Source organism: Paenibacillus sp. cl6col (assembly GCF_900102125.1).
GTDB classification, from domain to species: domain Bacteria; phylum Bacillota; class Bacilli; order Paenibacillales; family Paenibacillaceae; genus Paenibacillus_B; species Paenibacillus_B suaedae.
Window position 1 is genome coordinate 461,371 of sequence record NZ_FNAZ01000001.1, and the last position, 115,343, is coordinate 576,713.

Below are 115,343 nucleotides of genomic sequence, written 5' to 3' on the forward strand. Positions count from 1 at the left end.
TGGCGTTGCATCTCTTAGCTTAGTCTTATCTAGAATGGTAAGAAGTCCGTTCATAATACGCGCCTTTCCTTCTCCTTCCGCATATATGAAGCGCCAAGGCTCACGCAGTCCGTGGTTCGGTGCCCATACTGCGTCATTCAACAGCTGCAGCACCAAGCTGCGATCAACTGGCTTATCGTTGAATTCATGTATACTTCTACGTTCCCGAATAATTGAAGCAATTGACATCCTGAAGTTCCTCCTCAATAGGTTGCATTGTAACCGTCTTTGTTACTTCACATCATACCATCTATGATAACGATTATCAATATCAAATCTGTTTTGTATTCTCTTGCAAATCGTATACAATAGAACTATATGCACCAACAGCTTCTACATGAAGGAGACGGACGAGCTATGAAGTTTATTGATAATCAAGGCATAACAGACCCGCGGATCAATCTTGCAATCGAGGAATTCGTATTGAAGCATTTGCCGCTTGAGGAAGACAGCTATCTTCTATTCTATATCAACGAGCCATCGATCATTATAGGCAGAAATCAGAATACAATCGAAGAAATCAATGCCGAGTACGTGAAGGACAACAACATTCATGTTGTACGTCGCCTCTCTGGCGGTGGAGCTGTATATCATGATATAGGCAACCTGAACTTCAGCTTCATTACTAAGGATGACGGTGAGTCCTTCCATAACTTCCGCAAATTCACCCAGCCTGTTATCGACACCTTGCACGCTCTCGGTGTGAATGCCGATCTGACTGGACGCAATGATATCCAAGTTGGAGAGCGCAAAATTTCAGGAAACGCCCAATTCGCTACCCGTGGCCGCATGTTCAGCCATGGAACGCTGCTGTTCAATTCGGAAATGGAACATGTCGCATCTGCACTGAAGGTGCGCCAAATCAAAATCGAATCCAAGGGCACGAAATCTGTGCGCTCCCGTGTTGCCAATATAGCGGAATACTTGAAGGAGCCAATGACTATTGAAGAATTCAAGGCTTCGATTCTGCACCACATCTTCGGTATCGAAGCGGATCAAGTTCCGCAGTATGTGTTGACTGAGCAGGATTGGGAGGTTATTCATCGCATCTCCGAGGAACGCTACCAGAACTGGGATTGGAACTATGGTCACTCTCCGAAGTTCAATGTGGAGCATACGAAGAAATTCCCTGCCGGCATCGTCGATGTTCGATTGGATGTAGCGGACGGAGTGATTCAATCGATGAAAATATACGGAGACTTCTTCGGTATCGGCGAAGTAAGCGATATTGAGGAACGGCTCCAAGGTGTTCGCTATGAGGAACAAGCCATCTTCGAAGCCATTGGAGATATGGACATTAAGCACTACCTCGGCAACATTAGTAAGGATGACTTTGTCGGACTACTTATGCTGCAGGAATAGACCGTGAAGCAGATAGAGGCGTTCTCTCTTTGGAGAGAACGCCTCTTCTTTATGTAAAGCGAAATATACCGGGCGTCGCCTGATCCCATTCAGACTACTGGTATGTCATATCATAGTCATAAAGCACTGAAGCTCATAAGCTTAGTATAGCTTGTCCAATACGGACTTGGCCGTTTGTTGAATTGCCTTGTATGCCTTCTCCTTATCTTGTAAGGCAACAGCCGTCGACAGAATATCGAGGACATGGATTTGTGCAATTTTCGATGAAAAGGCCCCACCCTCAAGAGGTGTCTCCTTGGATTTGATCAGCAGAATGGAGTCTGCATATTTTGTAATAGGGGACTTCGCATGACTCGTCAAGCAAATGAAAAATACGCCATTCTCCTTCGCCAATCGAATCGTGTCCACCAAATCCTTCGTACTGCCTGATGTTGATATGCCGAATACGACATCTTGTTCGGTCATAAGTACCGCATTCATCGCCATCACGTGTGGATCTGTTATCGCTTCCCCAGTGTAGCCAAGCCGCATAAAGCGATACTGTGCATCCATCGCTGTCATAGCAGACGAGCCTACCCCCATGAAGAATAGGCGCTTCGCATTCACGATGGCTTCGACAGCCTTATTCAGTTCCTCCATATTCAGCAAGGACAGCGTATGCTCAAGCGACGCGACATTCTCCATTGTCATTTTCTTCGCCACAACAGCCAGGTCATCACTCTCATCAATCTCACTATCTTCATGTTTCAGTGGTGATACCAGATCTTTAGCCAAGGATAGCTTGAAATCTTGGTAGCTCTTAAAGCCCAGATTACGACAAAAACGCAGAACAGAAGTCTCGCCCGCACTTGCTCGCTCCGCTAAATCCGTAACTGTCGCATATAGCACCGATTCGGCATTTTTCAATACATAGTCTGCTATTTTTTTCTCCGTCTTCGTCAGTGACGGATAGAGACTTCTAATCAGCAGCAGTGTATTGGTATGTTCACCTGCGACCATCTCATGATTCCCCCTAACTTCTTTATGTATTTCAATCCGTATGATGCGGCACTCTATAGCGTATCTTGTGCCGGATTTGTTTATTTCCATGCCAGCTCACAACTACTGACACAATCCTAGTGTTCGGACTTCCCTCACTCATAGTTCATCGGTTTAATCGATGTATTGATCGTACTAGGCAAGATTCAACATGCCTCATTCACCATCCGATTAACAGCCATCCACGACGTCAGTGGTCGGTGCTTACACCAAAGTCATCATGCACAACCCATTCACAAGGAAATTCGAACTAGCCTTATCATCTAATGGAACGATTAAAAAATCAACATGTTGATAACAAAATAATGAAAGCGCTCTTACTTAGAGATAGCTCAAACAGCGGCACTATACCATACAGTCCTCGACGTGAACTGCTTCGATTCATCGAAAAGAACACGATAAAAAAGCGGCAAACAGACAGTTCACGTCCTGCTATTGCCGCTTATTACGATCGATTTATTATGCAAATTATAAGTAGACTAGATTACAGATAAATGGTCGGAAGGTTGGGTCGAATGAAGCTCCGTCCAAATACAGTTGGCAGCTCCGACTACCCCAGCATGCTCACCCATTTCAGCAGCATGGAGTTCCACACCATCTCCCCAATATGCAGGCATGCACATCTTGCGCATCTCTTCCTTAATTGCCTCAAGCAGCCATGCCCCTTGTCCGATAACAGCTCCACCTAATACAAATCGACGACTATTGAGCACATGCTGCAGCGTCACAAGCCCAACTGCGATGTTTCGAATATATTGGGTAATGACCTCATTTGCTGCCAGATTGCCACTACGTGCCGCTGCGAACCAAGCCTCTGGCTTCTCCTCACATTGAGGCAATATTGATGCCGCAGAAGAACTGCCTTCAAGAGAAGTAATCTTCTCTCTCATCATCCGCTTCAAGGCATTTACAGAAGCATACTGCTCCCAACAACCGATCAATCCACAAGTACAAGGCTCGCCATCCATCTGCACGATGAAGTGCCCGAATCCACCCGCATGGCCATCAGCCCCGCCATAGAGTGCACCCTCTTCAATAATCGCACCTCCAATTCCTGTACCGAGCGCGACGCAGACGAATTGATCCATGCCTCTGCCTGCGCCCTTCCAGCTCTCCCCGAGGGCGATTGCATGCACATCGTTAATGACGCGAACCGGCACACCCGTCGCTTCATGAAGCAATTCTTGAACAGGAGTCCCGCTCCAACCCGGCAAATTATCCGTCGCATAAGCCACATGCCCATCGCGATGAATATAGCCTGCGGAACCTATACCAATGCCTTCTACTGCCCACTGGTTCTGTGCCGCCTCACTCCGATAATAATGAATAAGCTGCTTCAGCTTGTTCAGCAGTTCGTCTCGTCCAAGCATAGCCTCTGTAGGAATGGTACGGGAATGAAGTACATTTCCCTGTTTATCTACAATGCCGCTCTTTATATTCGTTCCACCAATATCAATAGCGATAACGACAGATTCATGACTGTTCACTGCGTCTGTCATGATAACGCCTCTCCCATGCTGGCAGGTTCATTCCCATCCTGGTTCTGAGCAATCACAGGAATGACCGAGCCCGACATCGCCGCTTGGACGGGGACTTGCCCCCCTTTTATCTTGGAAACAAATGAACTGGTAAGCGTATGCGGACGTGTAATGGCCGTGCCCACTACAACGGAGAATGCGCCATTTCTCAAGGCTTCCTCCGCCTGCTCCGGTGTATGGATGCGTCCTTCCGCGATGATCGGCGTTGACACTGCTGCGGCCAGCCGCTTGATCAGCTCCATATCCGGCTCCTTCTGCTGCACGCTATAGGGCGTATAACCTGATAATGTCGTAGAAATAAAATCAAAACCCAACTCCGCCGCGCGAATCCCTTCCTCATAAGTTGAAATATCCGCCATCAAGGGGATGTCATATTTTGTTTTGATAACGTTTACAATGTATTCAAGCATTTCACCCGATGGACGCGGCTGCATCGTGGCATCAAGCGCGACCATGTCAGCGCCGGCAGCAATCATCACTTCAACATCCGCAAGAGTCGGAGTTATATATACGTTAGAACCCGGATATTCCTTCTTCCATATTCCGATAACCGGAATGCGAATCGCTTCCTTAATCGCTGCAACATCTTGCGGCGAATTGCTGCGAATTCCGGCAGCACCGCCATTCACGGCTGCTAAGGCCATGCGCACCATCATATCGCTTCCATACAACGCTTCCCCTGGATACGCCTGACACGATACAATCAAATTTCCTTGTAGTTGTTCAGCAAGCTTCTCTGCTCTTTTGTTCGTTTCCTCTACCTTCATCGTTTCCAACTCCCATAGGTTAGAAATAATCATCCAATATTTCGACCACATTTCGGATTCTTACTCCAATTTAGCATGGAAAATGAAGGATGTAAAGGATAGATCATCGAAAACTGTGCTTTACAGCATGCGCTCTTTCTTACATGATAAGAGTAAAATATTTGAAAGTGGGAAGGGAGTCTATTTTACTCATCATGAAACGCACATGGTTGGCCGATGTATGTCTCTTGCTCGTTGCATTGATTTGGGGCAGTACGTTTCTTGTTGTTCAGCATGCTGTCCATACTTTGCCCCCTCTTGCCTTTAATGCAATTCGCTTTGCATGCGCTGGACTGCTGTTTTCAGTCGTTCTACTTCTTACAAGACGAACCTTGACTATCTTCCTGAACAAGCGACTGCTTCTTCACGGCGGGATACTTGGCTTATGGTTATTTTCCGCATATGCGTTTCAGACCATTGGACTGTTATACACAACGACAACCAACACCGGATTTCTAACGGGTCTATCGGTTGTGCTGGTTCCTTTCATTACCTTATGGCTGTCGAAGCAGCGGCTGACGATCCCAACTTGGATCTCCGCACTGCTTGCTCTTTGCGGGCTGTATTTGCTCGCCTTCAACGGTGGAACGGCTGAGTGGAATAAGGGAGACGGACTCGTGCTGCTCTGCGCTGTCGGCTTCGCCATGCATATCGCCCTGACAGGCCGTTTCGCATCGCAGCACGATACACTGCCGCTTGTTACCGTACAGCTTATGACTGTCGGCATTCTATCTGGTATTAGTTCGGCCATCTTCGAACCGCAGCTAACAATGAGATTGCTCGGGCAAGCCTTATCGGAACCGAAGGTGCTGTTCGCACTTGCTATATCCATTGGGCTCTCGACCGCGTTTGCCTTCTGGGCGCAGACTTGGTGTCAGAAATATACCTCCGCGACACGCGTTGCGATTTTATTTGCGATGGAACCGGTATTTGCCGCCATTACGGGCGTAACCTTTGCCGGAGAAGCGCTGGGAGGATGGGCGCTAGCGGGATGTGGGCTTATTTTTATTGGAATGATCGTTGCTGAATTGAAATGGAGCGGACATGCTGTACAATAGAAGTAGAGAGAAATACGGGTGTTCGTGGATAAAAATGTGACGAGCCCCTATTACCAGTACATGAATATGTGCTGCATAGATAGGAGAGAAACTCATAACCCATGTATAAACTTATCGCAATTGATGTAGACGACACGTTGATTAATGATGACAAGCAGGTAACTGTCGGCACGAAGCGTGCATTGGAGCTCGCCGTTCAACAAGGCGTTACCGTTACACTTGCAACAGGACGCATGTATGCTTCTGCTCATAACATTGCCTTGCAGACAGGTCTAAATGTGCCTCTCATTACGTATCAAGGCTCTCTGGTGAAGAACGTAATGGACGGTGAAGTACTCTACGAGCGTGCAGTGCCGCGCGATGCTGCGCTTAAGCTGCTTCGCTACTGTGACGAGCACAATATCCATCTGCAGTTGTACATTGATGACAAGCTGTACGCTCGCGAAGAAAATCAAAAGCTGATTGACTACGCGAACTTGAGCCGCATTCCTTATTTCATAGAACCTGACTTTGATCGTCTGCTCGCTTCCCCTTCCACGAAGATGCTCATGATCGACGAACCGGATCGACTGGATCGTGTCGCAGAAGAACTGAAGGAATTGCTGGGATCAGAGGTTCATATTACAAAGTCGAAGCCTCATTTCTTAGAGGTTACTCATTATGAGGGCACGAAGGGAAGCGCATTGCGCCATTTGGCGGAACACTTCGGCTGCAGCTTGGAAGAGACGATCGGTATCGGAGATTCATGGAATGACCATGATCTGATCGAGACGGCTGGGCTCGGTGTTGCGATGGGCAATGCCGTTGATTCACTTAAGACGATTGCCGATTATGTAACAGAGAGCAACAATGATGAAGGAGTACGTCATGTCATAGAGAAGTTCATCCTGAATCGTGACAGCGCGAACTAATCACACTTAAACGAAGCACCGCTTTCGACCAGACAAAACCGTCTGGGAAAGCGGTGCTTTTTTAATCAACCGCACAGTATTACTCCACTGGGTTCTCCTCTAGTCGTTTATAGTGCTCAATTGTGGATTCAATCTTCAGTAGATGCTCATGCAACTCCTTAACTTGTGCCATAACCTGCTCTTGATGTTCCTCCAATAACGCACGTCGTGAACGTATCGTGGAATCCCCTCTGCTTCGCAAATGAGAAAACTGCTGCATCTCCCTGATTGGCATGCCTGTCGCACGCAATCGGAGCAGGAAATGAATCCACGCCATGTCCGCTTCCGTATACTGCCGGTAGCCATTTGCATCGCGCTGCACTTCTGTCAGCAACTCAATCTTTTCGTAGTAGCGCAACGTATGTACGGACAGTCCTATCTTATCCGCAATTTGATGGATCGTAAAATAGGTTTTCATAATGGAACATGATATCACGCCACCCAACACCGAAAAAAAGGCTTGCTATAGAGTGCACTCTACTGTATAGCATGTCATTCATGCAGTGCATTCCAATCCGATTGGATTATCTATCTTAAAGGAGGACTTCCCGATGCGAGCCGCAGTTACGTGTCCATATTCGAGCAGCACTTCATGTCGGTCTAACCCCTAACGAAATCATTGAAGCGATGATTCATTGTGCTCCATATACCGGATTCCCCCGCGTCCTCAATGCCACATTTACAGCCAAGCGGATATTTGAAGATCAGCAGATGAGCGTCGGACCTCTCTAGCACAAAAGGGTAACCTCGGTTACCCTTCCACTCGCATTCCTGTCCGAGCCAACGCCACATTCGCAGGCAGCTCATAGCTTGTACGGAAATCAATGTCGTGGGACATATGCGTAAATATGGTCCGCTTCGGGCAGATATCCTGAAGCAATTCCACAGCCTCGACCATGTCGTATACAGAACGGGTCTCATAGGCTGCCTGTTCGTGATAAAAATTCGTTCCCAATATAAGAAGATCGAGATCGCGGAAAAATTGACGTTCCTGAGCGCCTAGCCCAATTGCATCCGAAGCATATAACCAACTATTCAACGCAGCTGATTCCGCATTCGCGGAGTCTTCATTCCCTTCTAATTCCTGCCTCCTCGCTTCCGAATACGGTTCCTCCGTTCCCGAGACGGCTTGAAGCCGATCAAATCGATACGCGTAGGAATAGCCATTCTTGCCATGATTGACCCGGATCGGTTGAATGGACCAGTCCCGCCACTGCCATGTCTGCTCGATATCTTCGAATTGGATGAACCGCTCAAGCCATGGATACATCGTTCGAATCAATTGATTCACCTCTGCGGGAGCAATGACATGCCCTTGTCGATCCAGCCAGCGGCATGCATCCGCATATGCGGGGAGCCCTGCGATATGATCCTGATGCGCATGGGTGATGAGGATATCATCTATCCAGAACAAGCCTGCACGTTCCATCTGGCCTGTCCAATCCGGCCCGCAGTCGATGAGAAGCCGTTCGTCAGCTCGTTCAATCACAACAGAGGAACGATAACGGCGGTTCTGTCCTTCCTCACGCGCCTCTCTGCACACCTCACAGTCGCAATATACTCGTGGAACCCCCATGGAGTCTCCTGTCCCCCAAAAAGAAATTGACCAACTCTTTTCCTCACAATTCATGTCCATTTTTCTCCTTCAGCTGCGTATATATTTACAAGAACAACACGTAACCGTTATAAAATCTCCATTGTTCTTCCATCATGTATCAAGTATAATCGGAGTCAATTCCGCATGCACACATACTTACATACGGATCCTATGATACATGATAACGCAGTTATCATCACATTCGCTATCATGTTCGCTATAATGAGGAGGATTATCATGAGTTCCAACGCACTGTTCAATGATGTTGAAATTGTCGCTCACCGTGGCTATGCAGCGGTACATCCCGAGAATACGATGGTGGCATTCCGCCGTTCCATTCAAATGGGCGCCGATACGTTAGAAATCGATGTACATCATTCGAAAGACGGCATTCCCGTCGTTATCCACGACGATTCGCTGGATCGAACAACAACGGGCACAGGACGTATCCGGGAGAAGACGGTTGCTGAGCTTCAGCAGGTGGATGCAGGCAAGAAGTTCAGCCCAGAGTTCGCTGGATGCGGTGTTCCACTGCTGGAAGAAGTGCTTGAATTATGCGGGGGTAAAGTTGGACTTCAGCTGGAGTTGAAAGAACATAATACGGAAGAGGAACTTCGCGCCATCCTTCATCTGTTGAATCAATATGATATGACAGAACGCACGATGTTTATCTCTTTTTACCCAGACAATCTGCGTATATTACGCAGCCTTAACAACGATATTGAGCTCGCGCTCCTGTCAAGCGAGCTTGTCGATTTGAAGGCAGTAGCCGAGCTTGGCAACGCCACACTTCTTATTCAGCTGTCGACAGTCCTGGAGCATCCGCAACTCGTCGCCGAGACGCAAGCAGCCGGTGTAGGCCTTGGTGTCTGGACCGTTCGCAGCCTAGAAGATGCGTATAAGCTCGTTGAGATTGGTGTTCGCAGACTGACAACGGACATTCCATTGTATCGCGAAGCTTAGTTACACTTGATCTAAGTTACACTTGCTCTGCAAGAAACCATATGACTCTTACTTACTACGAAACCATACATAAGCGCAGACATCTCGAATAATCGGGCAGTCTGCGCTTCATTTATTATTTCATTCTATTCCTGCTAACACCTGATACCAAACTCCCCGATTGCTGTACAATTTCTCCCTAACCTCATCCCATCCGCCCATATCATCGATATGAAACAAGCCATCTGGGACGGGATAGGCCTTGATGGTCTCTTTAGCAACCTGCTCATTCACAGGACGGAAGCCTGCTTCCGCGAACATTCGCTGCGCCTTCGGCTCACGCAAATAAGCGACGAGCGCTTCTGCAGCTTCCTCAACTTGGTGTTTCCTCGCATATTTCCTCACAACAACAACTGGATTCTCGATTAGAATCGTATGCTTAGGAAGAACCATCTCATAAGGTACGCCTTCACGTTTGCGGGACAGGATCTCATTTTCGTAGGTCACGATTGCATCCCCAACACCATACTCAAATGCAGCCATCGACGCTCTGCCGCTCTTATCCATGGACAGCACATTATGATGGACGCGCATCAGCAGCTGCTTGGCAAAAGGTGGCCCATCCTTCCCTTGCTCAGCTGCCATCTTCAACCCTGCTCCGTATATGGCATTAATATCCCACTGTGCTCCACCTGATGTCTTCGGGTTCGGGTATAAGACATTAACCCCTTCACGGGTCAAATCCGTCCAATCCCGAATGCCGAGAGGATTGCCTTTCCGTGTACCTATGACAGCAACAGAACGAGTAACCATTCCCTGATAAGCATCCTGTTGCTTCCAATCTGAGTTAATCAGCTTCGCACGTTCGAGCTTATCTACATCCCCTTCCATGGCGAGAAGGGCTACATCCGCTTCCATCCCGCCGGCTATCGCTCTGGCCTGAGTACCGGAGGCTTCATAAGACTCCTGAAAGACAACCTTCTTGCCCGTCTTCGCCTCCCAATCGGCAGCGAATTGTGGGAGTATGCGCCCTAGCGCGTCCTTCACAACTGAGTAGGCACCGATTACGATGGTCACGGTATCCTTGTTAGAGGCAGAGATCTGCTTCATTGCTATGGCTCTCTCTGTCCCATTTCCGTCTTGATCGGCTGACTTACTGCTACAGCCCGGCAGTACCACAAGGAGTGAGAGTATGATCACCGCCATCATTGCTGTAAGCCTATCTCTGGTCTTAATTCGGCTCAAGGGCGTCCTAACCCCTCGACCACGATCCGTGTTCAAATATGAACCGGCATCGGGTCTTCTTTTAACGCATTTTCCACTACCCAACTCCGACCCCCCTCGAACACATAGATGCGATGAACAAGCACCTGCACCCAATCCCCCGCCTGCAGCATTGGCTTCTCCAATGAACGATATGTTTTCAATATCATGTCGCCAACTTCAATCGCCACCATCCATTCACTCCCACGAAATTGGAGCGACCTCACGGTGCCGTGTATGCAGGCAGATGCCATTTTCAATTCACCAGGCAAGCCCACCTCAATATATTCAGGGCGAATCAATGCCTTGAATGCATCTCCGAGTTCCTGAAGCGTCTCCCGAACAGCCTGCGTCTCTAGTACAGCTTCTACAGGATCAACTGAATAAGGAATAGCCGTCTGAAGTGACGACGAGAGAGTCTCGAATCCCCGCAGGGAGTCCAGATCCGAAATAATCGTCGATTCTCCAATAAATTCAGCCACGAATGGAGTGTTCGGTGATTGGTAAATATCCCATGGTGTCCCTTTTTGCTCCATACTTCCCTGATTAATAATCATGATCTCGTCTGCAACTTCAATCGCTTCATCCTGATCATGGGTAACAAAGATGGAGGTAATGCCAACCCGTTCAATCAGTTCCCTCAGCCAGCTTCGCAGCTCCTTGCGAATCTTGGCATCAATTGCAGCGAATGGCTCATCCAACAGCAGCAGCTGTGGCTCAGGGGCCAATGCACGCGCGAAAGCTACACGCTGGCGCTGGCCTCCGGACAGCTGGTGCGGATATCTTCGCTCTATCCCAGACAACCCAGTTAGCTCGAGCAGCTCTGTAACTCGCTCACGGATGCGATCCTTGGGCCATTTCTGAATTGTCAGCCCAAAGGCAATGTTGTCATAGACGGTCATATGCTTGAACAACGCATATTGCTGGAATACGAAGCCGATGCCGCGCTGCTGGGGCGGGATTTCATTGACCCGATTCCCTTGGAATCGAATTTCACCGCTGTCTGGCTGCTCTAGGCCAGCTAGCATGCGCAGTACAGAAGTCTTCCCGCCACCGCTCGGTCCGAGCAAGCCGATAAGCTGACCTGCTTCAATGGAGAAGCTGACGTCGCGCACTGCATGATAGGAACCGAACCATTTGTTGAGCTGATTTACCTCAATATGCATCGTCAATGCACTCCTTTGCGTCCTGCGTGACGCTTCGCCCATTCCATGACGAGCAGCAGGATGATCGAACTGAATACAAGTACTAGGGCCAAGCTGCTGGCCGCCGTAATGTTGAAGTTCTCCACGTCTTGGTATACAAGTGTCGTTGCGGTCTGCGTCTTGTTCATAATATTGCCGGATACGACAAGAATGGCGCCAAATTCACCAAGGGAACGAGCTATGGTTAGAACGATTCCATAGAGCACTCCCCATCGTATGGATGGCCATGTTACCTTCCAGAAGGTAGTCCAATCATAAGCGCCAAGCATCGACGCAGCTTCTTCCTGCTGTGTCCCAATTTCCTGCAGGACGGGCACGACTTCTCGGATAAGCAGCGGGAATGTCACAAATAAGGTGGCAAGCACCATACCCGGGAACGCATATACGATTTGGACGCCCATGTTCGCAAATAACGTCCCCATAATCGTCTGCGGCCCTAACAAGAGTACAATCATAAATCCGCCTATAATCGGGGATACCGCAAAAGGGAGATCGATAATCGCATTGAGTAATCGTCGAACAAAACCATTTAACCAGCCCCCTCTTACAAGGACGATCGATAACCATACACCAAACACAACATTAAGCAGCGTCACAACGCCTACAACAGCTGCTGTAACTCCAAGTGCATGAAGCGACTCAGGCCGAAGCAGGGAGGCGAGGGCTGAACCCCAACCACCTTGGAAAGCTCCCAACAGCATTTGCAGTAATGGAGCAATAAGTAATGTAATAAATACAGCGTAAGTCAGAATGATAAGCAGCAACTGCAGCTTAGAGCGTGAGTGTGGGTGTGGATCATGTACAGCTGCTGAGGATTGCGAGGCAGTTAGCACTTGATGCGGTTCTTCTGAAGAATTGGGCTGATGATAAGGAGTATGCTTCATGACGATTTCCTCCGGTTCTGTATCCAATGAATCGCCCATAAGACTATGAATGATAAGGTCAACAATAAGACAGAAACGACTGCTGCCGATTGAGGGTGGTCACTTTCAATTTCACCGAAAATGTATACAGATGCAACGAGCGTCTTCCCCGGTATGTTCCCAGCGACGAGCACTACTGCTCCGAATTCAGCCATTGCCCGGGAGAAGGCAAGCATTGCACCACTCACAATGCCTGGCCTCATACGCGGCAGCGTAACACGAGTGAACGTGTACATACGGGACGCGCCAAGCGTATAAGAGGCTTCTTCTTCAGACAAGTCGGCCTCTTCCAAGAGCGGCTGAACTGCCCGAATGACGAAGGGAAAAGTGACGAAGACCATAGCAGCTACAATAGCGGGCTCTGCAAAAACGATTCTCCACCCCATAGATTCTGCCAATCTCCCAACGAAGCTTCCTGGCCCGAGCAGCAGCAGGATCATCAACCCGCCTACCGCGGTGGGCAGAGCGAATGGCAAGTCTACCAAGCTATTCAGCCAAGTTCGCCCGACGAAACGATAGCGGTGGAGCACCCAAGCCGACAATGTTCCGATGACAACGTTGATCGCCGTTGCAATGATCGCCAGACGGAACGTCAGCGCCACTGATTGCCATGCAAGAGGTTCCATGAGACTGTCTACAAATGTGCTCCAACCGCCATAGAACGATTGAGCATATATGCCGCCAAGTGGTACCACAACCAGCAAAAATACGTATAGAAGCAGTGTGGTTCGAAACCCCCACAACGCTCCACGATAGCGCAGTACTGCGTTCACCTTCGTCCCTCCATCTACGTAAACTCAACTCTTTATATCCATTATTCCAACTTCTTTACTTGGTAATGGTTTTCACCACTTTACCAAAAAATAGATGACACCGTCAATACAAAGATTGATTTATAACGCCCAATCTGTAAGTGAACCTTATGCAACTTATTCGAAACCCTTATGATAGGTGATAACCCAATTTCATGTGATATGGACGATGAAGCCGCCGTTTCGATTCGCCAGATGGAAGCACAAAAAAATCCGCCGATTGCATTTCCTGCATCAGACGGACTTTTCTTACATGTATTTCCACTTTTTGAATAAGGTGACTTTCTGTTGTTCGACATGCATCTGAATCCAATACCGCATCCCGCTATCTGAATCTTGAAATAGAAAGACTCCACGATCCTGGCCCTTCTCCGAAAGGATTCGAAGTGTTCGTTCATTCGCTTGCAATCGGTCTACAATAAAAGCTCGCGCCTTCACCTGAAGCTCTCCTGTACCGTCACCCCGTACATTCCCTTCTGCAGACGGCCTCAGAATGCCGAGCTTGTATAGCTCCCCCGTCTTCAGGTTCACTTCCCCATAGAAACCGCTTATGCCGCCCCGCCGCTGCTCCATTCCATTGATCGTACCAATAAAGGCAACATGTCCTTCATCCGACTTGGTATCCTCTTGGTTCGGAAAATATTTTGAAAACCCACATATCAGGTTCCATTCCTGATCATTGATCTGAACATCATACAGCTTGTACAGTCCTTCTTTCACAATAAGAAGAACCTTCTCTTTATTAATCGATTTCTCTTTGCCATAATCGGTTACGACTTGATTCACCTTGTCGTATGTATGCTGAACGGCTTGTCCGCATCCTGCCAACAGCCAGCTGATCGCCACGACCGCCAGCAGCAGTGCTGCCTTCTTCATCCTTCATCTACCCCGCTTCATCCCATCGGTATGGTTGGATTCTGCCTCTCTATTCCCCATACCTACTACTTTACATGAAGTTTGTAGAATGAGCATCTGAATCTGGTCACAATTCAGCTTACAATATTGTCATCTTCACCGTCTATTTGAAAGAGGAGGGGCGCCCAGGACATTGGACACCCTGTCATCGAGCAGGCCATTCAACTGTTCGTCACTTCTCTGCCTTGCAATTGCGCGACTTCCCGCTGAAGGCGGCGAACTTGTTGTTCAAGAATCGCAACACGCTGTTCCAAATTGATCCCTCCTGGAAAAGGAGGAAAAGGTTGCGTTGGCGGGAGAGGCGGTGGCGGCGGAAATGGAAATGTCCCCCCTCCACCCACAGGGAATCGAAGCACTTGCCCCACATATACAACATCCATATTCGTTAATTGATTCGCTTGAATGAGGGAAGACACCGGAACCCCATTCCGATTTGCAATCGTGAACAAGGAATCTCCAGGCTGTACTATATACTCAATCATGAAGACACACTCCTATCGAAGTATTGGCATGAGTGTACACCATAAGATGGAGATGTTTTATCCTAATGACCTGTGCATGTAAGTACAAGTCACTGTATTGCTTTAACATAAAAAAGCCCCCTTACGTCTAATCGCCTTTCACACACATGCCGATAACCCGAAGCTGGGCTATCGTCACTATATGTGCAGGAGAACAGAAACGTGAGAAGAGCTTTTTTATATCGATTTATCATTGAAATAAGAATGCAAGTGACTATGCCGTCTGTGCTGACTCCAGCGTTCTGCGGCATAAGAAGCGAACGTGAGCTAGCGCCGCCGGCTTCACCTCATCAAAGGTGACTTGATCTTGAATGTAAAAGGAGATGAATCCATGCATGGCAAGAAAAATGCTTCGTGGGATATTATGTCGTTCCTGCTCGGTATGAATGCTGCTCACGAGCGTCTGTCTCACAATCGTCGAGAACAATTCCAAGCAACGACCTTGTTCTGAGCGGGCATACGCGAGCAATTCTTCATCCCGCGTCATAAACATAATTTCATAGTGGTGCGGCTGCTCGAGACCGAAGCGGATGAATTCTAGCATCACCTGCTCCATCTTGGACAACCCATCGGAAGGAGCCTGAACCATAACACGTTCGAACAGCCGTCCCAAACGCTTGAAATCTTCCTGTACGAGCGCGTAGAACAGTTCCGCTTTGTCTTTGAAATGATAATAAAGCGATCCGTGGCTATACCCTAATTGTTGGCCGATACTTCGCATGGAGATAGCGCGGTATCCTTTCGTGACAAACAAGTGGCGCGCCACTTCCAAGATTCGCTCTCGCGATAGCTCTTGATCCACTGCTTTTCTTGGCATAGAGGTTGTTCTCCTTATTCCCCTTCGATATAGTAAATAGAATCTCCCTTCCGAATAACGGCTTGACCTTGCGTCAAATCCGTAATCCACGCCATAAACCGCTCTGTTTCCGACACAACAGGCAAACACGTCAATGTCACTTTGTCGGTAAATTGCGTTTCTCCCATCCTCGTCTCTCTATTTCGCAATTCATTCTCAAGCTTGCCAAGCCAAGTATAATCGATTTCTACAAAAACCTCTTGATGCAGCACCTTCACAATCGCATCTGCCGCTTCAATCGCTGCAACAGCTCCATCTGTATAGGCCCGAATCAAGCCACCTGCCCCAAGCAGAATACCCCCGAAATAGCGTGTAACGACAATGGCGGTATTTTTCAGCCCTTGATTCTTCATCACTTCCAGAATGGGTTTGCCTGCCGTGCCGCTTGGCTCTCCGTCGTCAGATGCCTTCTGAATCTCATCCCGCTCGCCAATGACGTAGGCGGAACAATTGTGTGTAGCGTTCCAGTGCTGTTTCTTGATTTCTTCTATAAAAGCAATCGCTTCTTCCTCGTTGGCAACTGGCTTGCCATAACCGATAAAGCGCGACTTCTTGATGACGATCTCCTTGCTGCCAAATTGGCGCAACGTCTTATATTGTTCTAGCATGAAGATTCACCTTCCGAGATTGCCAAGAAAGCAGCCCCCCATGTTGGAGAACTGCTTTCACGGCTTGTTGCCTATCTAAGCTGTTAACTCTTGCCGCCCGCTTATTCGGACAATCTTGCTTCCAATTCCGCTTTTTGGACTTCGAATCCTGGTTTGCCGAGCAAGGCGAACATATTTTTCTTGTATGCTTCCACACCAGGCTGATCGAACGGATTCACTCCGAGCAGATAGCCGCTGATGCCGCATGCTTTTTCAAAGAAGTATACCAAATATCCGAACGAATATGGCGTCATGTCTGGAATCGTCACGACCAAGTTCGGTACATTACCGTCTGTATGTGCCAGCAAAGTGCCTTGGAATGCCTTCTTATTCACGAAGTCGACTGTCTTGCCTGCGAGGAAATTCAAGCCGTCCAAATCATCAGCATCTTCTTCAATCGTGATGTGATGCTTCACTTCTTCTACTTGAATAACCGTCTCGAACAGGTTGCGAGTTCCTTCTTGAATGAACTGCCCCATCGAGTGAAGGTCAGTCGAGAAGTCAACGGAGGATGGATAGATCCCTTTGTTGTCTTTCCCTTCGCTCTCGCCGAACAACTGCTTCCACCATTCCGACACATAGTGAAGGGATGGCTCGTAGTTCACGAGAATTTCTGTTGTCTTGCCCTTACGATACAGCGCATTGCGTGCTGCTGCGTATTGATAGCTGAGGTTCTCTTCGACGTTCGGATTGCTGAACTCTTCCGAAGCATCTCGAGCACCTTGCATCATCTCGTCAATATCAATGCCAGCGACTGCGATTGGCAATAGACCAACCGGCGTCAATACGGAGTAGCGGCCGCCTACATCATCTGGAATGATGAATGTCTCGTAGCCTTCTGCCGTTGCCAGCGTCTTCAGTGCGCCCTTCTCACGATCCGTAGTAGCAAAGATACGATTCTTCGCTTCTTCCTTGCCATATTTCTTCTCGAGCAGGTCTTTGAAGATACGGAATGCGATTGCTGGCTCCGTTGTTGTACCCGACTTGGAGATAACATTGATTGAGAAGTCCTTGCCTTCAATCAATTGCATCAGATGCGTCATATAAGTCGAGCTGATGTTGTTGCCTGCGAAGTAAATCTCAGGCGTGTTGCGCTTGTCCTTCGGAAGCATGTTGTAGAAGGAATGGCTCAACATTTCAATCGCTGCACGAGCGCCCAAATAGGAGCCGCCAATCCCGATAACAATAAGCACTTCAGAATTCGATTGAATGCGCTTAGCTGCTGCTTGAATGCGCGCAAATTCTTCTTTATCGTAAGCGGAAGGTAGATCAATCCAGCCTAGGTAATCGGAACCTGCTCCTGACTTATTATGTAATTGCTCATGCGCTAAGCGAATGGGCTCTTTAAAATAATCAATTTCATGCTGACTTACGAACGTCAACGCCTTGCTGTAATCAAAGTGCACTTTTTTTGCCATCGTACACCCTCCTCGAGTATTGGTTGACTTTGCCACTTTAACCCACGAAAATCAATATAGTCATAGGATACTGGATTTTGGACGGAAACACAAGGGAACGCGTTTCATTGAACTGGATTCCACGATAAAATAAATTTATAACATTGCATAAATTTGCATATGAATACGCTATCACCATCTTTCTCTGCTGCTTTGTTTGCTTGATTGCTTGTCTCCGCCACTGACAAATATGGTACACTAACATCATCGAAATCATGCGAATCATTCACAGTGCGAGAGGATGAGAGACAATGAAGGCAGCAGTACTTGGATTAGGCACGATGGGCGCGCCAATGGCAGCCAATCTGCTTAGCAAAGGATTCGAAGTAGCCGTATACAATCGTTCCACAGATAAGACCGTTCCATTAGTTGAGCAAGGTGCGACTGCCGTACATCTACCGCGTGAGGCCGCAGCACAATCCGATGTCGTAATTACCATGGTTAGTGATGATTCCTCCATAGAAGCGATCTATTACGGAGAAGACGGGGTGCTCGCAGCCGTTCGCTCTGGTCATATCGTAATTGACTGCAGCACCATATCTCCTTCTCTGGTTCAACAGCTCGCAGCAGCCTGCGCCGAGCGGGGAGCCCAGTTCCTTGATGCTCCTGTAACGGGCAGCAAGCCTGCAGCCGTCGATGGAACACTTGTCTTTATGGTCGGCGGTGAAGAGACCGCCCTGCAACAAGCTATGCCCGTGTTGGAAGCAATGGGACGAATGATCGTTCATATGGGCCCTAATGGCAGCGGCTCCATCACGAAGCTGGCCCACAATACAATTGTCGGTATTAACAATGCCGCTCTGGCAGAAGGGTTTGCAATGGTATCCAAGGCAGGCGTAAATCCCGAGGCATTCCTTCAGGTTGTGCGCAACGGCAGTGCAGGCAGTAAGGCAGCTGAACTGAAAGGTGAGAAGATTATTGCAGGCAACTTCGACAATCAATTCTCCCTGCAGTTAATGTTGAAGGACTTGAAGCTCGCTTCCGTGCTGACTGACACGATACAGTCTCCGACACCTATGCTGGAGGTTGCCAAGAGTTTGTTCCAAATGGGCCAAACGGCAGGCTTTGGGGAAGAGGATTTATGTTCACTTGTGAAAATCTACGAGCAATGGATTGGTCACCCGATCGGACAAAGCAAGAACAACGAGTAGGATAAGCCTAATTCTAAGATGATTTATATACCAAGGGAGTGCACGGAATACACCGACACTCCCTTTCATTATTCGTTTCAATTTCAATACTCACGATAAAGCCCAATAAAATTATTCACTAATAAGCTTTTCATCTTCACTACTGCATTTTCTGTATTGTCAGACGGTCTCTTTCTACGAAACCTGCAGACCTTGTATGATAAGCTTTTTTTGTGAAAACAGAGCGTTCACTTGCATAATGAGCTTTTCTCTATGAAGCTGTATATGAGCTATCCGAAGGATTCTGAGCTTGGGAAGCTTGCTTGGACGCTTTGGCATTCCTTACGATTCGAGAGAGCGAAAATACAGCTAATGCAATCCATATCAAGGCGAATGCAAGAAACTGTGGAGCCGTAAATTCTTCCCCGAACACAAACAAGCCAAGCAGCAACATGATCGTAGGTGCAATATATTGCAGGAAGCCTACAAGGGTAAATGATATTCGCTTCGCACCTGTAGCGAATAATAGCAGCGGTATTGCCGTTACAATTCCCGCTCCCATTAGCAGCATGATTATAGACGCTTCTTTATCCCACAGCGGGATCCCATTAGGATTGAAGAAGAAAAGAAATACGAGCGCAAACGGCGTCATGATTAAAGTTTCCACCGTTAACCCTGTCCATGGGCCTACAGATACCTTCTTCTTAATGAGTCCATAACAACTGAATGTTGTCGCGAGCGTCAACGCTGCCCAAGGAAAGCTGCCGTAATATACGGTCAGGCATATAACCCCTGCTGCTGCGATGCCAACTGCTGACCACTCCGTCTTCGTCAACCGCTCCTTCAGGAAAAATGTCGCGAGAAAGACATTAAGCAAAGGGTTGATATAATATCCAAGGCTTGCTTCCACTACATGCGCACTTTCCACAGCAAAAATATAAACGAGCCAGTTGATGCTAATTACAACGGAAGCCACAATGATACTTATAGCTTGTTTCTTATGGGTGAGCAGCTGCTTGATTTCTGCCATAGTGGACTTCCACTTCCCCAGCAATGCCAACAGGACAATCATGAATACTAATGACCAAATAATCCGATGAGCCAATACCTCTGCTGCTGGCACAGAGCCGAGCAGCTTCCAATAGATCGGAAGGAAGCCCCAAATAATATAGGACAGCCCGGCGGCTGCAATACCGGTCGCATAATGATTTTGCTTCTGTTTCACTCGTTTACTCCTCGCCCTATCCTAAATGATTTAATATATAAATTTTATTATATCAGTTCAGACCCAATATTAGGATGATATTTACAGATAAAATAGATCACAACACGAACAAGGCCGCTACAACAGGGGACTTCCATCTCTGGTACCCGTTAAGCGGCCTTGTTCATTGCCGAGCCCCCTCGCCTGAATCGGCTAGAGAACGCACTTATTCTTATTTGCACCTAAATAGGAGTGAATCGAATCTTCCCCTATTCAGTGATTTGCTGCATTCGTTTCGTGTATTACAGCAATGCCTTTACACGACTCACTACGTTTTCAACGGTGAAGCCGTACTCGCTGATGACACGGTCTCCAGGAGCGGAAGCGCCAAATGTGGAGATACCAATGATGTCGCCTTGGTCTCCTACATAACGTTCCCAACCAAATGGTGAAGCCATCTCGATTGCAAGACGAGCCTTCACATCTGGAAGCAATACGGAGTCTTTATACTCCTTCGATTGCTTCTCGAACAGATCCCAGCTTGGCATGCTGACAACACGTACTTGAATGCCCTCTTCAGCCAATGCTTCTTGAGCGCGAATCGCCAATTGAACTTCAGAGCCTGTCGCAATGATTTGCGCTTGAGGCTTGCCGTCTTTCGCATCGGACACAACATAAGCTCCGCGAGCAACACCTTCGCGGGAAGCTGCTACGCCGCCTTCCAAGATAGGCAGGTTCTGACGTGTAAGCACAAGCACGACTGGGTTAGATTGGTTCTGTAATGTGTATGCCCATGCAGCGGATGTCTCATTCGCATCTGCTGGACGGATTACTGTTACGTTCGGGATGATACGTACAGACGCAAGCTGTTCGATAGGCTCATGAGTAGGGCCGTCTTCCCCAACTGCAATACTGTCATGCGTCAATACATATGTGACTGGTAATCCCATCAATGCAGACAAGCGAACAGCAGGCCGCAGGTAATCCGTAAATACGAAGAACGTACCACCGAACACCTTCACACCACTATGCAATGCCATACCGTTCATTGCCGCCGCCATTGCAAATTCACGCACACCGAAGTAAATGTTGCGGCCGTCGTATTGACCCGGACGGAACGCAGTCAGATCATTCAGGTGTGTCATTGTGGAGCTTTCCAAGTCAGCAGAACCGCCTGTCAGGTTCGGAACGTTCTTCGCAAGACCGTTCAAGGCATTTCCAGATGCGACGCGGGTGGACAATGCTTTGTCTCCTGCTGCATATGCCGGAAGATCCTTATCCCATCCCTCAGGAAGCTGTCCGCTAATTGCAGTTTCGAATTGCTTCGCAAGCTCAGGGTAAGCAGCTTGATAAGCTTGGAACATCTTATTCCACTCTTCGTTCGCCTGAATGCCCTTCTGCTTCACATTTGTATCGAAGTGGTTGTATACCTCTTCAGGTACGAAGAAGTCCTCGTGTCCCCACTTATAGAATTCCTTCGTCAGCTTCGCCTCATCAGCGCCGAGTGGAGAACCGTGTGTACCTCCATGTCCGCCCTTGCCTTGCTTGTTCGGGCTTCCGTATCCGATTACGGTCTTCACTTCGATCAATGTCGGCTTGCTGGAATCCTGCTTCGACTTCTCAACCGCTTGCGCAATTGCAGCAAGATCGTTGCCGTCTTCAACAAGCAGCGTGTTCCAGCCATAAGCCTCGTAGCGCTGACGCACGTTCTCGCTGAAGGACAGACCGGATTCGCCATCCAACGTAATATCGTTCGAATCGTATAATACGACTAATTTACCTAATTTCAAGTGACCTGCAAGCGATGCTGCTTCACTAGCAACACCTTCCATCATATCTCCATCACCACAAATAACAAACGTATGATGATCGACAACGGAATAGCCGTCACGATTATATGTTGCACCCAGTTGTGCTTCTGCCATAGCCATACCTACAGCCATTGCAATCCCTTGTCCGAGTGGACCTGTCGTTGCATCTACACCAGCTGTATGCCCGAACTCCGGATGACCTGGAGTTTTGCTTCCCCATTGGCGGAAATTCTTGATTTCTTCCATAGGAAGGTCATATCCGCTGAGGTGAAGAAGGCTGTACAGCAGCATGGAACCATGTCCAGCGGAAAGAACGAAACGGTCGCGGTTAATCCATGTTGGATTGGTCGGATTGTGCGTCATCGCCTTCGCAAACAGATGGTATCCCATTGGAGCAGCACCCATTGGCATGCCCGGGTGACCGGATTTCGCTTTTTCAATCGCATCAATGGCAAGTGTTCGAATCGCTGCCACCGATAGCGCGTCAATATTCATTTGGTTTGCAGTCATTGCTGATTTCCTCCTTGTCCCTACTCATCACAAGCTGAAAGCTATACAGAACAAATGAAATTGCGTAACTACCAAGCTTGTACGCTGTGCTCTATTTTGCATTCATTGTACCATTACTAGCCCATTCGATGCTACTTTAACGTGTGAAAAGCTATGGATATCAAGATCTAGTATAACCGAACTTCATGCTCAACTTAACAGCGGGATTATATAGTGATGTTCATTCCCTAACCAGAGCAATTAAATAAAGCTGTTCCAGCCGCAGATTCAACTGCAAGCCGGAGACAGCCAGTATACCATCATTTTAATTAAACACAACCGTTTTGTTCTGATAAACGAGGATTCGATCCTCAATATGCCAATGCACAGCACGAGCAAGGACGACACGCTCAATCGTTCTGCCGATACGCTTCAGTTCATCCACATCCGCACGATGCGTTACGCGCTGAACGTCTTGTTCGATGATCGGCCCGCCATCAAGCTCCTCCGTTACATAATGGCCTGTTGCTCCAATCAGCTTCACGCCGCGGGTGTAAGCCTGTTGATACGGCTTGCCGCCAACAAATGCCGGTAGGAACGAATGATGAATATTAATAATTCGATTCGGATATTTCTCAATAAACTTCGGCGAAATAATTTGCATATAGCGAGCTAATACGATCAGGTCAGCCTTGCCTTCAACTGCTTCAAGCTGTTGGCGTTCAGCCTCTGACTTGTTGCCTGATGTTACTGGAATATGAACATACGGAATTCCGAAGGACTCTACATATTCACGCATATCCGGGTGATTGCTCACCACCATCGCGATTTCAGCATCGAGATCGCCTGCTTGCCATTGCCAGAGCAACTCAACTAGACAATGATCCTCTTTCGAGACAAAGATTGCAATTCGTTTCTTCTTGCTTACGCAAGAAATTCTCCACTGCATCTTAAATTCCGAAGCAATAGACTCGAATTCAGCCTGCAGCTGCGGCAGCTTCTCATCAAGCTGCTCCATGTCGAATTCAATGCGCATGAAGAACATGCCGCCCTCTGGATCCATTGTATATTGATCGGACTGGACAATATTCGCTCCATGTTCATATAGAAATTTAGATACAGCAGAGACGATACCAGCTCGGTCCGGGCAAGAAATTAACATCCGTGCGCGATTGCGGGCTTGTTCCCCAGCCTGCTGAAGGGCATGAACCATCGTGTGTTGGTGCGTCATCTTTGTTTCTCCTCCATGAATTAGCGTTGCTTTCTGCAAATCTTACATAGATTCCCCATTATGATTCCAACTGTATCCCATGCTATCTTCATTCATTCCTAAATTATACGTACAACCTACTTGTATCCTTCGGATGCTTGGCTTCTGCAGCGACTTAATCTCGCGTACAAGTTAAATAGCAGCTTATTTCCAAGCAGCTTGTCCAGCCAAGCAAACAGTCAGACGCTGATTAATCTCTTCCTCATTCAATTCAGGGAACAGGTTGGCTTCAGCAACCATATCATAGAGACGTTCCATCGGCTCGCGCGGATCTGCCTTTCTTGCTTTTGCATCCTTCTTGATAACATCCCATGTCGTCAATACGTAATCACGAGGGGATACATCCTGCTCTTTGAAGAAATGCTCAAGGCGCTCCACATCAGGGATAAAGCTTGCACCGAAACGCTTGTCTACATCACCGCGTAGAAGGGCGATTTCCGCTTCATACATCGGACGCTGCTTCTTCGCGTCCTTCCCGATCCACGGTGTCTCCAGAATAAATGGACGGCCAGCAAGCCCTTCATGATGCACGAGGCGTTGAATCGCTTCAAAGCCAAGCATTCCTGCACCGATTGGTGCATGGCGGTCTTTACCGGCTCCAAGTGGATTTTTGCTATCATTAATATGAACAACGGCGATACGATTCAGTCCAACAGTACGATCGAAATGCTCTAATACACCATCAAGATCATTGATGAGATCGTAACCCGCATCATGAGTATGGCATGTGTCAAAACATACAGTTAGGCGATGATTATCCTCAACCTTCTCAATAATCGAGGCAATTTCCTCGAAGCTCCGGCCAATCTCTGTCCCTTTACCGGCCATCGTCTCCAGAGCGATATTGACGTCCGTATCTTTCGTATTGCTCAGTACCTCGTTCAAGCCCTCTGCGATCCGGTTGATGCCGAACTCAGCATCTTTGTCGGTATAAGCACCTGGGTGAAGAACGATATTTTTCACACCGATGCAGTCTGTGCGGCGAATTTCTTCCTGGAGGAAATTAACGGCCAGCTCAAACGTATCCGGCTTGTACGATCCAAGGTTAATAATATACGGCGCATGCACCACAATTTCACCGATGCCGTGCTTCTCCATCAATTCCTTGCCCTCTTCAATATATAGCGATTCAATCGGCTTACGACGCGTATTCTGCGGCGCCCCAGTATATATCATGAATGAGCTTGACCCGTAAGACAAAGCTTCCTTTGTAGCAGTCAACAGCCCTTTATCGGAAAACGAAACGTGTGATCCAATTTTCAACATGTAATTGCTCCTTTCAAAATCATTTCCCCTTATTCTACAAGGATTATCGAAATAATGCTAGGAATGGGGTATAATTCGATGTAAGCATCTTAGTAAAAAGTACCAAAACACATGAGGTGAGAAATTATGCTTAGCTCGTCCACCCTTTTCCCAATGGCTGTCGATGGCCCCGGCCGTTGGTTTATGAATTCCATCGCATTTTGGACATTCGTCCTCTTAGGCTTCATGGCGATTGGCGGCTACTTCATGTTCCGCAAGTTTATGAAAGTACTTCCGATGAATGACGGGAAATCGAAGCTCGATTGGCAAAATTACTGGGTTGAGCAAAGCCGAAGCCTATGGACTGATGACTCCAAAGCATTTCTCGAAAAGCTTGTTGAGCCAGTTCCAACCCCCTTCCGTGATATTGCACGTCATTCGATCGCAGCCAAGATCGGGCAGGTAGCCTGTGAGAGCGGTGCGGCAGAAGTAACGCAAGATCATTGCATTCAAGGCTACATCATGGCCACACCCAAGCGAGACTATCGAAGCCTCGTTAAATTTCTCGACAATAATGGAATCGATTATACGCCATATAAGCATTTGCTTAACAAATAATCCAAGCCCTTTTCCCAACAGCAGAAATGAATGCGCCTACACAAAAATCATAATCAAGTACAATCACATCTTAGTTCTATCCATTCCATTAACGTGTTAGGAGGGATAAGACGTGAAAGTGATGATTTGCGGCGGGACAGGATTAATCGGCAGAGCTCTGGTTGACTTCTGGCTTCAAGAAGGACATGAGCTCATTGTTGTTACCCGCTCTCCAGCGAAGTTACATGCCTATAAGGGACAAAGTTCCATTCAAGCTATTAGCTGGTCAGAGCTTGCCCATTGCCCTGAGCATTGCCATAACGTGGACGCCGTTGTAAATCTGGCGGGCGAGACGATTAATCAGCGATGGACGAATATCGCAAGGAATCGCATCCTCTCGTCACGGATCGTTCCTGCAAGAAGAATTGCGGTATGGGCGGGCAAGCTGTCCCGCAAGCTGCCCATCTATATTAGCGCCTCAGGCATCTCTATTTATGGGCCTTCCGAGACAGGGACATTCGATGAGATGGGCAATGCGGGTGGAGATGACTTCTTGACCGATATCATCTACCAATGGGAGGATGCTGCAGATCATGTTCCAGCCGCGCGCTGCGTCAAGTTGCGGATTGCGCCAGTGCTCGCCAATGAAGGTGGGGCATATCCAATGATGAAGCTGCCGTATTTACTGGGCATTGGAGGACGAATAGGCTCTGGGAAGCAGCCTTTATCTTGGATACATATTGCGGACATGGTTCGGCTTATTGATTTTGTCCTGCAAGACTCGATTGAGGGAGTTGTCAACGCCTCTTCCCCCGAATCCGTAACGAACGACGACTTCGGCAGAACGCTTGCGCGAGTATATCATCGTCGCCATTGGATGCCCGTTCCTGCTATAGCCTTCAAATTTCTATTCGGGGAAATGTCCTCACTATTGCTGGAAGGGCAGCGTGTCTATCCCGCTAAAGCTCTGGAGCATGGCTTCACCTTCCATTATGGAACGCTGGAGAAGGCGCTAACCGAGCTGCGTAATTCGGGGAGAAATCGCACTACATCCCGATGATCAGAAAGCATCTGATTATCATTTCGAATGGGAGTGCGACTGTACTTACATGAAACGCAATGTTGTAGATGTAAATCTTAGATTTAACTGATGTATATATTAGAATCCTTCACATGATTGACCTTAGTTACTCAGTAAGAACGGCATGACATAACAAAGAGGGTCAGACACACTATCTGACCCTTCTAACCAGCTCGGAAGATATACTGCGAACGAGCAACTGCGAGCTTATCCCCATCCTTCAACGGGTACAGCTTGTAGGGAATCAACAGTTCACCCTGCAGCTCCGTTCCATTTCTCGATCCCAAATCCCGAAGCTCTAAGTTGCCCTCTGACGTGCGAATCAATTCACAATGGTGCTTGGATACCCCCATGCTATCATTTCGATGACTCACCCCTTGCTCAGCACGCCCTATTATGAATGGAAATCCACGGAGTGGATGAGTTCCCACCACAGTTATTCCCGCTTCATCGAGCTGCTGCAGATATGGTTCCTGCTGCGAACCTTCCCCTTGCTCTTCCATTTCTCCAAGGATTACCGTTGCATCAGTGCTCGAAGGGTTTAGCATTACCGTATGTTCGGTTAAAGCAGCATAATAGCGATCAGCCTTTGACATAATCGGAGCTTGACTCGTCCCATCTACCGACCGTGATCGCAGCTTATTGTCGAAGGATTGTGGCCCCAATTGAGAAGCACTAGCCAGCATGCCAACTCTCTGTTGCTGCCCTATTCCCGCGATATCGGAACTTGAGACTGTTGCTTGAGGGGCTATTTGCCCATTCATATAACCTCCTGATGACTCCCTAGTCCATGTCGGGGAAGAGGGAACGAATTCCTTATGCTGCTGGCCCCCTTTTGCATGACTGCTGTGTGCATCCCTCGCATCTGCAGGATGAGGGAGATGTGACAACTCCATAGACAAAAAGTCGGGAAGCCTATTCGGATTATTCCACCCATGGCTGGAGCTTGGTTGGAAATCCTGTTCATCAGCACTAACTCGGCTGTCCTTCTTCCGAGAGAATCGTTTGCTCCACCACATGCTGGGAATCCCTGTTAAATACATCGCTCCCAGTGCTATGACAGCAATGTTCCAAATGACAGTGTAAGTGAATACCTCCGATGTAGGTTGAGACATATATCCGAACTTCCAGCCTAATCCGGCTGCTGCAATTACGACAACCGAGGTTACCAAGGTATACTTCTTGGGTATCGGTGTTATTGCTTCGTTAGCCGTATCTGTGCCCGAATGGGTGCTATGCTCTCGATCATATCCACCCATGGCAGGATTCGAAATTGATGCAGCAGATGTAACAGGTATTTGCTCTTGCCCATCTGCAAAAGGCTTCGCCGTCGAATTCCAACTGTTCTTCCCCTGCTCATTGTGCAAGCCAGCTTGTCCATAAGCAACCTGCTGCTTAGGTTCACGCTCATCCCTTTCACCGCTCCCCGGGAAAAACTGCCCTCGTCCAGATTGATTTCGGTTCGCAGAAGCGCCGCTTGCCGTGCCCACAATTAAGGATTGCAGCAAGCCTCGTACATCTGCCAGGGTCGTCCCTTCCTGTGACAACAACTGAACAAGACGCTGAAAGCCATCCCCATCCCAATGGCTCACATGGGAGGAGAGCAGAATGCCTAATCGCTTCAATCCCTCTAACCCCGCTTGCGGGTGCAAAGGCTCTTCTGTTGGGATGTACGCTGTATAAAGGCCGCTATTCCAGGAGTGCCCATCTACATAAATAAAACGCTCATGTAGCAGAATCTGATTCGGATGCAGCATATATGCACGGCATCCTTCCAACACATTGACCAGTTGGATCATCCATTCAAAATATTGAATTGCAGTAATCTGTAATGAACGCAGAACCTGCTCCAGCATTTTTTTACCACTAATATCGTATAAAAACGTGACCTCAAAATCGATTTCCCTAATTTCTATTGGAAGCAAATGAGGAACTTCGTTAAATCGCAGCATATTCACTTGATAGGTATCCAAGTCATTGGAATGAACCGCTGGTTCTCTCGTAAGGAGCATCCTCATCTTACCCTCGTGGATGAAATCCGACCGGTAACCATACATCGCTCCTCATCACCCCCTATATGCATATTTGAGTCCAATAAACGGTTGCCGCTGCAGGCAGTACTGCCCACATAAATGGAAAGGTCGCTTGGTTCAAGGTTAGCTGTTTCAAGGGTGTTACGGAGCGAAGCCAAAAAAATTGAATGATTGCGATCCCGATGCGCCTCCACCTTCCCCCATGCCCGAACAGCATAATCCCTGCTGCAATCAGTCCCCCATAGATAATGGCATAGATAAACGTCTCCCATGCAAAATTAGCTCCCATGCTGGCGCCAATCGCTGCAAACAACTTCACATCCCCTGCCCCGACCGCACGCAGCAAGAATAGAACAAGCATGATCCCAAACCCACAGCCCGCTCCGAATAGACTGAACAGCAATCCGTCCCATCCACTTACAGCGCAATATCCAGTTAGAGCAGCAAGTACTATTGAGACCGTTAAATAATTTGGTATTTTACGAGTACGCAAATCCGTGGTGAACGCAGCCACTAGCAATATCCCACATAGCCAACTCGACCACATCATTTGGCAGCCCCCTTCTCCCATGTGGTATGACTCCAGATCACTTTACGATAAATTGCCTTTCCGCACTTCTTCCGTCTCCCGTATTCATAACTAATCTCCACGTACCTGAGGTTGTATTGCCTGAGACATGCCATAGCCAGCTTATATTCCCATCGGCATCCGCTTCTGCCCAACCGATGTGCCTCGCTTGGCTCTTGCCGCTTTTATAGAAGATTACGAGTTCGACTTTTTCATGCGGCTTAGCCTTCGCTGTTAACTTGGCCTTGCGGCCTGGCAATAGCGGTTCCGGTTCCAAACTAACAAAAGCGGGTGGCGCACCTTTCTCTTCCGTGCCTTTATTGGCTGAGCCGGGCTGCGGACCATCCCCAATCCAAACTCTCTCAGATGCTCTTGCAGCGATCCTGATCGTCTTATATAAGAACGGCACACGCATCGGCAGATCATATTCCACTTCAATTGCGATATATGGGTCTTCCTTCTCCACAATATCCGGCAGCTTCACATGTGTGATCCGGATCCGATCTTCTCTAAGTGTCCCTTGAATCCCGTAACGGACGAACAAAGGCTTTATCAAGACTTCTCCGACTCGCGCTTGGCCCCATTCCCCCGCCGCTTCCGCTCGCTTCTCCGCCCAGTCCACCACATGTTCGGATGCCCATTGATTCAATGGAGGTGGCAAAGTATTGCTGAAGCGCTCGGCGAAATGACGTGCTGTCATTTTCAGAGCGATTGCCGGCGGCTTGCGGAGCCAAGGACTGTTGTTGTCCCCTGCTTCCGCTCCAACCTTCTTCGTCATCAGTTCGATGGGATACATATGAGCGGCAATCTGCTTCACCGTATTCGTCGCAGCAGATTGCAAGGATGTCGTAATGACAGAAGCGTAAATCATATATACAAAAAACAAAAACAAAAGCAGCACCATAGGCAGCATTAGCGCAGCTTCGACTGTGATGCTGGCTCTACCGTCCCCCATATAGCGACGGAGCCAATTGCCGCATCGTATGAACCAGCCCCTTGCCCGAGCTAGTAACTTGCCACTAGTAGGAGAACACGGATGTCTTTGTTGCATAGTATCTTCCATTCTCGACTTCACCGCCCAATATGCCGGTTTGTCCAATCCACTTCATAACCCCGGGTAGGAACCACAACGGTGTGCTTATTCGCAGCTCCGTCTCGCCATAGGTACCTCTTGTCGTGGGGTCGATACCTGTATTTTGATGAATGAGTGCGAGCATTCGCTTCAACATTCCTTCCCGACTGCCATGGACGAGCATAAATAATCGCAAGTGATCCGAGTAAGACAATGTGACGGAAGGCAAGTATTTCGAAATTGGCACTTTGTCTTGCGTAGCAAGAAGAACCAAATCCTGAACTGCCTGTTCAATCCCATAAATAATAGCTGCTACTAATATAAGCAGCGGATGTCTCAAGTTCGCACATTCGATAAAGCCCTCCATCGTACGAATGGCAAGCCGCATAGCAAAGATCTCCCCCAACGCTGCAGCCACATTGCCTGCTGGATTATGAAGACCATACAATAGGTACTCCACTTCTTGATTATGTATGGATAAGGACTTTATCAGTTCTTCCGCAGACTGCTCTGAAGTAAGTATCGATTTCAATTTCGTAGGGTCATAGGTGTTGAAATAGAGAAACGCATACTCATCACGGTATAAACGATCTCTTAACATGCTAAATCCGTTAGCAATGCTATCATAGATAGAGGTAACAGCGTCCATAGACTCCTTCCCCTCTTCTACCGCATCGTCACGTTCTTGGTCAACTGCCGACTCCTCACTGGATTCATGTTCATTAAATGCAGCAATTGCATTAGCCTTCTCTTTCACTTCTTGAAACAGCTGTTCATGCTCCTTCAATTGATCATTCAGCTTCTTCAATGAGGACAATAAGTCTGTCGCTTTCCCGAGCTTTCTATTCGCTTCCTTCTCTTTCTGCTTGCGTTCCTTCTCTGTAGATCGGCCCTGTTCAAATCGCTGTTCTCTAGCATCTATCACATTCGAGCTGCCAATATAATCTTTTGCATATTGCTCCCACTGCCTCCACAGACTGAGGATCGAAGTTTTCAAGTTATAAGCGGATATGCTTCTCCCGACGATTTGACTGACCATCGATTGAACACGGTTTGCTGCATCATTTACTTGTTCCATACCCCGATGCTGTTCTTCCATTTCCTGCTTCCATTCGGTAAGGAAGTCGTCTGGCAGCACTAGGTCATCAGCAGCTTCATTAATACGCTTAATCGAATCTGACATCTGGTCCGATTCATCCATTGTCCCTTCACTCTGCTCGCTAGATTGTCCAACTCGGTCATAACCGTTATAGTTCGAGCTTGCGCGTACCTCTTGAATGACACGCTTCATGTCCTCATTATATTGACGGGCTTTCTCTACATGCGACAAAGCTGTGTTCAATCCGATGCGATGTTGATCCAGCAAACTAGATGTTGTAGATGTCAGCCTACGCGATATATCCCATGAATCGGATTCATAGTCATCCGTTTCATTCTCATACTGCTTGTCCTCATCCTTACCGCGATTCGAATCCAGACGAATCTTATGTACATAGTCTGCATATTGAGCTCCCACATCCGCTGCACTTCCAATTGAACCAAGCGAGCTGTCGCGCATAATATCACTTTCTCCCGTTGCAATCCGACTAGAAAGATCAGAACGCGCCGCATAATTGCGAAGCGACTTCTGGAGCTTGAAGGCAGAGGCTATTTCCTTATCGCGCCTATCAACTAGCTTCTGCAGCTTGGATAACAGTTCTGTCGTCTGCGCTGCCTCCTTCATCACTTTGGACATCGGCTTCAACTTGCTGGACAAATCGAAGGCAAATTGAACAGGGGCTTTATACTTCACCTCCTCTAAGATTTGCCGCTCGAGTTCGTCATATCGACCAAGTTCCCTAGTGATCGAGGTAGTATGACTATCAAGCAGCACACGCACCCAGGGAAAGACCCCCGTCGCCTTAAGCTCAGCCTGATCCCGCATCACTTCATCCATTATGAAAGCAGGATCGCTCTTCCCATAAGCAAACAATTGATACCGCTGCTGCAGTGCCGGTTCATAGGCGGACATGACGGAGCGAATTCCAGTCTGAGCGAGTACCTCTGCCCTCCATTCAGCAGCAGCAATTCGTGCGTAGTCAATCAGTACACTTGTAAATAAAAAGATTGCAGCTACTATGAAAATGAGCAGGACGGACACGGAACCTCGAATTTCTTTCCACAAATTCCGCCGTATTCGGGCATTACTCTCGTCCCCCATCATTTCCAGCACCTCCGCATGTATGAGACATCGCTACATCATTGGCTTTGCTATTTCGCCGCACGCTTGATTGTATCTGCAGCTTGTTCATTCGATATCCCCTTCTTATTCCATTGAGCCAGCTTCGTTGACATGTACCTCGCAAATTCTACGGAACGAATAAATTCTACAGGCTCTACGACTGCAGCAGATGCTCCTCCTTCTCCAGATACACGACGTCTAGTTAAACGTTCGAATGCCGTTTGATACAATGGCCGTTCGAGTGAGACGGTCACCTTCCGCTCAATTGCAATATTGTCGAATTTCATCTCTCCATGGAATACCGGAGGCAGCAGTCTTCCTGCCCGTATCAGCTTCTTCTCCGGCAAAGACGCGGAGGCACTACTGACCGGCAGTGATACTTCGTTGGTCACACTGCCGGTAACAACACCAAGCAAACGATCCAGCATATAATCATCCAGCATCCGCCAATACAGACCATCATGTTTTCCTACAGGGTAAGATCCCCTGGTTGCATCTTTATAGCTGTTGTCCCAGAACGCCGCCCCCCGTTCCGCCGCTAACGTAGCAGCATGTGATGACATAACATGCTGGAACATCAACATGGCGAAGAAGAGCATTGCTAAGCAGCAATAGAAAACAACCGGAAAGATTATACTCGCTTCAACGGTGTAGGCCCCATCTTCGGAGGCAAGCCGTTTCCACCATTTACGTAGCTTTTTATGCAGCTTGAAACCCTCCTCTATTACCTCCAATTATTACTTACAATTACTATTTAAAAATTTCATCCGTCTGTTTATCTACTTTCGTGAACAGCCTTGTCAGAAATCCTTTGATTTGCTCCCTAAAAGCAATCGCTAATACTACAATAACTGCAATGATAATGACCAGTTCTACCATGCCAAGCCCATCTTCTTCCGTCCATAACCGTTTCCAAAGTGAATTCATATCATGATCCTCCTTCAATTGAATTACATCATAAGTGAAATTGCTTATTCCTCACCCTTGCATCATTAACAATGCAGGAGCTCCTACGACAACTAGTACAACGAGGAACATGAGCATCATCGGAAACACCAGCTTGGTAGATACCTCTTCGCCTCGCTTGCGGGCCACCGCCTTGCGCTTGTCCCATAGCTGTCGACTCAAATCCGCCATCGCGAGCACAAATGTCTCTCCTCCACGCCGCTGATTAATCAGCACCGTCGTGACGAACATCGAAACTTCCTGCATCGTGCAGCGCTTCGCCAGCAGCTCCATGGCCTGAGCAAAAGAATAACCATTCTGTACATCTAACATCATTCGGAATAGCTCGATGTATAATGGGTGCTCGTTCTCCGACTTCTTCCGCTCAATGCAAGTTGTAAGAGCCTTGGGAACTGTCTCTCCCGCTTGTACGAGCAGATTCAGCTTATTAATCAATTCGGGGAGCTCCAGCTGAATATCCTGACGTCTGCGTTCCGCCTTACCGACAACCTCCTTCCCGCGTACTAGCGACAGAACGATACCGAGCAGCATCCCTCCAGCCATGTTGGCGAAACTTCCGTCCGTCACAGCAGGGAGAATACATCCAGCTACGACGCCCGCAAATACATACAATCCCATCTCCGCCAGAAGTGCGCGATACATCGTATGGGACAGGGCTGGACCGTGCATTTGCATAAGCGACTGCCTCAACTGAACCAGTGCAGGATGCGTATCAAGTGTTGGTTGTAATCGTTCCAGCCACATCAGAGGTGCTGGAAGCCATTTCGCTGTCTTTACTTCCGACTGGATCGAGGCAAGTAATTCCGCATAGCGGGCCTTTCCTACTTGATTCATCACAGCATAAATCCCTATTACAAGCAGGCATGCCAATCCCCACATCCATGAGGGCAGCATTTACCAACCTCCTCCCTGCTATAATGCATAAACGATATTACTACACTCTAATATCCATTAATTTGCGAATTAGCAAGATCCCAATGGACAACACAATCAATGCAGCTGTTGCAATCACTCTGCCGACTCCTTCATATAACGGCGTCATAAAATCAGGCGAGGTCATATTGAGAAAAGCTAGAAACAAAAATGGAGCAGCCATCATCGCTTTCATCTCCAGCTTCTTCTGTGCGACTAATACTTCTATCTCCTGCATAATATCCATCTTCTCTCCAATAACGGAGGAAGTTCTGCGCACCACTTCAATGAAATCCCCGCCTGTCCGCTTGCAAGTAACAAATACATCTGCAAAATTCGCGATATCGTCCTGCTGGGCCCGCTCACTGAAGTCCATCATGGCTCGTTCCACTGGCTCGCCATTCTCCATTCGCAACGACAAAATACGAAGCTCCCGAATCATATCCACATCAGTTCCGGGATAGAGCAGCCTCAAATCCTGTGCAGCCTCACGGAAAGCATTCTCCATTGATCGCCCTGCACCTAGTGCAGAAGACAAAGAATACAAGGTCTGCTTGAACTGCTGAGTCAATTGTGACCGCTTTCGTTCCAGCAGTGTCCGCTGCCGAATCTGGGTAAATCGAACCCCAATGACTGACAGCAGGATCATCCCTATCCAATGCTGGTAGAATAGATATCCGATTCCTGCCATTACAGAACATCCAACAAAGATCGCCAATAGCTGCTCCTTGCGGTCCAAATGATATACATCGTAGCGAGGCAGTCCAGCATCAGTCTTGATCTTCGATCCCTTCATCGTCCGCGCCCCCTTCTGCTTGAGGCAGAGTCAGCCCCGCCATTCGCAGCTTGTCCACATGCTGCAACGTATCGCGCTTAACAAGGCCTCCTAGAATTTTGCCGCCTTCCTGCCCGTGTTCCACGAATTGATACAGGCTCGACAGCTTCACTTCACCTTCTGCAAATCCAATTACTTCTGCAATCTCCTGCACTTTACGGGATCCATCTCGCATCCTTGCCAAATGAACAATGACATCAATTGCGGAGGCAATCTGCTGTCTAACGACGACAACCGGCAGCGAAGCCCCACTCAATACCATCGTTTCCAAGCGACTCACCATATCTTTGGGCCCATTGGAATGACCCGTAGATAAAGAACCATCATGACCCGTATTCATTGCCTGAAGCATATCCAAAGCCTCAGCACCACGCACTTCTCCCACTATAATGCGGTTTGGCCGCATCCGAAGCGAAGCTCGAATAAGGTCACGCATGGCTATGGCTCCCTTTCCTTCCGAATTCGCATTGCGCGTTTCCAATGACACCAGATTCGGCACTGAATGAATTTGCAGCTCTGCTGCATCCTCAATTGTAATCACCCGTTCATCAGATGGAATGAACTGAGACAAAGCGTTCAAGAACGTCGTCTTCCCCGATCCAGTTCCACCACTGATGAACAAATTGTACTTCGCCCTTACCAGCGTCTGCAGAATTTGTGCCGCCTCTTCACTCATCGCGCCGTATCGTATGAGATCCTCCATATGAAGCGGCTTAGAAGGAAACTTCCGAATCGTTACCGTGGGTCCCTTAAGCGCAATTGGGGGCAGAACAACATGAACCCTTGATCCATCTCGCAATCTCGCATCGACGATTGGTGAAGACTCATTCACCGTACGATTTACTTGAGAGACGATCGCCTGAATAATGTCCTCCAGCTTCTCCTCGCTTTCGAAGGTATGATTTAATTTCTCCATATGTCCTTGACGTTCAACGAACAATTCCCGATGACTGTTCACCATAATCTCCGTAATTTCGGGATCATCAACGAGCGGCTGAAGCGCATCAAGACCACGGAAAGAATAAAAAACTCTTCTTACTACCATTCGAAGATCTGCCGAGGTCAATTTCATCGCCTTCGAAAACGCAAACAACGCTTGTTCGATCCTCTCTGTTAATGCTTCATCAGATAACGGTTCCCCCCATTCCATACTCTCGCGCACCTGCTGCCGAATTGTAAGATACAATTCATCAAGCGACATCAGATTAGACTCTGTCCCAGAAGGCTTCAGCTGGAACTGGTACCCCTCGTCCCCATGTACCATCGACTCACCCCTTACCGCGCTCCGCTGAATAATCCCAACTCTGAACCTGCCCATTCCTCCAAGGTTGAGCGGAATACACTCGATTGAAGCCATTGATCAAATCGATAAATTTGCTTCCAAGCCGGTATGTAAGGCAGATATCCTGAGATCGGAGCATCACGCTGCTGCCATGAATTGAGCATCGTCCCCATATAACGATTCACACCCATCCGAATAAGCTTGCTTCGATGCCGCACAACAGACTCTTCCGCAAGCGCCCACTGCTGCAGCAACAGCTTCGTCTTCTGTATATAGGCCATATCATCTAGGAGCAGCCACATTACCTGATCTGCCACATCCCATACCGCTTCGAATGGAGAGTGAAAATGCGCGCCCTCCACAATAATCAAGTCGTACTGCCCGCTGCTCCGAAGCGTATTCAACAATAATCGCAGCATACTGGCATCCATCCACTTCCATTCCTCTGCTAACTGCTTCGGATGGAGCATTCGCGCTCCTATTGCAGGAACACTCAGCATATATGGATCTAAGGACAGCAGCTCACTCCCCGGCCCTCCCTGAGCCTTCTTCAAGTAGTAAAATAATTGTGCTAAGTTGCTCTGATTTTCGTTCTGTTCGATCGCTTCTTGTAGCAGCAAACTGTATTCTTGGATCGGATCTACATTCAGAAGGAAGGGTCGAAGACCTGATTGAGCAGCCGCAGCAGATAAATGAAATGCCGTTGTTGACTTCCCTGCTCCACCTGAGGTTGAAGTAATGCCAACGATACGGCACGCTGTGTTGCTCCGCTTGTCCCCTTCGGAGGCATTTTCCGATTCACAATATTCAATGATGGATTGGAACAGTTGCGGAATGGGCTGATATGGATTCTCTATCCTACAAGGGAAGTCGGCCCCTGTCAGTTGTTCAGACTTCTCTGCGGATAATGCGATCACGATTATTCCTCTCACATCGGATGAAGAGAGTGTCCCAAGCAGCTCAGGTGCCGCGACTAGAACATGTATGCCTGGCTTCAAACGCAAATAGTGACCAAGCGTATCCGCCTGAGTAAATACACGAAGGTGAAGCTTCTCAGCATAGGTCGATTGCTTCCAATAATCCGTGTATCCGTCTAAAATGCGCTTCTGCGGATGTGCCACTACAATATCCCATCTGTTAATCCCACTCCCCCCTTTCAACTTCACGGATTAGAACGCCCCGCAATTCAATATGGACATAAAAAAACACCGCCATTAAACGGGCATCAATATTGATGCTTCGTTTCATGACGGTGCTTCCGTACATTATTGTGTGAAGTTATTTCAACAGTATCATAATACCATCCAATTTTCAACATATTTTTCCTAATTAAATCGTTACAACCAATCTCCGGTCATTGTCAAATATGTCGATACAAGTCTAGCCTCTCCATTCTAGACATAAGTCTAGGACGTGAACAGACCGAAGTCCGTTACCAAATGTTCCTTAATCAGGTAACATGAAGCATGTCTTGTTTACATAGTTCCCACTTGTAATTACACTACGATTTGAAAGGAAGACGAACAATGAGATACACCAAATTTGCATGTATTCTCTTATCCACAGCAAGTATAAGTTTGGCAGGGTGTGCTTCGGATCATGCAACCACAGGAGCATCGAATACAAGCGTCACAGAAGTATCTTCTTCAGCTATATCTGAAAAAGGTTCAACTGCATTGAGCAAAATATCAACTAGCAATCCAAAGAAAAAACAATTTGATGTTAACCAAATACATACGATCCGTATTCTAAGTACAGCTGCCCACATTACCGTTATCGGAGATCATCAATTAAGTCAAGCACAATATGAGCTAATAGATGGAACATCCAGGTCAATGGAGACAGATGTGAGCGGCACAATAAACGATAATACGCTGACGATTAAATTGCATTCTAAACAAAAAAGTTTCATAAATACAGATTCTCCGCCATCACTAATTGTCCGAGTTCCAGTCAAGGATTACGACACTTTAGAGATTAACAATGATTTTGGAAAACTCTCACTTGAATCCGAGTCTGGGCTGTATCCTAGCCATCTAGTTGTCAACGGCAGTGCGAGCGATATTTCATCCTCCAATGTAATGGGAATGGAGAGCACTAAGCTTCATACTGAGTTTGGCAAGATAACATTTGATTTGCCGGAGAAGCTGGAGTCACTGGCTGTAGAGCTGTCCACTAATATGGGAAGTATCACTAATAATGTCGAGTTGGACGGGGCAAGTACATCCAATATGATCGTATCGAAGAAAGTTAAAGGCCATATTGGGGCAGCCAATACGAAGAGCCCATCTTTATTGATTTCTACTCAGGTAGGCGAAATCGAATTAAATCGTTAAATCAGAAAATCAAGAAAAATAGCTGCTGCCATTCTACTATATAGATGGTTTAAAGTCGCCGATCATACAGGAGCCCGTATCTCTCGTTGGAGATACGGGCTTTCTCTATCGGTACTAATATTTGAATTGAGATAAGGTTTCCTTCAGATTCGAGGATACATCTTCAAGCTGCTGAGACAGCTCGACTAAGCGGTTCGATACATTCAACTGTTCCGTGCTTAACGATGCAACCTCTTCGGAAGTAGCAGATGCCTCTTCCGCAACCGCACTTACATTGCTCATCGCTTCTACCAGAATGGACTGTGCCTCATTTAGACGCCCAATGGAGCCTGTCACATTTCCAAGCTGCTGAATCATGCCATCCATCTGCTGCTGTACCGTTGAGAAGATGACATCTGTCTCCTGCACAGCTTCCGCTTGTTTCTGGAAGAGAGGGAATGCTTCTGACAACGCTGTTACGGTCTCCGTAATCTCTAGCTGAATCTTCTCAGTAATTTGCCCCACAATATCGATGGACTGTCTTGATTGATCAGCAAGGTTCCGAATTTCATCTGCAACGACCATGAAGCCCTTGCCTGCAGTTCCTGCACGCGCAGCCTCAATGGTTGCATTGAGGGACAGAATATTCGTTTGCTTCGTCATGTTATGAAGGACATCCAAAATTTTGCGAATCGATTGTGTACTGTCACTCAGTGTATTGACCTTCGTCGCAAGCGAGCGCATCATATCACCGGTGGAAGTCGTGCGACTCATTAAGGAAGTCATGTTCGATGCACCAAGTGTGCTCGATTCGGCAACCGCCTGAACCGAATGATCCATTTGTCCGTTGGCATCTATGACCTTCGACATTTGCGAAGCCATGCTGTGCGTGAGATCGTGACCTCGCTCAGCCTCTACCGCCAGGGAAGTGGCTCCCTTCGCAATTTCCTCTGTGGCAATCGCAATTTCCTTCGCAGAAATTGCAGTACTGCGTGAAGCTTCAGACAAGTAAGAAGCTGTATCTAAGACGGCACGAGCGCTTGCATCTGTGCTCTTCACAAGATTCGTAATCTGTTCCATCATCGTATTGAATCCATTCGCAAGCTGGCCAATCTCATCCTTAGACTTAGGAACTGCACGTACTGCCAGATTGCCCTGTGCACCCTCATTCATGAGATTCCGCAGCTTCACGAGTGGAGTCGCTACCCATTGAATCACCAACCAGCCGATTACGACTGCGATGACAGCAGCAGCCAGCATAGAGATGAATGTAAGTGTCAAGATGGACTTGGCTTCCTTCACCAGTTCAGCTACAGGAACTGCTCCAACTAGCAGCCATCGGCTCGATGGCATCTGATCATAGACCAGGAGCATCTCGCCATCGGAATCAGAGCTTATCTTCCCGCTTCCGCTAATCGCACTAGTATTGCCCTCCTCAACTTCCGGCAGAAGCCACTTCGGAGCTTCTTTGGTCAACTTCCCATCTTCCTCGGTATAAATAAAATGACCCGCACGATTCACCACTTGAACGGTAGATCCCTCACCTAGATTAATCCCATCGAGCGACTTCTGGAAAGTAGCCAGTCTAATTTCCATTAGAACGATGTATTCAGCCATCCCAGAATTCAAATCACGCATTGGTCTTGCAATACCGAATGTAGGCTCCGGCGCCTTATCAACACCTTTCGGCATTGTATCTACCCAAATGGATTGTCCATTGCTCTTCGTTGCTTCTTCAAACCATGGTTGCTTGCGCAAATCGTCCAGCTTACTCCGAATGCCAAGTGCAGCCATCGTATTGCGCTTGGGATCAATTGGGATCAAATAAATGTTCTCAATTAATGGATTGCCAACACTGTAGGTTTGAAGCGTTTTCGTAATCGCTTCCGTAGATTGAATCTTTTCATAAGCGCTAAGCTGATTGTCCTTCAAGGTTTTGAGCGAAGCAGTCAGGTTTGGATCGAACATAATCTGCATCGTCATATTGTTGAACTGGGTCAGCTGAAGATCAATTTTTTGCGCTGCTTGGATCATAGTCTGATAATTGGACTTGGATGCTTGATCTTCAATTGCATTCTTGGAGAATAGATACGAAATCATGCCAACACTAAAAACGAACACAATAATGCTGATTACAAATACAAGAAATAACTTCGTTCCCACGGAACGAGATGGATTCTGAAATACGGATGAAACGAGTGATTTCCAATCCACTTTCCGTGATGTCGTCCCCTGTACTCTCTTAAGCCCCTTGAACAACCGATTCATCTCCTTATCGCTATAGGTACCTGTGCTGCTATTTAGAAAGCTCGTCCCCTTACGTGCGGCATCGTACCCGCTGCATAAAACACACCTAAGGGGAGAACTTAGCATCCAAATTCACAAACGCTGCTTCCTTCTCGTCTCTACTACAGTTCTAGATCAAAGCACTTCACTACATCCAATTTCGCCACCTGTACCTCACGGAAAAACTGGAAATCTGGATGCTCTTCCATCAACTTAGCGCGTGCATCTTCCTTCAACTGTTCTTCAGTCATTGGTTCTTCTGACCCAATTACTAATTGATCGAGACGTTCTTTCTCACGGTGATCAAAATCAACTGCTTCTGTCGTTACATCCACAATATGAACATAACGGTACGGACTGTAGCCAACATGCTTAAACTCTTCATTCAATTTCTCATACTTCATCTATTTGCCTTCACCTTTCTTCTCTTAACCTCGCTGTACTTTTACGCACTACTACTAATATCGGTTAATTAGTCCTATTTCACAATAGTATTATGAAACATTTTCCTCATTTTTTTATTATTCAAACTGTATGCTCTGCAGCAAAGCCTCTAGAAAGAACAAAACGCACCCGCTCGCAAGCAGATGCGTAAATGGCGCAAAGTGTCCCGCCCTACCTGGAGTTGGGGGGCAGATGGACGGGCACATTGCATGACGTATACGCCAATGCATAGACGCCATACCTGAATCTATTGTGCAGCATTGCTCATACCAATAAAAGGAGATAGATCACATCAATCACTTCTTTTTTCGTCCCCTACGACATAACTTTTTGCTACTTATCTGCTAAAAATTTCACAACCGCCTCACAGACTTTCTTCGAATGCTCAGACAACGAAAATACATGATCAGAACCATCAATCCACGTAATGTTAGCACGCCCATCCATCGCAGCTGCCAATCGATAAGAAATATAAGGGGGAACAGCGCCGTCAGCCGTCCCATGAACGAACAACGTTGGACAGTGGATACGAGATGCAGCAGCATACATATCATGCTGTGCCGTATCATCCAGCAATCCTTGGCCTACGATGAAGCCATTCATGTCCATACGCCCTTCTTCCAACAGCTGCTTGAATCGTGAACCGGCCGCCTCTCTAGCTACAATATCAAAGATATTGGCAGCAGGGCAAAGCCCCACTAAGCGATGCACCTCTTCTCCCAGCTGTGAAGCTGCCAGAAGCGATACCGCTCCCCCCATACTGAAGCCCAGTAAGCTGACACGATTCGAATCAATGCCTTCCATACAACGCACGGCTTGAAATACAGTTAATGCATCCGCCAGCTCAGTTGACAGCGTCATTTCTTCAAACGTTCCATCACTCTCACCGCTGCCTGCGAAGTCAAAGCGAATCGCGGCGACACCAGCCTGTGCCAACTGTTCACTAAGCCGTCGAAAGAAGCCTCTGCCCTCCAGCATATGCCCTGTAAATCCATGACTCATTACAACTGCTGCTACAGGTTGTTCCGTAACAGGCAGAGTAATCAAGCCACGCAACGTCTTATCATCCCGCTTCCATTCCATCGCAATTTTGCGAATTCGGTATGTGTGCTTCTCCAATCCTAGCATACGATTCCACTTCCCCCTTGAAAGTCATTGTATCGTACTAACTCATCATGGTGTGTTCATCATGGTGCCTTCCCCTGCATGAATACATTAGTCTTTTCCTTGCCACTTATTCTCCGCAACCGTACGTTCTGTCGAGCTCACTATCGGTTGATTCTCTGTGTCTGATTGGGTGTCTACAGTTGTCTGTTCTCGATCCGCGGCACTGCCACTTGTCACCGTACATTGACTATCTTGGATCTGCTCGGTGAACAATCTTCTTATTTCATCCCTTTGATTTTTGGCAACGAGTACATAAGCCACATCTCCTGCCAATAACTGCGTGGTTCCTTTGGGCGCAATCATCTCTTCCCCACGAATTATAGCTGTAATCAAGGTGTCATCCGGCAATCTTAATTGATGCAAGTAGCTGTTCTCTATACAAGCACCAGGCTCAATCGTTTTCTTCACCAAGTCCATGTTCGTCTTCCCGACCGACACCAGCTCAAGCGCATGTACCTGCTGCCCGCCTGGTTCGCCAGCCAATCCAAGCCGCTTCGCAAGCGGAGAAATGGTAGCCCCTTGAATAAGGGCAGACGTCAGAACAATAAAGAATACAATATTGAAGAACAATTGTCCATGCTCTAAGCCTGCAATCATAGGATATGTCGCCATAACAATAGGCACCGCACCTTTTAACCCTGCCCAAGCAATAAGCGTCTTCTCCTTGCCTGTAAACTTACTATACATCAAGCTAATGAATACACCGAGCGGTCTTGCGACGAACATGAGAAGAATTGACAGCACCAGACCTTGCCATGTAATCTCTAGCAGTTGAAGCGGGAACACGAGAAGTCCAAGAAGGATGAACATCATGATCTGCATCAGCCAGGCGAAGCCCTCATTGAATCTTACAATCGTAAAACGATATTGCAAATCGGAATTGCCGATGACAAGTGCCATCACGTATACAGCTAAGAAGCCGCTGCCCTTCAGCAGACCAACACCGCTATAAGTTAGGATCGCGAATCCGATTGCAAGTATAGGGTACATGCCAGATGTATCAAGGGCAATTCGATTCAATACTTGAACGATGAACCAGCCTGCGAGCAGTCCTAAGCCAAGTCCAAGTCCCATTTGCCATACAAATGAGAACAGCATTTCCCATACGGAAAGATCCGGAATCTGAATCCATTCAATGAATGATATCGTCAAGAAGACGGCCATCGGGTCATTCGTTCCTGATTCCGCCTCTAAGGTGGAGGTCAATCGCTTCTTCACATTCTGGCTTCCGAGAACTGCGAACACGGCTGCGGCATCCGTAGAGCCGACAATCGCACCGATCAGCATGCCCTCTTTCCAATCAATTCCTAAGATAAATACCGAACACACACCAAAAACCGTAGCAGTAATCATTACACCGATGGTTGCAAGCGATACAGATCCGCCAATGACAGGCCGAATGTCACGCCAGCTTGTCTGCATTCCTCCATCGAACAATATAATGATCAGAGCCAAAATCCCGAATAGCTGCGTTAACTTCGCATTATCGTAATAAATGAGAGGATTCAATGCCATCCCTACAATAATAAACAATACAAGTGAAGGCACATTGAATCGATTCGAGAATTTGGCACTAATCACTCCCGCTAGAAGTAAAGAACCAAATAAGAAAATAATCATATCCGTCGTCCACAAATTCGCATCATCCCTTTTCATCACTATATCGCATACAGTATCGTCCAGCACAATCAAGATGGAATATGGAGGATTGCGTTTACATACTGTACCTCCATTATACTGTATACCTACCGAATAAATAAGAATAACTTATGAACAGGCTGCGAAATATACAACCGGCAACAAGAACGTGTCGCCGGTTCCTGTATATGAATCATAAGTAATCGTTATATTTAGCGGCTCTTCTTGCGATAATGAGAAGGAGGGATTCCCGTCCACCGTTTGAACATCCTTGAAAAATGCGTTAAATCGCGAAATCCGACAGCCCGACATACCTCTGCTACTGTAGTATCTCTTGTCAGCAGCATCTCGCTTGCCTGACGCATGCGGAAATCATTCAAATATTCGTTAAATGACTTGCCTGTGTAGGATTTAAACACATCACAGAAATAGGTCTTGGATAGTGATGCAAGCCGGCAAATCTGCTCCAGACGAATATCCTCATGAAAATGCTTATGCACATAATCAAGAGAGACTTGAACAGCCTCTCGGTGCTTATTTATACGATCTTCCTCCTTCTTTACCTGCACGACTGTTCTCGTGTCATTGTCTTCACTTCCCCGGCTCAACAAAACGAGAAGCTTCAGCAAATTCGCCTTTAAAACAAGCCCGTAATGAGCTGTCTTCATCCGGAACTCCCTCTGCATCTCCTCCAGAATCGTCCTCACATGTCGTTCTTCTTCACCGGAGAGAGACATTAAAGTTGGCTTCCTTCCCCCTTCACTTAGCACAGGATGCAAATACTGATAGTCCATGAAATTACTCTGGAGCTCAGGCTGGGTAAAGCGCTCATTGATATAATAAGGTAAGAACTCGCAGCCAATGACTTCCGTCTGTCGTCCCGGAATCCATTCCACACCGTGTACCGCAAACGGAGGCACGATGCATACACTTCCCGCGAGCATTTTGTGACGTCTCCCGAGATAAGAATGCATGATCCCTCCCTTCACGACATACCAAATTTGAAAATAATCATGGGTATGCTCATGCAAATTGCCGTGAGTGTGGTCGATCCGATACAATTTGCAAGGGAGAGCCTCTGGAAATTCAAACTTTGAGTGAAAAAATACGACACCCTTTGATGAGAACTCCTCAATGCTTCTGCCAATCCACATGTTTTTCATTGCGGGCTGACTACCTATTACAGACATCAATTCCCCTCCTATTCGCTAGAAATATCGAATTTGGAAAGCTCTCAATGTAAGCGTTTGCACGAACAGCGGTTTATCCCTCTTCTCAACAAGCATGTTTAACTATGTGGAAGTTTAAAGACTGTCTATGAGGGAAAATGCGACAGGAAGGCCCAGTGATCTTACCTGAAGAATCATGTAGGCTTCCTGTTGCCATGAGGATTACTCCGCAAAACATGCCTGATACAGAGCTTTGGCTAGAGCCATATGTCCAACCGCGCTCGGATGAACGCGATCCCATGCCAGTGTAGCCGGATAGAAATGCTCCAGCAGCTTATCCATGACCTGCTGTGTATCTACAAATAATGTACCATGCTCATTCGCGATCTCCTTAACAATTCGACCGTATTCATTCATCGTTCGGCGCATCGCATCTTCTTGGTTCGGTTCAATATAATAGGGTGTCATTAACGCAATCCAGCGTACATTCGGCTTGGATCGTTCAACGAGACGATTCAAGGTGTCATAATATTGATCTGAACCTACATGCTGCTCCGACACGAAGGGCATATCGTATTGACGCCAGACATCATTAATTCCAATACAAATAACAAGTCCGTCCGGCTCCAATTGTTCGACATCTGTCTCCCATCTACGCTCTAAATCAACCACTGTATTCCCACTAATGCCCATATTCACGATGCGAATTCCCATCTCAGGATGCTCCGTCTGAACTAGTGCATCGAACATGGATACGTATCCTTTGCCATTGGCTCCGAATAATCCTTCCCCATACGGTCTAGCCCGCTCACAATCCGTTATGGAATCTCCAATGATAACGATCTTATCCCCATGCTGCAGCATAATACAATGACCTCCCTACACATTATGGAAACAACATCCAAAACATAACCTCACTTAGGAGTTTTTTTCCACATACCTAATTCAATAGGGAGATCATCAATTCCTGCCCACTCGGGCAACCATTCAAATTTTTATGTTAGGATCGCAGTAGCCGAAGCCCATTCAGGATGACAAGAATCGTACTCCCCTCGTGTCCGACGACTCCAAGCGGGAGAGGAATCCCGAGTATGAAGTTAGTTGCAATTAACCCCGTAATGACCGCTACAGCGAATATGATGTTCTGCTTTACAATCGACTGTGTTCTTCTCCCCAGCACGATCGCATGCGCGATGTTGGCCAGATCATCGTTCATCAAGACAATGTCGGCGGTCTCCAAAGCTGCGTCACTGCCTGCCGCCCCCATAGCAATCCCGACAGTTGCACTGGCCAGTGCAGGCGCATCATTGACGCCATCGCCTACCATCGCCACCTGTCCATATTGCTCCTTAAGCTTCTTAATAATGTTGAGCTTATCTTCAGGCAGCAGTTCGGAGAACACCAAGTCAATTCCTGCTTGGGAAGCAATAGAACTTGCCGTCTGTCTCTGATCGCCTGTCAGCATGGCCACCTCTATGCCCTGCCGCTTCAGTTGCTTCACCATTTCAATCGCCTCTGGGCGAATGCGATCCTGGAGCGCGATCACACCGACAACACGCTCGGATCTCTCCACCACAATCACCGTCTTGCCTTTGCATTGCAAAGATTCGATCTGAGCGCGAATCATCTCATCCATCCCTTGCTCAGAGCAAATATATGACGGCTTGCCGATTCTCCATTGCTTCCCTTCCCATTCAGCTTCAATGCCCTGCCCGGCATGTGCTTGGAATTGAGTAGGGCGCAGCAAACGCTCAGTGGCTTCTGTATGCTCTTGGTTACGCTCTGCTTCAGCAACAATTGCCTTAGCGATCGGATGTGTGGACAGCTTCTCCAACGCTCCGGCAGCAGATAGAAGCTCCCGTTTATCCATTGATTCATACGGAATGACATCCGTAACCTCCAGCTTGCCGGAGGTGAGCGTTCCAGTCTTGTCAAAGGCAATTGCCTTTACGTGCGAGATAAGATCCAAATATGCGCCTCCCTTGAACAAAACGCCTTTTCGTGCGCTGTTCGAAATAGCAGACAGTGTTGCTGGCATGATAGAGGCAACCAATGCGCATGGTGAGGCCACAACGAGAAATACCATTGCCCGATAAAAGGCATCCGACCATGCTTCTTGCAGCAGCAGTGGGGGAAGAACTGCAAGCGCCAAGGTTGCAGCAATAATCACTCTTGCGTATATATGTTCGAATTTCTCAATCATCCGCTGCGACTTGGGCATCTCACTCTGAGCTTCTTGAACGAGGCGAATGATCTTCGCGAAGAGAGACGAGTCACTTGATCTCGATACAGTAACATACAAAGCCCCTTGCCCATTCACCGTTCCTGCGTATACGTCATCCCCCATGGCCTTATCTACAGGAATGCTCTCTCCTGTAATCGAGGATTGGTTGACAGAGGATTGGCCATCCTGAACCGTTCCATCTGCTGGTATACGCTCACCTGGCTTTACAAGCACAAGATCCCCTATTATCAACTGCTCTACAGGCAGTAACCATTCAATCCCATTTCGAATGACGAGCGCTTGCTCCGGCTTCAAATCCATCAGCGCAGAGATATCTCGCGAGCTGCGGTTCATCGTAAAGGTTTCAAGTGCGCCACTCAATGCAAAAATGAAAATGAGCACTGCGCCTTCAGACCAGTATCCAATCGAAGCAGCACCAAGTGCGGCAGCAATCATGAGTAGGTTAACATCCAAATCCTTGTCGCGAAGCAGCGTAACAATGCCTTCCTTCAGCTTAAGCCATCCTCCACACACGTAAGACAGTACATAGCACGCTACCGCCCATTGTTCAGCAAGCTGATTGCTGAACATGGCTAGCAGCAGAAACAGCAGGCTTCCAGCTGCTGCGCAGGATTCTTTATGTTCGCCAAGCCATTGCTTCCATGATGTTGTCATCGAAATTGTATTGTTCATTTCATTTCATCCTCTCTTCAAATGAAAATGACTATCGTTGTTAATCCCCTAAAAATGCATCATGCTGCTTCCGTGTTGGAAGCAGCATGTGTATTGAGAATGAGATTAATTTTCACTATGGTCATTTTTTTTGAATTGAGGCAACATTACTGTATTTATTATAATCAACAGTTCAAGAAATGTGAATAGAAATGTGAATATCTGCAAGCAGAAAAATAAACATTGAAATGAGGCGCACCTATATCTGTCAGGCTCTTGTCTCCCGAAGCTCGATATCGCCACTTACAGATGCAATCCGAACTACAGGTCCATCCACTCCAATACTTCCGCGGTAGTAATCCCGACGTTCCGTCTCTGTCCGTACTTGCGGAAGCTTCACGGACAAGTCTCCGTGATCTGCCATCGCCTCAATCTGAACATTCGCCGCCCACGAGGAGATTCGAACGTCGATATCCCCGGATTTACTTTCAATCACCGAAGGGCCAATATCACGACCCAATGTGCACTCCACGTCCCCGCTACTCGACTTCAACAGGAGTGCTCCGTTCAATTCGTCGATTTCAACTTCTCCAGAGTGGCTAACGATATCCATATTAGCTCGAATTCGCTCTGCTTCAATATCTCCTGAAGAAGAGGACAAGTACCAATTAAGTCCGACACCGTCGCTGAGACTAAGATCACCTGACGTGACTTCTGCACGCAGCTCTTCAGCATGAAGCTGATCAATTTCTACATCTCCGGATGATGTCCTAACTGCCATTGTATGCGTGTTAATGCGGCTGACGTCCACGTCACCTGAAGATGCCTCCATACTTATCCGTTCGGCCGAGCTATATTCCATACGGATATCTCCGGATTTGCTTATTATTCGTACATCCTGAAATGCCCCTTGCCGAATCACTCCATCTCCTGATGACAATTCCAATTGTAATTGGTCTGCACGAACATGCTGCATGTCAATATCTCCTGATTCAGACACCACTTGAATGTCTCCTTGGTAGCTGCTAGGTACACGGATATATAACTTCTGGTCGCCATACCGTAAATTGATAAAGGAGAAAAAGCGCTTCGCATTGTATCTCATTCGAGCCGATATTGTATACGTATCTCCGTCTATATAATCACGAATATCGAACTTCTCTGGCTCATCCGATTCGATGCGATAGCCGATCCGGTCTCCTTCATATGATTCAATGGCGACATCCACCTCACTAGTATGTATGCGGAGTGTGTGAATACATAAATTCGATTGACTGCGATCTTCTTGACTAAAGGAAGAAGCAGAGAATGTGTGAGACGATTCCTCAGCATGCGTTTCTTCACTTACTGAATATCCATCACTGCGTTCTCCTTCACCATTAGAGCGTGTATCCTCCTCAGTCTGTCCCTCTAGTGAAGCCTGCTGACGATGCTGTTCAAGAATTTCGTTTGCAATGGTCTGTACACTGCCCAGTGCATTTAGAATATCCTCTTCGGTCTTGCCAGTCTGCATCGCATCTTGGAAGTGAGCCTCAAAGTCCGTCATGATCTCCGCACGCTCCGCCGAAGGAATCTCCCCCAGCTCCCGTTCCAATCTTACGAGAAATTCTAACTTCTGCATGCTCATTTTGACATTACCTCCTTAATCATCTCATCTACACCTTTGGAGAATAGACTCCATTCCTTTAGCATTTCATGCATGTAGGTCTTGCCCGTATCCGTCAGCTTGTAATACTTGCGCGGAGGCCCCTCCGGAGACTCCTTCAGATAAGTTGAAAAATACCCTTCCTGTGTCAATCTGCGAAGCAGTGGATACATCGTTCCCTCTGCGACCTGGAACTTCTCTGAGATGCGATGAACAAGCTCATACCCGTATCGATCTTGTTCATAGGTAAGTACAAGTACACACAGCTCCAGAACTCCCTTTTTAAATTGAACATTCACGACATCTCCACCACCTTCCCTTGTCATTGGTAATTTCCTACATTGTATCACTCACTACTGTGTATTGCAAGATACCTTTTCATACACAATCTACTAATAATTAAAGCGATTTAGCTTTAATAGAAATTTACGAAATCATGAGTTTCTATAGTAATGATTGAAAACGCATTCACATAAGATGAGATAAGCTTTTGCCACAAGGTTCCCATAAACAAGCAATGAAATTATTTACAATTCCTTATCTTCTGCTTAACGCTATGTTTAATATTGGCATTTACAATGAGGCATGTGCACAGATTCGACGAATTTCGCTAAAGATTTGGATTGGTTAGCTAAAGCTAACAAGATGTATCACTATGGGAACCTGTTATTTTAATTCTACTAAGGAGTGTAATTATGAAAGCAAAACGCTGGTTTACCCTGCTCACTGTCATCTCTCTACTATTTATATCCGTTATTGGTTGTTCGAGCGGTTCATCTTCTGGAGAAGGCCAAAGCAGTGAATCAGGTGCAAGCGCGCCTGCTGTGAAGGAGGAAGATAAGACACCTGTTAAAATTCAATATTGGCACTCCCATGCAGAAGCTCAGACTGAGGGCTTGAACTATATGATCGGGGAGTTCCAGAAGAAATATCCTTACATTACTGTTGAGCCTGTATACCAGGGCGGATATGAAGACTTACATAAGAAGCTGCTTGCGGCTGTAGCTGCCGGCGATGTTCCAGCGGTAACGAACGTTGAAGTATCTTCCTTGCCTATCTTCTCTCGTGATGGTATTTTCGAAGATTTGACACCTTATGTAGAGCGCGACAAGGTTGATACTTCCGACTTCTCAGAAGGCATGCTTAAGGCATATGCGTATGAAGGCCGTCAATTTGGATTCCCGCTAATCGTAAGTACGAGTGTTATGGTCTACAACAAAACATTGCTTGATAAGCTCGGCGTTCAGCCTCCGCAAACTTGGGCAGAAATCGAAGACTACAATAAGAAAGTTACAGAGAAGAAAGACGGAAAAACAGTTCGCTATGCATTTTCCGTTCCAGGCTGGGATAACTGGTACTACGATCCTTGGATGATTAACGGCGGCGGTTCTGTTCTGAACGAAGACATGACAAAAGCAGCAATCGATACACCTGAAAGCCTGCGCTACATCGAGAACTTCAAGCGTTGGGTTGATGAAGGCAACATGCACATCGGTTACGGCAAAGGTGCTTCTGGCACAATGCGTCAAATGTTCCTGGAAGGTAAAATTGGTATGGTTGAGCACACTTCCGCAATGATCAAAACATACGTGGAAAATGCGAAGTTCGAAGTTGGCGTTTCCTTCTTGCCGGGTGACAAAACACGCATCTCCAATATCGGCGGCGCTGGCATCGTCATGATGAAAGGTGCTAAGGACAATCAAAAAGAAGCAGCTTGGAAGTTCATTCAATTCATGACAGGCAAAGAGAACAATTTGAAGTGGGCAGAAAAAGTAGGCTACCTCCCTACACACAAGTCGGCCATCGATACAGAAGAAGGCAAAGCGTACATGCAGCGTTGGCCACAATACAAAGCCGTGCTTGACAACTTCGACCAAGTGCAAGCGCGCATGCAGCATCCATTGTACCCTGAGTTCAGCAACCTCTACATCGAAGCAATGGGCAAGATGGTTCTTGAAAAAGGCGACCCAGTGAAATTGATGAAGGAAGCAGCTGTGGAAATTAACAAGGTACTCGAAGATAGCAACTAGATAGCAACTAACAATTGCGTGTGTACATCTGTGGTCAAGCAAGGTCGTCTCCCCTATATACCACACGGGAACAGGGCATGCGGCTTTGGCTTGACCTTTCTTTATCATTGTTCTAAAGGAGAGGGCGATTAAACAGATGAATGGTAATTCCGGAATTTCGAATGATACGCCGGCAGAAGCTGTGAAGTACAAGCGGCCTTGGTCATGGTACCGCTTCTCCGAGAAGTTGAAGGATTTCAGCTTCGCGCTGCCGGCACTGTTGTTCCTGCTTATTTTTACGTATGTTCCACTGGTATTCTCGATCTTCATTAGTACAACGAACTGGAATATGTCGCGGCCAGTGATGAAATTTATCGGGGCGGATAACTATACGAAGCTGTTATCCAGTGAAGACTTCTGGAAGGTACTTACGATTACGTTCAAATACACGATTTTCGACGTGTTCTTTACGATTGTTATTGGGCTTCTACTCGCACTTTTGTTCAACTCTAAATCCAAGTTTTATAATTTCTTGCGTTCGATCATCTTCATGCCATACTACATCTCTATGGTCGTCGCAGCCATGATTTTCTTGTGGATATTTAACGGTGAATACGGCCTTGCCAACTACCTATTGGACTTGGCAGGATTCGATAAGATCAACTGGATGACGAATCCGAACACGGCGCTCGGCGCTCTTATTACGGTATCCCTATGGAAAGGCGTCGGCTTCGCAATGCTGCTGTTCATTGCCGGCTTGCGCAGCATCCCAGTTGAATACTATGAGGCTTCTAGCATCGATGGCGCTTCTCGCTGGAACCAATTCTGCAATATTACGATCCCATTACTGTCTCCAATGACGTTGTTCCTTGTCATTACAAACTTCATCGGATCGATGCAAGTATTCCAGTCGATCAATATTATGACGAACGGCGGACCGCTGAATGCAACGAAGGCGATGGTGTTCTGGATCTATCAGATGGCCTTTTCCGAGTTCCGGACAGGCCGCGCATCTGCACTGGTCGTTATTTTCTTCATCATTATTATCGCCTTAACCGTAATCCAGCTGTGGATTTCGAAAAAAAGAGTTCATTACGAAGGGTAGGCTTAGCGGATGTCAAAATCCTTATTTTCATCCATCCGGTTGGCAGCAGCCATCCTCATTACATTAGTGATGTTCTTTCCAACCTATTGGCTCGTTGTCACTTCTTTAAAAACACCGTTCGAGCTGCGGCTCGCGATTCCATCCTTCTGGCCAGAATCGTTCCGCTTCCAGAACTATATTGATGCATTCCAGGCTTCACCGTTCGGCCGTTATTTCTTCAATACTGCCGTGCAGACGCTTGGGATTATGATTCTGCAGATTAATGTTGCCATCTGGGCTGCCTTCGCCTTCGCGAAGGGAAATTTCTGGGGACGCGATAAATGGTTCGTTCTCGTGCTTGCTGCGTTAATCGTTCCGGAACAAGTAACCTTCGTTCCTGTATATGTGATGATGTCCAAGATTGGCTGGCTCAACACTTTCTTGGCATTGATCGTTCCGCATGGTGCGTCTGCTTACGGCATCTTCCTGCTTCGTCAAGCTTTCAAGTCGCTTAACAATGATGTGCTGGAGGCTGCTCGAGTCGACGGTGCTGGCCGGTTCCATCAGCTGTATCGCATTCTCGTTCCGATGGCGATGCCGACGATTGCGACACTGATCGTGCTCACCTTTATCGGCAGCTGGAACTCGTACTTCTGGCCGCTTATTATGACGAACTCGGACAGCATGCGTGTGCTGACAGTTGCGGTTGCGATGATGCGAGATGCAGTAGCAGGCGACGAAGCACTTACCTTCCATTTGCTTAGCGCTGCAAGTGTGATGGTTATTCTGCCGATTGTCATTGTGTTTGCTTTTGCTCAGAAGCATATCGTCTCAGCACTCGCGAATTCAACATTTAAATAATAAGACAACTGCATGCAGCTTCTCTTATAATGCACCATCTCATCTATCTTAAGGAGGCTATGTAATGAATTCTCAGTCTACTTCTTCACGTTGCCGAAAAAGTGTTCAAGCACTGCTGCTCTCCTCTATTCTCTTGTCATCTGCCGTTGCCTGTGCCAATGGTGAGGAAGAGCCGGCAGGCTTGAATCAGGCTGCTGCACCAGTCACACAAGTATCCAACACAACTCCAAGTGCGGCTGCGGCAGTGGCTGCTGGCAAACTGACGCAACAAGAGGTGAATCCGAAGCTTCGCATTGACAAGAACGAGTTCAAGCCGCTGCTCAACATTGCACAGGATGGACCTATTATTCCTGGTCTGCACGAGCTTGTTATCCCGCAGGGTCTTGCCTACTCCGCAGACCAGGGGTGGCTTGTTATGTCAGGCTACCGTGACGTCGGTGTCAGCGTTATCGCGATTATGGATGCCAAAACTGGTCAGCTGCTGAAGTCCTTCGAGCTGTATGATGCTGTAGGAGATCCATATACGGGTCACGCCGGCGGTGTTGCCATCACAAATGGTTATGTGTTCGTTGCTTCCGGCAGCAAGGCCAGATATGTATCCATCGATAAGATGAAGCAGACAGAAAATGGCGGACAGCTTATTTTCGACGGACAATTCAAGGTCAATACGAACGCATCCTTCATTGCCTTCGAGAACGGAAAACTATGGGTTGGCGAATTTGCGCACGGCACAAGCTATCCAACAGATACCTCCCATCATATGACCAACCGTGATGGCGACCAATATCGCGCTTGGATTGAGGGATTCTCGGTAAATCCGAATACAGGATTGCCTATGCAACTGAAAAATTCCGGCGACAAGCTGGTACCTGAGCAGCTCCTCTCGATTCCGAATCGAATTCAGGGCGTATCGTTCTGGAATGGCCACTGGGTATTGAGTGATTCCTATGGTCGTAACAGCAATAGCACGATGCTGTTCTTCACCGATCCTCGTGGGCAAGCGCCTCACCAGAAGGTAACGATTAGCAACAAGGAAGTTCCGCTATGGTTCTTGGATAACGCTGAGCTTAAGCTGAAGCTTGACGGACCTCCAATGGCTGAAGAAATAACTGTGGCTGATGATTCCTTATATATCAATTATGAGTCTGCCTCTGAAGGGATTGCGATGACAGGAAGTTATGCAATGGATCGCATGCACATCCTGGATATGAAGCAAGTCGAGCAAATGTGGAAGAACAAATAAGCGCCATCTCGCAGAGTCGTCATGTGACGGCTCTTTCTTTTTGCCTTATAATGAGTAGATAGGAAATGTACGCTATGGAATAGGAGTCATATGATGATGAATGAACAGCAATGGCAGGATTTGCAGCATAGAGCAGCAGCACTTATTGAAGCCCATAACAAGGACTGCTCCCCTTTGATCAAAGAGATGGTTGAAGAAATTAAGGAACTTCAAGCAGAGAATGAGCGCCTGCGCAAAGCACTGAGTTCCGCAAGGAAACAAAATGGTGGTCACAGCCAGATGTCTACCAAATTAAGGGATGCGCTATACGAATAAAATCCGTGTCGTATGGATAATTTACGACCTTCCTCCGAACCCTATGTACAATACTTAATTTGATGAGCATCGGTTCAGGAGGTTCCGCCAATGATTACACGACCAATTCTGCTCGGATTATGTACCATGCTAAGCATATATGCATCGGGTTGCAGCACGACAAGCACGTCCCCTCAGTCCCCTTCCGCCCAAAAATCGCATGAAGGATATTCGATTCAACAACGGCAAGCACGTGTCGCGACGAAGGAAGCTCCTTCCTTCGTCGGCGGCAATGAGAGCGATGTACGGAGCCCTAAGCCGCTCACCTTATCTGAACTGCGCAGGAAATACCGCTCCCACTTCATCATGCAGGGCCCATCTGACGAAAAGAGGGTTGCCCTGACATTCGATGATGTTCCCGACAACCACTTTACCCCGCAGGTTCTTGATGTGTTGCGTAACTATGGGGTTAAGGCAACATTCTTCGTTGTCGGCAATCGGGCGGAGAAATATCCAGAGATCATGATGCGCATCCTAGAAGAAGGCCATATCGTCGGCAATCATTCCTATGATCATGCGAATCTGCCGAAGCTCACTAATGAGGCCTTCCATAATGAGATTCTTCGCACACAGAATATTCTGCGAGCTGCTACGGGACGTACGATCAACTTCATTCGACCGCCTTACGGCAATATAAGTGAAGAGCAAATTAAATGGCTTGCCTCACAACACATGCTGATCGTGAACTGGAATGTTGATTCCCTAGATTGGAAAGGGCTCACCGCAGAGCAAATTGAAGCCAACATTATGTCTCACCTGACTCCTGGTGCTATCGTGCTCCAGCATGCTGCCGGCGGTAAAAATCATGACTTAAACGGTACCGTCAAGGCGCTCCCTCACATCATTGAGGAGCTAAATCGACAAGGCATTGAGATGGTGACGTTAGATAAGCTGCTAGGCAAGCCGACATATCGGGAATAGCCCGTAAAGACGTCTAGCAACCGGTACAGAAATGCCTGTCGTGTAATTCGTCCTATTACGGATAAGAACAAGAATGGATTTCAGTGGTGCGAAGACTCATCACAGGAATAACGCAAAAGGAGCCGTGAGATCCTCCTCAACGGCTCTTTTCGTAGTCAGATTGCATAGCGATTACCGCTCCATTTCTAGTTGCATTTCTAGCCTAAGTGAATGATGGTTAGAGCAGCACCAGCAGCATTATTAATAAGCGTAGCTGTTCCTAGAAGTCCGAACAATTGGAGCGATATTGTCGTGTTCGCAGCCAAGGTAAGAATGACGTCATTGTTAAAGGTAGATAACGTAAGAACGGGTGTTATCGTAGAGGCTACGTTCGCAGCACCGTTGATAAGCAGTCTTGAACCCAGCAACAAGCCCGCGGTTAAGTTGAGCTGATACGAGATGTAATATCTTCCCGCCGTAGATACGGTAAAAGTATCGTTCGAGCCATTCACGCTTATTCCAGATCCAATGTTCTGGGCGCTTGGGAGTGGAACGAGCGTACCTAGCAAGACGACCGCGATCGAGGCTCCAGTAGTATTGGCAGCATACGAGGATGTCGCGGTAGTGTTCGTCCCTGTTGCTCCCGTTGCCCCGGTGGCTCCGGTAGAGCCAGTAATCCCCGTTGCACCCGTAGAACCCGCTACACCTGTCGATCCCGTTGCGCCAGTTACCCCAGTCGCACCTATTCCAGTCGATCCGGTTATACCTGTCGTTCCTGTAGCTCCCGTTACACCCGTTGCACCTGTTGAGCCTGTACTTCCCGTTAGCCCTGTGACTCCGGTAGAGCCTGTGTTCCCTGTGGCGCCGTTCTGACCAGTCGATCCGGTTGAACCAGTTGCTCCTGTAGCACCTGTTTCTCCCTTAGGCAATACAGGTACAATGATCCCGGATGCCTTTGCAAGCCATGATGAAAATGGATGAACGTTTAGAAAACGATAATGATTGTCCATAAACAAACTCCTTTTCGAACCGCCATCAGCTTATCATTTCTCAAGAGAGTTACTCTATTAGTTCGTACATATTCCATAGTATTGAAGTTTCTCTCAATATGACTTGGCTTATATCCAAAACAAATAGATTTACACTCTCATTACTTGTAGTCGTCCCTCTCCATCACTTCAGTTAACTTACTATCAACCTCGGCATTTTCAATAGTCCGATCGATCAGCGTTCACCATAACATAAATAAGAGCCGCGAGATTCTATTTTCTCAACGACTCTTATGGTAAAGAGATTTATTCGCTTATATACACATCTAGTAGTTTTAGGCATTTATCATGGCTCTCGTCCCTAAACCAAAAATAACGCATGTAATGAAACGTCAGCCGAACATGATTGAAACACTAAAAAACTCCTTGCTGCGCAAGGAGTTGTCATTAGTTAATTTGGTGCGGTAGAGAGGACTCGAACCTCCACGGGCGTACGCCCACTACCCCCTCAAGATAGCGTGTCTGCCATTCCACCACTACCGCACGTATTTTGGGAAGGATGTCTATTGACATCTCAACCGAGGAATAAAACTGGTGAGCCATGAAGGACTCGAACCTTCGACACCCTGATTAAAAGTCAGGTGCTCTACCAACTGAGCTAATGGCTCATGGTGCAAGAACATTGCTGTTCGCCATGTCACTCCAACAAGGATTGAAGTGGTGACCCGTAGGGGATTCGAACCCCTGTTACCTCCGTGAAAGGGAGGTGTCTTAACCCCTTGACCAACGGGCCATATCGTTGTCGTTTCTTACTTCTTTCTCATCACCTCTCGGCGACAATTAAGAGTATATCAAACGATACGACCGTTGACAAGCCTTTTTTTAAAAAACTTTTTTACCATATTTATGAACCGTTTTTTCCTTATCCGACAGCTATTCTCTACAACCTATTCGATACGATTTATTGCTCTTATAATATGCCCGTCTCCTCAGATTAAATACGACAAGAACAAGGTGGCTGTACCGAAATAAACCGTCAGTGAAAAGATATCATTCAATGTTGTAATGAGTGGCCCAGATGCGACTGCTGGATCCGCGTTAAGCTTATACAGCATAATAGGAATCACTGTACCCGCCATTGTACCAATGATAACCGTCAGGAATAGAGAGCAGCCCACTACCAGCCCCAGCGCTAAGCTTCCCTGCCATATCCCCGCTACAAGGGCAACCGCAGTACCGCACACCGTGCCGATGATCAGACCTACGAACAATTCTCGCCACAGGAGCCTCGTGACTGTTCCCTTGTCTAAATGCTCTGAGGCAAGTCCGCGTATTACCACAGCAAGCGACTGCGTGCCTGTGTTTCCTGTCATCCCTGCAATCATGGGCATGAAGAAGGTGAGCGCAACAACCTGCTGCAGCGTCCCCTCAAACCAACTAATAATGCTTCCCGACACAAGCCCAAGGAATAGAAGCATAATCAACCATGGCAAACGTCTGCGGGCTGCTGTGAAAGGGTTCGTTCGAAAGTCAATCGTCTTATCCGTTGCCGACAACTTATTAATGTCCTCATGAGCTTCTTCTCGCAAGACGTCAATGACATCATCAACGGTTACGATCCCAAGCAGCTTGTCATCTGGATCAACAACAGGCATGGACAAGAAATCGTATTGTTCAAATAGTCGGGCCACTTCCTCTTGATCCGTATCGACAGTAACGGAAATGACCTTCTCATTCATAAGCGATTGGATGGTATCTGTCTCCGGAGCCAGCACCAATTCACGGTAAGTCAACGTACCGACCAGCCGCTTCTGTTCATTGACTACATACAGATAGTGGACGTTCTTCGTCATCTCAGCGAACGCCTTTACCTTCTCAACCGCTTCCCGCACAGTGTAACGCTCATAGAACCAGACATAGCGGTTCGTCATCAATCCGCCCGCTGTTTCCGGTTCATAGGTCATCAGGCGGCGTACTGTGTCGCTCTCCTCCCGCTCCATGAGCGAAAGCAAGAACTCCTTCTCTTCCACGCTAACCGCTGCCATCATATCAGCCAAGTCATCATTGTCCATCCGGTTCAATACTTCTGCCGCACGATTGCGGCCAAGCATCTGGAACGACTCCAGTTGAAGATCCGGATTCAACTCACGGATCATTTCCGTTAGCTGACCTACTTCCAGCACCTCAAGCAACCGAGAGCGCTGCGACAAATTTACATGACGATATACGACCGCTAAATCATAAGGATGCCAATAGCGGAGCGCGTACTTCACTTCATCAACAGAACCCTGCAAAATGCGTTCTGCCTCATCTATGATCTCATCAGTATCGTACGATACCGTGTCCTTATCCTTGTTCGAGTCTGCTTTCGTTGTCTTTTTCTCGTTCCATGCTTGCTTCTGTTTATCACGTTTACTCCCCATTACGCTCACCCCCCACGGATAACAATCCGTATATGGTGTATTCCGCTGCTACTTCAAGCCGATTTTATGAAACCCACCATTACATTCATTAAACGCACTGAACAATTGGCGAAACAGAATGACCATCATCTGTTCACACTGAATGCCTCCATAGTGTATGAAAAAAAGCAAGGAATAACCGCGATCTCTCACAGTTACCCTTGCTTTATCCATTTCGACGATGATGCAATATGTATAGATAACAAAAAAATCCCTTGCGGGATCTTGTCTGTACCATTGTGGCGGAGAGAGAGGGATTCGAACCCTCGCGGCTGTTACACCCTAACGCTTTAGCAAAGCGCCCCCTTCGGCCTCTTGGGTACCTCTCCATGAATGGCTCCCCGAACAGGACTCGAACCTGTGACAACTCGATTAACAGTCGAGTGCTCTACCAACTGAGCTATCAGGGAATGACAAGTACTAATTTATCATGAATCCGATATAGTGTCAACACATTTCAAAAAATAAATGTAAAAATAGCAGACAAACAGCCAATCAGTTCGCTTCAAACCAGCGTGACAAGGCAACGATTAACGCCCCCATTCGCTCCTCATCTGGAACTAACATCCGCTTTATCCCTTCATCGATCGCCGCTGCAGCTGTAACTTTGCCCACCGCCGCAAGCAGTGTTCGCTCTTGGAAGATCTGGAGCAGCTTATCCGCCATTCCTCTTTCCTTCGCATAAGCAAATAGGAATCGAAGTTGTGGAGCAGCCGTTACGGCAACTGCATCTATCTGTCCCGACAACAGCTCTGAAGTGAACTGCTCCAGTACGGCCTCATCGGGCGGGGTATGCCGGTAGGGCATCAGCTCTATAGATTGCGCACCTGCATCAGCGAGAAATGCGTTCAGGGTTGGGGCTGGATCTCCATGCAATTGCAGCGCAACTAATGAGCCGCGCCATTGTTCAGCATCATAAGACGCCATAGCCCTTACCAGTCCAACCGTCGAGCCATCATCATCTCGAATATCCGGGACGATGCCAAGCCGCTTCAATGCATTAACGGTTTTGTAGCCTCGTGCTGCATGCCGTATCTGCTTCAGCTTCACTAGCAATGCCTCTTCTCTTCCCGCTTCACGCGCTGCCTCCAACAGCTTCTCAAGCCCTATTCCTGTCGTCCAGACAGCCCACTGTACAGGCTTGTCTATTACCTTGTCCACTTCGGCAGCCAGATGGTCAAAATGCTCGAACATCGTCCCTTGAGTTGGCCTTACTAGCGGCAATCCTCCCTGCTTCGCAACAAGCAATGACATCTCCTCGGCTTTGCGTGGACCTGTAATTGCAACAACCTTTCCCTCGCATTTCGGCATGACAAGACCTCCCTCAGCTATTGTTTAATTAGTTCCCTACCAGTACGATTAATGCTATATGCTGAACATCATTGCTGTACATATGGCAGAACATTATTTCTCCACCTGCTCGGTCATCAGCAGCATCTTCAATTTTCCGTGACAACGACCACATGCATACTTACGAACATCCACCTTGCGTTTGCGCATATAAGCTTGTCCGCACTGTACACATTCCAAGTGGTATCGATAAGGCATTTGACGGTTGCGGGCAACATCCGGCAGGGATTTGCAATATCTAGATCCTCCAACTGCTTGCAGCAGCTGTCTGAAATCTGTATCTCGATGCTTGTACCCTTTCCCTTCCAAGTGCAGATGGTAGTGACAGAGCTCATGCTTAATAATACGTTCAACTTCTTCCAGACCATTCTGCTCCAGCTGCTTCGGATTGATTTCTATGTCATGCGAGCGCAGCAAGTAGCGTCCTCCTGTTGACTTCAGTCGCGAATTATAACGTGCCTTATGCCGAAAAGGCTTCCCGAAATCACGGAGCGAAACCTGTTCGATCCAAGCTTGCAGCTGTTCATCTGACATCTTCATCCCCCTTTCGCCTCTTCGTCTCAGTCTGCTATTTCTAATCCTGTTCGAGATAAGTTGCTTTCGGGGTATGCCTACATTGTATCGGGAAAGGTTGTTCCCTACAACAACAAGAATGGAGCATGAATTCCTATGAGAAACTTGCAGTGATACCTGTAGAGATACTTGCAGAGACGATTGCGGACCTGCACCAAATGCGGCCAACGCCCATATGATAGCGTTACAACGACGATTCTCTCGTCCCCGCCGAAGGAGGGATACTCATGCCGCAATGGTTATGCAATCAGCTAATGCGCGCCTTCAATAAGAAGGATCGCCGTCAAATTAAGCTATTAAATGAGTGTTGGTTTTTTTACCGTTCGAAGCCGCGTGCGCATACGTAAATGGTTCCGTACGCTGCGCAACATGCACAAGCAGAAAGTCAGGCCTTAGATCATCATCGCATATAGGCAAAAACCCCCGATTGAACGAACGGCGTCTCCTAACAAGGTGTGAGACCGTCCGACTTCCTCATCGGGGGACTTTCGTCATGCTGCAATATGCTACCGTCATGTTTCATATTTTACGATTGCATGTATTACATATACGGATTTAATGCTTTCGTTCTATCGCTTTATCCCTCTTTACTTCGGAGCCTTCATTGTAAGACCGACCCGGCCCTTCTTCATATCCACTTGCAGTACCCATACCGTTACATTATCACCAACAGAGACAACATCAAGCGGATGCTTCACAAAACGGTCGCTAAGCTGAGAAATATGCACGAGGCCGTCATTCTTAATGCCGATATCAACAAATGCACCGAAGTCAATAACGTTGCGAACCGTTCCCTTCAGCTCCATACCAGGTTTCAAGTCCTCAATTTGGAGGACATCTGTACGGAAAATAGGCGGCGCCAACTCCTCGCGCGGGTCGCGACCCGGACGCAGCAAGCTGTCGATAATATCCCTCAGTGTAGGTGTACCTACCTCTAACTTCTCAGCCAGCTCATTTAGATTCGCCCCGCTCAGTGCCTGTGTTAACGCAGCTGTCCCAATATCCTCCGTACGAAGTCCCATGAGCGCGAACAGCCGATCTACAACTCCATACGACTCTGGGTGAATCGGCGTCTTATCAAGAGGAAGATCTCCATCTGGAATACGGAGAAATCCTACACATTGCTCAAATGCCTTCGGCCCCAGACGCGGCACCTTCTGCAGCTGCTTGCGAACCGTAAATTTCCCGTTCTCTTCCCTGTACTTCACGATGTTCTTAGCCAAGGTTGCATTGATGCCTGATACATAAGACAACAAGGACGGAGAAGCCGTGTTCAAATCTACACCAACATGGTTAACTGCCGATTCCACAACGGCGCCCAAGCTCTCCTCCAGCCGCTTAGGAGCCACATCATGCTGATACTGGCCAACTCCAATAGCCTTAGGTTCAATTTTAACCAACTCCGCTAATGGATCCTGCATCCGACGAGCAATCGATACTGCACTGCGCTCTGCAACATCCAGAGAAGGAAACTCCTCTTGGGCTAGCTTAGAAGCCGAATAGACACTAGCGCCAGCCTCATTGACGATTACATATTGGATGCCAGCTCCACCGCCTGGACGGGACTTCAACCAATCTGCAACAAATTGCTCGGTCTCGCGAGAAGCGGTTCCGTTGCCGATTACGACCAACTCAACCCCGTACTTGTCTGCGAGTCTGCTGAACGTCTGCTCAGCCTCTGCCACCTTATGGTGAGGGGCTGTTGGATACGTTACTGCTACTTCCAGCAGCTTGCCTGTATCATCGACCACGCACAGCTTGCAGCCTGTCCGGAAAGCGGGGTCGACACCTAATACGGTCTTCCCCTTTACTGGCGGCTGTAATAGAAGACTTCGCAAGTTCTGTGCGAACACTTGGATTGCTTGCTCCTCAGCCTTGTCAGTTAGCTCATTGCGTACATCCCGCTCAATCGACGGTGCAATTAGTCGCTTATATGCATCTTCAATCGTCGCCTTCAGTAAGGAAGTGACGACAGAGTCGCGTTGGATCACTTTCCGCTCCATATAAGCATGTACCTGTTCCACAGGCACATCTAACGCAACTTTCAGAATGTCCTCACGCTCACCGCGGTTAATCGCCAATATCCGATGAGAAGGCAGCCTGCGAACCGGTTCCGTGTACGCATAGTACATCTCATATACCGATTCCTGCTCTTTATCCTTCGCTTCGGTACGAATTATGCCCTGATCAAATGTAAACTTACGAACCCAGGCACGTATAGCAGGATCATCGCCCACCATCTCCGCTATAATATCAAGCGCACCCTGCACCGTATCCTCAGCGGTAGCAACGCCCGCTTCTTCATTCACATATGAAGCAGCTTCCGCTAGCGCGCTGCCTTGCTTCGGGAACGTCAGGATCCAGTTCGCCAGCGGCTCAAGCCCCCGCTCCTTCGCCACGCTTGCCCGCGTTTTCCTCTTCTGGCGATAGGGACGGTACAAATCCTCTACCTCTTGTAGCTTCGAAGCTCCTACAACTGCTTGCTGCAGATCCGCTGTCAGCTTGCCCTGCTCCGCAATCAGACGAAGCACCTCACGTTTGCGATCCTCCAGCCCGCGTACATAAGCAAGCCGCTCTTCGAGTGCGCGCAACTGGTTCTCATCCAGCTCTCCAGTCATTTCCTTACGATATCGCGCGATAAATGGAATCGTATTGCCCTCATCCAATAAGCTGATAGTTGCATCTACCTGCTTCGGATTCAGTGATAATTCGCTTATAAGCTGCTTGCGCAGTCGTTTTGGCTGTTCCACAGCCATCTGTTCTAGCAAGGGTTCCAATGCTGTCATATCGATAACGGATTCTTGTCCTGCCATTCGTTACATCCTCTCTGCAACCCGAACCCTCATCGTAGAATTCGAGATATTAGGTATCGCCGGCACTTGTCCGACATTTACGGTTTCTTAGATTGATGCCTGATCATTATGCTCTCTCTATTTTCGCAAAATTGAGCCTTATTTTCCAGCGCAAAGGTCACAAATCGTTATGATCCGATTCACAGAGGGATATAGCTGTATCCCTATTTCTGCTCATAGCAAAAAAGAACGAGGCAATCCCCGTTCTTCTCATTCTCAATATCGTATCTAGAAGTCGATCAAGCCCACACTAATTTGCAAGCCTTCATCAACCTTGCGCATCGTTTCCTCATCCAAGTGCGTTATCTTATCCGTCAAACGCTGCTTATCGATCGTACGAATCTGTTCCAGCAATATGACCGAATCACGATCAAAGCCGTGGGTTTCCGCATCGATTTCGACATGGGTCGGCAATTTCGCCTTCTGGATCTGGGCTGTAATCGCCGCAACGATCACCGTTGGACTGAATCGGTTGCCAATATCGTTCTGTATGACGAGGACAGGTCGAACCCCTCCCTGTTCCGAACCAACGACGGGCGATAAATCCGCAAAAAATACGTCGCCGCGCTTCACAATCAATGTTTACACCCCGCTAACCAAACGGCCGAGAGTGCCATCCGCATCTTCTTCCGCATAAAAAGCCTCCGATGCCATTGTGAGATTGATTTTCGCCATTTCCATATAGCCACGCTGCATCGATTCACGAATGTGCCGTTTCTTGCGCTCGTTCAAATATAATTTCATCGCTTGTCGGATAAATTCACTCCGATTGGATTTCTCCATAGCGACGATGCCGTCCACTTCTTGTAATAATTGGTCGGGCAAGCTGATCATGATCCGTTTGGTGTTCTGAATATTTGCCACCTGTCCTCGCACCCCCAAAACCTTTCCTGCCTAGTTACCATTATGTCGATTCCGTAGAAAATTTATACAAAAGAATATATATGCCCAATGCAGACGAAGTATGTTGCATCACCAACAAGTTCGTCTCAACAACATCCCCACTGAGCCTCTCCATTTCATTCGCCCTTGGGACACCAAAATCCTTCAAGTTCCGCAAAAAGTTTCGCGGTAAATGGTTCCATATGCCGAATCATCAGATGCGCGGCACTGCAACCTGCAGTATTTATCCCAGAAGGAGCGGATTCGACACCTTCACGACTTGCCCGTTGTCGATATATACGCGCGGTACACGATTCGCGATCATGCATGTGACCTCATAATGTATCGTGCCTAACCATTCTGCTACCTCGGCTGCCGTTATGCATTCCTCGCCTTGACGGCCAATGAGCACAACTTCCTCACCTGCTCCAATAGTGCTAGCAGCCTCGCCTAATGGCAGCAAAGACAGCATGCACTGATCCATACAAATAGTCCCTACTACCGGTACACGTTGCCCTCGAATGAGCATCGAGGCTTTACGCTGCAGCAAGCGTGAATAGCCGTCTGCGTAGCCTACCGGCATCGTAGCTATCCATTCACCATCTCCTGTATGGTAATTGACCCCATAGCTAACGCCTTCATTTGCAGGAAGCGGCTTGCTGTGGCTAACCGCACTCTTTAAGCTAAGAACTGGCTCTAGTGCAATGCTCTGCTGATTGACTTCAGCGGATGGATATAGTCCATACAGACTGATACCAACACGCACCATTTGATCGCTCCAACTCGGCATGTCGATCGTGGCCGCACTGTTGCTGGTATGGACGATCGGGATCGTAATCCCGTGTTCCTTCAGGACATCAACAACCGTTAGGAAACGATCACGCTGCACTTGCGCATACGACTTATCCGCCTCATCAGCTGTCGCGAAGTGAGTGAACAGCCCCTCTACCTCGACTCCTTGAATCGATCTTAACCGGTTAATCGTACGCACCGCATCCTCTGGACTGCGAATCCCAAGGCGTCCCATACCCGAATCAATCTTGACATGAACCTTCAATATGCGACCGGCGTGATTGGCAGACCATTGAGAAGCCTGCTGCTCTAACGCCTGCACACATTCTTCTGAAAATATATTCAATGTTATATCATATCGAAATGCCGCTTCTATTGCTTCTGGCGGCGTATATCCAAGTATCAATATTGGCGTATGGATGCCTGCCTTGCGAAGCTGGATCGCTTCCTCCAAGAACGCTACATTCAAATAATCAACACCAAATTGTTCTGCGGCGCGAGACACTTCTATCGCACCATGTCCATATGCATTCGCCTTTACACATACACTTAGCTTCGTCGAAGCTGACATTGAGCTGCGAAATGCTTGCAAGTTCCGGCGCAATGCATCTAAAGAAATCTCTGCGCGCGTCGGGCGAAAATACGTATCCAAGTCAACCACCTTCACCGTCTCCTCGTCTCTCCCGTTCAATCGTCAATATCCTATGTTACTTGCCGTCAGGAAGACTGTCAACCAACGGAGACCGTGTTTACCACCCTTTTCTAAGGAAAAAACCACATAGCTAGTCAGAATCTCCCGTTTCCTCTCTTGAGATACGCATAAACGCGGCCCGAATTTCATGTACATGAATACGGACCGCGTAAGTTAGATACGCTATCTTATTTTCCTGGCTGGTCGACTAATGATTGTGCAATCTTCACCATCTCAGCGGTCGGGAGATCTGAGCTGACGATGCGATATTTGACACCATCATACATCCAGGTGAGCGCCTTTTGCTCCTCGCCCGACAACTGTCCGATCGTAAAGCCAAGATTCAAGCCTTCCCCAATCGGCAGCCCTGTCTCCATATCCTTCGGACGGGATTCCATAAGGGTAAAGTTATACGTTCCTGTATAGCGAATCACTACAGCATGCTCCTTGCTGTCTGGAATTGCCGGCTCATCCTTCTTCGCTACCCCCTCTGGCAAGTAGGATGGCTCAATAATTCCAAATGGCCCAAGCTCAGCTTCATCATTGCTGCGATCATTTGCTCCAGCATCAGAGCCTGTTGTCTCCGAACCTGTTCCTTCTGTCGTACCCGATGATGGCTCTGTGCTGTCTGGATGCTCCGAATTGTCAACTTGAGCATTCGTTTCCTTCGTTTCGCCTGTTGGAAGCTTATTTACCTCGACAGTCGTGTTTGGAAGCGCGGCGTTCTTCATGCTCGTCATATTGCGCTGCATATCGAAGGAATCCTGCTCGAACTTCTTGCCGAAGTCGAATTGATTGAACTTCATTTCCACAATGACCTTGGAATCTGAATCACTCACTTGTACTTGCTTCGGTGCATAGCTATCCTTGTTTAACCATATTTTCTGACGAACCAAAGAGTCAGTCTGATAATTAGCCGCCACTTCAAATACATAGTCTTCACCATCTGCTGTGAACTGGCGAGCGTTGTCAGACAGGATGCTGCGTACTAACGTTTGATACAAGTACACTTGGCCTTGGTTCTCTGGCCAATCACTCTGGAAGCGGAAGATTTTATTCAAGCTTGGTGTCAGGACGAAGACGCCTTCCTTGTTGCGAAGCACAATTTGCGTAATATCCTTCTTCTCATTCTTTAGCTCAATCCGGTAGTACGACGGGTTCTGATACCATACCTCAACCCGGTATTCAAGCGGCTGTTGACCCGAGTGCAGTGTCATCGTGCCGATGCCTGCATAGCTTTCCAGTTTACTCATTACCTTGTCCAGATCTTGAACCACCGCAGTCGCATCCTTTTTGCCGCATCCAGCTACTAGGATTGCTACGCTCATCACGATGGCCAACACCCATGTGATCCGACGCATGAGATCATCCCCTCTGACATCAATATTCTTCGATTCGGTGTACTCCTCATCACTGATAACATGTCTATGTAGGAACTTGGACGATTATGCAGACTAGCATGACAAGCGTGACAAGTTATCTTTGTGAAATTTACACCCTCCGGTTCAAGGAATACACAAATTAGCGTCGAATATCATGAGAGGGAATCAAGATAAGAATATCATTGGATCGATTGCAGATTCAGGGAGTAGTGATTGACATACGATCTTGGACAAAAGTTATCCTATTTATTGTAGCTACCGCTTGCTTGACGCGGTTCATCCCGTTCTCAAGCTTCTTCCGCAATGTGGACACGTTAATTCACGAGCTGTCTCATGCCCTTATGACCCTAGTACTCTCAGGCAAAGTGATGTACATTCATTTATTCAGTAATCAGAGCGGCGTTACTTATTCTGCCTATACGTCGACGTGGAAGGCCATTCCGATCTCCCTTGCTGGATACATTGGCGCTTCATTATTTGCTGTACTGCTGTTCTATTTGCATGCTCGCAAGCAAGAAGCCGCTGGACTGATCGCTATCGCGTCCTTAGCGCTCATCAGCTTGATTCTATTTGTCCGTAATGGATACGGCATGATGTGGTGTGCTGGCTTCGTCATACTGACAGGCCTCATCTGGAAGTTCGCACCTCCGTGGCTTCGGAGCGGCTACTATTTACTAATTGCGTTCATTTGTCTTGTGGAATCGGTCATAAGTTCCACATATCTGGTCTACTTGTCAATGAAAATGCCTAATGGAGCAGGAGATGCTGCCAATCTTAGTCATGTTACCTATATACCATCCATCGTGTGGGCGCTACTGTTTACCGCCGTGTCACTATGGTGTGCAAGAATATCAATGGGCATCTTATTCCATGGCCCTCGTAGAGGGAATCGGTAAACTTCCAATAAGAAAGGAGCTGTCCAGCATGATGGGTATCATCCATGTCGGACAGCTCCTTCGTTTATGTAACCGCTGAGTTTTTTGTTCGTCTGAATGTAATATCTTTTGCACCGGGTTCTGTATTGAGCGGAGCACTTAGCAGAATTATATTCCCTTCCTCGTCGGCAGCAAATTTTATATTCGCTGTTACCCCTAATATTTCTGAATGTATCGCGAATACATGCTCCCCAGTCTGACTCATTCGAAAACAACCGACATGAAAAACAGCCTGAAGTTCATTCTCCACAACTTGAACCTTGATGGTTCCATAACCCGGATGCTCATAGTGTCCTTCATACCTCTGAAGTGTGGTTGAAGAAACCAATACGGCCTCTCCTCCTGATGTAGCGTTTTCGGCTGCCATTTGTTTTCGTTGTGCTTCCCATTTCTGAATATCCTCACGGAGTTGTTCACACCATTCAATAGGATCAAGATTCAAAAGCCTATCATAGACAGTCAATGCTAAAGATGTAGGGAGCATGGTACCTTGTCTGTTCGTCAGCAGAACAATGCCAATCCCTTCATCGGGCAGGAAGGAGATGTGTGAAGTAAATCCGTCGATGCCACCACCGTGCTGAAGCATGCGGTATCCTCGATATGATTCGAATCCCCAACCTAAACCATAACTGCTTAGTGGAAATTCTCGCCTTCCATTCATCATTGGTGGGCAAGACAATTGCGGGGAATGTAAGGTCGCAAGATTCCTCTCTGAAATAATACGCTTCCCTTTGAAAGCTCCATTTTCAAGATTAGCAATCAACCAATTACTCATGTCCATGACTGTACTATTAATAGATCCAGCAGGTCCAATCGCATCGAAATTGCGATACTCAACTTCTCGAAGCTGCCCCTCCTGTTCGATGTAGGGAACTCCCGCATTATCATGCAACTTCAACTCATTCACGGAAAAGCCGCTCTCCTTCATTTCCAGCGGTTCGAATATTCGCTCTTGAACAAGCTGTTCCCAAGTACACTCCGCTACATGCCCTGCTATATATCCAGCAGCCATATACATAATATTGTTATACTGCCAAGTTGACCTGAAATCGACATTAGGCTCGAGGTATTTGATTCGCTTGATTATCTCCTCGCGAGTCAAGAAAGAGCCGTACCACATATTATCATGCCGCGGCAAGCCGGTACGATGACACAACATGTCTCGCATCGTAATTCGCTCCGATGCCATCGAATCGTACATATCAAAGTCAGGGAGATACGTGCGCACAGGTGTATCCCATTCAAGCTTCTCATCATCTACAAGCTGAGCGGCTACCATTGCAGTAAATGCTTTCGAACAAGAGCCAATGGCAAACATCGTATTTGGTGTAACAGGTAGCTTGCGTTCCACATCCCGATAACCGAATCCTTCCGCCAAGATTATCTCTCCGTCCTTCACAATGGCGAGCGATAAACCTGGGACGTTCCACAATTCCATTTGTTTTTTGACGTAAGTATGTAAGTCTTGCAATACATACTGAGCATCCTTTGTCGTATGAACCATTGAATGGCACTCCTCTATCAAATCAATGTGGCGTCGTCTAGCATCTTGCCTCCAGACACGCTGACAAGCTTCTCTACTACCTATTGTACGATGCACCCCCACTACTCACAGCAGAATAACCCGTTGATAGTGAACGACGATTCTCTCACTACATAATCAATAGATCTTTTAAAACAACTGAATATTCAACCTTCTCTCTATAATAGAAAAATCGCGGCTGCTCGCATCTTCTCTTATTTCGTAGAAGATACGTCTTACCGCGATCTAATGTAAAGTGCTAGTGTACCTTTGCTAATAAGCTCGCCCTCCTAGGAGCAGGCTGCAAGCTTAGCTAATGCCATGATGACTGCGCCTTGCGCAGCATCTTTCTTCGGTGTAATGCAGTCCATATTGGGATAGTGTTCTTTGAGCATGGCTATGAAGGCATCCCGCACATTGCTGTTCTTCAGCAGCACGCTTCCTGCCATGGCAACTGTTCCTGACTGCAGAGACAGCTTCTCTACAACCGGGATAACAAGTTCACAGAGCGAACTTGCCGCCTTGTGAGCAATCTCTAGAGCCGCAGAATCACCGAGCTCACATGCCCGCGATAGTATCGGAGCAAGAGCTGCGATATCCTTCTTATTCGTCTGCTTATCGTATACGAATCGAATCAATTGCTGCATAGACTCAATCCCCAGCTGTTCCATAACCATATCTGTAATCGGCGATGCCGGTATGCGTCCGTCGTGTGCCCGTACAACGATGGACAACAAGTCACGCCCAATGCTATAACCACTGCCCTCATCATCGATGAGATGGCCATAGCCGCCTGCGCGATGAGACTGACCCGCTTCATTTCTCCCATAACAAATGGAGCCTGTGCCTGCAATAAGAATGATGCCATATTCACGATCATGGGCGCCGTACAAGGCTGTCTCTTGATCACCGGTAATGATTAGCCCACCTTCGTATCCGCAATCGCGAACAATGGCTTCCAGCCGTGTTACGACTGTCGGGTTGCTGACTCCGGCTGCACCAATGCACACCTGCTTACAGTTGCCCAACCCGCCGCATACTCTGGCGATCGTCTCAAATATTTCTTGCAAGCTTGCTCGCACACTCGCTTCATCCTGACCATTGATATTAATGGCACCAGATGTGAAGGTATGCACGGCTGCTCCATGTTCGTCCGCTATCGTTACTGCCGTCTTCGTACCGCCGCCGTCTAAGCCTGCTACGTATGTCAACGTAAGCTCACATCCTTCATCTTCCTTGTAAAGAAAGATTTCTATTTATACAAATGATACTGCTGCTTCATGGTTCTGAATTCTCTGCTCTCTTCACGGAATTGCTCCAGCATCGCTTCTACATCAAGAGATTCCTCACGATACAACTTGTCTCCGCAGAGCAAATCGATGAACGGTCTGGAATTCTCCTTCACTGGCGGCAAGAAGGCGAACTGCTCATAATTGCGCTTAATAGTGAACATAAGCTTAACTCCCGCTTCAAACGGCTGCACCGCGCGATTGTCGAGCACATGGATCTGCACCCCGCCGCATTGCTCTCCTTCGAACTTCGAGAAGGATGGCTTGAAGTATACTGGACGGAATATAATGCCCGGCAGCTTCTGACGATTCATCTCGTCTGCCAGCTTCTCTGCCTCAATGAACGGTGCACCGATCATTTCGAATGGTGCTGTCGTCCCTCTGCCTTCCGATATATTCGTTCCTTCGAATACACAAGTCCCCGGGTACAACAGTGCTGAATCATAACGTGGCAATCCCAGAGACGGCATAACCCAAGGACGCCCCGTATCCGTGAACTGCATCGACCGCTCCCAACCGTCACAACGAACGACATGAAGCTTGCAGTTCCAACCCATTTGTTCGTTCGCCATAAGAGCGACCTCTCCTGCGGTCAAACCATACCGTACAGCTAATGGATAGTTGCCGACGAAGGATTGATAGCCTGGCTTTAAGATATTCCCTTCAACCGTCGTGCCATCAAGTGGATTAATCCGATCCAGAACAACGAATTCCTTGCCTGCCTTCGCGCAATCTTCCATCGCGTACAGCATTGTATAAATAAACGTATAATAGCGTGCACCTACATCCTGGATGTCGTATACAACCATGTCCACTTCATCCAGCATTTCTTGACTGAGTCGCTTGGAATCCTTGCGATACAAGCTGTATACCGGAACGCCTGTAAATGGATCGGTGTAAGTCTCAACCTGTGCCCCTGCAGCTAAGTCGCCACGAACGCCATGCTCCGGCGAGAACATCGCTACAAGATTGAAGTTGTCATGCATAATTTGTATCGTCGATTCGAATTGATTGTTCAATCCAGTCGGCGATGTAATGAGACCAATTCGCTTGCCTTTGAATAGCTCCGTATATTCTCCAATGCAATCAATACCGTTGCGGATCATAGGTGCCTCCCTCTAAGTGCGCGTTCACTTGCCAATTTTACAATTCCGATTTCCGAACACACATTGTCTCTGCTGGAACCATGAACGTTTCCGCATATTGCTTCCGTGCCTCAATACCGCGGACCCGAGCCAGGTGCTTGTAGTATTCGAGATATGGGAATGACTTGCTGCCCGTTACGAACCAATGTAAGGACACTGCCTTCACCCACAGATCGTAAGCTTCTTGCGAGAAGTCCACGTACACATAAGGCTTGTAGTCGACTGCATCCTCCCAATTTTCTGCATAATAGAGTGTAGAAGCGAAGAATGCAGGGAGTTCTCGCTCGAACGATGCCAGCCCAGCGAAGAAGCGTGCATCATTGACAATGCGATGGGTCGTCATATGATCCTTGTGCATGCTGTTCTTGAAATGCGTAATAATGATGTTCGGACGCACCTGACGAATGACATTGCAAACTCTCAAGCGCATTTCTTCATTATCCTTCAGTTCCCCGTCTGGGATTTCGAATACGATCGCTTCGCCGCCGAGCATTTCCGCGAAGGCCTTCGCTTCGTTCACCTTCTGCTCGCGATATTCCGCCATATCTTGGCCGGCTGGAACCCCACGCTCTCCTGCTGTCAAAGCCAAAGTTACAATACGGTCGCCCTTAAGTGCGTGACTTGCCAATACACCGCCAGCCGTCAGCTCCATATCCCCCACATGTCCACCAATTGCTAGAATCGTTCGACGCTGCTCGCTCATACCTACAACTCCTTCCTCATGATTGAAAATGATTTGACTGTCTGGAAACCTGCCTTCTCGTAAATGCGAAGCGCAGGGTTGGTACTGCCTGTGAACAACGACATATATTCCGTTCCCATGCTGCGAAATGCTTCGCAAAGCTTGAAAAACAAAATGGTTCCAAGTCCATGTCCCTCATGTTGCGGGCTCACGCCAATGCCTGCAAAATATCCCCTACCGCTCTGCTGGCGAATGACCGGCCCTGCGAAGCCAACTGCTTCTCCTTGATAGGCTGCAATCACTACGGGAACACCGTTAGCAGCTGCTTGCTTAATCTCCCTGGTCCAAAATGGGTTGTGTAGTTCCTCTAGCATCGACTCGATCCCACGATGACGATTAAGGTCGTACAATTCAACCGCGTAGCCATCTGCTGCCGCTTTCAATTCTTTGTTCGCGATCTGCTCCGGAACTTCGAAGCTAGCCAATGGCAGATACATCGCTTGTTGAACCGCTCGCTCGAAGTAGCCATGCTGCAGCAGGTAATGATAGAGTTCACTTCCGACAGGCACCCCAGGCGCATTGTTATGCTCATGCTGCGGTGTATTCGGAATATACCAAGGAAGCATCATTGGATTGAAGAACAGGATATCTGCCTGCTTCTTCCCAAGCTCACGGAAACGCCCCTCAACTGCATCCAGCATTCGTGTATAGTACTCGTCTGTACGGTAATTCCGAGACAAGACGATGCAGGTGATATATCCAGCATCATGACCTAGCGGCAGATCATCTCCCGTACAGCCGCAAGCGAAGCCCTGCACACCGCCTTCATCATCAAGCAGAACGAATGTGTTCTCCGAATCGAAGTATGGGTTAGAACAAAATATGTCATAGAAACTCGCTGCTGTAAGCTCTTTATATCCATCGCGAACGGCCTCTTCATTCCATAATGCGATAACGTCTTCCCTATATTTGTTGTCCCATGTGATAAGCATCGCAGGACCTCCAATTAAACATTAAACCTTCATCGCAGCGATGAAGGTTCAGGATTAGATTGCAGGACTATTAGCCTTTCACCGCACCTACGGTTACCCCTTGCAAGAAGTACTTCTGCAAGCTGAAGAAGAGAATAAACATAGGCAACGCTGAGATTGTAGCCCCTGCCATCATCGGCGCAAAGTAAGTCGTGTTGGCAAATCTGAAGTTTTTGAGGCCTACCTGAATCGTCTGCATATCCATCGTATTGGTAACCAAGAATGGCCAGAAGAACGTATTCCAGCTATCCATAAACGTCAGGATCGCCATTACCGCGAGCACTGTTTTAGACAAAGGCAAAATGATTTTGAAATACACTTGGAACTGGTTGCAGCCTTCAATCTTCGCACATTCCAGTACCTCATTCGGAATACTGCTCATGAACTGCTTCGAAAGGAAGATATTATATACAGTAACGAGACCAGGCAAAATCAAAGCGCTGTACGTATTTTGAATTTGGAAAATGTTAACGATCAAAATGTACAACGGCACTTGTGTTACCTGATACGGAATCATCATCGCAACGAGAAGCAATGTAAACAATGCTGTTCTGCCTTTGAACTTAATTTTAGAGAAGGCATAGCCAGCCATACTTGCAAAGAATACGTTTGATACCGTAACAACAGCCGCCACAAATAATGAGTTCAATAACCAGCGCAGTGAGTATTCACTGTAATCAAAGAAGAACTTATACGATTCAAAAGATATTTTGGATGGGAAGAGCGAATAGCTCATCGCCCCAGCTTCGACGGGATCCCCAAAGGAAGAAATAAGCATAAAATAAATAGGGAAGATCGTTGCCAAAGCAAATAGTAAAAGTATGAATATGATGGCAGCGTTTCTCGTATGTTTAGCCGCCGGATTTCCATTATGCGGATTGTAAAGTGACATCGTTGGCTTCTCCCCTTTCCTTAGTACTCCACGTCTTTACCCATAAATTTGAACTGAGCGAACGATATAATAGCGATAATTCCAGCCAACACGAGAGATTGCGCTGCAGCTTTACCGAATTCAAAGTATTTGAATGCGTTGTCAAAGATGAGCAATCCGACCATTGTTGTCGAGTTGTCTGGGCCGCCGCCTGTCATCAGATAAGCGTTCTGGAATACTTGGAAAGAGCCGATAACACCGGTTACCAACAAGAATAACGTTGTTGGCTTCAAGCAAGGAATGACAATGTACCACAGCTTCTTCAGGAAAGAAGCGCCATCCAATTCTGCTGCCTCATAATAACTATCATCAATACCGAGCAATGCTGCCAAATAAATAATGATGCTTGTACCATGGCTTGCCAGCCAGGACATCAGAACCAAGGAGAACATTGAAGTCGCGCTTGAGCCGAGCCAGTTCAAATTGCTGATGCCGAACAGGCCTAACAGCTGGTTCATAATCCCGGATTCCATAGGATCGAAGATCCACAGCCATACAACGGACATAGCAACGCCTGATGCAACAGCAGGCAAATAGTAAACGGCCTTGAACGTCGTCTGCAGCTTCTTGCTGAGCGGCAAGATGAGAATGGCGACCGCAAACGAGATCATCAATGCAACGGGAACTGTAAGTATCGTATACACAACCGTATTCTTAATTGACTTCCAAAAGAGCGGATCTTTAAAGGAAGAAATATAGTTATCGAATCCTACCCATGTAGATCCTAGCGGTTTATAATCCTGAAAACTGATTATAAAGGCACTTACGACCGGATATGCGGTAAAGATTGCAAAGACCACTAATGCAACCGCGATAAACGCATATCCCCAACCGGAATCTCCTCTAATTTTCCGTTTCTTCAACGGCTTAGCTAATTGGGCCATAATGTGAAACCCCTTTCAATACGCAATGTCATAAACATTTCCGGATAGCCGTACGTTGTATCATACGGCTATCCGAAGCTGACTTCTTCTTAGTCCTTCACAATGCCGTCTTCACCGAATGTCGAGATCGCTGCCTCTTTCACAGCATCGAACATTTTCTCCGGCGTAATTTCGTTGGCGATCAAAGCTTGAAGTTTAGGGACAATGACTTCTGTTTCCATTTTGATTGCTTTTGCACCCAGATCTGATGGGATGTCTGGACGTGCAGGCGCTGCATGGCTGAGCAATGTTTGTACAGCCTTTTCATTGAACTCGTCTCTTTGAATTGGCATTTTTTCAGCTTCTTTCTTAGCTGATGCCGTAATATGTGCTGCAAAGAGATCATTGTTCGTCGTTGCTGCAACTTTACCGCTTGCAAGGAAGTACGCAGCTTTTACTACGTTCGCTTTATGCTCAGGCGTTGGTTCATTTTTACCACGGAACGTTACATAACCATCTACCGCAACAGTAGATTTCTGTTCTTGCCCCAAGAAGGTTGGAACTGGAAGAACCGTATATTGAACCGGGATGCTGCCTTTCACTTCGCTGCCATCTTTTTTCGCGATTTTTTCGTTGTTTTCGTTCGCGTTATTTTCGAAAGTTGCAAGACCTTTACCTGTAATCATCGTTTGCCCTGTCAAGAACATGTTCCAACGCTTACCAGCGTCAACAGAGCTGAGTTCTTTCGGCATGGAGCCGTCATCAATGAGTGTGCGAATATCCTTCAGTACTTCCAAGAAGTTTTTGCTTGTGTACGCATATTTCAAATCCTTATCGAATGGATCTGGCATGCCAGCATTCTTGACCAAAATACCCAAGTAATCCTTGGAAGCTACACCTGCTGTTGCAAATACGAATCCATAACGGGAAGTTTTGTCGCCTTCCTTCACGACGCCCTTCTTCACAGCTTCGCGGAATTCGTCAAATGTCCAGCCTTCTTGCTGAACTTTCTTCCAGTCGATTCCTGCCTTCTCCAAGAACTCTCTGTTACCGCCCAACGCATGTACTTCCATGTATGCCGGGAAGCCGTAAAGTCCGTTGCCGTTCTTCATGTATTCAAGTGGAATTTTGTCATAGTCAGCAATCATTTCCGGTGTAGCTGTATCTGAGATATCCATCAACATACCTTGTTGGATGTATTTTGGAATACCTGTGGAACCGATGAATGCAATATCTGGCGGGCTGCCCGCGTTAACTTGTGTATCAAGCTTCTGCGTCACATCTTCCCAGCTTGCTGGCTCAATCTTCAGCGTCAAGTCAGGGTACAACTCGCTAAATTCCTTCTCCATTTGCTTGAAGTTATCTTGGAACTTACCAGATACTGGTGGCAACAAAGCTGTAATTGTATCTTTTCCACCTTTGCCTCCGTTCGCCTGTTCTCCGGATTTTGCATCATTGGAACTTCCGCAAGCCGATAGCAAGGAAATTGCCAAGGTAAAAGCACAGATGGACGCCAATACACGCATTTTTTTTCTCATTGATAAAGCCCCCCTCAAGGATATCGAATGATTTCTATACCGCTTTTGTAAACGTGCCAATTGCTTTTTTCAAACTACCTTCACTCTGCTCTAATGCCCGTTCCGCTTCAGCTGCGTCAAGTCCTGTCTTAATCATCATGATGGCTAGTTTGCAGTTCATGGAAGCGCTTTCTAAATAGCTAGTCGCAGTCTTCGCATCAACGCCTGTAACCGCTTGGATAATCCGAACTGAACGGTCGCGCAACTTGATATTACTCGCTTTCAAGTCAACCATCAAGTTATTATAGGTCTTCCCAAGTTTAACCATCGTGCAAGTTGTCAGCATATTCAGTACCAACTTCTGGGCTGTACCCGCTTTCAATCTTGTCGATCCCATAATGACTTCCGGCCCTACAACAGGTGAGATGCATACATCGCAGACGCTCTCTAGTTTGGATTGCTTGTTATTCACTACGCCGATCGTCGCCGCACCAATTTCCCGCGCCTTTCTCAAGGCAGCAATTACGAATTGTGCGCTTCCGCTCGCTGTAATGCCAACAACCACATCCTTGTCCGTCACGCCGCATCTCTCGATTAATGCCATCCCCTCCTCTGCATCATCCTCGCAGCCTTCAACGGCCCATCTCAGTGCAGTGTCTCCCCCAGCGATATGTCCTTGCACTAGCGAAGGGTCAGTTCCGAAAGTGGGTGGACATTCTGAAGCGTCGAGGACGCCGAGTCTGCCGGAAGATCCAGCCCCGACATAGAACATTCTACCGCCATTTTTGAGCGCATTGTGCAGGGAGTCGACCGCTTTGGCAATTTGCGGAATCTCTGCTGCAACCGCTTGCGGAACTTTTGAATCCTGCTCATTCATGAGGCGCAGCATCTGATCGGTTGTGCACTCGTCTATCACTAATGTCTCTGGATTGATTTCTTCTGTCGTTAGACCCGCCAGATACTCATCCATAGCCATCCTCCTATCCTGTGTTGTATAACTTGCTTATATATCCATCTTAGACCTAAATGTCATCATGGTCAACAGTTTTTGAAATAAAATTTTATTATAAAATAAATTATTGGTGTTTTATTTTTTGTTTTTCAACAAAAAAAGACACCGGCGCACGTGCCCTGCCGATGTCTGCCATGTTGATCTGTTCTTCGTATCAACGATGCTTGCTGGCCAAAATATTATGTGTTTTCGTCAAATACTTCTTCACATTCTTATATTCCGCACTCGCGACTCCTGCAAAAAGTATATCGATTACCGTCAGCATAGCGATACGAGAGCCCATCGCACCACTGCGAATCGTAACCTCGGGCGTGGATATGCTCAGCACGATATCGGCATTATCCGCCAGCTCGCTTTTTGTATATTTCGTTATCGCAATAATACAGGCGCCATTTTTCTTGGCGATTTCCAACGAATCCAGAATATCAATCGTGTCGCCTGAATTCGAGACAAAAATCGCCACATCGCCCTTATCGAGCAGTGTAGCCGCCGTTAACTGACTATGCCCGTCCGTATACGCATGGCACATTTTGTTGATGCGCGAGAACTTCTGCTCCCCATCAATCGCAACGAGCCCTGATGCGCCAATACCGAAGAACACAACCCGATTGCTCTCGCGCAGCACCTGCACGGCACGGCCGATTTCTTTCCGGTCAATGACACAGAGCGTATCCTCGATGGATTTACTATTGTTGCGCGAAATATTAGAGATGATCGTATCTAAATCATCCCCTGGTTGAATGTCTGTATACTGATCCTTCTGCTCGTCATCCATCGATCCGATTGATGCGGAGATGCTGACGATAAAGCTGCGGTAGCCTGAATAGCCCATCGTCTTGCAGAAGCGAAGCACGGATGCATCGCTGGTCTTCGTCAGCTGCGCCAAGTTCTTGATCGACAAGTGCGGAATCTCTTCCAAGTTTGCGAGCACGTACTCAGCAACGATACGTTCTACTGGCGTAAGACTATCCTTCATATCACGGATTTTGATCAAAATATTATCATGTATCGACATATGTCTATCCCTACTCGCCAAGAAATTTTATTTCGAAACAAAACTATCATTTTGATATTATATTTTATTCTAGCTTGCATCTTGCCGGAATGCAATGACTTTCATCGCACAATTGTAAAATTTCCAAAAATTATACAGGGAATAGTTACAGAAAAAGGCAACAGCTTTACAGCCATTGCCTTGTCACGATCTATATTATTTCACGTAATAATGGAGCGGATAGGTGCGATACTGTGCCGGAGGCATTTTCTCCGTCGTGTAAAAGCCCGCAGGTGACTGCAGCAGATCCGGAATACGATTGACCACCGTTGCACAGGTAAGCTCTACGGTAGCCGGGCACGAGATCTTAACCTCTGTCTTCGGCTCCCCCTTGATGATCCAGTCATTATGATCTACTTCATCCTCCGCATATACTTTGCCGATGCATTCTGTCACGATGACCGATCCTTGATGGGTTACCGTAGTGACGACCGCGGACATACCCGTCGCGTCGCCGGCCGGAATCGTTCTGCCGAGTGTCGTCGAGTACAGATCTTTGTCATGCGTCATCGGAATCAACTGCTGATCCATCGACTTGATCGTCCAGCCGAACTGCGAGCATAGCCACTCATTGGCATTGCGCATGAAGGAAGGCAAGTCATTGTTGCTTGCAATCTTCTCTTCAAATTCCGCAAGCGTCAATCCCGCACCATGAACCTCTGCTAGTGCAATGCCGTACTCTTCCACGTTGTAGCTGGACATGCCTTCGATTCTCGTAATCTGATGCGTTGCCCCTGCCAATGTCGTGATCAAGCTGCCCCAGAATACATCCTGATATCCAGATCCCGTCAACGTGCAATTGTTGTCCTTCGCCAACCGATCTAATCTGTTCGTCAGCGCCGGAGAAGTAGTCCATGGATAGAAGGCCTCTTCGCATGTGCTGATGGCGTTCACTCCATAGCGCGCAGCAAGTTCGAATGCAGCATACGTATCGCTTAACAAGCTCGTCGTCGCAATAATGCACACCTGCGCGTCACACTCCTTGAATACTTCCTCTGCATCCGAGCGAATTGGCACGTTCAGCTTCACGCCGAGTCCCGCTACTTCGCCAACGTCCTTGCCGACGACGTTCGGATTAAGATCGATTGCACCAACGATTTCAGCCCCTTTTTCATACAAATATCTCAAAAAGTAAATTCCCATTTTCCCGCAGCCATATTGAATCACTCTGATTTTTTCTCGCATGTGGACAGCCTCCTTAATGGATTGTTATTAATTTCACAATCTAATGTATCTGAAATACTTGGAGCTCCTATGTCCTCATCATAAACTCTATAGCAACTATAGAGTCAATCCCTTTTGTACGGGAATCTGCAATTTCATGAACATGTTGCGCTCCTCATGATGAAATACCGGCAGCTCAACTACGACTTCGCAAATGTAATCGCCTATGATGTCGTAATCAAGCTCGCGAACGTAGGCGAGCAGCTTATTAGCGCACTCCTGCTCTTCGAAGAAACTGCTGCAATAGATACACAAATAGTCGTGCTCGGGAATCCATTCAACCCCCTCTTGCATAGCAAAGTCATCATCGACGAACAGAAATATTTCCGTAGATATGAACTCACCTCGCTTCAACCTGTCCTTGCGTATCATTGAACCGACATTGCAGAAGTATGCCATCGGCAGGTGATTCACAATTGCCTGTGTTCGCAGCTCTCGCAATATATACTCATAGGATTCCAACGTGTTCTCATAGATATTGATGCCGCTGTCATAGCAAAAGATTTTGCGTGCAGGAATGTGCTCCAGCACAATATATCCGTCTTTTGGCGCTTGGATATACGTTTCATAATTGTTGATGCTTACGTTAACTGCTCTCCTCATCTGCTCCAGTTCATTCATTTTCTGCTCAATTAGCGCCGCCTGCTTCCGCAGCATTGCAGGAATTGATTCGACCTCTTCATGATCGAGCCATGCCTTGATGCTGTCCAAGGACATTCCCAGATACTTCATATAGTTGATCATGTCCAATCTTGCGCACTGCTTGATTGCATAATACCGATAACCTGTGCTTTCTTCAATAAACTCAGGCTTCAAGAGACCGAGCTTGTCATAATACCGAAGTGTTTGTACAGAGGTATGATTCAGCTCGGCCATACGGCCGATAGATAGTTTCGTCATGACGGTGCACCTCAACTAGTAAGCTATTAAACGTATCTCTTCCTTTTCGCTTCATCATGTCGATTGTCCTTCTACGATCTCTACCGTTACAGCATTGGTTGTTAGCAAAAAACAATCGGTTTCTATATCCGCCTCATGCCCAATGCCTTCAACGTATGCAAAAATAGTTCGACGATAGTAGAAGCAGCTGCAAGTGCCTCTGCATGCAGTTTCCACCTTTCTAATTCGCTAATTCATAAGAAAAGATTATATAAAAAAGGCGCTTTCCGCTTGGAAAGACGCCTGACTGAAATGACTGTATATAAAGATGAAGGCTAATTTTATTGCTCCACGAACAATGGCACCTGAACAAAACCTTGTTCCGTCGTTTTGATGAGACCGATATCTGACAGACGGAGCTCGGGAACGACAACAAGCGCAAGCAGCGATAAGGTCATGAACGCATAGTTCATCGTGCAGCCTGCCTTGTTCAAGGCTTCGCTAACCGCCTTCGACTGTTCCGCTACTTGCTCGAACGGCGCATTCGACATAAGGCCAGCAACGGGCAACGGCAATGTTACGATTTCCGTCTCGGTAACGAGCGCGATACCGCCCTGCATATCGGCAACGACATTCGCGGCCTTCGCCATAAGCTCGTCGGAGTTGCCGATGACCATGACGTTATGACAATCATGTGCAACCGTCGAAGCCAATGCAGCCGGTTCCTGGAACCCTACACCGGATACGAAGCCTACTGCCTGCTTGCCCGTACCACGGTGGCGCTCGATGACGGCTAATTTACATAAATCCGCTTGATCTCGTAGTGATGCGATTCCGTCTTCAACCTGCACAGACACAAGCAATTCCTTCGTGTCCACATGATTCTCCCTCACTTGAATCGAACGCGCAGTTGCAACACCGCCCGTAATCGGCGCTTGAATCACGAAGTCTTCTGCCTTTACCGGACGAGCCAAGTGTACGGATCGAATCGCTGATTCGGGATAATGGAACTCTGGAAGTTCGACGACCATTTGACCATGCTCGGCGACTACTTGTCCGGCAGCAATCGTCATGATTACATTCACGTCGGAAATATGACCGTCCAGCATAATCATGTCCGCGAACGAACCCGGCGTAATCGAACCTACATCCCGCGCCACGCCAAATCGTTCTGCCGTATTAATGGTTGCCATCTGGAATGCCGTCACAGGACGCACACCCTGCGCAATCGCATGGCGTACAACGAAATCCATATGTCCTTCATCTACTAGCGACTCTGGACTCCGATCGTCGGTGACGAGTATCATGCGGCGCGTGTCGATATTGTGCTCAGTATGGGCCTTGATTGACTCCGCAACGTCATGCCATGCGGAACCTCGTCTCATTTTCGCATACATGCCCAGCCGCACGCGTGCGATGACATCCTCCGCATTCACGCTTTCATGGCACCCGGTAATCCCGCTGGCGGCATATGCTGGCAATCGCCAGTCTTGAACAGGCCATGTATAGTGTCCATCAGCTACTCTGCCTGCGCGCAAGGCAGCTTGAATTTCCCCAATCATTTTGTCATCGCCGAATACGACGCCCGGGAAGTTCATGACTTCGCCGAGGGCAATCATGTCCGGGCCCCACGTAAAGGCTTCCGCTACCTCGGCCGGTCCAATCGAAGCGCCTGCCGTCTCCAGCTCTGGGCCGGTAGAAGGCACGCAGGAAGCGACCTGCATGTAAGCGGCGAGTGGAGTCGTTCTCGCTTCATCAAGCATAAGCTTCAATCCCGGAAGTCCAAGAACGTTCGTAATCTCATGCGCGTCGAAAAAGCCGCCTGTCGTCCCTTTCGGCAATACAGCTCTTGCAAATTGCGTTGGCGTAATCTGGCTGCTCTCAATATGGCAATGCCCGTCAAGCAGTCCGGGCGCTACATAACGGCCCTGTGCATCAATAACTTTCGTCGTGTCTCCGATAAGATGACTTGCATCCTTGCCTACAAATGCAATCCTTGAACCTTGTACACCGATGGACATATCGTCCAATATTTCTCCAGAAGTCACATTGACCAACTTGGCATGCTGAATGACAAGCGTCGCTTTCTTATCTCCTCTTGCCGTTGCTACGAGGTCAGGCACGCATTCTGCTAGATGCGGTCTTGGTCTTGCAAAGAGTGATGCGGATCCCATTATGTCGATGTCTCCTTTGTAAGAAAAATATGGTTATATATGATGCCATCCTCCCATTATAGGTGATTGGGAAAATATTCTCTACAAGAAAAGACCGCAGCTAAGCTGCGGCCTACTTCCATTTACTATGATTAGCTTGTTAATCAGGCTTCACTATAATCACATCTGCCTAACTTTATTTCACAGACTGTTGTCCTGCAATACGGCCGAATGTAATGGCGTCCGCAACCGCGTTGCCGCCGAGACGGTTCTTGCCGTGGATGACACCTGTTACTTCACCTGCTGCGAACAAGCCTGGGATCGGTTGTCCCTTCTCATTCAATACTTGAGTCGTCTTGTTGATCACCACGCCACCCATCGTATGGTGAACGGATGGAACTGCTTTTTCAATATAATAAGGGCCCTTGCTCATGTCCTTCAGGCCAGCACGATGATGGAAGTCCTTATCGTCTCCTGCTTTTGCGAAGCCGTTGACCCGCTCAATCGTTGCCTTCAATGCAGCCGGATCGATGTTGAAGAACTTTGCAGCGTCTTCAAGCGTGTCCGCTTTATACAGCATGCCTTCCTTCACGAGCGCATCGTATTCGTCCTTGTGCACCTCGTGCGTTTTGCTAATATTCGCAATATCTTCGTTCCACAGTTGGTAAGCGTATTTTCCCTCTTGCGCCAAAATTGCCTTGGAAATTACGTCGCGGCGTTCAAGCTCTTCAACAAACCGTTTACCGCTTTGGTTCACAAGGATTGCGCCATCGAAGCGGCTGTCCGCTACGAGCGAAATAACACCTGTTACTGGATCGCAGACCGGATACGTTTGAATGCTCTCCATGTTCGTTAATGCAGCCCCTACATCCTGAGCCATCACGATACCGTCACCTGTAGAGCCAGGAGCATCTGTTGTCATGTATTTCTCGTCATACTCCGGATTATATTTCTTACGCATTTCTACATTGGAGCCAAAGCCGCCGGATGCAATGATAACGCCCTTGTTCGCATGGAATGTCAGCTTGCTTCCTTTAGCGCCTGTTGCTTCTACGCCGATTACTTTGCCAGAGTTGTCTGTGAGCAGCTTTTCCACTTTCGTATCTGTCTTCAGCGGAATGCCAGCCCCATCCAAATGCTTCTTCAGCTTCGTAATCAGCTCTGCCCCTGTATGTCCCTGTGGAATAAGCGCGCGCTTCACGGAGTGTCCACCGAACTGGAAGAGATGATCCGGCAAAAATTCAACCTTGATCTCATCCTTCAGCCATTCTGCTGCTTGGGTCGCATTCTCAGCCATCGTGCGCACCATCTCTGGATCACCGACGTTGTCTCCGCCCTTCAGCGTATCCTTAATAAACAATTCGACATCATCTTTAATGCCAAGTTTCTGTTGAACCCATGTGTTCGCTGCGTTCATTTCCCCGCCGGAAATCAATGTGTTACCGCCAACGGTTGGCATCTTCTCCAACAGAACGACAGTAGCACCTGCTTTCTTCGCTTCAATTGCCGCACTGAATCCCGCTCCGCCTGCACCAACCACAACGATGTCATAGGTTTGTTCCGCAGGCTCCTCGGATTTATTGGAGGAATCGGCCTTCTTCGCGATGAGCGTAATTCCTGCTTTAGATACAGCATCTTGGACTGCATCAATGAAGCCATGGCTCGTCATGCTGGAGCCGCTGATTGCATCTACTTCAGCCGTATTGGTGCTGATCATATTTTCTTTCAGCTGTTTATATACAGGCTCGGCCAGAACTTCGTTCTCCTTCTGTTCGAGTACCTTAATATCCGTAATTTCATTATTGTCGAATGTAACCTCTACCTTGATCGCACCGTGCTTGCCATCACCTTCCCCGACAGAAGTAATGGTCTTGCCTTGTTCCTGCTGTGCGGCTCCTTGCGATTCCTTGCCACTTCCATTGCCACAAGCTGCTACCATTACAATAAGACATAAAATGAGCAGCCAAGTTCCAGCTTTACGAATGCTCTTCATGTAGTTATACCCCTCGTCTGTATATACTGGTTATCCGCTGCGCATGCGGAAGATGTACCGTACATAGATAAGAGTAGCATATATTTGTAATGTTAAAAGTGAAAGTTATCACTTTCACCTAGTATATCTTTTATTTTCATATTTTCGCTGTAGATTTTACTTCATGTACTCGGATTGCAGCAGTCCCATATGAATAATATCGTGCCAAGATCCATTCCGGAATAAGGCCTCTTTTATAACCCCCTCTTGCTTGAAGCCTATTTTCGAGTACAGCCTAATCGCTCTCTCGTTAAAATCGAACACCCGTAAGGACAATCGATGCAAATTCAACTCATTGAAGGCATAGTGCAGCAAAATCTGCAATGCTTCCTGACCGTACCCTTTCCCCCAATAATCCGGTTCGCCGATATCGATAATCAGCTCCGCATTGCGATTTTTGTAATCGATTGAAATGAGCGACATGATTCCGATGGGCTTTTCCGTGTCTGCGTCACCAATGATATACGATTTCGAACTCGAAGATCCAAGTATAACAGTGCGAACAAAAGCATCAGTATCCTCAGGAGCATATAAATCCATATGCAGATTCGTTGTCTCCATCACCCTTGCATCGTTTCTCCAGCTATGATACACCTGTGCATCCTGCTCCGTCATTTTGCGCAATCGGATTCTTTGTGTTGTGAACATAGGAATGCCTCCCTGCTTTTCTCTTGTTTAGAAAACTAATAATAATTGCTTTATCTCTATTATCAGCCTTGCAAAAAGAGGGAAAAAGGGTATAATCCTTGCTTACATGTCCCCTTTTAGTGAGGTGAGTCAATTGCTTCAACTGGATTATTTATCATTGCGCGCCTATCTCTACGAGCGTGAACATGAGCATACCGCAATGCTGCGGCTGAAAGAATTGGAGAATGTATGGCATTGCAGCCGGAAAAATGCTAAACGAAAGCTACATAAGCTGGTATCTGAGTATGATTGTACTTACATTCCCGGACGCGGCAGAGGAAATCAATCCGAGATTTGCTTCGTTACGGATTTTTATGAGGATCTGCTTGATTTCATTCAGCTCTGTCTTCAGCAACAGGACATGGAGCAACTGCTCCAAGTGCTTCAGCTTCCTTTTCCAAGGCAGTGGATCGGTGATTTGCAAAAGCCTATTCAAGAGCAGTTGGGGCTGCAGTCTACAACATTTGGCAAGGATGTGTTACATGCAATTACGACCTTTCCGGTAACGAATCTTGATCCTGCGTTCGTATCGATCACCTATGATTCAATGCTTGCCTCGTTGATCGGGGATACACTGCTCCGTTATGATGCCGATCAGAATGAGCTTGTTCCTCATTTAGCTATTGGGTGGGAGGTCGATGAACAGGGGCTAACATGGACGATATATTTGCGCAAGCAGGTATGGTTCCATCACCATCGCGCTTTGACTAGTCGGGACGTCAAGTTCAGCATGGAGAGGCTCATGCATTCAGCCTGTCCCAATCGCTGGCTAGCCCGAGATATCGCATCTATAGATTGTCCTTCGCCACTCGTGGCTCGGATTATACTACATCGCTCGAATCCTTTGTTTGGGCGCTATCTAGCATCAACACCGATGATCATCCTCCCCGAAGATGGTGAGAATACGGACAGCTTCTTTATCGGCACAGGGCCATATCGGATTGTATCCTGCCAGCAAAATCGAGTTGTACTGCATGCATTTGATTCGTATTTTCGCGAACGCGCTTATATGGATGAGATCCATTGTTGGCAAATGCCGCCGGAACGGGCACATCTTATCCAATATGACATCCCTAGCACTGGAACAGTTCCTTTCAATGCGGCATATGATCGCCCTACGGAACTTGGATATCGGTTTGCTATGTTTAATACGAAGCACTCTTCTACCATGCAGGATCGCATGCTGCGGAAAGCGTTGAACGAATTGCTGGACATGGAAACCATGTGGAAGGAGTTAGGCAGAACTGGGCTTATCCCAGCCTCTCATTTTTTCCCGTGGAGAAGCACACTGATCAGGAAAAGTCTAACAGAGGCAAAAAGATGGCTAGCCTCCAGCTCCTATAGCGGCGAAAAGCTGCGGCTATATATGCTGGATATCCCAGAGGCATGGGAGGAAGCAGGATGGATTCAACAAAGGGCGCTCAGTATCGGGATCCATATCGAACTTCATCCCTACTCCTTAAACGATGTCCATGATTCGACGAACGATCCGCACATGGATATCATCCTGTCCGGTGAGGTATCATCACTGGATCCGCATCTGTCAGTGCTTGCTGCTTTCCGCAGCGATGCATTGGCTTTCCGTCGTTATTTGAGCGATGAACAGCTCGAATGGATTGATTCCCAATTCGTTTTGTTCCAACATGAAAATGCGGAGGAGAGAGAAAGACGAATTGATCGCATTGTCCAATACGTAGTTGATGAAGCCTGCATCGGTTTCATGCATCATCCGCAGCACGTGCGCCCCATTCATCCTATGCTGCAGCATGTTCAATATGATTCATTTGGATTTGCTGACCTGTATAAATTATGGACTCCACCGTTGAAAAATTAATAGATAACCAACAGGAGCGCAGTGTGCTTTGTCTTATTTTGTGCATGCTGGCTCCTGTTTTTTTATTTGCTCGCGTACTGCCTCAAAAATGACAAAGATTGCTCCAATGCCTTCATTCCAGACTCGGTATCTAGCTTAAATTGAAACTCATGCTCGGTAATCGCTTCATCCTGCTCGAAAAATAGCGAATGAACCGGGACATTCACTGCCTCCAGCCTTGCAGCCAGCTCTCTTCCGTGCTCCTCAAATGAATTTTTGTTGCCATCGGTAATAAAGGTTGGCGGATAATCCTTCGTCACAAAGTTCACAACCGAAGCTAACTTCACCTTCTCCACTTCATGCCAATTCTTCTCTCCGATGTAGCTCCAAGCTACTTGATTCAAGAAAAATTGCACAGGCAGCGAATACTTCGTACTGTGGAACAGTTGAAGATCGAATGGGCCGCAATACAGCAGCATTCCCTTTATCGTGTCTCGTGGCACTGCTTGCTCCATACCCATTTGACGTGCCAAATCTGAGTTCGTCTGAATAGCTGTATAGTTGCTGGCAATCTGTGCTCCTGCCGAATCTCCGGCAAAGAATAGCCGATTCGTATCAATCGGGAAGCGATCCGGATTTGCCTTCACATATTGATAACATTCATCCAGTTGCAAAAGAGGTGTAGGATATTTGGCTTCTGGTGCGCGCTCATAATTCATCGCCAATACCACATAACCTTGACTTGCTAACATGGTGGAGAAAATTGCAAGATCCTTCTTATCCCCTCCAACATACGCACCTCCATGCACCCAGATAATAGTCGGGTATGATTTCGCTCCTTCGGCGCTTGATGATTGTGGCAAGTATATATCGAATCGGTTGTCCTTATACCTTGATGGATAGGTCAAATCATGCTGAACCTGCACTTGGCTGCTATACGAAGCATACCCTGCTGGCTGGGTCGCGATTGGAGTCTCAAATAGTTTTCTTACAAACAGCGCTGTTAATGCAGGTGTGCTGTTCACCAATATGTAGGGAACCAAAATAATGAGAACAAGGGAGATCAGAAGCCAGATTCTACGTTTTCGCGGTTTTTTCGTACGTCGCATGACCAGCCCCCCTTTAACTATTTATCCATTATAACGCATAAATCATTCCACTCAAAAATCACAAAGAGCGCATAGCCTAGCTATCTAGACTATCACGCTCTTGGTTATAAGCCAATGCTACATTGACGTGTATAACGGCAACGATATCATTAAGATAGAGTTTTTATCCATTTCGCCATGTCCGTAATGACTTCAAGCGGTACGTTGCCCGGCAGCATATATTCTTCTCCGGTCGATGGTTTATCATACGGTACAAAAACATGGTTCAGCTTCGGATACAGCTTGTATGCGACATTGGTACGAGCCGACAGCGCCTTCTTCCAGCCGTCTAAATGCTCCTTGCCCACTTGGACATCATTGTCCCCTTGGATGAGGAACATCGGAACTTGCTGAGTCTTCGCAATGTCTCCGCCATAATAGTCACGGAAATCAAACCACCAAGAAGGTGTGCCGATTGGCAGATTTGCCGGGTAGTTGTCGACTGTATATTCTTTATTTTTTATGATTTGAAGGGACTGCTTCCAAGCTGCTACTTGTGCTTCCAATTGAGCAATTGCCTGCTCTGGAAGCTTCGACTCCTTCGCACGAGCCAATTGGCCTTCGAATTGCGTCAGCATGAGATCCTCAAGCGGGCCAGATGGCCCTGCTGCAACTACAGCTCCCCGAATTGCCTTCGCAGTATCCTGAGCAAGAATTCTAGGCACGAGCATTCCGCCTTGACTGTGGCCAAGCACAAAGATCTGCTGCTTGTTCAGCCGCTTGTCTTGGGCCGCCCAAGCAACCGCATGAAGGGCATCATCTATCGTCTCTTCCTTCACCGTAAAGCGTGGAACTGCGGTGGACTGATACGAATATTCACGCGTCCGCTTCTCATAACGAATCGTTGCAATCCCTTGCTTGGCAAGGCCGACGGACAGGTCACGGAACATCTTGCTGCTGCCGATCGATTCATCTCGATCATTCGCACCCGATCCATGTACAAGCACCAGAACCGGATAATTCCCGTCTCCTGACGCTGGCACTGTCAGTGTGCCCGGCAGCTTGAATTCCCCTTCTCCGATTACGATCGACTCTTCTCTATAAGCATCCTTATCATCATAGGATGGGGCTTGATATTGACCTTGGGGTACGAAATTGAAATACATATCATCCACCAAGCCGTCCTTAGCATAACGAAGTACCACGGATAATACCGAGCCTTTATCAGTCTTGAATGAGACGGCAGCATTACGATGCACATCATTTTCAGTTTGCGTGACTTGGATCAATTGGGTTGGCTGCCCGAACATCGTCGTAATTTGCTTGGCAAACATGCCGATCGGGTACACGTGACCCGCATTTTTGAGTGCCGGAGTCAGAGAAGATTGGATCTGCTCCACCGCTTCCGGACGGTCAGCGGCTGCTGCGAATTGCATGACAAATTGAGACGCACGCGTCTTCCAGTCCGACGTCTCTGCTTCCACTTTCCCATTTACCCACTTCGCTTGAATGTGCAAGGCTTCACACAGATCGTTCCAAGTTACAACCAGAGTTCCTTGCTCCACTCTAGGTGCCGCAGTCAGCTTCAACAGTTGGCCGCTAATCGTCGATTCAACAGACCCGCTGCGTACGATCCATACACGATCCCCATAAGTAACCGTTGCTTCTTTCGTACTCTGATCCCACTTTACATAAGCTCCAATTGCGTTCGCCGCTTGCCGCAGTTGCACCATACTAGCAGTTTCCTTCTTTTCTGATGCCGCTTCCTGCTTCGTCTCCTCCGCAAATGCAGTTGGGACTGCGCTCCCGAGCAGCAAACATGCTGCCATCATCCATTTCCAAGCTGATTTATTCAATTGGAATCCCCCCGGCCACAGAATTAGAACCCATTAGACATTTAGATAAATGTCTAAATAAAAGATATCACAACACCCAATTCCATGTCAAAAGAATCCATAACCCCTCTCCCCCTAACATTGGCGGGGATAGTCGCTATGAATCCAGCTCATATTAACAACACATTCGGTTCACGATTGAACCGAGTGCAGCACGGCTAGACAGATGCTTGCATCTATCCAGCCGCAAACTTACTATGCCTTATTGGGCTCATTTCAAGAGGAGGCTATCATCCATGTCCATTCCAAAACATCGCCGGGAAAACGCCGATAAAATCCGCAAGCAAACACCGCATGCGCATGGCAAGGTGAAATCATTCAAGGAGCTTGTTGAGGAGTAACATGCATGATAAGGGGCGACTTGAGCATTTCGCTTATCTTGTAATGATGCAGCGAAGCTTAGTCCCCCTCCTTCTCCCTAATGGTATGAAAATTGTATCGTTTCACAAAGAATGAATTGATTTGAAGGCTGATTTTCCTTCTAGGTGCATAAGCTTGCATGGAGAGGTTTTCATTGTACGCAGATCGCAGATACATCGTACGTAAAGTCTGAAGATTGGAAACTTACTTCTCTGGATTGTTCTCTGATTGTTCTTTCATACGTGCGAATACGAATTCATAGCTGTGGTTGCCATGATTCAAGGATCGCTTAACACGGGAAATGGTAGCCGTGCTTGCATTCGCCTCAGCTTCAATCTCACTGTATGTGTTATGGTTGTGCAGCATCTTCGCAACCTGAAAACGCTGAACCATCGTCTTAATTTCATTTACTGTGCACAAATCATCAAAGAAAGCATAGCACTCTTCAATCGTCTCCAAAGATAAAATCCCTTGGAAAAATTCATCTAACGCTTTCCCCTGCAGCTCTTCTATTAACATATGTTTACCTCCTTGAGTACTGACTGGCTGATTTCCAATCTCATCATGTTGAAGGTGGGATTAGAAGGTCATTCATATGACATATCCAGTTATGTGATTTTTTTCTCCAAGTATCTGAAATAGGTATAACATATTATAGCATTATTTTTCATTAGTAATTAATACCACATATTTCATAAGAAGAGCAGCACCTTCCATAGAAAAAAAGCTGGCTCTATGCACCAACTTTTCTTCTTATCGTTTGCGATTATGCTGCTTTGGAAGCTTTGGAAGCTTTCGTAGATTTTCCCAAGAAACCGTACAAAATGTTGAGAAGCGGTGCAACAATACAGAAAATAGCGAACGGCAAATATTCAAGTGTCGATACGCCGAGTGTCCCTGTAATAAATACCCCACTGACGCCCCAAGGAATGAGCGCATTAAAAGCTGCTCCGCCATTGGCGAGTATTCTCGTCATTTCCTTGCGTCCCACATCAATCGCATCATACTGAGACTTGAACGCTTCTCCCGGTAAAATAATGGACAAGTACTGCTCTCCAAGGAGAAGGTTAATCCCCATCGAGCTAAGCGCCGTCATCAGAATCAGCTTTCCTTTTGTGCTAACAAATGAAGAGATGCGAGAAATAATCGTTTTGATGATGTTCAATTCTACCAACAGCCCGCCTAATGATAATGCAAGCAAAATAAGGGATACAGACCACATCATGCTCTGGATACCGCCGCGAGACAACAGCTTGTCCACGCTCTCAACGCCTGTGTGCGCAATATAACCATCCTGCATCAGCTTAGATAGGCTTGCCAAGCTTGTTTCTGGGTGATAAATAAACAGAACTCCGATGGTAAAGACAATGCTTAGCAGCAAAGTCGGGATGGCCGGAATCTTGCGCCATGCACATAAGAAGAGTACCAATACCGGAATCAAGGTCCATGCAGATACGGTAAATGACGAATTCAAAGTTTGAACAAGTTCATTGATTTGTTCGCCTGTCGTCAACACCTTCGCGTGACCTACAATTCCAAAGAACAAAAGCGAAATCAGGAAGGCGGGAATAACAACTCGCAGCATATAACGGATATGTTCGAACAAGTCAACCTCACCAATGGCCGAGGACAGGTTCGTTGTATCCGATAAAGGCGAGACGTTGTTTCCTAAGAATGCACCTGAAATGATTGCCCCGGTCGTAATGGCGGGATGGTATCCCATAATCTGTCCCATTCCGAAGAAGGCAATACCTACAGTTGAGATCGTAGTGAATGAGCTCCCTACTGTAATACCAACGACTGCACAAATGATAAAAACAGAAGGCAAAAAATATTTAGCGGACAAGATGCCAAAGCCATAAACCATAATCGTCGGAATTGTTCCTGCTGCAATCCACACGCTGATTAAGGCTCCAATTAGCATAAAGATGAGAATAGGGATTAATCCGGGTGTAATGCCGTTCGATATTCCTTTGTGAACGCGATCCCAAGATATGCCCTTTATTTTAGCGAAGACGATAATAATCCCCAAGGAGAATAGTATCGGAATTTGTGGATCCATGCTTAAGCCGATAATACAAGCTCCTATAATGGCTAATAAAACAACTAAAAGAAATAGGCTTTCTTTCAGTGTAACCTCTTCTTTCTTCATATAAGCCGAACTCCTTCATGACCAATTATTGCAATGCTGCGCTCGCAAATGGGGTCTATAGATTGGACATATACCTGCTGTGTTTAGCAATTCATGCGTTGTTCAGCCTTATTGTACGCACCATGCCATACAGGTCCTACAAATTGATTAAGCGCGAATCCGCCTCCAATGCCTGCTGTAACGAATTGCTTCGCTGTAGCTACTGCATCCTTGACCGACATCCCCTTCGCAAGACCAGCAGCGATAGCCGCCGCAAATGTACATCCTGCACCATGATTATGGTTCGTATCCAGCTTCTCTGCTTCGAACAATGTGAACGATTGACCATCGAACAGCAGATCAATAGCCTTCTGATCTTCCAATGTCTTGCCACCCTTAATGACTACGTGCTGTGCTCCAAGCTCATGAATTTTGGTTGCAGCTTCCTTCATATCCTCAAGCGTGCTAACTTTGCGAATTCCCGCAAGCTGTCCCGCTTCGAATAAATTGGGCGTCACAACCGTTGCTCTAGGAAGCAGAAGCTCTCGAATGGCTTCACCGTTTTCCGGTTGAACAACTTCATCCTCGCCTTTGCACACCATAACAGGGTCGATGACGACATTCGTGATGTCGTGCTGGTCAATAACCTCTCTAAGCAGTTCGATCACAGGAATGGAACCGAGCATGCCTGTCTTCATCGCATCTAGTTTGCCCCCAGATAATACGGTTTTAATCTGATTGCGAACAAGTTCAGGATCAATCGGATATACGGCATGATGCCAGTTGTTATCCGGATCCATCGTAACGATGGAAGTAATGGAAGAGAAGCCAAATGTTCCGTATTCTTCAAACGTTTTCAGATCCGCTTGTAGTCCAGCGCCGCCGCTAGAGTCCGAACCTGCAACCGTTAATACCTTTTTGATGTTTGTCATATCCAGCACTCCTTGGATAAAGAGGAATGCGCAACAACCGAAGATTGTTACGCATTCCATTTTATAAATTTGAAACTTACATTTCGTACAAGTAGATTTTTTCCAGCTTGTCTTGAATAGCTTTCTCAATCTTAAGTGCATATTCTTCGAATACGTCTTTGTCATGAGCATATGGAGACAAGGCACAAGCACGAAGGATTGTAACTTTTTCAACACGATCCCATTCTGCTCTGCTGAATCCAAGGCTGTTGACGAATTCCAATGGGCTGTTGCCATAGTCAGGAATTGCAAAGTCTGTATGAGAAGTGATGAATTCGTTGTTATACAATCCGCCCTTCACATAGGAAGCGTAATTGAAGAATTCATGGTTCAATTTGTTCATTTTCTCCAAGTCTGTGTTGCCTTCTTCGTTAAATACATAGTCAACCATGTTGAAGTCTGGTTTAGTCAATGGATGAAGTTTAATCACTTTGCCATTAACGTTGAATGTTCTTTCCTTCAAGAAGTTGTAGAAGCGATAAGCGCCTTCGATGCTTGCGCCCATCAACTTACCAAAGCCTGTAACGTTAAGCGGCAATACTTTGTGTGCTGTCCATACAGCAGCTGCTGTTGCACCTGCTTTGGAACCTTCGAGAATGTACGCGCCGAGCAATGCTGGGATATCTGCACCCTTCTCGAACACGTATGTTGCGAAGTAAGAGATTGCATCGCGCATTCTGATATCTTGAATAACGATTGCACCTGCAGAGTAAGGGATATAGCCCATTTTGTGCGGGTCAATTGTAATGGATTCAACTTGGCTCATTGCTTTGAAGGCTTCATATACGTCTTCAGTAAGCCATTCGTCCTTCAAGCTCATATCTGTGAAGACATTGTGTTTCTTGAATACTTCATTAATTTTGTTATATTCGATGAATTGATCGTTTTCATCCAAGAAGATGGAACGTGCATATCCGCCGTATGCTGCATCGACATGGATATAGAAGTAAATGCCTTCCTTCGCCAATTTTTCACGAAGAGCAACCATTTTATGAATATGGTCGATTTGACCTTCTTCTGTACTGCCGACTACGCCGACAACCCCAAGGATTGGTGTATTTTCTGCTGCCAGTTCACGAATGCGTGTTTCCAGCTTTTCAATATCCATGTGATAGCTGCTGTCTACATCGATTGCTTCAACAGCATCCAAGCCGATACCGATAATGTCGGCTGCTTTCAACCAGGAATAGTGTTTTGTTTGTGGAATCAACCATTTACCAAGCTTGTCCAAATAACGGCCGCTGCGTGCGGATTTTGCTTTGATATCATCCAATTTGTCTTGAACTTTGTCCAAGATGTCCATAATTTCATTCGTAGGCATGTTGAGCAATTCCCATTCGGATTTGCCTTCTACATGCTCAGGTGCAACTTCTTTAATTGCAAGCGGCAAGGACTTGATGTTACGTGCATACCAGAGACCTTCCAAGTTCGCGATGGAACCATCGGCACAGATGTGGCCCCAGCTATGTCCTTCGCGATAGCTCATCATTTTGCACAATTGATGTCCAACTTCTTCTTCCATTTGGGATGTACCCGGAGAAGATTCATAAGCTACGTTGTTACCATTCCATAGCATTGCTGCTGTATAAGCGATAATCGCAGGCATCAATGTTTCAGAGTTCATATGACCCCAGAAGCGTCCTGCTGTATGCCAAGGCAAGGATTCGGAACGAAGCTTGGAAGACAATTGATCGAATACGCTGCGCATATGGTCTGCAGTATTTTGGAAGCTCTCAGAGCTCTTATCGAAAGGAGAGATGACTGGCAAATCTTGCGGTTGATAGTTTTGTCTCCAGCCAACATGCTCGTCCACAATTTTATTCAATACTTCTTTGAAGAGATTAACGTTTTCGCCTTTAGAACCAAGGAATAATGCTTTCAAGTTAATTTCCGGAATTTGATAGTTCATGTTCTATTCCTCCCGTGATGTATAAATGAATTGAATGTGATGAAACGAATTGATGAAGCACTTAATTTGTGAAACTATTCACTCTTTTTCCAGCTTGGCTTCTTGAATTTATATATGATAAGGGCGATGCCCACCATAACAATTGTTGCGCCTACTTGATAAATGATATAACCCGTTGTTTGGCTTGGTTCGAGAATAGATGGTGGAATCAAGCTAACAACCAATGTAATGCCTACGCTCAACAAGGCCAGCAAAGCTACGAACCACATCAAGCCATTGCCTTTGCTGCCAAGTCGGAATGGTCTTTCGACTTCAGGCATTTTGTAACGAAGACGAATTGCTGAAATTGCGATAAAAGCATATACGAGACAATAGAGAATTGTCGTTGTAATTGTGATAATCAAGAACGCACTGTTTACGTCAGGTACTACGATATAAAGAACGGAAACTAACGAGATAACAATCGCTTGAATCAATACGAACGAAATTGGAATACCTTTTCCATTTCTCTTTTGGAAGAATGGCGGCAAGTTACCATCTTCTGCGACCTTGATCATCGATTTACTTGGTCCAAGTACCCATGCACTAAGCTGAACGAGTACACCGATCAAAATCATTGCCGAGATAATATTAACGAAAATTGATGGAATGCCTAAGTCTTCACAGAAGATCAGGTAAGGCTGCGTAATGTTCGCAAGCTCCATTTTCCCCATTGGAACACCGTTTGCTACAGTAAGACCTGCAATCAGGTTGAAAATAACCAGCAAGATAACGGAAGCGATAACTGCAATCGGATAGTTGCGTTTCGGATTTTCGATGTTATTCGCATGTACAGAAGAGATCTCTACACCAGCGAAGATAAAGATGATACCGGACAAGAATGCCAAGCTTCCCAAATCGCTTAGATTCGGCAACAAATTGCTTGCTTTGAAGTCAGCCAAGTAACCTTGTGGGTTAATGCCATTTTTGAACATGTACATAAGACCCAGGATTACGAGAATAACGAATGGGATATATACCCCGATAATTGCGCCCCAGTTACCTGCAATTTTGACCATATCGAACTTCAAGTTCAATAATGTAACGCCCCAATATGAAATCAGGATAACTGCGAATATGAAGTAATTGTTTGATGATAAATCGGGAACATTAATGACGTATCCGAATAGAACCCCTACTGTGGATGCGACCATTACCATCCCGAAGAACATTTGTACCCATAAGAGCCATGAGGTAACGAAGCCCCATTTCTCGCCTAAAGCGTTTTTAACCCATACTTGCGGTCCGCCCTCTTCAGGGAACCCTGTTGACAGCTCGGCTGACATCAACGCGATTGGCAAGGCGAACAATACGGCTGCAACCAACATATAAAAGATTTGAGTCCAGCCGGTGGCGGCAAGTGTCGGCACACTACGAACAGTACCGAAGAACGCCATCGTAATCCCAATTAACCCGAATAGCGTCAACTTTTTTGAATTGGCCATTGATCTATCCTTCTTTCTCTCAGTTGTCTAACCTTTTCAATCTTCCTAAATTATTCAAATCAATGAATAAGGTATGAATTGAAACTATAGGAATGCAATTGAAACGCTTCGAGCTCACCCCTTGATGATATGAAATTATTTATATAGTTTTGTTAATCGATTAACTTGCACCGTCAGTATACGCCTCATTTTTTTGTTCTGTCAATTCGATTCAACACCTTGTCACATAAGGTTTTTTCGTCATTTTCCAGAATCTTGTTAGCAAATACTTTAAAGCTTTTTCCAGCAATTCGATGAAGGCTTTAAAGGTTTTTCGCTTCTATAGGTAAAAGCATTTCCAGGGTGAAATAGTGAATATAAATGCGGTAAATAGTATTTTTATATATACATCAATTCATCTTCTCTATCATTTATTTATTGATATTGAACACACATCCTTTCTATCATGAAATAAAAGCACACTTGGGGATTGGTTGCCTACTAGACGATATCACTATCATGCGTTGGGGAAGTTGTTCTTATTCCCTAAGGTTGAACGTAATTGAGGGCAAAACTGGATTGGGGAACAAAGAGTGAAGAAAATACAAAAGGGAATACTTATACATGCTGGGGAATATGTTTACCGGCTTGCTGGAGTAAGGGAAACCTCTCAGAAATAGATAATACCCTCTCTATTTCTATTTTTTATCAAATTCTACTCAAATGCTTGAAGTACGTAGACACAAACGCAGAGGATTAATTTGGTAAGTAATTATGTTGAAATCGGCTATTTCTTATATCAATACATGTACCCTTTCTTATTTTCCTATGATAATCCTCATATTTTAGTTGTGAAATATATCATAGCCAAACATTTCAATTTTTGATCTTTTTTTTGCCTTTATGGATTAATCCGCTCAATCTGCGTCAGAAAGTGTATAATTTCTCTTCAACTCCCACTTTTTTGAACCAAGCAGCATTCATTGGTGACGTTCCGTACAAAGAAAGGACTGGATTTTGTCTCAATCCAGTCCTTCAAACTTCTATTATCTATCTATAAATTAAATGATGACTCTATTTCTTAGGATGATGATCTATTTGAGCCGTATCCCAGGATACCAATCGAGCATGATTTCGAATGCAGCGTTCGCTACTATATCTTCTGTTCGGTACTCGCTCAAATCATATACAGGATCAGGCTTCAACTTCTCCATATATTCCTTCATCACTCTGCTGTATCCGATTAATCTGCGAGAAGGGAGTAGGGTACTTGGCTCACTACTCTCCAACCTTCGTTGTCCCCTATTCACTACAAGCTTGTCCAAGCCTTCGTCCATCTTTTGAACAGTCGCCTGCTGATCGCCCTTTGGGTTCACAACCTTCACGTTCACGGTCACATGGTCTACAGATTCTTTATCCAAAGCTCTGCACCATAGAGACAACCACGACTCTGCCTTAATATAATACCTGCCTTGAAAATAACTCTTAATCGTTGGAAGCAGAATATGTAGCTTAGGTTGGCAACTCTCTTCATTTCGTATAATATCCAACATTCGAAAGTAGCCTAGCGATATCTGCTTTACCTGTTTATACTTGCATAATCGATTGAACGCAATCAGCATACGGTCAAGTTCTTCATTCAGTTGATTGAGAGCCACTTCGGTAATCCCGAGATCGAGCATAAGCCAATTGACTTGCATGTCCTGATTGATAGCCGATATAATGCGATGATTCAGTAAAGCACTTTGCAGCGATTTTTTCCACGATTCTGGCATTTGGTTATTCCGGCCCCCTAACTAAAGGAGATAAAGGAAAGAGAATAGCTGTAGCAGCTATTCTCCAAATTTCATGAGCAGCTATTCTCCCAATTTCACGAGGCTGTAGCTCTTTTTCCCTTTACGGATAATAATGAAGCGGCCATCGAAGGAATCGTCCACAGTAACTGTCATTTCCAGATCCGTTACTTTTTCTCCATTCATCGAAATTGCACCGTTCGCAATATCTTCACGCGCTTGACGCTTGGATGGTTCGATACCAAGATCAACGAGCCAGTCTACAATGTTTTTCTCTTCCTTAGAAGCATGGAATGTAGGCATATCTTTGAAGCCTTGCTCGATTTCATCTGCAGTCAGCGCTTTGATATCTCCGCTGAACAAGGCAGCTGTAATTTTCTGAGCTTGTACCAATGCTTCTTCGCTATGAACGAATTTGGTCATTTCTTCAGCAAGTACACGTTGAGCTTCACGTTTATGCGGCTCAGTTTGTACTTTCTCTTCCAACGCCTTGATTTGCTCTTGCGTTAAGAATGTGAAGAATTTCAGGTATCTAATTACGTCACGATCATCTGTGTTTGCCCAGAACTGGTAGAACTCGAATGGAGTCGTTTTGTTCGGATCGAGCCAGATTGCACCGCCAGCAGTTTTACCGAATTTCGTACCATCTGCTTTGAGCATCAATGGGATTGTCAAACCAAATGCTTTAGCTTCTGATCCTTCTTTTTTGCGAATCAAGTCAAGGCCGCTTGTAATGTTACCCCATTGATCCGCGCCACCGATTTGCAGTTGTACGTCTTCATTAACGAACAAGTGATGGAAGTCCATCGACTGAAGAATCTGGTACGAGAACTCAGTGAAGGAGATCCCCGTATCGAGACGGCTTGCTACGATATCTTTCGCCAGCATCGTGTTGACGCTGAAGTTCTTCCCGTAGTCGCGAAGGAAATCAAGAATTGTTACGTTATGAGTCCAATCGTAGTTGTTCACCATGCGCAGGCCAGTGTCGCCTTCGTTCAAGAACAGCTTCTTCATTTGCGCAGTCAATGCATCTACGTTATTTTGGACTTGATCCATCGTTTGCAGCGTACGCTCTGTTGTACGGCCGCTTGGATCGCCGATTGTCCCTGTTGCTCCACCAATCAAGATCACCGGACGGTGTCCTGCAAGCTGGAATCTCTTCAGCATCATGAATGGAATCAAGTGTCCGATATGCATGCTGTCCCCAGTAGGGTCAACACCACAGTATAATGATATCGATTTCTCGCTTGTTAATTTACGCAAACCTTCAGCATCTGTCTGTTGATTAATGGCACCGCGCCATTCCAATTCATCGATAATGTTCATCATTGTGATTCAGCTCCTTGGTGTGATTTTATATTTGATAATTGAGAATGTAAGTTCAAAACGCTACCTTTAAGGTTCAGAAAAACAAAAAAATCGTCTCCTTGTCTATTGTAGACATAGGGACGATTAATTAACCGTGTTACCACCCAGCTTGCATGAACAGTGCTGCAGCCACTATTCATACCACTCTCGGCAATGATATCGATTGCCAATCCGCTTAGCGTTACCTAAGAACCTCCAGAGTGTAATTCGCAATTCATTGTGTGTACCAGGTCGCATCAACCCCTGGCTTTCTGAGAACAGTGACAACATTGCTACTTCGCTCTTTCATCGGGTTATTCAATATTAGATTACTGACAATCATAGTGCTATTCAAATGGTTTGTCAACATTATTAATTTGAATATTAAAAATAGGAGGCAACTAAATTAAAAATCAATTTATAAATTGAAAGCAATGTAAATATCCAGAATGAACTGCAAACCTGCCGGATTCGGTTTCGGTGGATTAGGAACCAAGTAATTGGTTCCCTCAAATGAGACAACAATACTGACTACCCTGTCTGCATCCAGAGCCTCAACAGTAAACAGAGTAGAATATACGCGAGTGCTTTGCCAGTTATAAGGTTCTATCTCTGTTAATCCTGTAGCAGGTATATTGGGGGTTCCCGCTACCAATACAAGTTCATCTAACCCATCTGGTTGAGGAGCTGCTTTTACAAACTGATTGTTTATCAACTCAAAAAGCTCAATTTTTGCTTCCATCGCATTATCGGCAAAAGCAATTAATGTAACAGCGAATGCCTCAGTTGTGCCGCTTGGAATGCTTCTCCCAGCAGACGCAGCGCCAAAAGCTACCGTCTGTCCATCTGATGTTGTTTGATCCCAAATGTATTCAGGATTGGGATTATCCCCGAAAGGGGGAAGATTATCATTATCATATTTTTGGATTAATGGCCAGACCGGATTCAGATATCTGGGAACCGTAACTGGATTAGCTCCTTGTCCATTTGCTGCATTAAATGCAGCTTGAGCCATGTTAATACCAAGAAAAACGGTAGACGCATTACTGGTAATCCTTTGAAAAGCAATAAGATTAGCCATATTAAACATCACCTTTCCCTGTTAGATTGGGTGATTGAGAGCAGCGAAAAATAAAGAGATCATGTACACTCCTACATGCTATGTGTGTATCCCTGTAATTGTCTGTGTTTGTGTGCAGAACTCGTCATTGATCGCGAAGGATTCAATGCCTTTCGGACGGAAGAAGATTTTGATTGGAATCCCATACCGTAGTCACTGTAACTGGGTCTATACCAAAGATGGTCAACCGACGTCTATTTCAAACTAGACAACGTCCTTTGATATAGTTTCAGCGATCTCCGTACCGCATCAAGTTAAATGTCAGCGAATCTTTTTACGATTCAGCTCCAATTTGATCATTCCAAAGATGATGCAGCTATTACCTTAGGCTTAAGCTAGTATCTAGCGGGCCGCAGAGCTGGGAATATTGAATGCGGTACCTTCTTTTCATGAAAGGCCAGCTTACGCGTGAACAAACCTTCGTGATGCTAGCTAACTTCTTTCAATGGCTAAGTGAAAAACTTATAAATATTTGAACGTAGAGCTCATGAAAATACCGTCAGGATGATCCCTGACGGTATTTTGGGTTCTGCGCGTATTCGTTACTTATTCAACATCAAATAAAGCATCTTCGAGATATCCGCTCTCGTCACCGAGCCGTGCGGATCGAAACGGTTGTTTGATTTGCCATTAATGATACCCGCTGCTTGCAGCTTCGTCACTGCATCCTTCGCCCAGCCGGCAATGCTGCTCAAGTCAGCAAATGCTGGCACGGTGGATGATCCCGCAAGTGGCTTCTTCATGTATTCTGCCATTTTGTTTAGAATCACTGCCGCTTCTTGGCGCGTAATCGGCTCTGTCGGACGGAATTTACCGTTGCTGCCCTGTACCAATCCCAGTTCAGCCGCTTTGCTCACATAGCCTGCATAGTAACGGTCTGCAGTTACATCCGCGAATCGTGTCTGTCCTTCTACTGCTTGGATACCCAGCGCACGGATGACAAGCGTCGCGAAATCCGCTCTCGATACATTCAGATTCGGACGGAATTGGTAATTCTCCATCCCCGTAATGATATTCTTCGCAGCCAGCTTGAGGATGTATTCGTCAGCCCAACCACCCGTTAAGTCTGCGAACTGCTTGTGCAGTTCGAGCGCAGCGAATTGCGCCAGTTGATCCGTCGAGAAGCTAATTGTGCTCCCATCGAACGTACCAGCGATCATCTCTGCTTTGCCATCGACCAGACGATACATATTCGCGTAATCTTTCTGCAGCTGCTTCATTTGCTCTGCCGTTAGCGTACGCTTCACGGTAATCGGACCGCTGAATTGCTGAACCGCCGTCTCTGTCTTTCCTTTGACCGTTACTAGCTTGAGCGTGAATACTACGCCTGTCGACTTCAGTTCACCGTTCGAGCTGATTGCCGCATTGATTGCCGTCTGGATCGAGGAATTCATCGTCGGATCAATATGAAGCACGATGCGATCCGCATCTGCGATGCCATTCGGCAAGGAAGCTGCCGGAATCGTCACGGTAAATCCAGATCCCACAATTTCAATACTCAATTTGCGCTCTTTCGCTTTTCGCACACCAGCCGCATCCAACACGAGCTGAGCCGCTTGTTCCGAACCCGCTGCCTCGAGCTTAATCGCCACTTTGCCGTGCTCTGCTTCATTGACTGCTTTTTCAAGCGCAGCGCGATCTACCGCATAAGCGCCATCCGCGCCCGGTTTAATGCTCATAACCCCTTTGTCCGAAGAAGTCTCCGGCTTAGGCTGAGGTTTTGGATCAGGCTTTTGTTCTGGCTTTAGATCTGGTTTCGTAGTACCAGGGCCTGGATTAGGATTACTCACCTTACCTGTATAGAAGCCCCAAATATCCGATAACACTTGACCGCTGTTGCCGTCTTCTGCCTTCGTATACCATTGATAGTAGCTATCGCCTTGGAGCCCGCTCCAAGTAAAAGCTGCCTGCTGGCCGCTCTTCACGTTATTCACTTTGCCGATCGGTAATTCACTATAGACCTTCACGCCGATGTAGTCGGTTGCGACGCGTTTGATCTTCGGCTGTAAATCCAGATCCAGCGAGAACTCGTCTTTGCCAGGATAGAACTCAGAATCATAATAGTTATAATCGTCCAAATACGGCGAATACGTCTTGATGTGAAGCTTGTTGTTCTTCATGTCGAACTGCATCAGACGGATATAGCCGAGACCGCCTTCTGGCGCGCCTTGATAGTCCGCGAGCATCTGATAGACTTTGCGCTTCTCGCCGTTGTCGTCCTCCAGCTCATCGATCTTCAGCTGCGCATCGTGATAGTGTCCGGACAATGCCGCGATGACGTTCTTGTTCGGCTTAATGACCTTCTCGAAAATCTTATCGGCAATCGGGGCACGGTTATTGGATACGAGCATGTATTCATGCAAGCACAAGATTGCCTTACGCTCCGGATATTTCGCCACGACCTCATTCATCCAGTCGATTTCCTTATCACCCAGGCCCCAGCCCATATAGACGATGATAAAATCATTGCCTCCGGCCGAAACGAGATCGTAGTGTCCGCGATTGTTCTGATAGGACTCGCCGTACGTTGGCATATCCTTGAATCTCTGTTCTCCGAAATACTGCCAGTACTTCGTATAGTCGTTGTCTTGGTGACCAACATCATGGTTACCAGCAAGCACGCCGTAAGGAATGTTGGCATCTTCCAACACCTTCATATCCTCATCCGCTTCCTGCCATTGATACTCTTGATAGGATTTATCGACGATGTCTCCCGTATGGATGACATATTTAATATTGTTGCTCTCTTTGTTATCCTTCACCCAATTCACGATTTTCTTGTAAATCTGAGGATAACTCTGCGAGTAGTACTGCGTATCCGACATCCATACGAAGGAGAAATCATACGGATCTTGGGCCGTATCAGACTTCAGTTCCTTCATCTCCGCGATCTCATCTTGCACGATGATCTGGATTGTCTGTCCCATTGCATAGTCTTCGACTTTAACCGTGGACTTCAATTCGAAATCCTCTGTGCCTGCAATGCGGGTAACGAGCTGCACCCATTTCTTCGCGCTCTCGTTCCAAGCATACAAGCTGACTTTACGTCCTTCGATCGATTTGCCCTTCCAGACGATATCGACGCGGTCTGTCTTCTGGACCGCTAGGTCAAGCTTAATCTGATAACGTTGGTATGGGAATTGCTCCACTGCGTCATTGACTAAGTAATCGCCGTCTTCTGCGCTGATCTTACGGTAATCCTCTACCGTTAATGTCTGCTCTCCTTCCGGAATCATGACTTTCGGCGGTTCGGTATCGGATGCGTTCATGAAGCCTGTGAATCCTTCTGCAGTGCGGTTGCCATCATATTGGAAGCCTCTGTAGAACGTGACGTTCATCGGATCATTCGTCGGATCCTGCACTTTCACCTTCAGACCCACGCTGCCGCCCAATTCGGATTGACCTTGCATTGGCGCGATCAATTCCGGCTGCAGCGGATTTTCCTCCGGCGTCGTGAATGTGACCGTGCGCTCCGCTTGATTACCCACCTTATCGGATGCCGTAATCGTCAGCGTGTGCTTGCCCGCCTTCATGCTGCCGGAAGATAAAGCATAGGGAAGCTTAATATCTTGGTTATCCAGCTTCACGATCACTTGGTCAACGCCGGCAAGCTGGTCTTTGATCTCCGCATCCAGATTGAAATTGCCGCGGTACTGCTTGCCTTCTTCAACATTCGGCTTGATCGAAGGCGGCGTATTGTCTATCGTGACATTCGCCGTCACGGTAACATTTTTGCTATCGGTCACTATCACTTGATGCGCGCCGTCCACCGCTTTGGTCGTATCCCAAGCATAGGCGTGCGACTGGAAGTACTTCGCATCCAGATTGAAGTTGAAGCCGATTCCTTCCATTTTTCCCGGGCTGTCGCCGATCTTGATTTCTTTCCCCTTCACGTAGAGTGGATCCCAAATCTCAGTACCGTCCGCCAGCATTAAGCGTACGTTTCGTACTTCGAAATCGTCTTTATTCTCTTCCTTGCGGTCATCGAATGGGCTTGTCTTCGAACCTGCACGAATATAGATCACGTTATCCGCACCAATATGGAAGCGGCTCGCATCGATTTTAAAAGTCAATGTCGTATACGTCGGGATCGGATCCATGAACGTATAGAGGATCGTCTTATCCTTCTCGCTCTCCGGCCCCATCGTGACGGCATTCTTGAAATAATAGTCCACGTTCTTCGCTTCGAAGACGAAGTATGCATCGTGCTCTAATGCATCGAACGAACCTTGTGTAATCGCTTGGCCGTCTACGCTTAACTTCAACGTATTCGCAGGCGCTGTCTCCGACGTCCCTTTCAACGTCTTCGTACCGTTCACGATATCCCCGTTCTTCACGTTGAGACGGAGCGGATCATGACCCGGCTTGCCGGCGATGTCCACCTTGGCCTTTGCCGTCTCCACCTCATTTGTACCGTCAGATACCATGAAATAATATTCAATATACTTGCTGCCGATCAGCGTAGCTGCAGGCACGAGATAATGATACAACGAATCAGTGAAATTCTGCGTCAGTGCATAACCGGTATAATCCGCTTCTTTGTCCGTCCGGATAAAGACTTTTACTGTCGCCACTTGCCTCTCATCATCCGCAAAAGCTTTCAGATCAAGGTTCTTCGATTGCTCGACCGACGTTATGCCAGAGCGGTCTTCTGCCTTTGGCGGCGTCGTGTCTTGCTCGACATGCACAGGCACGGCCGGAACGAGCTCCGGATCGATCACGCCAGGAGCAGGCGCCGCGAGCCCGGAACTTGTCTTGATCATCGTGATGCTGCCGTCCATTGGATATTTGAATAGAATCGCTTTGTCTTCCTTGGTCTCGTCACTCACGCCGCCTTCATATACGGTCGTTGCGTCATAATTGGCATAAGAAATTTCTTTGCCCGTGTTCGTCTTAATGACGATACCACGGCGACCCGAATTCGCCATGCCGTCACTCATGATTACGAACAAGTTCGCATCCTCAACCAAGTTCGTCTTGTGGAAGTTGTTGAAATCCGCAGCCGTATAGCTATTGTTCGCGCCGTTCTTAATCCAGAACACAACCGACTGCTGAGAAGGAATCATGAAATCTTCTTTGGTCGTAGGCCATTTCAAATCAGCTTCCGGTCCATCATCAGGATATCGATAGTTGACCTTGTAGTTCTTAAAATCGATCGGTGAATCGGTATTGTTGTACACTTCAATCATTTCGAATGCGTCCGATGACGTGTTCGGCACGTTCGTCGTGTTCGGAACGATCTTCGTTACGAGCAATGACGGCACCTTCGCCGCGTTAAATGGCGGGATATTGACATCCACGGTATAGCTCTTCTCGACGTCTTTCACACGAATGGTATAATCTAGCGTGGATTCGACGAACGCCTTCGCCGGAATGGTCACGCTATAATCATTGCCATCGGGTTGCAACTGCTTCATTGCCAGCAGGGTGTACTTCGCCTGCGATGGCGACTTGTACAGCAGCTCCACTTTGTCAATTTTGACTTTATCCGGATTGTTCAGCTTCGCAGTAATGAGCAGATCCTTCGCATCGACTTGCTTCGCCGAAGTATGCTCGATTTGAAGCTTGTCCCCTTGTACCGGCGGCAAAGATTCGATCTCAACCGCATATGTACCCGTTCGCTCCGGCTGCAGATTTCCGTCCACCGCTTCAATATAGTATTGAAGCAAATTGCCATCAAGGACCCCTTGGCCAGGAATCGTAGTAGTATGCTTCACTCCGTCAGCCGACGCCATCACTAGTGGCGTATAAGCCGTCTGAACGTCTGTCTTATAGTAGACGGAAGCGGTAACTGAAGTCAGGTTGCCTGTGATGGATGCATCAATCGGCACATCTTGATTCACGAGCGTCTTGCTTGCCGGCACATGATCGAAATTTAGAGCCGTAGCAGTAGGCGGTTCCCCGATATCCGAAGGGAATGCCGGCACTTGAATCGCCTCAACGGTTCCTGGGGAAGCCGGTTGCGATTCCGCTGCGCCTACCATCGCCATATTCTTGCTTGCATCCATTGGATAGCTATAGTGAATGCCGAAATTTTCTTTGGACTTGGTTACCGAATAAGCCGCTTTGGCAATCTCGACACCGCCTAGCGTATGAATCGCTACGCTGCGTTCTCCCGTATTCGCCATGCCTCCGCCGGCATCAATCCGGAACAAATTCGTGTTTTCAATCAAATTGGACGTATATCCGTTAATTGTATAATTGCTATTAAATGCATCAGCCGTCTCGTTCGTATTACTGCCATTCATGATCCAGAGCACGATCGTCTGATGCGGCTTGATAATCACGGGAACTTTCTTATCCGTAAGCGACCAGTCATTGTTGCTGCCGTTGTTATACACGATTTTGTAATCTCTGAAGTTGATGTCTCGGTTCGTATTATTGTAAATCTCAATACTCTCATAGCCGTCGGCCGAATTCACATTCTTCGTATCTGGCACCAGCTCCGTAATTAATAGTTTCGGCACCTTAGTATAATCGAATCCAGGTGAAGCTTGCGCCAATGCAGGCTGCAGCACGCCAAGCAGCATGCTTCCCAGCAATGCCAGAGACAACCATTTTCTGCGTATTCGCATGTGATCTTTTCTCTCTCCTTTGTTATCTGTTACAGAATGGTAGATGTATTGCTACTGAATTCTACCCCCAAATTGTAATATCCAGGTCATCCCCATATGGAGTGTCTGTAAAAGAAAGTGAAAGCAAAAAAAAGGAATCACGCGATCTAGCCAGGGGGATGCACCATTTATTTAGAACAGAGTATTATAATAAATATAGTACCTTGACTGTCAGAGTAATATATCTTATTATGCAGTTGTGGAGGTGATTGTATGAGCGAGAACAAGATCACATCCGCCCTACTGCGCGGACATACGGATACGATGATGCTTATATGTTTGCAATAAGGGTGTATAAAAAGAGGGTATAAAAATTTTAACCGCCGAATGCTCGACACAGGCATCTCCCTAAACAAGGCGGTAGAGTAGAAACTGATTCAGAAGGAAAGTATTGAACAAAGAAAGATGATCGTATACAAAGCTGTAGACCAAAATGAGTGCCCCAGCAAATAGAGCTGAGGCACTCATCTTATAGAGTCGCTCATTGCGACATTTGAGGTTGTTGATCGGTAGAATTAGTGATACTACTCTCTTGCGCAATATGCTTCTTCCAAAGATAGATCGCATAAAACAATAAAAGTGCTACCTGCACGGGTAGTATAATAATTCCAGTTTCGATACTGCCTTCTGTCAGAAGTGAGATAAAGTCATGTGCGGCATGCCATACAATTACGAACCACAAGCTCTTCGTAATCGATACAATCTCCGCGAATACAATACCAACCAGAAAAGCATAAACAACCTGCAGTAAGCTGTAGCCAATATTTTGGCCACCAAATGCATTCGCCATATGTAATACCCCAAATATTACCGACGACCATATGATCGCCGCTTTAATTCCTTTTTCCCCTATGTACCTTAGAGCCAACCCCCTAAAATAGATTTCCTCATTGAAACCAATCGAAATCGTAAATAACAGGGTAAACACATATTGTACCGGACGTATTTCACCACAGAAGCCATACGCTACAATAGAAAGCACTTCAATTACGAGCAGCGGAATGTAAAACATAACCTTACTACTGCTCTTAGCCTCGCTATAACGGAATCCGTAATCATATAACGAAAACCGTGACTTCTTCATAATCATAAACCCAATAATGGCTGATACAGCGAGAAAAGCTGCCAATACTAACAAGCTATGATCATCGTCTAACCCGATAGCCTTCGTTACAGCGAAGCCGGTTGCTGTCATCAAAGTGCAAAGCAATCCTACAAGTATTGCCGCCCAGTATGGGTGTCTTATCGAAAATTCTGTCTTCATCAATACTCCTCATTTCGCTCATTAGTATTGTTAAGGAAATAACGCATACCTACCTTGGTATGAATGATGCAGCATTTCTCTGCTCTCCGCGGCGTGTCTCTGTAAGTTGATCCGGGATGGAGCTTCGGATTCGATTGAGCACTTGCTCGTATAGTGGTTTGCTTGAATCCAACGTGATTCACATTCCGCAACAATCATGTCATTCAATGAGCTCCTTCCTTTGGTGTATCATTTGTATGTAGTGTATTATATCACTTGATACACTTAATACAATAGGTAAATGAAAAAAATGTTAAAAATAATTCCTCAAACTGGATATATCAAGATAACTTCAGCTCCGTGTACAGGAATTCGATCACTGAGTTCAACAAAAAGAACAGCTATCCAGCGCTTGTGCGCGAATAGCTGCTTTGTCGATAACGGATAGGTTCACTTATTAACTGATTAAAACTGATCGCCTTGTCCACGAAGACGGGCCATTTGCTGCCAGACTGTACCAACAGCCTCTTCACCAGAACGGATGCGCTCAATCGCCATCTAGAATATGGCTGAGGAACATCTATATGCAGTAAAAGAAACCAATAAAAAAGAAGCCACTCAAACGTTCAGAGAACGAATGAGAAGCTTCTCATAATCAATGTAGATAATTTAGGCGCGGTCGACCATCTTCGAATTGCTTCGAAAATGATTCTATTACATCATGCCGCCCATTCCGCCCATGCCACCCATGCCGCCCATATCAGGCATGCCGGCTTTTTCTTTTTCTGGCTTGTCAGCGATAACCGCTTCTGTTGTCAAGAACATAGCTGCAACGGAAGCTGCGTTTTGCAACGCGGAGCGTGTTACTTTTGCAGGGTCAACGATACCTTGAACGATCATGTCAACCCACTCGCCAGTAGCAGCGTTGTAGCCTACGCCAACTTTTTCATTTTTCAAGCGCTCAACGATAACGGAGCCTTCTTGACCAGCGTTATCAGCGATTGTACGAACTGGGGACTCAAGAGCTTTCAGGACGATGTTCACACCTGTTTGCTCATCGTCAGATGCAGTTACAGCTGCAACTGCATTGTATACGTTCAGAAGCGCAGTACCACCACCAGCAACGATACCTTCTTCAACTGCTGCACGAGTCGCGTTCAAAGCATCCTCGATGCGCAATTTGCGCTCTTTCAATTCTGTTTCAGTAGCCGCACCAACTTTGATAACTGCTACGCCGCCTGCCAATTTAGCAAGACGCTCTTGCAGCTTCTCTTTGTCGAATTCGGAAGTTGTTTCTTCCAATTGCGTACGGATTTGGTTCACACGCGCATCGATGTCCGCTTTGTTGCCAGCGCCATCTACAACGATTGTGTTTTCTTTTGTTACGCGAACTTGGCGAGCAGTACCCAATTGATCGATCGTAGTCGATTTCAATTCGAGACCGAGCTCTTCTGTAATGACTTGGCCGCCAGTCAATGCGCCGATATCTTGCAGCATTGCTTTACGACGGTCGCCGAAGCCTGGTGCTTTAACAGCTACGCAAGTGAATGTACCGCGCAATTTGTTCAGAACCAATGTAGGAAGTGCTTCGCCGTCTACATCTTCAGCGATGATAACGAGCTGCTTGCCTTGTTGAACGACTTTCTCCAATACTGGCAAGATTTCCTGGATTGTAGAGATCTTCTTATCTGTGATCAAGATGTACGGATTGTCCAGAACAGCTTCCATCTTGTCAGTATCAGTGATCATGTATGGAGAGATGTATCCGCGGTCGAATTGCATACCTTCAACCACTTCAAGCTCTGTGTTGAATCCTTTGGATTCTTCGACAGTGATTACGCCATCTTTGCCAACTTTCTCCATCGCTTCAGCGATCAACGTACCTACTTCATCGTCAGCTGCAGAGATCGCTGCAACTTGAGCAATGTTTTGCTTGCCTTCGATCGGCTTCGCAATGTTGTGCAATTCTTCAACTGCTGCACGAACAGCCTTCTCGATACCTTTGCGAACTACCATTGGGTTCGCGCCAGCTGTAACGTTCTTCAAGCCTTCGCGAATCATCGCTTGAGCCAGAACTGTAGCTGTAGTTGTACCGTCACCAGCAACGTCGTTTGTTTTCGTAGCTACTTCTTTAACGAGTTGTGCACCCATGTTTTCGAATGCATCTTCCAACTCGATTTCTTTCGCGATTGTTACACCGTCATTCGTAATAAGCGGAGAACCGAATTTCTTCTCCAATACAACGTTGCGACCTTTTGGCCCAAGTGTCACTTTAACCGCATTTGCCAAAGCATCTACACCACGAAGCATCGCACGACGTGCTTCTTCAGAGAACAAAATATCCTTAGCCATTAGTGAAACCCTCCTCAATTCGTATCAATATGTTCATTCATTCATCTTCATGTATGTGATTCAGCGGTTCCCTCTCTGGAACGTGATCATGTGATTGCAAAATGAGCGCATACGCTCTCCGGCTCTATTCGCCGATTACTGCGTGGATGTCGCTTTCTTTCATAATCAAGTATTCTTTGCCTTCGAATTTAATTTCAGTTCCAGCGTATTTGGAGAACAGCACGCGGTCGCCTTCTTTTACTTCCAAAGCCACACGTTGGCCGTCTTTCCACACTCCGTTACCTACTGCCACAACTTTACCTTCTTGCGGCTTTTCTTTGGCAGTGTCCGGCAATACGATTCCGAAAGCTGTAGTTTCCTCCTTCGCAATTGCCTCGATCAATACGCGTTCACCTAAAGGTCTGATCATGAAAAATAGCCTCCTTTTAAACAAGAGTTATAAAGTGAAGAATCCGCTGCCCGATAGTACGGACAAAGGCTCCACAACAAAATTAGTAATGTGTTAGCACTCGATAGTGGTTAGTGCTAATAACAATTCTTATGATACTGATTTTAAGATTCGATTGCAAGGGGGTATTCGCTTAAAAATTTTTAACTTTTTATAACCCTTATGTCTCCAAAGCTTATAAAGACGGGCTGATTTCAACAAAAAATGCAGGTAAGGAAAAGTGCAAATCGAATCACACTCTCTCTACCTGCATTTATAACTTAAGCGATTGTCGCATCTGCTGATTCATCGAACTCTTTCTCCCAAGCAAGCTGTTCTGCTATCTGTTTGCGATATACAATCGAAGACAAGAACACACTTAACTCATAAAGGATGAGCAGCGGGATCGATACCAAGATATCCGAAATGACATCCGGCGGCGACAGCATCGTACCTAACACAATTAAGATAAAATACGCTAAACGGCGCATTTTGCGCAGCCGAAGCGGATTTAACAGCCGTATTCGTGTCAGGAACATGATTACAACTGGCAGTTCAAACAGCAGTGATATCGGGAGCAATATATTGAACATGAACGAGAAATATTGCGTAATCCCATACGTCGCTTGCAAATCCATGTGTTTATTAATACTAGAAGTAAACTCGAAAGCCATCGGAAAGACAACAAAATACGCAAATGACAGCCCTAACAAAAATAATACGAACACAAAGGGCACATAACGAAGAGCCGCTCGCCGCTCTATCACTCTCAAGCCGGGACTGACAAAAGCCCACAGTTGATACAGCGTAATCGGCAGTGTAATCGCCAAAGCAAAAATAAAGGCGAACTTCATATAAATATTGATGCCATCCCAGAGCGAAAATCCATGCAGCGGCATATTTTTGGCCGGCTCGACACTGCGCAGGTAGGTATAGATCGGATCAGCTAGTATAAGTCCGCCTACAAGTCCGATAACAAGCGCCACCAGAATAAGAACAATCCGTTTGCGCAGTTCGACAATGTGCTCGACCATTGTCATTTGGTCTTCCTTTTCTATCGACATTGCTACACCAGCCTGTTCATCACATTGTTGCAATCTTCGCTAGGCCACAGCCAAAAGGCCTGTCACCAGCGAAGCATTATTCCGGCAAACGCCGTTGTGATTCGGAATGAGTCGCCGACGCCGTAGGAGAAGGCTGTTCAGACTTCTCTACATCTACATGCTGCACTT

96 protein-coding genes, 5 tRNA genes, 1 pseudogene and 1 other annotated feature (2 of these 103 only partly in view) are annotated in these 115,343 nt (G+C 46.9%); of the genes and pseudogenes, 19 read left to right on the plus strand and 83 right to left on the minus strand.

The genetic code is table 11. The features are described 5' to 3' along the window. Nucleotides 1–228, minus strand: the beginning of a protein-coding gene (locus BLS15_RS01945) for a nitroreductase family protein (RefSeq protein WP_021256354.1). 333 nt of this gene lie to the left of the window's left edge; 228 of the gene's 561 nt are visible here — the first part of the coding sequence; its start codon is at nucleotides 226–228; the stop codon falls past the left edge of the window. 168 nt (nucleotides 229–396) lie between these two features. On the opposite strand from BLS15_RS01945, the gene BLS15_RS01950 reads away from it, so the two are divergent. Then, complete coding sequence (locus BLS15_RS01950) at nucleotides 397–1,401, plus strand: lipoate--protein ligase (protein ID WP_021256355.1); 1,005 nt, start codon at nucleotides 397–399, stop codon at nucleotides 1,399–1,401. Between the two features lie 141 nt (nucleotides 1,402–1,542). On the opposite strand, the gene BLS15_RS01955 is transcribed toward BLS15_RS01950, so the two are convergent. The 3 genes from BLS15_RS01955 to BLS15_RS01965 form a co-directional block, all read right to left on the minus strand. Continuing rightward, nucleotides 1,543–2,400 carry a MurR/RpiR family transcriptional regulator gene (locus tag BLS15_RS01955; protein WP_021256356.1) on the minus strand — a complete coding sequence of 286 codons (858 nt, stop codon included), beginning with the start codon at nucleotides 2,398–2,400 and terminating at the stop codon, nucleotides 1,543–1,545. Between the two features lie 518 nt (nucleotides 2,401–2,918). Further along, nucleotides 2,919–3,938 carry an ROK family protein gene (locus tag BLS15_RS01960; protein ID WP_021256357.1) on the minus strand — a complete coding sequence of 340 codons (1,020 nt, stop codon included), beginning with the start codon at nucleotides 3,936–3,938 and terminating at the stop codon, nucleotides 2,919–2,921. Beyond that, the gene (locus tag BLS15_RS01965) at nucleotides 3,935–4,744 is read right to left on the minus strand and encodes an N-acetylmannosamine-6-phosphate 2-epimerase (RefSeq protein ID WP_036666825.1); all 810 of its coding nucleotides are present in this window, start codon (nucleotides 4,742–4,744) and stop codon (nucleotides 3,935–3,937) included. Before BLS15_RS01965 ends, BLS15_RS01960 begins: the two co-directional genes overlap by 4 nt. A 194-nt stretch (nucleotides 4,745–4,938) precedes the next feature. Between BLS15_RS01965 and BLS15_RS01970 the strand changes: the two genes are divergently transcribed. Both BLS15_RS01970 and BLS15_RS01975 read left to right on the plus strand, forming a co-directional pair. Beyond that, nucleotides 4,939–5,841 (plus strand): DMT family transporter, encoded by a 903-nt coding sequence (locus BLS15_RS01970; protein ID WP_036666797.1) that lies wholly within the window; start codon nucleotides 4,939–4,941, stop codon nucleotides 5,839–5,841. A 101-nt stretch (nucleotides 5,842–5,942) separates the two neighbouring features. Then, a complete protein-coding gene (locus tag BLS15_RS01975; RefSeq protein WP_021256360.1) occupies nucleotides 5,943–6,752 on the plus strand; it encodes a Cof-type HAD-IIB family hydrolase in 810 nt (269 codons plus the stop codon). A gap of 79 nt (nucleotides 6,753–6,831) precedes the next feature. Here BLS15_RS01975 and BLS15_RS01980 read toward each other — a convergent pair whose 3' ends face one another. Further along, nucleotides 6,832–7,209 (minus strand): MerR family transcriptional regulator, encoded by a 378-nt coding sequence (locus tag BLS15_RS01980; RefSeq protein ID WP_021256361.1) that lies wholly within the window; start codon nucleotides 7,207–7,209, stop codon nucleotides 6,832–6,834. 134 nt (nucleotides 7,210–7,343) lie between these two features. On the opposite strand from BLS15_RS01980, the pseudogene BLS15_RS01985 reads away from it, so the two are divergent. Continuing rightward, nucleotides 7,344–7,523 (plus strand): annotated as a pseudogene (locus BLS15_RS01985) (carboxymuconolactone decarboxylase family protein); the annotation flags it as partial. Nucleotides 7,524–7,542: 19 nt separating this feature from the next. On the opposite strand, the gene BLS15_RS01990 reads toward BLS15_RS01985, so the two are convergent. After that, nucleotides 7,543–8,421, minus strand: a complete 879-nt coding sequence (locus BLS15_RS01990) for an MBL fold metallo-hydrolase (protein ID WP_021256362.1) — start codon at nucleotides 8,419–8,421, stop codon at nucleotides 7,543–7,545. Between the two features lie 204 nt (nucleotides 8,422–8,625). On the opposite strand from BLS15_RS01990, the gene BLS15_RS01995 reads away from it, so the two are divergent. Next, a complete protein-coding gene (locus BLS15_RS01995; RefSeq protein WP_021256363.1) occupies nucleotides 8,626–9,351 on the plus strand; it encodes a glycerophosphodiester phosphodiesterase in 726 nt (241 codons plus the stop codon). Nucleotides 9,352–9,471: 120 nt separating this feature from the next. On the opposite strand, the gene BLS15_RS02000 is transcribed toward BLS15_RS01995, so the two are convergent. From BLS15_RS02000 to BLS15_RS02040, 9 genes are all read right to left on the minus strand, one after another. Then, a complete protein-coding gene (locus BLS15_RS02000; RefSeq protein WP_051250026.1) occupies nucleotides 9,472–10,539 on the minus strand; it encodes a sulfate ABC transporter substrate-binding protein in 1,068 nt (355 codons plus the stop codon). Nucleotides 10,540–10,607: 68 nt separating this feature from the next. Next, on the minus strand, nucleotides 10,608–11,759 hold the full coding sequence (gene cysA, locus BLS15_RS02005; RefSeq protein ID WP_021256365.1) for a sulfate/molybdate ABC transporter ATP-binding protein: 1,152 nt from the start codon (nucleotides 11,757–11,759) through the stop codon (nucleotides 10,608–10,610). A 2-nt stretch (nucleotides 11,760–11,761) separates the two neighbouring features. Beyond that, nucleotides 11,762–12,568, minus strand: coding sequence for a sulfate ABC transporter permease subunit (locus BLS15_RS02010; protein ID WP_028531701.1), 807 nt, complete (start codon nucleotides 12,566–12,568; stop codon nucleotides 11,762–11,764). 110 nt (nucleotides 12,569–12,678) lie between these two features. Beyond that, nucleotides 12,679–13,494, minus strand: coding sequence for a sulfate ABC transporter permease subunit CysT (cysT, locus tag BLS15_RS02015; protein WP_021256367.1), 816 nt, complete (start codon nucleotides 13,492–13,494; stop codon nucleotides 12,679–12,681). A gap of 288 nt (nucleotides 13,495–13,782) precedes the next feature. Next, nucleotides 13,783–14,409 (minus strand): hypothetical protein, encoded by a 627-nt coding sequence (locus tag BLS15_RS02020; RefSeq protein ID WP_021256368.1) that lies wholly within the window; start codon nucleotides 14,407–14,409, stop codon nucleotides 13,783–13,785. Nucleotides 14,410–14,609: 200 nt separating this feature from the next. Next, nucleotides 14,610–14,930, minus strand: coding sequence for a LysM peptidoglycan-binding domain-containing protein (locus tag BLS15_RS02025; protein WP_090509636.1), 321 nt, complete (start codon nucleotides 14,928–14,930; stop codon nucleotides 14,610–14,612). 253 nt (nucleotides 14,931–15,183) lie between these two features. Beyond that, entirely contained in the window at nucleotides 15,184–15,786 is a 603-nt protein-coding gene (locus BLS15_RS02030) for a TetR/AcrR family transcriptional regulator (protein WP_021256370.1), read from the minus strand. 14 nt (nucleotides 15,787–15,800) lie between these two features. Beyond that, on the minus strand, nucleotides 15,801–16,433 hold the full coding sequence (locus BLS15_RS02035) for a YigZ family protein (RefSeq protein ID WP_028531700.1): 633 nt from the start codon (nucleotides 16,431–16,433) through the stop codon (nucleotides 15,801–15,803). A gap of 101 nt (nucleotides 16,434–16,534) precedes the next feature. Next, nucleotides 16,535–17,890: a glucose-6-phosphate isomerase gene (locus BLS15_RS02040; RefSeq protein WP_021256372.1), complete on the minus strand. Its 1,356-nt coding sequence runs from the start codon at nucleotides 17,888–17,890 to the stop codon at nucleotides 16,535–16,537. A 290-nt stretch (nucleotides 17,891–18,180) separates the two neighbouring features. Here BLS15_RS02040 and BLS15_RS02045 point away from each other — a divergent pair, with 290 nt between their 5' ends. Next, a complete protein-coding gene (locus tag BLS15_RS02045; protein ID WP_028531699.1) occupies nucleotides 18,181–19,080 on the plus strand; it encodes an NAD(P)-dependent oxidoreductase in 900 nt (299 codons plus the stop codon). 250 nt (nucleotides 19,081–19,330) lie between these two features. Here BLS15_RS02045 and rarD read toward each other — a convergent pair whose 3' ends face one another. The 4 genes from rarD to BLS15_RS02065 all read right to left on the minus strand — a co-directional run bounded on the left by rarD (nucleotide 19,331) and on the right by BLS15_RS02065 (nucleotide 25,099). Beyond that, the gene (gene rarD, locus BLS15_RS02050; protein WP_028531698.1) at nucleotides 19,331–20,284 is read right to left on the minus strand and encodes an EamA family transporter RarD; all 954 of its coding nucleotides are present in this window, start codon (nucleotides 20,282–20,284) and stop codon (nucleotides 19,331–19,333) included. Between the two features lie 281 nt (nucleotides 20,285–20,565). After that, nucleotides 20,566–22,584, minus strand: coding sequence for a transketolase (gene tkt / locus BLS15_RS02055; RefSeq protein WP_028531697.1), 2,019 nt, complete (start codon nucleotides 22,582–22,584; stop codon nucleotides 20,566–20,568). A 304-nt stretch (nucleotides 22,585–22,888) separates the two neighbouring features. Next, a complete protein-coding gene (gene purU, locus BLS15_RS02060) occupies nucleotides 22,889–23,794 on the minus strand; it encodes a formyltetrahydrofolate deformylase (RefSeq protein ID WP_090509640.1) in 906 nt (301 codons plus the stop codon). Between the two features lie 183 nt (nucleotides 23,795–23,977). After that, nucleotides 23,978–25,099, minus strand: coding sequence for a deoxyribonuclease IV (locus BLS15_RS02065; protein ID WP_090509643.1), 1,122 nt, complete (start codon nucleotides 25,097–25,099; stop codon nucleotides 23,978–23,980). 126 nt (nucleotides 25,100–25,225) lie between these two features. Here BLS15_RS02065 and BLS15_RS02070 point away from each other — a divergent pair, with 126 nt between their 5' ends. Together BLS15_RS02070 and BLS15_RS02075 are read left to right on the plus strand one after the other, a co-directional pair. Then, entirely contained in the window at nucleotides 25,226–25,696 is a 471-nt protein-coding gene (locus BLS15_RS02070) for a DUF2621 domain-containing protein (RefSeq protein ID WP_021256378.1), read from the plus strand. Nucleotides 25,697–25,808: 112 nt separating this feature from the next. Then, nucleotides 25,809–26,735, plus strand: a complete 927-nt coding sequence (locus tag BLS15_RS02075; RefSeq protein ID WP_090509646.1) for a TIGR01777 family oxidoreductase — start codon at nucleotides 25,809–25,811, stop codon at nucleotides 26,733–26,735. A gap of 185 nt (nucleotides 26,736–26,920) precedes the next feature. On the opposite strand, the gene BLS15_RS02080 is transcribed toward BLS15_RS02075, so the two are convergent. The 10 genes from BLS15_RS02080 to BLS15_RS02125 form a co-directional block, all read right to left on the minus strand. After that, nucleotides 26,921–28,813: a DUF6382 domain-containing protein gene (locus BLS15_RS02080; RefSeq protein WP_090509649.1), complete on the minus strand. Its 1,893-nt coding sequence runs from the start codon at nucleotides 28,811–28,813 to the stop codon at nucleotides 26,921–26,923. Between the two features lie 16 nt (nucleotides 28,814–28,829). Then, nucleotides 28,830–29,339 carry an A24 family peptidase gene (locus BLS15_RS02085; RefSeq protein ID WP_028531693.1) on the minus strand — a complete coding sequence of 170 codons (510 nt, stop codon included), beginning with the start codon at nucleotides 29,337–29,339 and terminating at the stop codon, nucleotides 28,830–28,832. Nucleotides 29,340–29,376: 37 nt separating this feature from the next. Beyond that, nucleotides 29,377–30,408 (minus strand): AAA family ATPase, encoded by a 1,032-nt coding sequence (locus BLS15_RS02090; protein ID WP_235075193.1) that lies wholly within the window; start codon nucleotides 30,406–30,408, stop codon nucleotides 29,377–29,379. Further along, nucleotides 30,377–32,632: an acyl-CoA cholesterol acyltransferase gene (locus BLS15_RS02095; protein ID WP_254777266.1), complete on the minus strand. Its 2,256-nt coding sequence runs from the start codon at nucleotides 32,630–32,632 to the stop codon at nucleotides 30,377–30,379. Before BLS15_RS02095 ends, BLS15_RS02090 begins: the two co-directional genes overlap by 32 nt. A gap of 47 nt (nucleotides 32,633–32,679) precedes the next feature. Then, nucleotides 32,680–33,213, minus strand: coding sequence for a pilus assembly protein (locus tag BLS15_RS02100; RefSeq protein WP_235075195.1), 534 nt, complete (start codon nucleotides 33,211–33,213; stop codon nucleotides 32,680–32,682). Nucleotides 33,214–33,400: 187 nt separating this feature from the next. Next, nucleotides 33,401–33,577 (minus strand): Flp1 family type IVb pilin, encoded by a 177-nt coding sequence (locus BLS15_RS02105; protein WP_021256385.1) that lies wholly within the window; start codon nucleotides 33,575–33,577, stop codon nucleotides 33,401–33,403. Between the two features lie 51 nt (nucleotides 33,578–33,628). Next, a complete protein-coding gene (locus BLS15_RS02110) occupies nucleotides 33,629–34,510 on the minus strand; it encodes a type II secretion system F family protein (protein WP_090509654.1) in 882 nt (293 codons plus the stop codon). A gap of 40 nt (nucleotides 34,511–34,550) precedes the next feature. Continuing rightward, a complete protein-coding gene (locus tag BLS15_RS02115) occupies nucleotides 34,551–35,324 on the minus strand; it encodes a type II secretion system F family protein (RefSeq protein WP_021256387.1) in 774 nt (257 codons plus the stop codon). Continuing rightward, the gene (locus BLS15_RS02120) at nucleotides 35,299–36,564 is read right to left on the minus strand and encodes a TadA family conjugal transfer-associated ATPase (RefSeq protein WP_065292425.1); all 1,266 of its coding nucleotides are present in this window, start codon (nucleotides 36,562–36,564) and stop codon (nucleotides 35,299–35,301) included. Before BLS15_RS02120 ends, BLS15_RS02115 begins: the two co-directional genes overlap by 26 nt. A 74-nt stretch (nucleotides 36,565–36,638) precedes the next feature. Continuing rightward, nucleotides 36,639–37,811 carry a nucleotide-binding protein gene (locus BLS15_RS02125; RefSeq protein ID WP_254777267.1) on the minus strand — a complete coding sequence of 391 codons (1,173 nt, stop codon included), beginning with the start codon at nucleotides 37,809–37,811 and terminating at the stop codon, nucleotides 36,639–36,641. 360 nt (nucleotides 37,812–38,171) lie between these two features. Between BLS15_RS02125 and BLS15_RS02130 the strand changes: the two genes are divergently transcribed. After that, nucleotides 38,172–38,981, plus strand: a complete 810-nt coding sequence (locus tag BLS15_RS02130) for a DUF4097 family beta strand repeat-containing protein (protein WP_036666793.1) — start codon at nucleotides 38,172–38,174, stop codon at nucleotides 38,979–38,981. Nucleotides 38,982–39,095: 114 nt separating this feature from the next. On the opposite strand, the gene BLS15_RS02135 is transcribed toward BLS15_RS02130, so the two are convergent. From BLS15_RS02135 to BLS15_RS02175, 9 genes are all read right to left on the minus strand, one after another. Next, nucleotides 39,096–41,219 carry a methyl-accepting chemotaxis protein gene (locus BLS15_RS02135; RefSeq protein ID WP_021256391.1) on the minus strand — a complete coding sequence of 708 codons (2,124 nt, stop codon included), beginning with the start codon at nucleotides 41,217–41,219 and terminating at the stop codon, nucleotides 39,096–39,098. A gap of 149 nt (nucleotides 41,220–41,368) precedes the next feature. Continuing rightward, nucleotides 41,369–41,650 carry a hypothetical protein gene (locus tag BLS15_RS02140; protein ID WP_021256392.1) on the minus strand — a complete coding sequence of 94 codons (282 nt, stop codon included), beginning with the start codon at nucleotides 41,648–41,650 and terminating at the stop codon, nucleotides 41,369–41,371. A 373-nt stretch (nucleotides 41,651–42,023) separates the two neighbouring features. Beyond that, nucleotides 42,024–42,818, minus strand: a complete 795-nt coding sequence (locus BLS15_RS02145) for an alpha/beta hydrolase family protein (protein ID WP_021256393.1) — start codon at nucleotides 42,816–42,818, stop codon at nucleotides 42,024–42,026. A gap of 87 nt (nucleotides 42,819–42,905) precedes the next feature. Next, nucleotides 42,906–44,513 (minus strand): potassium/proton antiporter, encoded by a 1,608-nt coding sequence (locus BLS15_RS02150; protein WP_081677076.1) that lies wholly within the window; start codon nucleotides 44,511–44,513, stop codon nucleotides 42,906–42,908. A gap of 194 nt (nucleotides 44,514–44,707) precedes the next feature. Next, nucleotides 44,708–45,685 (minus strand): AraC family transcriptional regulator, encoded by a 978-nt coding sequence (locus BLS15_RS02155; protein WP_051614014.1) that lies wholly within the window; start codon nucleotides 45,683–45,685, stop codon nucleotides 44,708–44,710. A 201-nt stretch (nucleotides 45,686–45,886) separates the two neighbouring features. Then, entirely contained in the window at nucleotides 45,887–46,531 is a 645-nt protein-coding gene (locus BLS15_RS02160; RefSeq protein WP_028531682.1) for an SGNH/GDSL hydrolase family protein, read from the minus strand. Between the two features lie 133 nt (nucleotides 46,532–46,664). After that, the gene (locus BLS15_RS02165; protein WP_021256396.1) at nucleotides 46,665–48,581 is read right to left on the minus strand and encodes a heavy metal translocating P-type ATPase; all 1,917 of its coding nucleotides are present in this window, start codon (nucleotides 48,579–48,581) and stop codon (nucleotides 46,665–46,667) included. A gap of 247 nt (nucleotides 48,582–48,828) precedes the next feature. Further along, the gene (locus BLS15_RS02170) at nucleotides 48,829–50,187 is read right to left on the minus strand and encodes a DUF4097 family beta strand repeat-containing protein (protein WP_090509657.1); all 1,359 of its coding nucleotides are present in this window, start codon (nucleotides 50,185–50,187) and stop codon (nucleotides 48,829–48,831) included. Then, a complete protein-coding gene (locus BLS15_RS02175) occupies nucleotides 50,184–50,504 on the minus strand; it encodes a PadR family transcriptional regulator (protein WP_021256398.1) in 321 nt (106 codons plus the stop codon). Before BLS15_RS02175 ends, BLS15_RS02170 begins: the two co-directional genes overlap by 4 nt. Before the next feature lie 396 nt (nucleotides 50,505–50,900). Between BLS15_RS02175 and BLS15_RS02180 the strand changes: the two genes are divergently transcribed. The 6 genes from BLS15_RS02180 (at nucleotide 50,901) to BLS15_RS02205 (ending at nucleotide 56,677) form a co-directional block, all read left to right on the plus strand. Beyond that, a complete protein-coding gene (locus BLS15_RS02180; RefSeq protein ID WP_021256399.1) occupies nucleotides 50,901–52,235 on the plus strand; it encodes an ABC transporter substrate-binding protein in 1,335 nt (444 codons plus the stop codon). 136 nt (nucleotides 52,236–52,371) lie between these two features. Beyond that, a complete protein-coding gene (locus BLS15_RS02185; RefSeq protein ID WP_021256400.1) occupies nucleotides 52,372–53,319 on the plus strand; it encodes a carbohydrate ABC transporter permease in 948 nt (315 codons plus the stop codon). 9 nt (nucleotides 53,320–53,328) lie between these two features. Beyond that, entirely contained in the window at nucleotides 53,329–54,159 is an 831-nt protein-coding gene (locus BLS15_RS02190; protein WP_028531680.1) for a carbohydrate ABC transporter permease, read from the plus strand. A 64-nt stretch (nucleotides 54,160–54,223) separates the two neighbouring features. Then, a complete protein-coding gene (locus tag BLS15_RS02195; protein ID WP_090509660.1) occupies nucleotides 54,224–55,402 on the plus strand; it encodes a YncE family protein in 1,179 nt (392 codons plus the stop codon). A 96-nt stretch (nucleotides 55,403–55,498) separates the two neighbouring features. Next, a complete protein-coding gene (locus BLS15_RS02200; RefSeq protein WP_021256403.1) occupies nucleotides 55,499–55,717 on the plus strand; it encodes a hypothetical protein in 219 nt (72 codons plus the stop codon). Between the two features lie 90 nt (nucleotides 55,718–55,807). Then, on the plus strand, nucleotides 55,808–56,677 hold the full coding sequence (locus BLS15_RS02205; RefSeq protein ID WP_021256404.1) for a polysaccharide deacetylase family protein: 870 nt from the start codon (nucleotides 55,808–55,810) through the stop codon (nucleotides 56,675–56,677). A 197-nt stretch (nucleotides 56,678–56,874) separates the two neighbouring features. On the opposite strand, the gene BLS15_RS02210 is transcribed toward BLS15_RS02205, so the two are convergent. The 9 genes from BLS15_RS02210 to BLS15_RS02250 form a co-directional block, all read right to left on the minus strand. After that, on the minus strand, nucleotides 56,875–57,666 hold the full coding sequence (locus tag BLS15_RS02210) for a BclA C-terminal domain-containing protein (RefSeq protein WP_090509665.1): 792 nt from the start codon (nucleotides 57,664–57,666) through the stop codon (nucleotides 56,875–56,877). Nucleotides 57,667–58,102: 436 nt separating this feature from the next. After that, nucleotides 58,103–58,188, minus strand: a tRNA-Leu gene (locus tag BLS15_RS02215). Between the two features lie 49 nt (nucleotides 58,189–58,237). Further along, nucleotides 58,238–58,313, minus strand: a tRNA-Lys gene (locus BLS15_RS02220). A gap of 50 nt (nucleotides 58,314–58,363) precedes the next feature. After that, a tRNA-Glu gene (locus BLS15_RS02225) sits at nucleotides 58,364–58,438 on the minus strand. Between the two features lie 196 nt (nucleotides 58,439–58,634). Next, a complete protein-coding gene (mgtE, locus tag BLS15_RS02230; protein ID WP_028531677.1) occupies nucleotides 58,635–60,068 on the minus strand; it encodes a magnesium transporter in 1,434 nt (477 codons plus the stop codon). 279 nt (nucleotides 60,069–60,347) lie between these two features. After that, a tRNA-Ser gene (locus tag BLS15_RS02235) sits at nucleotides 60,348–60,436 on the minus strand. 5 nt (nucleotides 60,437–60,441) lie between these two features. Further along, nucleotides 60,442–60,517, minus strand: a tRNA-Asn gene (locus BLS15_RS02240). Nucleotides 60,518–60,602: 85 nt separating this feature from the next. Beyond that, nucleotides 60,603–61,418 (minus strand): uroporphyrinogen-III synthase, encoded by an 816-nt coding sequence (locus BLS15_RS02245; RefSeq protein ID WP_028531676.1) that lies wholly within the window; start codon nucleotides 61,416–61,418, stop codon nucleotides 60,603–60,605. Nucleotides 61,419–61,511: 93 nt separating this feature from the next. Further along, complete coding sequence (locus tag BLS15_RS02250; RefSeq protein WP_036591415.1) at nucleotides 61,512–61,991, minus strand: SprT family protein; 480 nt, start codon at nucleotides 61,989–61,991, stop codon at nucleotides 61,512–61,514. A gap of 266 nt (nucleotides 61,992–62,257) precedes the next feature. Here BLS15_RS02250 and cmpA point away from each other — a divergent pair, with 266 nt between their 5' ends. Next, a complete protein-coding gene (gene cmpA, locus BLS15_RS02255; protein ID WP_021254410.1) occupies nucleotides 62,258–62,377 on the plus strand; it encodes a cortex morphogenetic protein CmpA in 120 nt (39 codons plus the stop codon). Between the two features lie 240 nt (nucleotides 62,378–62,617). On the opposite strand, the gene BLS15_RS02260 is transcribed toward cmpA, so the two are convergent. The 5 genes from BLS15_RS02260 to BLS15_RS02280 form a co-directional block, all read right to left on the minus strand. Next, nucleotides 62,618–64,843, minus strand: a complete 2,226-nt coding sequence (locus BLS15_RS02260; RefSeq protein WP_090509668.1) for a Tex family protein — start codon at nucleotides 64,841–64,843, stop codon at nucleotides 62,618–62,620. Between the two features lie 267 nt (nucleotides 64,844–65,110). Then, nucleotides 65,111–65,461: a type II toxin-antitoxin system PemK/MazF family toxin gene (locus BLS15_RS02265; protein ID WP_019422581.1), complete on the minus strand. Its 351-nt coding sequence runs from the start codon at nucleotides 65,459–65,461 to the stop codon at nucleotides 65,111–65,113. 3 nt (nucleotides 65,462–65,464) lie between these two features. Continuing rightward, a complete protein-coding gene (locus BLS15_RS02270) occupies nucleotides 65,465–65,746 on the minus strand; it encodes a CopG family ribbon-helix-helix protein (RefSeq protein WP_019422582.1) in 282 nt (93 codons plus the stop codon). Nucleotides 65,747–66,008: 262 nt separating this feature from the next. Continuing rightward, entirely contained in the window at nucleotides 66,009–67,247 is a 1,239-nt protein-coding gene (alr, locus tag BLS15_RS02275; protein ID WP_321163065.1) for an alanine racemase, read from the minus strand. A 188-nt stretch (nucleotides 67,248–67,435) separates the two neighbouring features. Further along, entirely contained in the window at nucleotides 67,436–68,608 is a 1,173-nt protein-coding gene (locus BLS15_RS02280) for a LolA family protein (RefSeq protein WP_021254413.1), read from the minus strand. Between the two features lie 230 nt (nucleotides 68,609–68,838). Here BLS15_RS02280 and BLS15_RS02285 point away from each other — a divergent pair, with 230 nt between their 5' ends. After that, nucleotides 68,839–69,525, plus strand: coding sequence for a M50 family metallopeptidase (locus BLS15_RS02285; RefSeq protein WP_231515055.1), 687 nt, complete (start codon nucleotides 68,839–68,841; stop codon nucleotides 69,523–69,525). Nucleotides 69,526–69,589: 64 nt separating this feature from the next. On the opposite strand, the gene BLS15_RS02290 is transcribed toward BLS15_RS02285, so the two are convergent. The 15 genes from BLS15_RS02290 to BLS15_RS02360 form a co-directional block, all read right to left on the minus strand. Continuing rightward, on the minus strand, nucleotides 69,590–71,068 hold the full coding sequence (locus tag BLS15_RS02290) for a serine hydrolase (protein WP_028531671.1): 1,479 nt from the start codon (nucleotides 71,066–71,068) through the stop codon (nucleotides 69,590–69,592). 308 nt (nucleotides 71,069–71,376) lie between these two features. Beyond that, complete coding sequence (locus BLS15_RS02295; RefSeq protein ID WP_021254416.1) at nucleotides 71,377–72,297, minus strand: N-acetylglucosamine kinase; 921 nt, start codon at nucleotides 72,295–72,297, stop codon at nucleotides 71,377–71,379. Between the two features lie 41 nt (nucleotides 72,298–72,338). Further along, nucleotides 72,339–73,481 (minus strand): exo-beta-N-acetylmuramidase NamZ family protein, encoded by a 1,143-nt coding sequence (locus BLS15_RS02300; protein ID WP_028531670.1) that lies wholly within the window; start codon nucleotides 73,479–73,481, stop codon nucleotides 72,339–72,341. Between the two features lie 37 nt (nucleotides 73,482–73,518). Further along, complete coding sequence (locus BLS15_RS02305) at nucleotides 73,519–74,223, minus strand: PIG-L deacetylase family protein (protein ID WP_028531669.1); 705 nt, start codon at nucleotides 74,221–74,223, stop codon at nucleotides 73,519–73,521. Nucleotides 74,224–74,225: 2 nt separating this feature from the next. After that, nucleotides 74,226–75,194: a GNAT family N-acetyltransferase gene (locus BLS15_RS02310; protein WP_028531668.1), complete on the minus strand. Its 969-nt coding sequence runs from the start codon at nucleotides 75,192–75,194 to the stop codon at nucleotides 74,226–74,228. Nucleotides 75,195–75,264: 70 nt separating this feature from the next. Continuing rightward, the gene (locus tag BLS15_RS02315; RefSeq protein ID WP_021254303.1) at nucleotides 75,265–76,125 is read right to left on the minus strand and encodes a carbohydrate ABC transporter permease; all 861 of its coding nucleotides are present in this window, start codon (nucleotides 76,123–76,125) and stop codon (nucleotides 75,265–75,267) included. A gap of 20 nt (nucleotides 76,126–76,145) precedes the next feature. Further along, nucleotides 76,146–77,048 (minus strand): carbohydrate ABC transporter permease, encoded by a 903-nt coding sequence (locus tag BLS15_RS02320; protein ID WP_021254304.1) that lies wholly within the window; start codon nucleotides 77,046–77,048, stop codon nucleotides 76,146–76,148. 89 nt (nucleotides 77,049–77,137) lie between these two features. Further along, nucleotides 77,138–78,565 (minus strand): ABC transporter substrate-binding protein, encoded by a 1,428-nt coding sequence (locus tag BLS15_RS02325; RefSeq protein ID WP_021254305.1) that lies wholly within the window; start codon nucleotides 78,563–78,565, stop codon nucleotides 77,138–77,140. Between the two features lie 34 nt (nucleotides 78,566–78,599). Next, a complete protein-coding gene (murQ, locus tag BLS15_RS02330; protein ID WP_028531666.1) occupies nucleotides 78,600–79,514 on the minus strand; it encodes an N-acetylmuramic acid 6-phosphate etherase in 915 nt (304 codons plus the stop codon). 196 nt (nucleotides 79,515–79,710) lie between these two features. Further along, nucleotides 79,711–80,571: a MurR/RpiR family transcriptional regulator gene (locus BLS15_RS02335; protein WP_021254307.1), complete on the minus strand. Its 861-nt coding sequence runs from the start codon at nucleotides 80,569–80,571 to the stop codon at nucleotides 79,711–79,713. A 195-nt stretch (nucleotides 80,572–80,766) separates the two neighbouring features. Further along, nucleotides 80,767–81,795: an NAD(P)H-dependent amine dehydrogenase family protein gene (locus BLS15_RS02340; RefSeq protein ID WP_021254308.1), complete on the minus strand. Its 1,029-nt coding sequence runs from the start codon at nucleotides 81,793–81,795 to the stop codon at nucleotides 80,767–80,769. Between the two features lie 96 nt (nucleotides 81,796–81,891). After that, nucleotides 81,892–82,734 (minus strand): MerR family transcriptional regulator, encoded by an 843-nt coding sequence (locus BLS15_RS02345; RefSeq protein WP_021254309.1) that lies wholly within the window; start codon nucleotides 82,732–82,734, stop codon nucleotides 81,892–81,894. Between the two features lie 320 nt (nucleotides 82,735–83,054). Further along, nucleotides 83,055–84,887, minus strand: coding sequence for an adenine deaminase (locus BLS15_RS02350; protein WP_021254310.1), 1,833 nt, complete (start codon nucleotides 84,885–84,887; stop codon nucleotides 83,055–83,057). A 175-nt stretch (nucleotides 84,888–85,062) separates the two neighbouring features. Further along, nucleotides 85,063–86,859, minus strand: coding sequence for a flavocytochrome c (locus BLS15_RS02355; protein WP_021254311.1), 1,797 nt, complete (start codon nucleotides 86,857–86,859; stop codon nucleotides 85,063–85,065). A 156-nt stretch (nucleotides 86,860–87,015) separates the two neighbouring features. Continuing rightward, a complete protein-coding gene (locus BLS15_RS02360) occupies nucleotides 87,016–87,546 on the minus strand; it encodes a GNAT family N-acetyltransferase (protein WP_021254312.1) in 531 nt (176 codons plus the stop codon). A gap of 133 nt (nucleotides 87,547–87,679) precedes the next feature. Here BLS15_RS02360 and BLS15_RS02365 point away from each other — a divergent pair, with 133 nt between their 5' ends. Next, a complete protein-coding gene (locus BLS15_RS02365; RefSeq protein WP_090509672.1) occupies nucleotides 87,680–89,419 on the plus strand; it encodes an ABC transporter substrate-binding protein in 1,740 nt (579 codons plus the stop codon). 62 nt (nucleotides 89,420–89,481) lie between these two features. Here the strand turns inward: BLS15_RS02365 and BLS15_RS02370 are convergent, their stop codons facing one another. Together BLS15_RS02370 and BLS15_RS02375 are read right to left on the minus strand one after the other, a co-directional pair. Beyond that, nucleotides 89,482–90,507 (minus strand): alpha/beta hydrolase, encoded by a 1,026-nt coding sequence (locus BLS15_RS02370; RefSeq protein ID WP_090509675.1) that lies wholly within the window; start codon nucleotides 90,505–90,507, stop codon nucleotides 89,482–89,484. Nucleotides 90,508–90,656: 149 nt separating this feature from the next. Beyond that, nucleotides 90,657–92,342 (minus strand): alpha/beta hydrolase family protein, encoded by a 1,686-nt coding sequence (locus BLS15_RS02375; RefSeq protein ID WP_254777268.1) that lies wholly within the window; start codon nucleotides 92,340–92,342, stop codon nucleotides 90,657–90,659. A 275-nt stretch (nucleotides 92,343–92,617) separates the two neighbouring features. On the opposite strand from BLS15_RS02375, the gene BLS15_RS29265 reads away from it, so the two are divergent. Next, nucleotides 92,618–92,722: a DUF6254 family protein gene (locus tag BLS15_RS29265; protein ID WP_005543954.1), complete on the plus strand. Its 105-nt coding sequence runs from the start codon at nucleotides 92,618–92,620 to the stop codon at nucleotides 92,720–92,722. A 223-nt stretch (nucleotides 92,723–92,945) separates the two neighbouring features. On the opposite strand, the gene BLS15_RS02380 is transcribed toward BLS15_RS29265, so the two are convergent. The 14 genes from BLS15_RS02380 to BLS15_RS02445 form a co-directional block, all read right to left on the minus strand. Continuing rightward, nucleotides 92,946–93,260, minus strand: a complete 315-nt coding sequence (locus tag BLS15_RS02380) for a YerC/YecD family TrpR-related protein (RefSeq protein ID WP_065291372.1) — start codon at nucleotides 93,258–93,260, stop codon at nucleotides 92,946–92,948. A 247-nt stretch (nucleotides 93,261–93,507) separates the two neighbouring features. Further along, nucleotides 93,508–94,893: a Na+/H+ antiporter NhaC gene (nhaC, locus tag BLS15_RS02385; protein ID WP_021254317.1), complete on the minus strand. Its 1,386-nt coding sequence runs from the start codon at nucleotides 94,891–94,893 to the stop codon at nucleotides 93,508–93,510. Nucleotides 94,894–94,976: 83 nt separating this feature from the next. Further along, nucleotides 94,977–95,804, minus strand: a complete 828-nt coding sequence (pdxK, locus tag BLS15_RS02390; RefSeq protein WP_021254318.1) for a pyridoxine/pyridoxal/pyridoxamine kinase — start codon at nucleotides 95,802–95,804, stop codon at nucleotides 94,977–94,979. Nucleotides 95,805–95,880: 76 nt separating this feature from the next. Further along, nucleotides 95,881–97,752: a tyrosine decarboxylase gene (gene tdc, locus BLS15_RS02395; protein WP_021254319.1), complete on the minus strand. Its 1,872-nt coding sequence runs from the start codon at nucleotides 97,750–97,752 to the stop codon at nucleotides 95,881–95,883. 74 nt (nucleotides 97,753–97,826) lie between these two features. Further along, nucleotides 97,827–99,236 (minus strand): tyrosine-tyramine antiporter, encoded by a 1,410-nt coding sequence (gene tyrP, locus BLS15_RS02400; protein WP_021254320.1) that lies wholly within the window; start codon nucleotides 99,234–99,236, stop codon nucleotides 97,827–97,829. A gap of 1,073 nt (nucleotides 99,237–100,309) precedes the next feature. After that, nucleotides 100,310–100,990 carry a protein rep gene (locus BLS15_RS02405; RefSeq protein ID WP_021254321.1) on the minus strand — a complete coding sequence of 227 codons (681 nt, stop codon included), beginning with the start codon at nucleotides 100,988–100,990 and terminating at the stop codon, nucleotides 100,310–100,312. A gap of 81 nt (nucleotides 100,991–101,071) precedes the next feature. Continuing rightward, nucleotides 101,072–102,334 carry a tyrosine--tRNA ligase gene (gene tyrS, locus BLS15_RS02410; protein ID WP_021254322.1) on the minus strand — a complete coding sequence of 421 codons (1,263 nt, stop codon included), beginning with the start codon at nucleotides 102,332–102,334 and terminating at the stop codon, nucleotides 101,072–101,074. Nucleotides 102,335–102,449: 115 nt separating this feature from the next. Further along, nucleotides 102,450–102,674, minus strand: a binding site (T-box leader). A 99-nt stretch (nucleotides 102,675–102,773) separates the two neighbouring features. Then, on the minus strand, nucleotides 102,774–103,436 hold the full coding sequence (locus tag BLS15_RS02415) for a hypothetical protein (protein ID WP_090509678.1): 663 nt from the start codon (nucleotides 103,434–103,436) through the stop codon (nucleotides 102,774–102,776). Nucleotides 103,437–104,017: 581 nt separating this feature from the next. After that, nucleotides 104,018–110,050 carry an S-layer homology domain-containing protein gene (locus BLS15_RS02420; protein ID WP_090509683.1) on the minus strand — a complete coding sequence of 2,011 codons (6,033 nt, stop codon included), beginning with the start codon at nucleotides 110,048–110,050 and terminating at the stop codon, nucleotides 104,018–104,020. Nucleotides 110,051–110,570: 520 nt separating this feature from the next. Further along, nucleotides 110,571–111,353 (minus strand): CPBP family intramembrane glutamic endopeptidase, encoded by a 783-nt coding sequence (locus BLS15_RS02425; protein WP_090509687.1) that lies wholly within the window; start codon nucleotides 111,351–111,353, stop codon nucleotides 110,571–110,573. A gap of 693 nt (nucleotides 111,354–112,046) precedes the next feature. Next, nucleotides 112,047–113,684, minus strand: a complete 1,638-nt coding sequence (gene groL / locus BLS15_RS02430; protein ID WP_021254325.1) for a chaperonin GroEL — start codon at nucleotides 113,682–113,684, stop codon at nucleotides 112,047–112,049. Between the two features lie 124 nt (nucleotides 113,685–113,808). Further along, nucleotides 113,809–114,093: a co-chaperone GroES gene (gene groES / locus BLS15_RS02435; protein WP_021254326.1), complete on the minus strand. Its 285-nt coding sequence runs from the start codon at nucleotides 114,091–114,093 to the stop codon at nucleotides 113,809–113,811. A 299-nt stretch (nucleotides 114,094–114,392) separates the two neighbouring features. After that, the gene (gene tatC / locus BLS15_RS02440; RefSeq protein WP_028531654.1) at nucleotides 114,393–115,175 is read right to left on the minus strand and encodes a twin-arginine translocase subunit TatC; all 783 of its coding nucleotides are present in this window, start codon (nucleotides 115,173–115,175) and stop codon (nucleotides 114,393–114,395) included. Nucleotides 115,176–115,251: 76 nt separating this feature from the next. Beyond that, on the minus strand, nucleotides 115,252–115,343 hold the 3' end of the coding sequence (locus tag BLS15_RS02445) for a twin-arginine translocase TatA/TatE family subunit (protein WP_021254328.1). The gene runs 178 nt beyond the window's last position; the window shows 92 of its 270 coding nt (coding positions 179–270); its start codon lies off the right edge, out of view; the stop codon is at nucleotides 115,252–115,254.

What these genes read in the sequence shown, in the direction of transcription:
- BLS15_RS01950 (WP_021256355.1), top strand. Translation starts at nt 397, where the DNA reads ATGAAGTTTATTGATAATCAAGGCATAACAGACCCGCGGATCAATCTT.
- BLS15_RS01955 (WP_021256356.1), bottom strand. Translation starts at nt 2,400, where the DNA reads ATGGTCGCAGGTGAACATACCAATACACTGCTGCTGATTAGAAGTCTC.
- BLS15_RS01960 (WP_021256357.1), bottom strand. Translation starts at nt 3,938, where the DNA reads ATGACAGACGCAGTGAACAGTCATGAATCTGTCGTTATCGCTATTGAT.
- BLS15_RS01965 (WP_036666825.1), bottom strand. Translation starts at nt 4,744, where the DNA reads ATGAAGGTAGAGGAAACGAACAAAAGAGCAGAGAAGCTTGCTGAACAA.
- BLS15_RS01970 (WP_036666797.1), top strand. Translation starts at nt 4,939, where the DNA reads ATGAAACGCACATGGTTGGCCGATGTATGTCTCTTGCTCGTTGCATTG.
- BLS15_RS01975 (WP_021256360.1), top strand. Translation starts at nt 5,943, where the DNA reads ATGTATAAACTTATCGCAATTGATGTAGACGACACGTTGATTAATGAT.
- BLS15_RS01980 (WP_021256361.1), bottom strand. Translation starts at nt 7,209, where the DNA reads ATGAAAACCTATTTTACGATCCATCAAATTGCGGATAAGATAGGACTG.
- BLS15_RS01990 (WP_021256362.1), bottom strand. Translation starts at nt 8,421, where the DNA reads ATGAATTGTGAGGAAAAGAGTTGGTCAATTTCTTTTTGGGGGACAGGA.
- BLS15_RS01995 (WP_021256363.1), top strand. Translation starts at nt 8,626, where the DNA reads ATGAGTTCCAACGCACTGTTCAATGATGTTGAAATTGTCGCTCACCGT.
- BLS15_RS02000 (WP_051250026.1), bottom strand. Translation starts at nt 10,539, where the DNA reads ATGATGGCGGTGATCATACTCTCACTCCTTGTGGTACTGCCGGGCTGT.
- cysA (WP_021256365.1), bottom strand. Translation starts at nt 11,759, where the DNA reads ATGCATATTGAGGTAAATCAGCTCAACAAATGGTTCGGTTCCTATCAT.
- BLS15_RS02020 (WP_021256368.1), bottom strand. Translation starts at nt 14,409, where the DNA reads ATGAAGAAGGCAGCACTGCTGCTGGCGGTCGTGGCGATCAGCTGGCTG.
- BLS15_RS02025 (WP_090509636.1), bottom strand. Translation starts at nt 14,930, where the DNA reads ATGATTGAGTATATAGTACAGCCTGGAGATTCCTTGTTCACGATTGCA.
- BLS15_RS02030 (WP_021256370.1), bottom strand. Translation starts at nt 15,786, where the DNA reads ATGCCAAGAAAAGCAGTGGATCAAGAGCTATCGCGAGAGCGAATCTTG.
- BLS15_RS02035 (WP_028531700.1), bottom strand. Translation starts at nt 16,433, where the DNA reads ATGCTAGAACAATATAAGACGTTGCGCCAATTTGGCAGCAAGGAGATC.
- BLS15_RS02040 (WP_021256372.1), bottom strand. Translation starts at nt 17,890, where the DNA reads ATGGCAAAAAAAGTGCACTTTGATTACAGCAAGGCGTTGACGTTCGTA.
- BLS15_RS02045 (WP_028531699.1), top strand. Translation starts at nt 18,181, where the DNA reads ATGAAGGCAGCAGTACTTGGATTAGGCACGATGGGCGCGCCAATGGCA.
- tkt (WP_028531697.1), bottom strand. Translation starts at nt 22,584, where the DNA reads ATGACTGCAAACCAAATGAATATTGACGCGCTATCGGTGGCAGCGATT.
- purU (WP_090509640.1), bottom strand. Translation starts at nt 23,794, where the DNA reads ATGACGCACCAACACACGATGGTTCATGCCCTTCAGCAGGCTGGGGAA.
- BLS15_RS02065 (WP_090509643.1), bottom strand. Translation starts at nt 25,099, where the DNA reads ATGTTGAAAATTGGATCACACGTTTCGTTTTCCGATAAAGGGCTGTTG.
- BLS15_RS02070 (WP_021256378.1), top strand. Translation starts at nt 25,226, where the DNA reads ATGCTTAGCTCGTCCACCCTTTTCCCAATGGCTGTCGATGGCCCCGGC.
- BLS15_RS02080 (WP_090509649.1), bottom strand. Translation starts at nt 28,813, where the DNA reads ATGTATGGTTACCGGTCGGATTTCATCCACGAGGGTAAGATGAGGATG.
- BLS15_RS02085 (WP_028531693.1), bottom strand. Translation starts at nt 29,339, where the DNA reads ATGATGTGGTCGAGTTGGCTATGTGGGATATTGCTAGTGGCTGCGTTC.
- BLS15_RS02090 (WP_235075193.1), bottom strand. Translation starts at nt 30,408, where the DNA reads ATGCAACAAAGACATCCGTGTTCTCCTACTAGTGGCAAGTTACTAGCT.
- BLS15_RS02095 (WP_254777266.1), bottom strand. Translation starts at nt 32,632, where the DNA reads ATGATGGGGGACGAGAGTAATGCCCGAATACGGCGGAATTTGTGGAAA.
- BLS15_RS02100 (WP_235075195.1), bottom strand. Translation starts at nt 33,213, where the DNA reads ATGTCATCACATGCTGCTACGTTAGCGGCGGAACGGGGGGCGGCGTTC.
- BLS15_RS02105 (WP_021256385.1), bottom strand. Translation starts at nt 33,577, where the DNA reads ATGAATTCACTTTGGAAACGGTTATGGACGGAAGAAGATGGGCTTGGC.
- BLS15_RS02110 (WP_090509654.1), bottom strand. Translation starts at nt 34,510, where the DNA reads ATGCTGCCCTCATGGATGTGGGGATTGGCATGCCTGCTTGTAATAGGG.
- BLS15_RS02115 (WP_021256387.1), bottom strand. Translation starts at nt 35,324, where the DNA reads ATGAAGGGATCGAAGATCAAGACTGATGCTGGACTGCCTCGCTACGAT.
- BLS15_RS02120 (WP_065292425.1), bottom strand. Translation starts at nt 36,564, where the DNA reads ATGTCGCTTGATGAATTGTATCTTACAATTCGGCAGCAGGTGCGCGAG.
- BLS15_RS02130 (WP_036666793.1), top strand. Translation starts at nt 38,172, where the DNA reads ATGAGATACACCAAATTTGCATGTATTCTCTTATCCACAGCAAGTATA.
- BLS15_RS02140 (WP_021256392.1), bottom strand. Translation starts at nt 41,650, where the DNA reads ATGAAGTATGAGAAATTGAATGAAGAGTTTAAGCATGTTGGCTACAGT.
- BLS15_RS02145 (WP_021256393.1), bottom strand. Translation starts at nt 42,818, where the DNA reads ATGCTAGGATTGGAGAAGCACACATACCGAATTCGCAAAATTGCGATG.
- BLS15_RS02150 (WP_081677076.1), bottom strand. Translation starts at nt 44,513, where the DNA reads ATGAAAAGGGATGATGCGAATTTGTGGACGACGGATATGATTATTTTC.
- BLS15_RS02155 (WP_051614014.1), bottom strand. Translation starts at nt 45,685, where the DNA reads ATGTCTGTAATAGGTAGTCAGCCCGCAATGAAAAACATGTGGATTGGC.
- BLS15_RS02165 (WP_021256396.1), bottom strand. Translation starts at nt 48,581, where the DNA reads ATGAACAATACAATTTCGATGACAACATCATGGAAGCAATGGCTTGGC.
- BLS15_RS02170 (WP_090509657.1), bottom strand. Translation starts at nt 50,187, where the DNA reads ATGAGCATGCAGAAGTTAGAATTTCTCGTAAGATTGGAACGGGAGCTG.
- BLS15_RS02180 (WP_021256399.1), top strand. Translation starts at nt 50,901, where the DNA reads ATGAAAGCAAAACGCTGGTTTACCCTGCTCACTGTCATCTCTCTACTA.
- BLS15_RS02185 (WP_021256400.1), top strand. Translation starts at nt 52,372, where the DNA reads ATGAATGGTAATTCCGGAATTTCGAATGATACGCCGGCAGAAGCTGTG.
- BLS15_RS02190 (WP_028531680.1), top strand. Translation starts at nt 53,329, where the DNA reads ATGTCAAAATCCTTATTTTCATCCATCCGGTTGGCAGCAGCCATCCTC.
- BLS15_RS02195 (WP_090509660.1), top strand. Translation starts at nt 54,224, where the DNA reads ATGAATTCTCAGTCTACTTCTTCACGTTGCCGAAAAAGTGTTCAAGCA.
- BLS15_RS02200 (WP_021256403.1), top strand. Translation starts at nt 55,499, where the DNA reads ATGAATGAACAGCAATGGCAGGATTTGCAGCATAGAGCAGCAGCACTT.
- BLS15_RS02205 (WP_021256404.1), top strand. Translation starts at nt 55,808, where the DNA reads ATGATTACACGACCAATTCTGCTCGGATTATGTACCATGCTAAGCATA.
- BLS15_RS02210 (WP_090509665.1), bottom strand. Translation starts at nt 57,666, where the DNA reads ATGGACAATCATTATCGTTTTCTAAACGTTCATCCATTTTCATCATGG.
- mgtE (WP_028531677.1), bottom strand. Translation starts at nt 60,068, where the DNA reads ATGGGGAGTAAACGTGATAAACAGAAGCAAGCATGGAACGAGAAAAAG.
- BLS15_RS02245 (WP_028531676.1), bottom strand. Translation starts at nt 61,418, where the DNA reads ATGCCGAAATGCGAGGGAAAGGTTGTTGCAATTACAGGTCCACGCAAA.
- BLS15_RS02250 (WP_036591415.1), bottom strand. Translation starts at nt 61,991, where the DNA reads ATGTCAGATGAACAGCTGCAAGCTTGGATCGAACAGGTTTCGCTCCGT.
- cmpA (WP_021254410.1), top strand. Translation starts at nt 62,258, where the DNA reads ATGCCGCAATGGTTATGCAATCAGCTAATGCGCGCCTTCAATAAGAAG.
- BLS15_RS02260 (WP_090509668.1), bottom strand. Translation starts at nt 64,843, where the DNA reads ATGGCAGGACAAGAATCCGTTATCGATATGACAGCATTGGAACCCTTG.
- BLS15_RS02280 (WP_021254413.1), bottom strand. Translation starts at nt 68,608, where the DNA reads ATGCGTCGGATCACATGGGTGTTGGCCATCGTGATGAGCGTAGCAATC.
- BLS15_RS02290 (WP_028531671.1), bottom strand. Translation starts at nt 71,068, where the DNA reads ATGGTTCATACGACAAAGGATGCTCAGTATGTATTGCAAGACTTACAT.
- BLS15_RS02300 (WP_028531670.1), bottom strand. Translation starts at nt 73,481, where the DNA reads ATGATCCGCAACGGTATTGATTGCATTGGAGAATATACGGAGCTATTC.
- BLS15_RS02305 (WP_028531669.1), bottom strand. Translation starts at nt 74,223, where the DNA reads ATGAGCGAGCAGCGTCGAACGATTCTAGCAATTGGTGGACATGTGGGG.
- BLS15_RS02310 (WP_028531668.1), bottom strand. Translation starts at nt 75,194, where the DNA reads ATGCTTATCACATGGGACAACAAATATAGGGAAGACGTTATCGCATTA.
- BLS15_RS02315 (WP_021254303.1), bottom strand. Translation starts at nt 76,125, where the DNA reads ATGTCACTTTACAATCCGCATAATGGAAATCCGGCGGCTAAACATACG.
- BLS15_RS02320 (WP_021254304.1), bottom strand. Translation starts at nt 77,048, where the DNA reads ATGGCCCAATTAGCTAAGCCGTTGAAGAAACGGAAAATTAGAGGAGAT.
- BLS15_RS02325 (WP_021254305.1), bottom strand. Translation starts at nt 78,565, where the DNA reads ATGAGAAAAAAAATGCGTGTATTGGCGTCCATCTGTGCTTTTACCTTG.
- murQ (WP_028531666.1), bottom strand. Translation starts at nt 79,514, where the DNA reads ATGGATGAGTATCTGGCGGGTCTAACGACAGAAGAAATCAATCCAGAG.
- BLS15_RS02335 (WP_021254307.1), bottom strand. Translation starts at nt 80,571, where the DNA reads ATGTCGATACATGATAATATTTTGATCAAAATCCGTGATATGAAGGAT.
- BLS15_RS02340 (WP_021254308.1), bottom strand. Translation starts at nt 81,795, where the DNA reads ATGCGAGAAAAAATCAGAGTGATTCAATATGGCTGCGGGAAAATGGGA.
- BLS15_RS02345 (WP_021254309.1), bottom strand. Translation starts at nt 82,734, where the DNA reads ATGACGAAACTATCTATCGGCCGTATGGCCGAGCTGAATCATACCTCT.
- BLS15_RS02350 (WP_021254310.1), bottom strand. Translation starts at nt 84,887, where the DNA reads ATGGGATCCGCATCACTCTTTGCAAGACCAAGACCGCATCTAGCAGAA.
- BLS15_RS02355 (WP_021254311.1), bottom strand. Translation starts at nt 86,859, where the DNA reads ATGAAGAGCATTCGTAAAGCTGGAACTTGGCTGCTCATTTTATGTCTT.
- BLS15_RS02360 (WP_021254312.1), bottom strand. Translation starts at nt 87,546, where the DNA reads ATGTTCACAACACAAAGAATCCGATTGCGCAAAATGACGGAGCAGGAT.
- BLS15_RS02370 (WP_090509675.1), bottom strand. Translation starts at nt 90,507, where the DNA reads ATGCGACGTACGAAAAAACCGCGAAAACGTAGAATCTGGCTTCTGATC.
- BLS15_RS29265 (WP_005543954.1), top strand. Translation starts at nt 92,618, where the DNA reads ATGTCCATTCCAAAACATCGCCGGGAAAACGCCGATAAAATCCGCAAG.
- BLS15_RS02380 (WP_065291372.1), bottom strand. Translation starts at nt 93,260, where the DNA reads ATGTTAATAGAAGAGCTGCAGGGGAAAGCGTTAGATGAATTTTTCCAA.
- nhaC (WP_021254317.1), bottom strand. Translation starts at nt 94,893, where the DNA reads ATGAAGAAAGAAGAGGTTACACTGAAAGAAAGCCTATTTCTTTTAGTT.
- pdxK (WP_021254318.1), bottom strand. Translation starts at nt 95,804, where the DNA reads ATGACAAACATCAAAAAGGTATTAACGGTTGCAGGTTCGGACTCTAGC.
- tdc (WP_021254319.1), bottom strand. Translation starts at nt 97,752, where the DNA reads ATGAACTATCAAATTCCGGAAATTAACTTGAAAGCATTATTCCTTGGT.
- tyrP (WP_021254320.1), bottom strand. Translation starts at nt 99,236, where the DNA reads ATGGCCAATTCAAAAAAGTTGACGCTATTCGGGTTAATTGGGATTACG.
- BLS15_RS02405 (WP_021254321.1), bottom strand. Translation starts at nt 100,990, where the DNA reads ATGCCAGAATCGTGGAAAAAATCGCTGCAAAGTGCTTTACTGAATCAT.
- tyrS (WP_021254322.1), bottom strand. Translation starts at nt 102,334, where the DNA reads ATGAACATTATCGATGAATTGGAATGGCGCGGTGCCATTAATCAACAG.
- BLS15_RS02415 (WP_090509678.1), bottom strand. Translation starts at nt 103,436, where the DNA reads ATGGCTAATCTTATTGCTTTTCAAAGGATTACCAGTAATGCGTCTACC.
- BLS15_RS02420 (WP_090509683.1), bottom strand. Translation starts at nt 110,050, where the DNA reads ATGCGAATACGCAGAAAATGGTTGTCTCTGGCATTGCTGGGAAGCATG.
- BLS15_RS02425 (WP_090509687.1), bottom strand. Translation starts at nt 111,353, where the DNA reads ATGAAGACAGAATTTTCGATAAGACACCCATACTGGGCGGCAATACTT.
- groL (WP_021254325.1), bottom strand. Translation starts at nt 113,684, where the DNA reads ATGGCTAAGGATATTTTGTTCTCTGAAGAAGCACGTCGTGCGATGCTT.
- groES (WP_021254326.1), bottom strand. Translation starts at nt 114,093, where the DNA reads ATGATCAGACCTTTAGGTGAACGCGTATTGATCGAGGCAATTGCGAAG.
- tatC (WP_028531654.1), bottom strand. Translation starts at nt 115,175, where the DNA reads ATGTCGATAGAAAAGGAAGACCAAATGACAATGGTCGAGCACATTGTC.